We start from the raw sequence: 111,137 nt of genomic DNA on the forward strand, positions 1-111,137 counted from the left end.
AGGCACCAAGGCGTACGCCGTCTCGCACGAGCCAGTCACTCGCAATCGAACACCGAGGTAACGCTCCGCGACGGCTCCCCAAGATCTGTGCCAGAACCCGCTACTGCTCGATAAGCCAGGTAGTCGCCGGTCACCGGCTCAGCAGTCTCCCCCACAGAGATCAACCGGTGACCGACCCATCAGGACGCGATGTGCTGCTGCCGTTTCGCGGCACCCGTTGCTCTTTCAGTTTGCCGTTGTGCCGCTGGTGCGCGACCGGATGGTGAGCGGTGACGATCAGGATGACTACCCGTGCTGCCCTGTGGAGTTGTTCTTCTTGCCGTCGGCGCGGGTGTTGGCGTTGTTGTTCTCGGTCTTCTGCGAGTCGCTGTTTACGGCGGTGTTCAGCAGCGCGATGTCGTCCAGGATGTCGGCGTTGTTGAGGGTGCCGTCCACGGTTCCGGCGTGCGCTGGTACAGCGGCCGTGAGGGCCATGCCGGCGGCGAGCACGGCAGTGGTCAGGATGTTTCGCTTCATCATGATCTCAGCAACGACGACTCCTACCGAAGGTCACAGGGGCTGCTCGATAACGGGGCCCTTGGGGCAGCGTCGGCGCGGAGGCGCCGCCGGGCTGTCCCGTACGCGGTTGCGCGGCGAGCCCGGGCGGCCGCCTGCAGGCCTTCCTGTTCCACGCGCCCCGGCACAGAAGTCCCGGCCTGGTACCGCGCGCACAGCGACTCACTGGTCGGGCAGACCCTACGGCTGCTCGACGCCAAGCCGACCCTCCTCCGACGGTCGAGGCCCCGGCGGCGAAGACGGGTACGCCCCGCGCGGCCCCTGACGGAACATCATGGCCGGCGATCCGCGGGGCTACGCCCAGCGGTGGACGTTCGGTGTGCCCAGCTGGCGGAACGCCTCGTACCTCACCGACACCACGGACGCCCTCCGCCAACTGATCCGGGACATCAAGGCGGGCAAGGCCGACCACCTCCTGGCGGACTAGGCACACCGCCCTACTGCCGGACGGATTGCAGACATACACACTGAGAAGCTCATCATGCGATCCCTCTTACCCCAGCAATAGTCATGCCGGGCGCGTCAGTTCAACACCACGCCGACTCTGAAGTTACGCTCCGTTACCACGGATGTAAGCGAACGCAAAGGGGAATCCGGGTGGAAAATACGGTCGGCGGCCTGGAAAGGCCGGAGAGCCCACCGCGAAGGGGAACGGCGGCGCGGCAGCGGTGCCTGAGTCTGGCCATGGTCCTCACCGCCTGCGCGGCCATGCTCGGCGTCATGACACCGACAGCCAGCGCCGCGCCCAACGTGAAGGTGACGGTCACGCTCGACCGCATCAAGGTGCTGCACAGCTCCGAGGAAGGAGCGTGCGGTTCGATCGACTGGTACGCCAAGGTCTTCATCAACGGCGTGCCGTTCAACAACGAGGACTCCGCGAGCCAGGACGAGCTGGAGGGCCAGGGGGACATCAGCCCCGGCTGGGAGTTCTCCACGGAGGTCGATGTCGCCACCCTCGACCAGAGCACCGGCGTCGCGAAGATCCCCGTCACCATCGAGGTCTGGGACGAAGACGGCGGATTCTGCCTCGGTGACGAACAGTACGACGCGACGCAAGAGGTCGGTAGGGGCATCAACTTCCAGCTGGGCGTCTCCCCGTGCCGGATGTTCTTCGGCGCGGCCGACGGCTTCCCCTGCGGGAACGGACACATCTCTTCCGGTACCGCGACGGACCGGGCCGAAGTGACCTACTCGGTGGCCGTGGACGACCCGGCCAGCGCTCAGGGCCTGCGCATCAGGTGCATGTCCAACCCGGCCGCACCCACCATCGGCACCCCCGTGACGATCACGGCCACAGCGCTCGACGGTGCGCTGATGCCCACCATCGTCGCCGATGAGCTGCAGATCGTGGCCGTACGGAACAGGTCGACCGACTCCGTCAGGTATCCGGTCGCCGACCGCAAGGTGTCCGGGGTGAACAGTACGTCCGTGACGTTCACCCCCAGCGAGGGCGGAGACCTCCTCTACGGTTGCCGGCTGCGCGAGGGAACCACAGGCCTGTTCACCGGCTGGCGTCGCGTGGACACCAACCCGGGCAGCTCGGCAGAGCCCCTGCCGATCTCCTACACCGGCCCCCGCAGCAGCCGCATCGACATCGTATTCGTCGCGGACCGTGACACGTACACGGGCGCCCGCGATCCGCGGTTCCTGGACGACGTCCGCCGGGTCGTCGAAACCTCCTATTACGGGTTCAACGACTTCCTGTCCCGCCAGGACAAGTTCAACTTCTGGATCGCGCGTGCGCAAGGACGGGCCGACGACGCCAACGACGGCGACTGCGACCACGACCTGCCCGCCGGCTGGGACGACGCCTTCGCCTTCGCGGACGCCGGCGCCATCCTCCACCGCAAGAACCAGCGCGACTGCGCCCTTCGGGGCGACCGCATCTTCTCCGGTGTCGTCGACACCGCTGTGCGATCGGACGCCCTCCAGGTCGTCACCCACGAGTCTGGACACCAGCCCTTCGGGCTCGCCGACGAGTACCCCCCGGACGGCGGCTACTTCCAGCAGGACGTCGCACCCAACGTCTACGAGGACATGGCCGGCTGCATCGCCGACGCGCCCGCCCTGGGCCGTGAGGCAACCGCCTGCCGTAGGTGGGAGCGGCCCACCGACTGGTGGCCCGACCCGGACTGGTTCAGCTCCGAACCCGCCCCCAACGATGTGATGTACAACAACACCGGTCCGGCGAACGCCGCCGACATCAGGAGATTCAAACTGATCTTCGACGACTGCGCGTCGGCGAAGTGCTGAGGGAGCCCACGATGCACCGTCGCCTTCACCGCTACCGCTCACTGCTCGCGATGATCACCATGGTCGTTCTCACCCTGCTGATCGCCCCGCTGCACGGCTCCGCCGTCTCCACCCGACTCGACGACCCCGATCCGGCGACCATCCCGTTGCCCGTCCTCGACGACGACGACCCGGCAAAGGCGGTCGTCGCCCGGGTCACGTTCACCAGCCGCACCCAGGCCACCGTCGACCGCACGTCGGTCAGCCTCCAGCGCGCCCACACGCACATCGGTGATCCGCCGATCCTGAAGCTCAGCCTCACCGACGTGGACGGCCAGGTCATCGACCGTATGAACGCCTGGAGCCCGCTGTGGGTGTACTCCCACGGCGACCGGGAGCGGGTGGACGTCAAGAGTTCCGGGGCGGGCAGCTTCATCGTGCCGTTCTCGCCCGCACTCTCCACCATGACCATCAGCGACACGGCACTGAACAGGGACGTCGTCACCGTCGACGTCAAACCCGCCATCCGTGCCTTCTGCGTGGCACACCCCGGTGACCCCGACTGCCTGGAGAGCGACTTGTCGGTCGACTCCGTGGAGCCGCGGGCCCCGCTCTTCGCCGTCCTCGGCAAACCCGTCACCGTCATCGTCGGCAGCACGATCTCCAACGCCGGCCCGGACGGCCCCACCGACGCGCGCGTGGAACGTACGGTCACCGCCGGAACCGGCGTGACCGTCACCCCCACCGCCCCCGAGACCACCGAGGTCGCACTGGCCGTGGGCTCTCCCCGGCGACTGGAGAAGACGTACACCGTCACCTGCACCCAACCCGGGGCGCGGACCCTGGACTTCACCACGGCGGTGGCACCCGAGCGCGCCTCCGTGATCGACCCCCAGGAGGCCAACAACCGACGCACCACCCGGCTGACCGTGGACTGCGCCGTCCCGGTGACCATCAACATCCAGCCGGGCAGCGCCCGCAATCCGGTCAACCTCAACGGCAGCATCCTTCCGGTGGCCGCGCTGACCACGAGGGCGGGCGAGTACGGGAACCCGCTTGCCTTCGACGCGACCGCGATCAACTCCGCCTCGCTGCGCTTCGGGTCCCCGAGCGTGCTGCTGCTCGGCGGCGGGGTTCCGGAGCCCCACGGCAGGATCCATCCGGCGAATTCCCTGGAACCGGACGAGGTCACGCGTGACCGCGACCTGGACGCCATCCTGCACTTCCAGCCACGGAGCGACGCCCTGGCCCCGACGGATACGAGCGCCTGCGTCCTCGGGCGGTTCGCCGGCCCGAGCGGACCGCTCAGCTTCTATGGCTGCGACAGGGTCACGATCGTGTCGTAGAGCGCGTTCCTTCTCCACTGCGGCGGCGGCCTGTGCCCGTGGCCGTCGCACGGACCGGATCGGCGGCTGATGCCGCCGATCCGGTCCTGCAAGGGAAAGGGCCCGTCATAAGGGGCGTGGCCGCGCGGCAGCTGATGCACTCGGCGGCTCGCCGCGTTGCGGACCGGCGGGTTCGTCCGCGAGGGTGCCGCCCTGGGACGGAACGCCAGGGAAGCGAGTCGCCTGTCAGCCAGGATCCGGTCAACCCGGTGACCGGCCCGGCCAGCGGGATCAAGGTCAACGCACCCACCCCGTCGCCCTGGTCCGGGCTGGCGCCCACTTCGAACGCGGCCACCTCGTTGTGCACCCCGAGACCCTCGCCGCACAGGCGGCCTCAAACGATCCGCAGACGTCGAGTGGACCTCAGACATCCATGCGCCGTATGTGCAGATGGCCATCGAGAGGGAAGCTGGGGGGCGCTGCGGGCAGAACTCTGTCGAACTCGTACCGGCTCTTCTGGGCAACGCGGCACGACGCGAGGTTGTCCTCCTGATGAAGGAGTTCGAGACGTTGCAGCCCGGCGGCCCCGAAGGTGTCGAAGGCCCAGCCGGTGAGAACCTCTAGAGCGCGGGGGGCCACGCCACGCCCGCGAGCGTGCGCCGCGGTCCAGTAGCCCACCTCGGCCACCGGTCTGCCGGGGGCGGCTTCCTTGAGGACCACGCTGCCCACCAACTGTTCGCGAACTGACCCGGGTTGCACCTCAAGGACGGCGAAGCCGAACCGGTCCACTGCTGCCCAGCCCCGCTGCTGGGCCTGCACCCACCGTGCCCCGTCAGCATCGTTGTCCACGACAGAGCTCGCCCACTGGCGCAATGCGGGATCCCGGCTCACCTCGACCAGTGCGGCAACGTCCTCCATCCGCCAGGGGCGAAGAACGAGAGCGGGAGCAGACGGCGTCGCTCCCGCCTGCAGTATGACGGGGGCATTCACAAACCGATCACGTGCGGCGGCGTTTCCACCCGACGCCAGCCGCCTCCGGCCCATGCCGCCTTGCGACCGCCCCGTCATTACTGTGTCCGGAAGCGCAGAGCCTGGACGGACCATTCGAACACTGGAGCCAGGCTCTCCGGGGCCGGCCAGCCGTTGACCACTGCGAGCAGCTGGAGGTATCGCTCTCTGCGGGGGTCGTTCACGCTCTCCAGGCGAGTCACCAGCCGGCGGCGAAGCTCGATGTCGGCGGGGATACCGAGGAGGTGCGCGTAGTGATCCGTGAGCGCCGCGACGATCGGATCGGCCTGGGGCGAGGCCGGGTCGATGCCGGCGGTCAGGGCAGGGCCGGCCTGGTCACGGACGGTTGCGGCAATGTCGCGGCGCGGGCCCGTGGTGTCGCTGCGGGCCTGCTCGGCTGCCTGATCCTCGGCCGTCCGCCGCACGCTGGCTCGAAAATCCGGATCCTCGGAGATTTCGGCCAATTCCACCCACGCCTGGACCTGCTCCGCCTCCGGGTTGTCGGGCAGCTCGGGGGTCATCGAGCGCATGACCCCCGCGAATGCGCGGGCGGCGTCGCCGCTGAGACCGCCGAAGACGGCGTCGAGGAAATCGCCGATCAGACGTCGGCGTTCGTCCTCGGAGAGCTGGGCAAGTCTGTGCATGAGATCCGTCTCCTCGGGGGTGGACCCGCGTTTGGCCACCGTCATCAGCACCGCGCGGCGCAGGCGCAAAGTGCTGATCTGCACTGCCAGTGCTTCGGCGTGCGCCGCGGCGACCTCGGGAAACGAGAGCTCCCGGTCCAGGACCTTCCGGATCGTGGGAAGGTCCAGTCCCAGTTCGCGCAGGGTTCGCACAAGGTCCAGGCGTGCAGCGGCATCTATGTTGTAAAGGCGGTAGCCAGCCGGGCTGCGGTCAGTCGGCGCCACGATCCCGCGATCGGAGTAGAACCGGATGGTCTTGACCGTGAGACCGGTCCGCTGGGCCAGCTCGCCGATCGAGTAGAGCGTGTCGTGGTGCATGCCCCCACCTTCGGGTCTCCCCCTAGTGGAGACTCAAGCCCATCCGTCTGCCGACAGCCAACCACTCCTTGTCCACAGGTCTTGACTATTGATCCCGCACAGGGCCTCCTCGATCCCTCCGGGGCTCCGCTGCGTCTCCCCCAGACGGTTCGAGGGAACGAACGGGCGGCTCCGATTGAGGCCACTGGCCCTCACACGCCGTCGTACGGCGTGCACGAGGATGTCGGCTACAGGTCGAACTGGATGAGCTCGATGCGCCCTGGCCCCCGAGGGGCGCGGCGCGCCTCGCGGGTACGTATGCCTGAGTGCGGGCCGGCCGGTGGGCGAGCGTGCGGGCGTTGGGACGCGCTCTTCTGGTCTCGGGTCCGGTGTCGGCGGGGGCGTTGAGGCCGAACTGGACAGCGGCCAGGGTGGTTACGGGTTACCGGTTACAGGCCCAAGAGAGTCGCTCCTGACCGCTCTGAACAGCGCGAACCGGAGTCCTCACCAGCCTGTAACCGGTAACCCGTAACCATCCCGCAGACGGCTAGGCGGCGGCTGTCGCTGATCAGGACCGCCATCCGGACCGGCACGGGCACCGGAATCGCACCGGAATCGCACCGGCGCGTGACCGGCCGGACGGGCGAGGGGACCGGTTTCTTCGACGGCATGGTTTGGCCCCACCAGAACGGTTTCGAGTGGTCTCACTTTTGGGCTATTCGGGTGATCGGCTCAAGCAGTGTCGGGGAGGAACGGTTCGGGCTGGCCCCACCCCTCTCGTCAGACTCCCAGCCTCGTGGGCACGGCGTCCGCCCGCCCGTGGGCGAGCACCTGGGCAAGGATCTCGCGGAACCGAGCCACGTCCTCGGCCGGCGCCTCCAGGACGGCCTCGATCTCGCCCTCGTCCAGCCGAAGGCTCTCTAGCGCCTCGGGATCCAGCGAGATGCGGAGGACGTTGCCGTCCAGGACGGCTTCGCGCACGCATCCGTAGGCCGTCCCCTGGCCAGCAGTGACGAGACAGTGCGTGTCCATTCCCAGCGCGGCCTCCTGGTCGTCGGGCTCTTCCTCACCCCCCATGAACATCATGATGAAGCCGCTGCCGTCCTCGCCCTCCGCGAGGGCGGCCTCGACGAAGTAGCCGTCAGGATCGATCTCCGTGGTGGCGACGCGAGCGGTGAATCGGTACGTCATGACGAGGTTGTATCAAGGCGGTCAGACAGGGCGTCCAGGAGGGGCGTCGACGTCATCACAGCCAAGGTGGGGCCACTCCAAACCGTTCCTCAGCAGGGGCCAGACGACGCCGTCGCAGCGGGGCCAAAAGAGACCGTCCTAGACAGGACCGGCTTCTTGCCGGTGCCCCGCCGGTGCGATTCCGGTCCCCATGCCAGTGCTGCACATCGGGCTACAGGTCGAAGGCGCCGCCTCTGCACGTACCAACGGCGGTGCCGCCCTGCTGCTCGCGCACGGCGAGGAAGACCGTTCTCGCCCAGTTGGGCAAGCACCCGCCCGGCCTGGTGCCGGCGCACGGTGAGAAGGGTGGGGGCGGACCGGCGGTACTGCTCCCAGAGCGCGTCTGGGCGCCGGGCCTCACCCACGCACGCCATATCGGCGCGGGCTGGAGCCGACCCTACGACAGCGGCGCGGACGCGGTCCCGGGATTCGCCGGACCGCCGCCGAGACGGCGCCGGGCGGGCCGGGGCTCCGACCGCCCGGCGAGCACGGGGCCGGGCTCCGCGGTCCAGTCGCCGGCAGCGGCCCGCTCGGCGGCCGTCATCGCCCGCGGATCGCGGGCGGCCGGCTCGGGAAGATCGGTGCGGCCGGGTCCCAGGGGACGGCGTCGTGCGGTACTCACCGTCCCAGTCTCCCCCGCGCCTTGGGGCCGCCGACCGGAGCAGCCGATGTGTCTCTGCACGGCCCTGCCCCGATGCCTCCGGGCCGTCATCCGGGTATCACCAGTGACGGCCGGGCCCGGTCCGATGACGGCCTCATGACGGCTCCGTGACAGGGCGGGGGACGGCTCCTCGGAGCGCGGGCCGGCCTGCTGTGGCAGGCCGCTGCGGTGCCGGGCGGTGACTTCCTTCCTTCCCTTTCCCGGCGAAAGCCTCATTCACGGGCGCACGGGAACGGGAGCCGACCTTCCGTGAGGGAAGGAAGGAAAGAAGGAAACCGCGCGGTGTAGGCGGCCCGTACACGGCGGGCGCGGACGGCCCCCGTCCAGACCTCTGCCGGCGCCCAGAGGCCAGCTGAGCGCGGAGGCCGGGCGGATGGGTTACCAGAGGCCAAAGAACCGTGTCCACCAGGTGGGCCGCCTTGCGAGGTGCTCCAGCGCGCTGGGGCCCTCGTAGTCTCTCTCCAACAGTTCCTCGGGGACACTCACGTAGCCGAGGTCGGCCAGCGCCCGCTCCACGGTCGCGAGGTCGCCGAGGTCCAGCACCCCCTCCTCGCGGGCCTCGTCCGTGCCGAGGAAGGCCCCCGGATTGTCGGCGCAGACCTCGGCGAGGGAACCGAACTTGCTCACGCAGACCACGATCCGCGTCCCGCAGACCGTCGCGTCCGCAGGCACGTGGACGCGCCCGTACTCGCTGGAGTCCTGGCTGTCCCGCTCGGACTCGCACGAGGCCCCGAAGTCTGCTTCGAGCCGACGCACCAGCCCGCCGAACTTGAGGCCGGTCGCAGCGTGGTCGTAGTGCCGAGGCCGTTCCAACCGCTCCGGGTCATCAAGTTCGCGCAGCAGGGCCAGCAGTTCCGTCTCGCTCTTCGCCATCCGCACATCCTGCCGCCCGTCAGGCAGGAGTGGAGAGACAGGGCCGTCCTAGCCACGCAGTAGCTGTCGCTGCTGCCTGGGGCTCTGAGGGAAAGGCGATTGCTTCATCGAATGGGACACGTACCAGGAGACAGTGGTGGAGCTGGCCGAGCATCCGGTTGAACAGGTGCCGCAGGGCCTGCATGTGCCAGTCCCCTCCTGCCCAGCGGCGCCGGTAGTGGGAGTCCGCGCCGCTTGAACCGCTGAGGGAGGCGAAGGCCCACAGGTGGCCGACGTGGTTGAGCCGGTTGTTCTTCACGAACCGGCGACCGACGTAGCGGCGTTTACGGGAGGCCCGCGTGATCGGGGCCGAGCCGGCGTACGCCTCTAGGACTTGTCCGGCCGATCATGGTCCCGGCTATTGAGGCGTGGCGGGGGCTGCAGATCGGCAGTTCGTCGAGGGCATGGTCGGCCCACGATGTCGTATGCCAGGGTGGCGGTATGGATTGGCAGTCTGAGAGCCCGGAACTCTGGGCGTTCCTGGAGTCCCTGCACCGCGGCGACATTCTGTCCGGCACCGTCGCGGCGATCGAACGGTTCGGGGTTTTCGTGGCCCTGGACGACGGGCCTGCCCATCCCACCCTGCCCGGTGTCGGGTTCATCGTCATCCCCGAACTGTCCTGGCGGCACATCGACGCTCCCACCGATGTCGTTCAGGTAGGCCAGCGGGTCTCGTGCGAGTTCCTCCAGTTCGACACCTACAACCTGGAGGCCAGACTGTCCTTGAAGGCACTGGAGCCCGACCCGCTCCGGGCTTTCGCCGACCGCACAGCGGTGGGCCAGGAACTCCGCGGGACGGTGGAGAAGACGGTTTCCATCGGCGTCTTTGTCGACCTCGGGGACGGGATCGTCGGGCTGGTCCCCTCCAGAGAAACCTACGGTCGGCCCGCGGTGAGTCCGGTGGAAGAATTCGAGGTCGGAGAGGAGATTGCCGTCGTCGTCACGGAAATCGAGCTGCCAGCCCGCCGGATCGTCCTTTCCCGACCGGAGTGTGACCGGCACGAAGGTGTCGTGCCGGTCACGTGACGGCCGGCGTGTCCGAGCCGTTGATGTGGGCATGGGGCGGGATCACCGGCAGGTGACCGACGGGATTCTGCACCGAGTGCGGACCGGGGTGCAGTGGCGTGACTGCCCGTACGATTCGGGCCGTGGAAGACCGTCTACGAATGCCATCGCCTGTGGTCGGCCGACGGCACCTGGGAACGTCTGCTCCAGCGGGTCCAGGCCGCGGCTGACGCCGCGGGCGAGATCGACTGGCAAATCTCGGTCGACTCCACCATCGTCCGTGCACATCAGCATGCGGCCGGTGCCCGCACTGACCCGCCTCCGGCCCCGGGAGGAAAGGGGGCCACAGTGATGGAACACCAGGACGAGACGCCGCGGCAGAGTCTCGTCGCCCGCCTGGTGGAGGTGGTGCTGGAGGCGAGGGTCTGGGCCGCTCGCGCGGCGGGTTCACCAGCAAGCTCCATCTGAGCGCGGACGGCCGCTGCCGCCCGCTGTCCCTCATCGTCACTCCAGGTCAGCGGGCGGACTGCACCCCGTTCAAGCCGGTCCTGGAGAAGATTCGGGTGCCCAGATCTGGCCTGGGCAGGCCGCGCAAGAAGCCGGACAGCCTTGCGGCCGACAGGGCTTACAGCAACGGACCGATCCGTGAGTACCTGCGACGGCGGGGACTCCGCCACACCATCCCGGTGAAGACCGACAGCCAGGCGGCCCGCTGCGCAAAGGCGCACGCGGTGGACGGCCGCCCGGCTTCGATGAGGACCGTTACAAGAAGCGCAACACCGTCGAGCGGGCAATCAACCGTCTGAAGCAGTCCCGAGCGGTCGCCACTCGCTACGACAAGCGCGGCTACGTCTTCCTCGGCACCGCCACCGCGGCAGCCGTCGCGATCTGGCTCCGAACATGAACTCCTACGCAACCCAGCAGTAGACGCCCTGGCTCTGGCGCCGGGCACTGCTGATGAGAGCAGCCAGATCCCCCACGATCGCGTCCGCGATCTCCGCGCCGATGACCTCGCCGTCCTCCGCACGCAGCTGAGTCCACGAGGCGGCGAGGTCACTCAACCTAGAGTGCGTGGCGTCCGAGAGCGCAGCGGACAGGCGAGGCGAGATCGCGAAGACGACGCATCCGTCGTTGTCCTGGCCGGCGACGATGCGAGGCTCCCCGCCCTCGACGAGTTCCTCGAAGCTGCCGCCGACCAGAAGGCATTCCCACTCCAGCACGGCTTCTTCGGGATCGAAGTTGCCGAAGGAGAGCGACTCGAATACCCGTCCCGGCCCGGTCTGGAGGGCCAGGCTCGCTGACGTGTCGTCCGGCGCCACGAAAAACTTCACGATGTTGCTCACCCGGGCATCATGCCCGACAGCCCGCATCCATGATCGGCCGGACAAACCCTAGCCCTCCAGCCGTGGCGAACCGGCTCCGATGATCTCGCCCAGAATGCGGGCACCGACCTGGGGGCCGATCCTGGGGAAGCTCAGCATGATCGCCGCGTCCGGGTGTGACCGAAAGGCATCCTCGGCGGCCCGCGCCAGGTCATCGACCGCCTCGCAGGCGGCGTCGAGCTGCAGGAGAAGGGCTCGTGCCTGCGTGCCCATGGCGTCTTCGACAAGGGGCAGCTGCCGAGGGGCTTCTTGACGGAAGAGCTGCTGGATTCGTTCCGCGTCCGCTTCGATGCCGCGGCGGCGGCCAGCTCGACGGAGCATGGCGGTCAGCTTCCACATCTGCAGCTTGGCGGCCAGGGCGGGTGTGGGCGCGACGGCGAGGACGCGGCGGGCATCGGGGCGGGTCAGGGTTCCCGGCTTGTCCCTGAACGCCTCGATCATCGCCGGGAAGCACTCCCTGAGCAGGGACCGTAGCTGATTGGCTACCTGCTGCCGGCTCCAGACCGCGTCCTGCTGTGCGCGGGCCAGGACGGCGACGTCCTGGGCCAGATCGGTATCGGCAGGCAGCGACCGGTGCATCGGCTCGTCAGTGCGGATGATGTTCGCCAGGACCAGGGCGTCGCCTGGGTCCGACTTCTTGCGGCTGACTCCGTGCCGGTCGCGGTAGCGGGAGGCGGCCATCGGGTTGACCGCGTAGATCTTCCGGGGACCCTGCCGCAGTGTGGCGACCAGCAGGCCGCGGCTGGTCTCGATGGCCCCCGGGATCGGAGCCTCCGCAGTGTCGCCGTGCTCGGCCAGGAGGTCGAGGAGCAGCCGGTAGCCGTCCAGGTCGTCGTTGATGCGGCACTTGGCCAGCAGCTTGCCGGTGTCATCGACGAGCGCGATGTCGTGGTGTCCGTCCGCCCAGTCGATCCCGCAGAACACGTCCATGTATCCCACCCCTTCGCCGGTGCCGTTCTCAAAGGCGAGCACGCGGGGCCGCACGGCGCACTAATTCCAGGGCTCCAAGGCCCGCCACCTCATCAGCCGTGCGCGGCACCGCCGGACCGCACGGGCGCATGCCGTGTCCAGAGCTCGAAGCTCGTGAGGAGAAACCCGTCACCGTGCGGCAGCTCATCCATCGAGGATCCCGAACCCGACGAGCCCGTGCGGGCAGAACGTGCGAGGACCGGCCGGCGCCCAGCGCCACCAGTCTTTAATAAGACCTCGCACGGTCGGAGGTGTCGTAGGGGTCACCACGGCACCGACCGGACCACACACGTCCTGCCCCGGGCTGGACAACCGCCCCGGGCCCCTCAGAGATCCAGAACCTCTCATTACTAACGAATTAGAGGTGTCGGCACGCGGATCCGGCTTGCCCACGAGGCCTGACCAGAGGGAACGCTCTTGATCACGAAAGTGTGGGTCCCACCTCCGGTGCAACCCCTATTGCACCTCTGCAGACAACGGTGGGGACACCCTTCGGTACAACACTCACCCAGGTCGAAGGAGAACGTCCGCCCGCCATGCGGCCACGCCAGAGTCAACCGGCGGCCACAGGACGGTGAGTCCGTGATCGCGTACGCCCCGAAGATGCACATCGTCCCCTCGAGCCACTGCTTGGCTCTGCGGGCACCCGAGAAACCCTTCAACTGGGCATCTTCACCAACCACCACGGAGGTAGCTCAGTGCGACCGAGTGATCACGAATAGCCCGAACAGGCCAATCTTCAGATCGGCATACCAAGCCACTGAAACCCAGAAGGAGTGCAGCCTCGCCTTGAAGAGAAGGCGCAGAGGGCGCCTTCAGAACCGCACAGAAGCGGTCGGCATCAACCCCCGCGCACCCAGCCCGCCGCCTCCTTTTGTGCAGCTAACCGAGGCAGCGCCGCCGACGACAAGATCACTTTCGGCTTGATTCAAGTGACGCACTGTCAGCGGGCGCTCTACATTGGTCGGTCGCGTGGGAGAGCGCGTCGTCGATCGGGGAGGGCTGTCGGTTTTGCCGTTCATCAAGGGGTATCTCAGGCGGGACGGGACATCGGTGCGGTCTCATTGGCGGGCGCCGGCGGGGACGAGCAAGCAGACAGCGCTGGCTATCGGGATCGTGGCGGCCGTGTTCGTGTTCGGGGCCTCGTCGGGCACTTCCGCCAGCGGTGCAGCGGGGACGGAGCGGTTACCCGCACCACGGCCAACCTCGGGGGTGGCCTATCCGATCAAGTTCCCCGGCTGGGACAGGCCGGCGCCTTCTCCGGCACCGACGGTCTCCTATCCGATCCGGTGGCCGGGGTGGGACAAGCCCGCTCCCCGTCCCCGGCCGACGGTCTCCTACCCGATCAAGTGGGAGCGCGACGGGAGCGGGAGGTGAGTCGGCGTCGGCCTGTGCGGCGTCGTACGAGCAGGCGGCGCTCGAGCAAGGCCTCGGGCAACGAGCAGCTGGTCCTGGTGGTCGGTGGTCTGGTGGTGGCGTGGATGCTGCTCATGGGCGTGGTGCGTTTCATGGCCGCCCATCCGTGGGTGCCGGTCCTCGTGGTGCTGCTTGTGGGCGGGGCCATGGCGAGCTGGATGGTCCAGCGGCAGCGTGCGGCACGGTGGGAACGAGTCAGGTCCCAGGGGCTGCGTTATGCGCTGGCGCAGCTGGACGCTTTGCATCACCGGCAGTTCGAGCACGCGGTGCGGGACCTGATGCGGCGCGATGGGTGCGCGGACGCGGTGCAGGTCGGTGGTGCCGGGGACAACGGCGCGGATGTGAAGGCGACCGACCCGTATGGGCGGCGTTGGGTGATTCAGTGCAAGCACCGTAAGGCCGGTCTGGCCGGCTCCGCGGTGGGTACGCCGGATCTGCAGGTACTCAACGGCACCGGTCGGCCGGTACACAAGGGCGACGTCGTCGTCCTCGTCACCAACGGCAGGTTCTCCAAACCGGCACTCGAGTTCGCCCGCTCCCAGCGTCTGCATCTGGTCGACCGCACCGTCCTTGCCCAATGGGCCGGCGGCTCCAGACCCCTGTGGGAACTTCTGCAGGCCATCCCCCCGCCCCGCCGGCCCACCCCCCTGTCCTGACACGCGTCCCTATGCCACAACCCCTAGCCCCCGGACAGGCGACGCCAGAGGCTGTATCGGTAGGACTACGGCCTCTTGACCCGTAAGTGGTCGAGGTGGCCGCGGCCATGCGATGCAAGGCGGTCAAGGGGTGCCCTCCTCAGATCCAGACGGGCGGACGGCTGCCGCGCGGGGCTGTCACGCGGGGTGCTGTCCCGCCGGGGCCGGCGGCGAGGTTTCGGGCTCTCGGCGCGGGTCAGCCCGCGTGACAGAGGGCGCGACAGGATCGTCGAATCATCGCAGGGCCACGACCAGGGCGACGGTAGCGATGAGGGCGTCGGCCCAGGTGCCGCAGGCGGCCAGCGGCTTGGCCAGCCGCGGGTGGCGGTCGGTCAGGTAACCGATCGCGCCCAGGAACAGGATGTCGGTGATGACCAGGAGCAGGACAACGAGCAGGACAACGAGCAGGGCGAGCGTGGACACGGCAGGCGTGGCGGGCGGTGGGGCATCGGGCGTCAACGGGGGCGGTCTGCTCGCTGGAGAACGACCCCGTGCTCAACGAGCTGGGAGTACGGACCACTACCAACCCGATCCAGCTCGCCCTGTGGGCCGGGTCAGGGCCCGTCATCTTCGCCACCTATGCCTCACTGGTCGACCGGCACGACCGGGACGACCCACAGGACCCGACGGGCCAGCGGAAGGTACATGGCCGCGCGTTTCTTCGCCGAGGTCAGCGGGTCAGATGCCGAACTCCGCCGCCGGCAGGCCAAGCGCAGCGCACGCCTCGCGGATGATCTGCTCCTCGGCAGGCTCGATAAAGCCGTCCGCACCCGCGACCACGATGCCGGTCTGGATGACAGCCCGTGCCTCGGTCGGCTTCTTCGCCACCTTGACGACCTCCTGAAGCACCGCCGCCTTGCCCATGACGAAGCCAGCCGAGAGCTGGTCGACGTTCTTGTTGAAACGCTGGCGGAGCTGGTCGGCGGGGAAGTTCTGAAGGACGTCGTTGGTGAGGATGAGCGACTCGACGTACTGGCGCTCGGCCGGATCGACCCGTCCGTCAGCGGCGGCCACCAACGCGCACATGGCCATGCTGGCGTCCCTAAAGGCGCCGCTCTTCAGCTCCGTCTTCAGCGACGTGAGCTGCGACTTCAGCGCGCTCACGAGTTCGGCCCTGGAACCGCCCCCGGACCGTGCGCCGGACGGCCCATGGCCGCCGGAGCCGCCGCGCACCCCTTGGGCCTGCTGCAGACCTCTGGTCGCCTGGTCCTTGATCCGATCCCACATCGCCACTCGTGCCACCTCAGCTTCTGCCACGTCGTCCCTCGTTGGACACGCATCATCGTGCACCACCCGGCTAACGCCTTCCACACACTCTGAAGTTCCACCACCACGACTGACACAACGCCCTCAGCCCACATGCCACCCACCGCAGGCACAGGCCGGAACGGCGCAACGCGAAGACGACCGAGACGGAAGACCGGGCAGGACCGGCGCCCCGCCGAGGAAGCCGAGCACCGCCAGGACGAGCCCGAGGCCCAGAACCACAGACCCGAAAAACAGCACCGGGGCGAGGACCAGACCGCACCGCACAGACGCCATCCGCCCTACCCCGGAAACGACACCACCCTTCACCGGCCGAACGACACCTGCCATGAGGAACCGCCCAGCACAGACAGCACCGCACCTCACCGCCGCTCAAGATCGGCTAGGCGCTTACGCTCGGCCGCCTCACCTCGTAGTCCGCTCTCGTGGACGATTTCTGAGAGCTGCTCCACACGAGCCGCTCCGTGCTGTCGACCCGTTCGGACCCATGATGGGGATGGCCGCCACGAAGGTCGAACCGCAGCCGATCGAGGGCGTGTAGTCGTACCGGGGGACCCTGACCAAGGAGTACGTCTTCGCCCCGTCAAGTTCCTTGGTCCGTCGGATCGTGCTTGCTTCGGTCCTTCTCCTGGACCGCTCGGAACTCGACCCTCCCCCCTGAGCTGTGATCGTGAAGTGCGGAAGAGGGGCCTTTCCGATGTCGAGGTACTGGGGGGGACTGGGATTACGCCCGGAACGTTACTGCCGAGAGCTACGCGCGGCGCGTGTCGCAGGCCCACTTGTCGGCTTCAGGCTTCCAGGAGGCGGCGTCGGAGTGCTGTCGAGGAGGGCACTTGCACGATCCCGGACCACCGCTCAGCGCGATCCTGGTCGGCGAGCGCCCCGTCCTCCGCATCACCGGTGATCCCCGGTGCCCAAGCACACTGGACGCTGACCTGCTCCGGCGGCACCTCAATGTCTGCGGCTGGGTCGGGGACACCCCGCGTGGACGACCACTGCGCCCTCGTCCACGCCCACGTCCACGTCCACGCCCACAACGGCGGGTACGACTCGCGGTCGTGTGCGGCAAGAGCGCGCCCACCGGCACCTCCAGCGTCACACATTCCACAGGCGGTTGGAGGGCACGCAGCGGGCCGCCCTTGGCGGCCCTGCGGGGCGAGAAGCTGCCCCCGATGCCTGGCGGGGAATCGGGGGGGCAGGAGTGCGATTGTGCGAGCAACCCGCCCAGGCCGCCCGGCCTCCGATCGGTGCATGGGATGGGCTGCGTGCGGAAAGCCGCCATGTATGACACGTACACCGAAACCGGAGCACGGCGGGGACCGCGAGCCCACTGGGAGCGGGACTGGCCGCGTAGGTCCCGATGAATGGGTTGAGGAGCGGGCGCCGGATCGGCCGTCGCAGATGCCGAAGGGGTCGTGGATGGCGGTGCTGCGCGGCACACTGAAGGAGTTCAAAGACGACGAGCTGGCCGATCGGGCCGCTGCCCTGACCTACTACGGCGTGCTGGCGCTCTTCCCGGCCCTCCTGGTGCTGGTGTCGCTGCTGGGTATCGCCGGCGAGTCCGCGACCAAGCAGGTCTTGGACAACCTACAGAAGCTGACCCCCGGCTCCGCACGGGACGTGATCAGCAACGCGGTACAGCAGCTCCAGGGCAACAGCGGTGTCGGATCCCTGATGGCCCTCGTCGGCCTGGCGGTGGCGATCTGGTCCGCCTCGGGCTACGTGGCTGCGTTCATCCGTACCTCGAACGCTGTGTACGACATGCCCGAGGGCCGCCCGGTCTGGAAGGTATTGCCGCTGCGCCTGGCGCTGACGATCACGCTGATGGTCCTTGCGGTCGCCAGCGCCCTGATCGTGGTCTTCAGTGGCGGCCTGGCCCGGCAGGCGGGCGCCGCGCTCGGCGTGGGTGACACGGCGATGACGGTGTGGTCGATCGCCAAGTGGCCTGTCCTCGTCCTGCTCGTAACGATCATGATCGCGATTCTGTACTGGGCTGCCCCGAACGCCAAAGGCCGCGGATTCAAATGGATCACCCCCGGGAGTTTCCTGGCGCTGGTGATCTGGATGGTCGCCTCGGCCGGCTTCGCCTTCTACGTCGCGCACTTCGGCTCGTACAACAAGACGTACGGCACTCTCACAGGCGTCATCATCTTCCTGATCTGGCTGTGGATCACGAACCTGGCGATCCTCCTGGGCCTGGAGTTCGACGCCGAGATGGTCCGACAGCGCGCCATCGCCGGCGGGCACCCCGAGGACGAGGAGCCCTACGTCGAGCCCCGGGACACTCGGAAGTGGAGTGATGAAGACCGCCGCCGCATGGAGTGAGCCCTGTGTGGGGCGGCCGCGGGCGGGCAAGCCGCGAAGCATGGAAATCCTGGCGTCCCTGCGTAGCGATGACCATTGGCTGACCGAACGGGCTGCCGCGTGGAACTCCGCGTGGGCCCGCCGACTGTTGCGGCCGGTCGAGAAAGCCGCCGAGCACACGAAACTGTGGTGGGCAGCCGCCGTGATCGTGGCGCCGGGCGGCGGCTGGACCGCAAGGCCGCCGTTGCTGGGGCCACCGCCATGGCGGTGACGGAGCTGATGGCCTGGGCGCAGCCGCCCTGGTCCGGGCGACGCCTCGCCCCGTTGTCCGCCTCATGGGATGACCACAAGCCGCTGCGGTTTGAAGGGCGCGGGGTAGGCGGACGAGTGCCTGGGTGCGGCCATGTGGGACCGGGAGAACACTGGGAGTGAGCCCAAAGGAGGGCCCGCAGGTGCTGAGCGCGCCTGCGGGCCCTCGTCGCGTTCCCCGTGAACACGGGGAACGCGACGTCCTGCCGGGTCCGTCGGTGGCTCGGCGGCGTTGGCAAGGGCACAGCCGAGATCCTCACGGGGTCGTACGCGTCTAGGTGGGTCGTACACGTGGAAGGTGCTCGTGGACTGGGACATGCGCCGGGCTGTGATCGCGCGGGGGTCGTTCCGCGGGCGCGGTCGCGCAGGATGCGTCCGGTTCTTCCCGCCGAGGATCCGGCAGACCATGGTCTCCTCCATCGCGGCGAGTGCGCCGACCGTGTAGAGCCCATACCGCTCGAGTGCTGCGGCCTGGGCCGGGCCGATGCCGTGCAGCGCCTTGACCGGGAGGGGGCCATGAATGCCTCGACGGCGCGGTGGTCGGGCAAGTGCAGGACCCCGGAGCTGCCGACGTGGGCGGAAGCGGTCGCCCTTCGCCCAGGTGTCGGCTACGCCGATGCTGTACCTGCTCTCCACCGGAGTCCGGAGTGCTGCTTCTCGTCGTCGCCGTGCTGTACCTGCTGGTGCGCTCGATACGGCACTCGCGCCGAGGCCGGCCCACCGCGTTCTGACGGTGGGGGCGGCCCACCACGTCTCGTGGGAGTGGCCCACCGGCCCACGCGCAGTCCTCCGGGTGGCCGGCGAGTGGGTGAGGCGGCCCACACCTTGAGCGCTCAGTGAGCGGCGAGAAGGATGGCGATGTAGTGGGCGGTGAAGGCTGCCACTGTCAGTGTGTGGAAAACCTCATGGAAGCCGAACCAGCGGGGTGAGGGGTTGGGGCGCTGGAGGGCGTAGACGACCGCGCCCGCGCTGTAGAGAAGCCCGCCGATCACGACCAGGGAGACTACGGCCGCCCCGCCGCTGTGCAGGAAGTCGGGCAGGTATCGCACGGGCGCCCAGCCCAAGGCCAGGTAGCAGGGGGTGTACAGCCAGCGGGGAGCTCCGACCCACAGGACACGGAAGGCGATGCCGACCAGCGCGCCTGCCCACACGATCCATAGCAGGAGGGTCCACTGGCCCGGGGAGAGCAGGAGAACAGCCAGCGGAGTACACGTGCCGGCGATGATCAGGAAGATGTTGGCGTGGTCGAGGCGGCGCAGAACGGCCTCACCGAGGGGTCCCCAGGTGCCGAGGTGGTAGACGGCGCTGGTCCCGAACAGCAGCCAGGCCGTGACGGAGTACACGGTGCAGGCCAACACGGCCTGTGGCGTCCCTGCCAGGCAGACGAGGACGATGCCCGCTGCCAGCGACGTGGGGACCATGCCGGCGTGAAGCCAGCCGCGCAGCCTCGGCTTGATCGGGTCCACCAGATCGGCTGCCCGCTCGACCAGATCGGCCACCGGGCGGGAGTCCTCGGCGGCCCCGTCTCGCTGCGGTCCCGAAGAATGGCCGATCGAGTCGCGGCCCTTGACCGTCGGCGGGGAAGGGACACTGCGGGCTTCGGCGTCGTCTCGGGACACTGCTTCCCCTCCCGGATCGGACTGCTGGGCGTCACGGGCAGCCATGTGCACATGGTAGGAACCCGACCGTGACGGGAGCCCGAGGTCCCCCTTCATCGCGTAGCCGGTTCCGTCACCCTACGATCCCGACGGTCTGGAGAAGAGCGAGCCGGCCACGTAGCCGTCGCCCCGCAGGCTGGTTTCGAGGACACTTGTAGACGGGCACATACGGGCTCCGATCCCCCGGAGTGATCCGGGTCCGTGGGCGCGGGACGGTCCGCGTGGGGGTGGTGACTTCCGTCCCGGACTCGCGGCGCCCGCCCCGACAGAGGGTGCGCTGTTCATGGGGTCCGGCACAGGAGGTGCCAGATATGGAGCACAGTCAGGACAGTCTGGCTCAGCCCAAGTCGCGGGGGCGGCGTGTGGCCGACAGCCGTGCGGTGGAGGTCGCGTCCAGGGTCGGGCTCTGTGCCCGGGGAGTGATCTACGTGCTGGTGGGAATTCTGGCCGTGCGGATCGGCCTCGGCAGCGACAGCGGCCAGGAGGCCGACCGGTCCGGAGCAGTGGGGACGCTCGGCGAGCAGCCGTTCGGCCGGGCTCTGCTGTGGGCGCTGGTGGTGGGGCTGGCGGCGATGACGCTGTGGCGGCTGTGCGAGGCGGCGTTCGGGCAGACGGTGGAGGGCGGGGAGAAGTGGTCTCGCCGTCTGGGTTCTATGGGGATGGCGGTTTTCTACGCCGTGATCTGTGTCGGCGTGGTGCAGACGGCGCTGGTAGGCGGTTCCGCCGGGGGCCGCCCCGGTGACGAGACGTCGAAGGAGTACACCGCCAGGGTGCTGGAGTGGCCGGGCGGCCGGGTGATCGTCGGCGTGTTCGGAGCCGTGCTGATCGTCGTGGGCGTGGTGATCCTGGTGCGCAGCGTGATGAGGAAGTTCGAGAAGAACCTCCGTATGGAGGAGATGCGCCCGGCGACGCGGCGGGTCGTCGCGTTCCTGGGCATCGTCGGCGGGGTGGCGTGTGGCGTGGTCGCGGCGGGGGCCGGCCTGTCCGTCCTGCTGGCCGCGGTGCGATACGACCCCGGCCAGGCCAAAGGCCTGGACGAGACCTTGCGTTCGTTCGCCGCGACCCCCGCAGGGCCCGCCCTGCTGATCGCCGCCGCCGTGGGCCTCCTGCTGTTCGGCCTGTACTCGTTCTGCGAAGCCCGCTGGCGCAAGGCCGCCGAGCACAGGACTCCGAAGGAACAGCCGGCCGGGGCTACAGGTTCGGGGACACGCCCCGGTGCGCCCTAGGGGGTGTCTTTCCGATCATCGGATCGTGGTCCGGTCGTGAGGGTCGGCGAGATTTCTGACGCCACCTGGGCGGTGGTTGAACCGTTGCTGCCGTCTGGGGGCCGGGCCCGGGGGCGGTGGCGGGATCACCGGCACGTGCTTGAGGGCATCGTGTTCAAGTTCCGCACCGGTCTGCCCTGGAGGGACCTGCCCGAGCGGTTCGGTCCCTGGCAGACCGTCCATGGACGGTTCGCCCGCTGGGCCGCGGACGGCACCTTCGACCGCCCGCTGTCCGCCGCTCAGTCCCGGGCGGAGGTGGACTGGCTGGTCGCGATCGACTCCACGATCGTGCGGGCCACCAGCTCGCCGGCCGGAAGCGGTGCCGGGAACGGCGCTGCGGCTTCGACAAGGCCGCCTACCGGCGTCGCAACGTCGTGGAACGCTGCTTCCACCGGCTCAAGCAATGGCGTGGCATCGCCACCGGCTACGACAAGCGTCCCGACCGCTACCTCGCCGCCGTCACCCTCGCCAGCACCCTCATCTGGCTCGACACATGATCGCCAAGATGGCCCCTGGGGCGCGTATCGAGACGTGATCAATTTGCGGGATGTGCCTCCGCGGCACGGTCCGGTTGTATAGACGGTCTTACGTGACGCGCGTGCGACTGACCGATCCCGATTGGGAATTCATCGAGCCGTACCTGCCGATCGGCGAGTACGGCCCGTACCCCGAGCGACTGCGGCAGCAGTTCGAGGGCTTGATCTGGCGGTTCAGGACGGGCGGGCAGTGGCGGGAGATGCCGACGGGTTCGGCGCCTGGTCGACCGTCCACAACCGCTTCCGGCAGTGGCGTGACGCCTGTCTCTTCGAGGCCCTGCTGGAGGGCCTGATCACGGAAGAACGAGACCGAAAGTGATCCCGCGCTGGAAGAACGCCGACGCGTCCGGCGTCGGCGGAAACTCCGGCAGAAGGCCGCCCTCCTCGGACGTTCCAGAGGCGGGCAGACCAGCCCGTCCTGAGGAAGGTGCGGGTACGCGGGCCCGTCGGCCGACCCGGCGTCCGGCCGGACGCGGTCGCCGGGGACAAGGCGTACCCGTCCCGCGGAAACCGCGCCCACCTGCGCAAACGCCGTATCAAGGCGGTCATCCCGGAGAAGAAGGACCAGGCCGCCAACCGGAAGAAGAAGGGCTCCGGAGGTGGCCGACCCGTCAGCCACGACGCCGATCTCCACAAGGAGCGGAACACCGTCGAGTACCTGATCAACAGGCTCAAGCATGGCGAGGCAACGCCACCCGATACGACAAATGCCGACAGCTACCTCGCCGGTCTCCACCTGCGCGCCTCGATGATCTGGATCAAGGACCTCACCAGGACCACCCGATGATCACGACTCGATATGCCCCTAGGTGACGCGCTGAGGGACCGGACGCCAAGGGCGGGCAGGAGTTGGGTCAACGGTCAACCAGCCGTGGACGCGGGGCCTCACCCGTGGATTCCGCGTCGGTGTCGTCGGTGCCGACCGGGCCGCGGGGAAGCATCCGGTCCAGCCACTTCGGCAGCCACCAGTTGGTCCGGCCGAGGAGCGTCATGGTCGCCGGTACCAGCACCATGCGTACGACCGTGGCGTCGATGAAGATCGCGGTGGCCAGGCCGAGCCCGAACATTTTGGTGGAGGGGTCCTCTGCGACGGCGAAGGACAGGAAGACCGCCACCATGATGAGGGCGGCCGAGGTGATGATCCGGGCGGTGCGCGAGACGCCCTCAACGATCGCCGTGCCGTTGTCGCCGGTGCGCAGGTACTCCTCGCGTACGCGGGAGAGGAGGAACACCTCGTAGTCCATCGACAGGCCGAACAGGATGGCGAAGAGGAACATCGGGATGAACGACACGATCGGAACCGTCGCTTCCAGCCCGATGAGTGCGCCTCCCCAGCCCCATTGGAAGACCGCGACCATGATGCCGTAGGCCGCGCCGATGCTCAGCAGATTCAGCAGCACCGCCTTGAGCGGTACGAGTATCGAGCGGAAGACCAGCATCAGCAGCAGGAACGACATCGCCAGCACGGCGGCGACGAACACCGGCAGGCGTTGGCTGGTGCGTTGGCCCACATCGGACAGGCTCGCGGCCGCGCCGCCGACGTGGGCCCTGGCCGGGCCGTGCCCGATCGCCGTGGGCAGCACCTCGGTGCGCAGCCGGGCGATGGTGTCGGCCGTGGCCTTGTCCTGAGGGCTGGTGGTCGGGAACACCACGAGGGTCGCGATGCCGGTGGCCCGATCGATGTGCGTCGGCGCGACGGATGCGATGCCCGGATCCGCAGCGACCGTTGCGACGAGTCGGTCCAGCACTCCCGGATCACCGGTGGGGTCCGCGGCGATGACGAGGGGACCGTTGGTGCCCGGGCCGAACCCCTCGGCGACGAGGTCGTAGGCCCGGCGCTCGGTACGGCTGTGGGGCAGTGAGCCGTCGTCGGGCAGGCCGACGCGCAGGCCGAGCACGGGCAGCGTCGCGGTCAGCAGCAGCCCCGCCGCGCCGACCGCGTACGGCACCGGGTGCCGGCCGACGTGCCCGATCCAGCGACGCCACCCGGCGGCGTGGGCGGCGCCTGCCGCCGGGTCCCGCCGCAGTGCGAGTCGGCCCGGCTTCCTGGTCTGCAGAGCCCGGCCGATCCGGCCGGCCCGGGCCAGGCGCGGGCCCGCCGCGCCGAGGAAGGCCGGCAGCAGCGTCACCGACGCGAGCACCATGATCAGGACGACGATCGAGACGGCAAGCCCGCCCACCGTCATGAACGGCACGTTCGCGACCGCCAGGCCGAGGATCGACACGACGACGGTGCCGCCGGCGAAGACCACCGGCCGCCCCGCCGTGGCCACCGCTCGTCCGGCCGCCTCGTGCGGATCGAGCCCGCCCGCGAGGTACTCCCGGTGCCTGGCGAGCACGAACAGCGCGTAGTCGATGCCCACTCCGAGCCCGACCATGCTGCCCAGGACCGGTGCGAAGGTCGGCACGTCCGTGACCCCCGCCAGCACCGTCATCGTGGCGACCCCGACGGTCAGCCCGAAGACCGCCATGCCGATCGGCAGCGCGGCGGCGACGAGCGAACCGAACGCCAGGAACAGGATCGCGGCCGCGGCGAGGAGGCCGATCAGCTCGCTCACGCCGCCGTCGGGGTCGGAGAAGGCGTAGAAGAGGTTCCCGCCCATCTCGATGCGCAGGGGCAGTTCGGCGCGCAGCCGGTCGCCGAGATCGACGAGGGCGTCAAGGTCTTCGGCCGACAGCCGACTCTGGTCGGGGTACTGCACCCGGACGACCGCGATCCGCCCGTCTGCCGAAACGAGACCGCCGCGCACGGCGGTGTCCCCGCCCGCGTCCAGCGCCCCCGCCGGGTCGCTCGTGCCGAGCACGTGCGGCAGCCGCTTCACCTCGGCCCGCAGCCGCGTGAGAGCGGTGCGCGCGCCGTCGTCGTCGAAGAACGTCGCACCGTCGTCGAGGGGGGTGACGACCACTTGGGCGGTCATCCCCTCCTGGCCGGTGCCTGCCCGCTCGATCAGTTCCGCGGCCCGTCGGGAGTCCAGTCCCGGAGCGGTCATCGAGTCCGCGGTCCGCCCGCCGAAGGCGACGGCGGCGAGGACGGCGAGCGTTGCGGCGATCAGCCATGCCGCGATCACCCGCCAGGGATGGCGGGCGGCGCTTGCGCCCAGGCGCAACAGGGCTTTCGAGAGCATCGGGTCCTCCAACCACCTCGTCGGCCGTCCTTGTACGGCCGCCGATACCGAGGCTCGTCGCCACGGCGCTCCGCGGCATCGGCCCGCGGGCCGCGGATCCGTCGGCCCCGGGGCGGAGTGACGACCCGTCCTTTCGGCCGATGCGCGGCACGCCGCGGTCCCTAGGCTGAGAACCGTGCTCCGAGACGACCTGCGAACCCTGTGGACCGAACCCCGGCCGCCCGATCCGCCCGCCCGGGTGCGGCGGGACTGGGCGCTGCTCGCCGTGGGCCTCGCCGGTGTGGCGCTGGAGGCCACCCTGCGCGAGAACGTCGTATGGCGGCCGGTGGCGGTGGTGCTCGCCGCATGGCTGTGCCTGCTGCCCCTGTGGCGCCGGACCCGCCCGCTGGCAATGGTGACGCTGGCGTTCGGCTCGATAGTGCTGCTTCCGGTGGCCTCGCTCGTCGCCGCACCGCCCGAGCCCGTCGGCCTGTACACCGGCATGGTCGTGCTCGTACTGGTGTACGCGCTGCCCCGGTGGGGATCGGGACGCGAGATCGTGCTGGGCGGCGCGGTGATCCTCGCGGCCGGCGCGCTGTGTTCCGTCACGGACGAGAGCCCGGTCTTCGAGAACGTCGTGGGCATCGTCTTCCTGCTGCTGCCCGGCGTGGTCGGGGCCGCCGTGCGGTTCCGTGTGACCGCTCGCGAGCGGCAGTTGGAGCAGGTGCGCTCCCGCGAGCGCGAGCAGCTCGCCCGGGAACTGCACGACACGGTGGCCCACCACGTGTCGGCCATGGTGATCATCGCTCAGGCGGGCCGGGTGCTCGCGGGCACCGACCCGTCCGCCGCCGTCGAGGCGCTGGAGGGGGTCGAGGAGGAAGGGGCGCGCACACTGGAGGAAATGCGCGCCATGGTCGCCGCGCTGCGCGACCGCGGGGTCGGCGCCGAGCTGGCGCCGCCTGCCGGTGTCGCGGATCTGGAGCGCCTGGTGCGCACCCCGGGTGGTCGCCTCAGGGTCGACCTGGGGCTCGACGGCGAGCTGGACGCGCTGCCCCCGGCCGTGGACGCGGCCGTCTACCGGATCGTGCAGGAGTCGGTGACCAACGCGCTGCGCCATGCGGTCGACGCGACCGAGCTCGTCGTCCGGGTCGCCGCGGAACGGCACACGGTACGGGTGAGCGTGCGCGACAACGGCCGGCGCACCGGCCGGGGTCGCGACGGATACGGACTTACCGGATTGCGCGAGCGCGCGACGCTGCTCGGCGGCACACTACGAGCCGGCCCCGGTACCGACCGGGGCTGGCATGTCGACGCCGAACTACCGAGAACGAGGAGCGAGAGCGGTGTCCATTCGCGTCCTCGTCGCTGACGACCAGACGATCATCCGCACCGGGTTGCGGATCATACTGAACGCCCAGCCCGGCATCGAGGTGGTCGGCGAGGCCGCCGACGGGCGGGAAGCGGTACGTCTGGCCCGCGAACTACGCCCCGACGTCTGCCTGTTCGACATCCGCATGCCCGTACTCGACGGGCTCGAGGCCACCCGGCTGGTCGCCGGCCCGGGCGTCGCCGACCCGCTGGCCGTGGTCGTCATCACCACGTTCGACCTCGACGAGTACGTCTACGGCTCGCTGCGTGCCGGCGCCCGCGGATTCCTCCTCAAGGACACGGGACCGGACCTTCTGGCGCAGGCCGTACGGTCGGCGTCCGACGGTGAGGCGCTCATCGCGCCCAGCGTCACCGTCCGTCTGCTCCAGGCATTCGCGGACCTGCCCGCCGGCCGGCCCGTGGTCCAGCCGGTCTCCCCCGTCACCGCCCGCGAGGAGCAGGTGCTCCTCGCCGTCGCTCGCGGGCTGACCAACACCGAGATCGCCGACGCACTGCACATCAGCCTCAGCACGGTGAAGACGCATCTGGCCAGCCTGATGGCCAAACTCGGCGCCCGCAACCGGGTCGAGATCGCGATGTGGGCTTACGAAACGCGCCGTATCCTCCCCGGAACCTGAGCCGGGTGCCGGGCCATGTCCCATGAGTCCCCGCCCGGGCATCAGTGCACCGGTCGGCTCACGTCGGCTCCCCGTGCCTCACCCGCCCCGGAGCGTGACGTACCAGGAGGCCGGAACTGGGACGGTGAGACACCCGATACGACAAGACTCCCGACAGCTACCTCGCCAGTCTCCACCTGCACGCCTCGATGATCTGGATCAAAGACCTCACCAGGACCACCCGATGATCACGACTCGATACGCGCCCTGGGAGGTGTGTCGTTCGAGGTCTCCCTCACCATGCGAAGGTGCGCGTGGAACTGTTGGATTTCCGTCATCCAGACCCGACTTCCGGGGTCCGTCAGGGCGCGGCCCCCCGCTGGGACAGCCTCACCGTTCGGCGCTGCCGGTCGACCCCGACGACGACCACAGCAATCTCTTCACCCACCGTAAGGTCGGCCTCGGGATCGGGGCGGTCAGGGGCCAGCTCGCTCACGTGGACGAGCCCCTCGATCCCGTCAGCGACCTCTACGAAGACACCGAACGGAAGTCGCTGGACGACCCGCCCCGTCAGCTCGCGCCCCACACCGACGCGCTCGGCAAACGCCTGGAAGGGATCGGGCCCCGTGGCCCTGAGCGACAGTCGGGCCTCCCCGTTCCACGTGTCGAACTGGAGGAACTCGCAGGTGACGCGCTCGCCCACCTGAACGACTTCCCACGCGTCGTCGACACGCCGCCAGCTCAGCTCCGGCAGCGTGAGGAACCCGACCCCCGGGAAGCAGGGGTGCGGGGGACCTTCGTCCAGGGCGACGAACACCCCGAACGGTTCGATGGCCGCGACGGTACCGGAAAGCAGGTCTCCCTCCCGTAGCGAGCCCAGGAACTCCCAGAGCTCCGGGTTCTGAGTCGGTCCGATCACGGTGTCCAGCCTTTCACTGTGCGCCCCGGGACCAGAGTCCGGCACCGCTCGTCCTGGCGGGCTTGCCCTACGAGTTGTGGCCTGCGGGTCAGGGCCGGGCGGGCGCGCGGCGGCGCCCACGACTTCTGTACGGGACCCTCCTGGGCCGTACACGGCCCACCTGAGGATCCGTCGGCCTGTTCAGGAGTGCTGCCGGTCTGCGGACCGCGCGGGTCCGTGGCCGGTACGGTGGCAAGCGACCGGAGCGGTGGTGAGTTCCTCAGCGCCCGCCGCCGGCCCGGCCCATGACCCCAACCTCTCCGTACGGCTATCGCGTACTGGGACATCATTTCCTTTGGTGTCCGGATGTGTGGATGGCGAAGAGCAAGATGGAACTGCTGGCCCTCCTGCGCGAAGTTGATGCCCCGGAGCGGCTGGAACGGTCGCTGCACCAGACCGCGCCGCGACCGGCCTCAAGTTCGGGGGCTCGTTGCCGGCTCGAAGCAGACTTCGGGGCCTCGTGCGAGTCCGAGCGGGACACCCAGGACTCCAGCGAGTACGGGCGCGTCCACGTGCCTGCGGACGCGACGGTCTGCGGGACGCGGATCGTGGTCTGCGTGAACAAATTCGGCTCCCTCGCCGAGGTCTGCGCCGACGATCCGGGGGCCTTCCTCGGCACGGACGAGGCCCGCGAGGAGGGGCGCTGGACCTCGGCGACCTCGCCACCGTGGAGCGGGCGCTGGCCGACCTCGGCTACGTGAGCATCCCCGAGGAACTGCTGGAGAGCGACTATGAGTGCTCCAGCGCGCTGGAGCACTTCGCAGCACGGCCCACCTGGGTGAACTGCCCGTTTGACCGGATGCTGCCTCCGGTTTACGCTCGACCGTGTACGGAGGCAGCATCCGTTTTGGGTGCGCCGCAGGATCGCAGGAGACGGGAGTGCGCATGAACGCTGGCGGGCAGCAGGAACGCAGGCCCCGTGCCGATGTCCAGCGCAACCGCGCGGCCCTCCTGGAGACGGCCCAGCGTCACTTCCTGCAGCACGGGGTCGGCACCTCCCTGGAGGCGGTGGCCAAGGAGGCGGGCGTCGGACCCGCCACGCTGTACCGGCATTTCCCCACCCGGGAGGCGTTGCTCGCGGCCGTGCTGCAGACGCGATCCGAGGAGTTCGTGGCCCGCCGGGCCGGCATCGAGCAGCTCGACAACGCCGCCGAGGCGCTGGAGCGGTGGCTGCGGGCGATGGAGGAGTACCTCAGCGCCTTCAGCGGACTGCCGGACCCGCTCATGGCCGCGGCTCGGGCCCAGGATCCGGACAACCCCCTCACGATTCCCTGCGACATCCTCATCTCCGCCACCGATCAGTACGTGCGCGCCGCGCAGCGCGCGGGGCACGTGCGCGCCTCGGTGCAGGGGTACGACCTGTTCCTCGCGGCCTGTTCCGTTGCCTGGATCAAGGGCACCGGCACCGAGGAGAAGTCACTCGACCGCCTCCGCATGCTCATCGCGAGCGGCTACCGCGAGCAGGACCCCGGGGCGTAAACCGCCACACGCCCCGGCCACGACCCGGCAGCCCGCCCCGCACACCCACCACATCACGCCACCCCTACGGGGGCAGCACAGCCTCCTAAGGGACAAATCATGAAAATTGCCGTTATAGGTGCAGGTGCCATTGGCGGGAACCTCGCCGTCAAGCTCAGCACGGCCGGTCACGACGTCCAGGTTGCCGACGCCCGCGGCCCCGAGGCCATCCGGGCCGAGGTGCTTGAGTCCGGGGCCCGCGCGGCAGAGCTGACCGACGCCGTCCAGGGCCAGGACGTCATCATCCTGGCCATCCCGTTCGGGGCGGCGGCGAAGCTGGCCGGCCTGTTCGCTGCGGTCTCCGACGAGACGGTGGTCGTCGACACCTCGAACTACTACCCGCACCTCAGCGGGCAGATCGAGGCCGTGGACAACGGGGAGGTGGAGAGCGTGTGGAACGCCGAGCAGCTCGGGCGGCCCGTGGTCAAGGCCTGGAACGCCGCCCTGGCCGAGACTCAGCGCACCCGGGGCCTTCCGGCCGGAACGCCGGGCCGCATCGCCATCCCCGTCGCCGCCGACTCCGAGCAGGCGCGGCGCGTGGCCATGCAGCTCGTGGACGACACCGGCTTCGACCCCTACGACGCCGGTGTGCTGGCCGACTCCTGGCGTCAGCAGCCCAACAGCCCCGCCTACTGCACCGAGCTGACCCTCGACAAACTGCCGGGGGCCCTGGCCGCAGCCGACCGCGTCAAGGACACGGCCGTCCGCGACAGTTTGCCGGAGCGCTTCGCCGCCCTCCCGGCCGACTTCATGCTGGACGACGTCGTCGAGATGAACCGCGCCGCCCACCGCTGACTCACCGGGCAGCCAACCCGTGCTCAGCGGTTCCGGTCGCCCGGCGCGAGCATGCTGGTGCCCTCCGCGATCGCCTCCGCCGAGGACTGGAATTGCCTCCGTGCGTTCTCCGCCTCCTCGTGCCGGGACTTCGCCGGCATGCGCAGGCTCGCCTCGCCCTCGCCGAGGTGGGTCGGGCCGGAGTGTGGCCACTCATGTAGATCCCAGCCGGTGCGCGTGCGGCAGCGTCCGTGCCGGTCCGCAGGAGAGGCGGGCGAGCCCAGTGTCCGGGCAGACGTCGCGCGGTGCGAGGACACTGCCCGGGCCTGACTGGCGGTGGATGACGAACACCGGTCCCGCGCGTACGTCCCTTGTGCAGACGGGGCAGCCGCCGGGCCCGTGTCCCAGTGAACAGTCTCCGGGACGAAGTCCTCGCGGGCGGCGCTACGGCGACGCGTAGGCGGACGGGCACCGGCGACTACCAGTACGTCGTCGCCACCCGGGGACCACCACATCGACCCCGGTAGCCACTTCTCCGACACCCCCGGCTTCAGAGACAGCTTCCCCGTCCACTGCACGGCCGGCGGCGAGGGCTGCGCGAGTTCCACCCCCGACTTCGCCCCGCCGCGACCCGGTGCAGGGCGACGCCGTCTTCGTCAAGGGCGCCGCACAGCCCCTCCAGGTGCGGCTTCGGCGGATCGGGGGCGTGAGGTGCCTGGTCGATGGCGGTGCACCGGCGTCGATTTCGGCAACGGAGTCTGGGACGCCCTGGCCACGGCCACTCCGAAGAAGATCGAGATGCCGAACGGTGTTGTTCCTGGATGTTGGTGTGACAGTACGGGCTGAGCGCGGACTTGGCCCGGGCACCGCACGTCAAGCAGACCGGCCACCTGTGCAGTTGGTCTGTTCACGAGCGTGGGCCGCGCCCGCTCGACGTAGATCGCTGTCGTCTCCGCGGATGCGGCCCTCGCGCGGTGCCCGTGGTGGATCAGGAGTGGCTCCAGATGAGGCCGCCCTTTTCCTTGGTGCTGCTGCCCTTCACCGTGACCGCCCACATCTGGATGGGCCGCCCTTCAGGTTCGATGTTGCCGCTGATCCAACCGGTGCAGTAAGGGGCGTTGTGACCACGGGTTGAGGCGATGCGGTCGATGGTGCCGTTCCGGTCGATGTCGAGCCAGGCCTCGATTCCCCACCCGTCGGCCGTGGTGTCACAGGCGCGGATCGAGTCACCGGGTATTCCGTTGTACGGGTCGGCGTTCCACTCGGCGTAGCCGCCCTCCGTGACGGCGCGTTGCGGGGCTGCTGTGGCAGTGCCCTGTGCGGCGAACACGAGAGCAGCGGTGGTGGCGGCCACGGCAATGAGGCGGCCACGGGTCAACTGGTGCATGGATCCCCCATGAGAGTGGAGGGAGTGACCATTGTGATCAACTCCTGTAGAGCGAAGATACGCTTGCGCGGCCTCACTCAGGGGCGGCCTCACCCGCGGCATCCACAGTCGGCTCGCCGACTTGAAGGAACCGCCCCACCCCTTCGTCGGGGCAAGACCGCCGACGAGAGCCACGGCAAGGTCGCCGCCTGCTGCCACCGAATCTCTGACACAGGTCATCAGATCCTGTCGCTTGGATGTCGGGTGACGGAACGCGGACGGATTCCTTACGCGCTTGCACATCCGCGCCGGACGAGGTCTCTCACGGCATGCCTCACTCACGGGGCAGACTGCACCACGTCTACGATCGACCGGCTACGGAACAACCACAGGGGGCGTGATGACTGGTCAGGTCACCGCAGTGAGCCGCAACGAGACGTACTCGTTCAGCAAGTCCAATCGCGATGTCATCACGCTGCTCACGGGGCTCGGAGTGGAAGGAGACGTTCACGCAGGCGAGACGATCCGCCACCAGTTCCGTATGACCTACGAGCCGGACCTGCCCAACCTGCGCCAGGTCCACCTGATGCACGAAGAACTCTTCGAGGAGCTCGCGCTCAAGGACTTCGAGGTCTCCGCGGGCCAACTCGGCGAGAACATCACCACGCGCGGCGTGGACCTGTTGGGCCTGCCCACCGGCGCTCTGCTCCATCTGGGAGAGCAGGCGGTTCTCGAGGTGACGGGACTGCGCAACCCGTGCTCGAAGATCAACGACTTCCGCAAGGGGCTGCTCGGCGAGGTCTTCGCCATGGACCCCCTGTCCGGCGAGTTCACGTTCAAGTGTGGCGTCATGGCCGTGGTCCGCCGGGGAGGAATCGTCCGCCCCCACGATTCGATCCAGGTCGAACCCCCGCCCCTTCCCCACCGCCCGCTGGAGCGGGTCTAGGCCCTTCTTCCGTGATCCTGGGCGTGCCCAGATGAAGATCGCGGTGAGGCCGCTCGGTCCGGAACGAACCGAGCGCTTCGGGAAGGTCCCGCCAGGGCGAGCCAGTTCGGTACTTCCAGGCGGCCGGCATCGGTCGCGGGCGGGGCCATCCGGTCCACCTCCGCGAGCGGGGTGAGGAGGCCGCCGCGCGGGCGGCCAGGCTCCACCCTTCGGCGTCGGTCTGGGGGAGCCGGTCACCACCAGGGCGCCGTCACCATCCCGCCGAGCAGCGCGGAGGGTCGGCTCCGGTGCGAAATAGCGCAGTTTACCTGCTACGTACAGCTCGTACCGGTAGTGCCTGGCGCGCTTGAGGTCACACCGCTGCTGTGGTCGGCGTCCGGCAGAACGAGCTCCGCGAAGCCGCGACCGCCGCTCAGGACGCCCCGGGTCGCGATCTTCCCGGCGAAGACCAGGGGGTCGGCGCCTACGATGATGTGGACGGCGTCGCCGTGCCACTGCTCGACGGGGTGGATCCGGTCGGCGCGGACTGCGGCGGACAGCGGGCGGTCGATGCCGGCCGGGGCCCGCCGCGTCGAGGGTGATGGGGTCGACGTGCTCGGCGCCGGCGGCGGTGTAGGCGGTCGACCAGTGCGGGTGCCGGCTGGGACCCGGCGTGAAGACGGCCCCCGTACGGGCCGTCGCCTCGGTGGCGGCATCCACGAGCACGGCGAACGGACGCCCGGGCCAGCCGCTGAGCGACAGCCACTCCCCCTCGGAGAGCTTGCAGCCGGCCGCGGCCGACGCGGCCTCGGTCGCCTCGGCCAGGAGCACCTCGGCTCGGGTGATTCTGCCGTCCGCGGGATCGTGCCCGGTGAACGGGCGCGTAGGCGTCGGCGATCGCCTTGTAGTCCGTGGGGAGCTCTCTGCCGAGCTCCTGCTCCAGGCGAAGCCACGCGGCAGGGTCGGCACATCGGTTCTCCGCCGCCAGAAGCGTGCCCGACCGTACCGGTGCGGCCCGATGGACTTTGCCGCTCGGGCTGCGGACCATACTGGTCGAGCACTGATCACCCACCTGGACGGTTCCATGGCCAAGAGCAGTTCTTCATCGACCACTGTCCCCGACACCGTGTGGCTCGCGCGCGGGCGTCACCTCGGACCCGATGCCGAGCGGGACGTCCGGCGCAACCTGCTCGCCCTCAAAGCGGCTGGGGTGGTCGATGACTTCCTGGACCTCGACCCGATCGAGGCGGCCCGCTCCACCGATCTGTTCCCTCGGGACGAGTCCGCCGATGCCGGCCCTTCTGCCCGCCGGCTCTTCGAGGCCCGCTGGCGGGTGGCCGACGGTGTCACGGTGCGCGCTCAACTGACCACGTATGAGCCGGAAACCCGCCGCGTTGAGAGTGACGGCGTCGCATGGGTGCTCGCCGCCGAGGCGGAACGGGCGTGGGAAGCGACCTGGCCCTCCCCCGCCACCGCGTTCTGGCCAGACAGCGACCAGGTCGCCTGGGATCACGAGATGGTGCCCGGCGTACGTCTGCGGAGTGCGAACCACCTGCCGAAGGACGACGGCGAGTTGCGGCGCCTGCTGCGGGACTGTACCCGGCAGAGCTGGTTCATCCATGTCGTGGTGCACGAGGCGATGACACCGGACGCGCGGGGACGGCGGCCGATCACGGCGTTCCTGCCACCGAGCCTGCGGCACCAGGTGGTCGAGCACCGGGCCACGCCGGAGCAGGCGCTGATCGCCGACTTCGCGATGAAGCGTGAGCTGGGCGTGGGGCTACCGCGCGGCGGGGCCGTCGTCCTGTCCTCGACGCCGCAGGTCCCGGGCTATGACGCGGAACGCTTCACCGTACGCGACGTCTTCCTGGACGGTACGGAGCCGACGCAACTCCTGCATGCGATCACGGAGTTCGCCTCGCTGCCGCGACCGCTGCCGGACGACGCCGCACAGGTCCTGACACGACTGCGGCAAAGCTGGCACCTGCTCACCCCGGACGAGGAGCTTGCCCACGCACGGGCCATGGTCACCAGGTACGCCAAGGCGCTCGAAGCCATGACGGCATCCTGTGACCTGTACCGTGAAGCGGCCGAGTCGGCGCTCGCCGCGCTCGCCGAGACGACCGGCGGAAGCGACGCGCCCCGGACGCCCATGCCTGTTGCGGCCGAGCAGAGCACCTCACCGCTGAAATCCCTCACGAAGACGCTCGGCCTCTTCCGCAATCCGAACCGATAGCGGATCGGACGGGGATCTCCCGTACTGTCCGCACGGTCAGTGCACGCGCGTCATGCCCTGACGCCCCGGTCCACGCTGCTGAGAACGACCACGCGCAGCGGGCCGGCGCGATACGACGCAGACGCTCGCGAGCCTGCTCGCGCCCGGCGGAGGCAACCGCCGGACCGTGTGCCCCTGTTCCTGCTCGGTGGCGACGGTTCCGGCGGTGAGGAGCGTCGCGGGCGGCGAGGCATCCTCCGCCGCCGACGGTCCACAGGAGTTCCCGCGTCCCTCGGCGGCGATCAGCATAGAGAGCCGGTCCGCCCGAACAGAGGACGCTCCCTCAGTCGGCCAAGGATGCCTACAGCCCGGGGTCCGTACCTCCTGAACCGGTCCGATTCACCTGAGGCTGCGGTGGTGGAGCGAGGAAGCGGCGAAGCCATCACCCTCGCCGCACCGCGAGCGTTGCGATGCCTCCGGTGAGAGCGGCGCAGGATCTGGACGCTGCTCTCCACGCGAGCTCCGCGGAGCGGCACTCCCGCCGCCTGACCCGGTCGACCGGCTCCCCGCGAGTGGACCGCCGGCGGCATCCGAGCAGACACCGCTGGGTGAGGAGTTTCAGGGTGACGAGCGTGTGCTTCCTGGGCGAGGCGCACGGCTCTTGAGGAGCGCGCTGTGGGCGCCGGCGGCCTCCTGCGCCGCTGGCTCTGCAGCCAGCTGACCGTGGCGTACGTCGAGGCCTGGGCCGGCCTGCGGGCACGGCGCGGCGCGGCCCGCAGGCCTGAAGGGCATCGTCGAACCCCGTGGCATCTGCGCTGCGGGAGGCGGGCCCGTGCGGTCATTGGTGGGCTACTTCGGGTCGCGGTTGAACAACGCCGTCGACCAGCGGTAGCCGAGCGCGGTGAGTGCCACGCACCAGGCGATCGCGAGCCAGCCGTTGTGGCCGATCTCGGTGCCGAGGAGCAGGCCGCGCAGGGTCTCGATGGCCGGCGTGAAGGGCTGGTACTCGGCGATCGGCTGGAACCAGGCCGGCATGGTGTCGGCCGGGATGAAGGCGCTGGAGACGAGCGGGAGGAGGATCAGCGGCATGGCCATGTTGCTGGCCGCCTCGGGGTTCGGGCTGGCCATGCCCATGCCGACCGCGATCCAGGTGAGCGCGAGCGCGAACAGCGCGAGAAGTCCGAACGCCGCCAGCCATTCCAACGCCGTGGCGTCGGTCGACCGGAAGCCGATGGCCACCGCGACGGCGCCGACGAGGACCAGGCTGGCGAGCACCTGCAGCACGCTGCCGACGACGTGCCCGATGAGCACCGAGCCGCGGTAGACCGCCATCGTCCGGAAGCGGGCGATGAGACCCTCGGTCATGTCCATGGAGACGGCGATCGCGGCCCCGATCACGGTGCTGCCGATCGTCATCATCAGGAGGCCGGGAACGATGTAGGCGATGTAGTCGGAGCGGTCGGCTCCGCCGCCACCGATGCCCGCGCTCATCACGTCGCCGAAGATGTAGACGAAGAGCAGGAGCAGCATGATCGGCGAGAGCAGAAGGTTCAGGGTCATCGACGGGTAGCGTCTGGCATGCAGGAGGTTCCGGCGCAGCATCGTGTTCGAGTCGCGGACAGCGAGGGCGAGGGCGAGGGCGCTCATCGGGCGTTCTCCTTGTTCTGGCTGTTGCCGGTGAGGGCGAAGAACACGTCGTCGAGGTCGGGGGTGTGGAGGGTGAGTTCGTCGGCTTCGATGCCGAGGGAGTCGAGCCAATCGAGGACGGAGCGCAGTTCGCGCTGGGTGCCGTCACTGGGGATCTGAAGCGTGAGGGCGTCTTCGTCCCCGGTGACCTCGCGCAGCGCGGAGGCGGCGGACTGGTACGCGACCGGGTCGGTGAAGCGGAGCCGGATGTGCCCGCCCGGGATGAGCCTCTTGAGCTCCTCGGCGGTGCCCTCGGCGACGATCTTGCCGTCGTTCAACACAGCGATGAGGTCGGCGAGTTCGTCGGCCTCCTCCAGGTACTGGGTGGTGAGGAAAACGGTCACACCGTCGGAGACGAGGTCGCGGATGATGCCCCACATGTTGTGGCGGGAGCGCGGGTCGAGCCCTGTCGTCGGCTCGTCGAGGAAGATGACCCGCGGGCTGCCGACCAGTGTCATCGCGAGGTCGAGGCGGCGCTTCATGCCGCCGGAGTAGGTCGAGGCGGGCTTCTTGGCGACTTCGGTGAGGTCGAAGCGTCCGAGGAGTTCGGCGGCGATCCGGCGCCCTTCGGCCTTGGGCAGGTGGTGCAGGTCGGCCATGAGGAGCATGTTCTCCTCGCCGGTGATCAGGCCGTCGACGGCGGAGAACTGCCCGGTGACGCCGATGGCGGCGCGGACCCCCTGCACATCGGTGCCCAGGTCATGTCCGAGGACGTGCGCTTCGCCGGCGTCGGCGGTGATGAGGGTGGAGAGGATCTTGACGGCGGTGGTCTTGCCGGCCCCGTTCGGGCCGAGCAGCGCGAACACCGATCCGGCCGGAATGGTCAGATCGATACCGCCGAGGACGATTTTCTCGCCGTATGACTTGCGCAGACCGACGGCGGAGACGGCGGCCGACGCCGGTTGACCGTCTCCCCTTCTGGGCGTGGGCATGACAGATGAAGGCATGGTGGTTTCCTTTCGGAGACTGAAGACACAGGGGGAACAGAAGCTGTTTCGGACCCCGCTCGAGTGACGGCCCGTATCGCACGCCAGTCGTGTCGTCCTGGGGAATGGTGCCGAACGGCCCGCCGCCGGAGACCTGTCCGCCGGGGGCCTGGGCAGGACTGAGGCAAGGAGCGCCGGCCTGCTCGGCGACCCCGGTGGCCACGATCTGCGGCGGCGTCCGGCGTTCAGTCGGCACGCACGTGTTCACGTTGCGCCGAAGTGAACGAACCGCGTGCGTGGGCTACTGCGCCCACTGACATGAGGCGACGGTGGCTACTGCACGTTGCTACCGGTTCTTGTCGCTACCGAGATTCTTGCTGATGGACTCCTGGTAGACGTCCGCATAGGTGCGTGAGTCCTTGACCAGGTCGTCGCAGAATGCGGCGACGTCGTCGCCGATGAGTTCCAATACCCCCTTGCCCGAGGCGACGCCCTCCTCGAAGAAGTCGACGATCCCGGGGAGCAGGGGTCCGTCAGGCAGGTCGACCGGTCCGACCTTGAACAGGTACTTCTGCATCTCCTTGTAGACAATCTGGTAGTCCGGCGGGAGCGCTTTGACCCGAGCCATGTGCGCCCGCCACTGCTTCTTGCCCTCGATGATGTCCTGGATGCCCACGTCAGTCTCCCAGCCGGCTCAGTTTCCTCGCGACGTTCCTGTTCAACTGCTCGCGCCACCGGTCGCGATAGGTTCGGGCCCCTTCGCCACCGGCCAGCGCCGCGCTGAAGCCCCGGATGTCGTCGCCGAGGACCTCGTGGACGCTCTGCCCGTCCGCCGCCGTTTCTTCGAGCAGCCCCAGGGCGGCGTCGAGGATCGGCATCAGGTTGCGGCCGGTGAAGTTCCCGTGAGGAAGAAGGTGGCCCTTGATCTGTTCCCACGCCGCCTGATAGTCGTCCGGCAGGGCCTTGGCCCGGACTTCGAATGCCTTCCAGTCCCTGGTGAGATCACTTCCCGTGATGGTCTCCCAGAAGCTCATCTGCCGCCCTCCTTGAGCTTGTCGATGCGCGATGAGACGTACTGCCATTTCGTCCAGAACTTCGCGAGTTCCTCGCGTCCCGCGTCGTTCAGCGCGTAGAACTTGCGCGGCGGACCGACCCCGGACGGCCGCTTCGTCACCTGGACGAGTTTGTTCCTCTCCAGTCGCAGCAAGATGGTGTACACCGTCCCCTCGACGACGTCGACAAAGCCGAGCTCGTTCAGCTGACGCGTGATGGCGTACCCGTAGGTCTCCTCACTGCCGATGATCTCGAGCACGCACCCTTCGAGCGTGCCCTTCAGCATCTCCGTCAGGTCGTCCATCCGGAGTCCTCCTCGGTGTAGCGGTACTGCGTAGCACCGAGTACCACTATACGGTACCACCGAGTACCGGAAGGTGTCAGCGTGGCGGGCTCGCCTGTGCCGGATGGGGCGGTCGCGCTGCCACCGTCCCGCTCGAGGGATCCAAGCGGCTGTTCCAGAGCCTCCACGCCGGACGGTCGATCAACAGCTCGGCCTTCGAGGAGCCGTACCGACTGGACGAGACGGGTCGCAAGCGGATCCCGCAGCTGCCCACTGCGGCGTACGACCCCAGCTGGGCGTGCGCTCAACTCGACCAGTGGACCTTCCTTCGGATCATCTGATCGCCGGTTGACGTATGTCGTTGACTGACGCCCAGTGGGTGAGGATCGAGCCACCGCTGCCGGACCGGACACCGAAGCAGGGTGGGCGGTGGCGTGATCACCGGCAGGTGATCGACGCGATCGCGTTCAAGTACCGCACCGGACGCCCTGTATGAACCTGCCCGAGCGCTTCGGCTCGTGGAAGGCGCCCACAACCGCCTGCGGAAGTGGGCGGCCGACGGCACCTGGGAGAAAGTCTTCACCGCCCCGCTCGCCCAGGCCGACGCCGAAGGCGACCTCGACTGGATCGTCTCGGTCGACTCCACCCTCGTGCGCGCCGGGGGCCGTCAAAAGGGGCCCCGGCCGGCGAGCCGGACGACCATGCCGTCGGAGGGTCCCGCGTTTCCCGAGGTCATGGCCCAATTACGGGTGCCGCGGCCGATAGACCGGCCCCGGACCACCCCGTATGTGGTCCTGGCCGACAAGGCTTACTCATCCCGCGCGATCCGCACCCATCTCCGCAGGCGTGGGATCCGGGCGGTGATCCCGAGCCCTCTGATCAGATCGCCAAACGCAAGAAGCGAGGCCGATCCGGCGGTCGTCCGCCTGCCTTCGACCGCGAGGCCTACAAACAGCGCAACTCCGTCGAGCGATGCATCAACAAACTCAAGCAGGGCACGGCCTGGCCACCCGATACGACAAGACCGCCTCCATCTACCTCGCGGGACTCCACATCGCCGCCATCTTCATCTCGTCAGCCCGATGTTCCGGAGATTCCCTCGCTGGGGTTCCAACGCGGCGCCTGGTCGTCCGGGGTGCCTGGGCTCGCGAAATGGAAGGGAACGCCAAGGTGAGCGGCAAAGCCGCCCCCACCTGTTCGGCGACAACCGCCGCTGGATGGCGGTCACCTCCAGCCGAATCCTGCCCCGGATATCGTTCGGCGCTGCGCCAAGTGATGGCTGCCAGGGGCGTTTCCTCCCCAGGCTGTTCAGGGATGGCCAGCAGAACCACGAACCAATCATCGACGGTGTCACCGTCCCAGATCGCTTCGATTGCCGCGACACGGCCAGCGACCCCAGCGGCCCGAACAGTCAAGGAATCCAGGTCCACAGGGCTTTCCGGGGTACGGGCGATCCTGTCTCCGAAGTGGACGTACCGCTCGTTGACAATTGCTTGCGCGGTGGCGGCCCCAACGCCGTCCCTGATCAAGCCGACATCGACGAGAAGGCTGACAGCAGGGAACAAGGCATCCCGCAGGACATGTCCGTCGACCTCGTCACGGATCCCCTGCGGCAGCCTGGCCCACCACTCCATCCGCGCCTGCTTACCCATCATGAGGAACCTCATCCCCTTACGGCCCTCACCGCAGAGGCCCCGTCATCACCCTACGTACGCGTCAAAGCCCTCCGCAGACCCAAATTCATCAAGATCCGAAAAAGACGTCCTAGTATTCGCTGAACGAAAGGGGCGGCCTCCCCCGCCGCCGCCGTCGAGGCCCCGGTCGTGTCGTGCGATACAGCCGAAGCAAAGGCGGGGATGAAGGGGATCACGTTTCCTGCCTGGCACGGAAAGCACTACGTGACCGTGGCTGAGCTACTGGTTCGCCTCGGCAGCTTCGGCCCGGAGCTGACGTGGCGCGTCGAATTCGACGAGATCATCGATCCTCGCTGCGCTCAGCGAACTTCGCCACCACTACCCGGATTCCACAGGCCTCTGAGCGGCCTTCGCTCCGGATGGAGCCATAGAGGGACCGCCGCCACGGTTGCCGTCCCGCAGAAGACGTACGCCCGCTTGCCGAAGCGCGTGGCGATGGCTCGGGAGTTCTTGAGCCGGTTGATGGTCGCTCGATTTCGTTGCGGCGGCGATAGATCGTCTTGTCGAATCCTGTGGGTCGGCCGTCTTGGCTGCCGCGGCGCCGGCGGTTGGCCGCTGCCGACGGCTCGCCGGGGATGGACCGGCTGTCACTCCGTCCTGCAACGTCCGTCTGCAGCTGCGCGGCTCCTCGTCCGATTGGTCGGATCTTGCGGTTGTCGTGCCAGGTGTGGCGCAGCTGAGGTTATGAATGCGTCACCGGACCATCCATGAGCGTCAACCTCAGGAGCCACACGATGCCCCCCATCAGAGCAGCCTGTCTCGGCACGACCACTGCGCTCGTCACCCTTCTCGCCTGCGCCCCTGTCGCGGTCGCCTCCGCCACGGGCATTGATTCCGCCCACGCCACGGGCAAGGACCGGGTCATCACGCTCATCGGCCGACTCGCGGAGCAGTCCCGCTTCCCCGTCAACCCCGGCGGTGCCCCCGCCCAGGGCGATCGGACCGTCGTCCGCTCGACCCTCTTCGACGAGGCCGGCAAGCAGGTCGGCGAGACCGCCGGCACCTGCACCACGACCCGCGTCGCCGACGGCGGAGCGGAGGTGTGCATCGTGACCTACACCCTCCCGGACGGTCAGATCTCCGTGCAGGGCATGGTCTTCGGCCATCTGGTCCCGGGTCCTCCCCCTTCGTTCGACAACGCGATCACCGGCGGCACCGGGAAGTACGACCGGGCTCGTGGCTCGGTGCACGCCGACACGATCGCTACGGGCACGAGGCGCTTCACGATCGACCTCAAGGGCTGACTGGGCTTGCCCCCGCCCGGTGCGTCCGGCGGGGGCTCCTTCACGTGACGCGCGCAGCGCTCAGCAGGCCGATCCCAGGCGTCGCCGCACACGGCATGGCCGGCCCTCGTTGGTCTCGCCTTCGGCCTTTCGGCCGCTCCGGCCCAGGCCGCGCCGTCCCTGTATTACCGGGCCACCGTCGAGATCCGCGCGGAGCACTCCGGCCACTGTCTTGAGGTGGCGGACTGGAGCAGGGCGAACGGCGCAGCCGTCCGCCAGGGGCCCTGCACCGGTGGCGACAACCAGAAGTGGCACCGCTACTCCCAGGCAGGCGACCCCGGCGCGTGCTACTACGTGAACGTCGACAGTGGTAAGTCCCTGGAAATCGGCGGCTGGGGACGCCACCACGGTGCGGCCGCCAACCAGTGGGACTGCGGTCGTCGGGCCGTCGCCCAGGCGTCCGCCCGTTCACGCGGATGAACGGCCTGCGGCGCCGGGCAGGCGGCTGCCGGACTCCGGGGACCGACACTCAGCCGGAACTCCCGTGCAGGCGCGTTCGATGGATCGTCCGCGGGCCGGATGGACAGGTCGCGGTTCACCGCCGCCGGTGATCAGATCCCTGCGACAGAATCCTCAGCCGTCGGCTCGCCCGGGCGCCGGCCCCGTACTGCCCCGCACGATCAGTTCGACAGGGACGACCGACCGGACACCGCGCTCCCCGCTCCCCGCGAGCCGCTGTACCAGCAGGTCGACCGCGCGGCGGCCCGTCTCCGCGAAGTCGTTGTGGACGGTGGTCAGAGGCGGCAGCAGGTAGGGGGCCTCGGGGATGTCGTCGTAGCCGATGACGCTGACGTCGTCGGGCACCCGCCGGCCCGCCTCGTGCAGGGCTCGCAGAACGCCCAGCGCCATGTGGTCGTTGGAGGCGAAGACGGCGGTGGCGTCCGGCCGGGAGGCCAGTCGCCGGCCCAGGGTGTAGCCGGAGCTCGCACTCCAGTCCCCGATCAGGGGCTCGGGCACGAACGCGCCCGCCGCCTCCAGGGCCCGGCGCCAGCCCCGTACGCGCTGTTCGGCTGCGAGCCAGCCACGGGGCCCCGCGATGTGGTGGACGGTGCGGTGTCCGAGCGAGAGCAGGTGCTCGACGGCGAGGCCGGCGCCCGCGGCCGAGTCCGAGGTGACCACGGGGACGTCCGGCCCGAGGTGGCTCTCCAGAATGACCAGGGGGATGCCGGGAGCGATGTCGGCCAGTGCCTTGTCCGTGTCCTGCTGCGGAGCGATGGCGATGACGCCGTCCGCTCCCTCCGCGGCCAGCCGGCCCACGGCCTGCGCGACGGCGCTCGCTTCGGACTGGGACAGAGCGATCGAGCTGATCAGGTACCCGGCCTCGCGGGCCGCGTGGTTGATCGCGGTGAGGATGGAGGCGGGGCCGTGTCGGGACGCGTCGAACGAGATCACGCCGAGGACCCGGGTACGGCCGCTCGCCAGGGAACGGGCGCTCGAACTGGGCCGGTAGCCCAGCTCGTTCATCGCCGCCAGAACTCTCGCTCGCGTGTCGGGACGTACGGAGGGGTGCTCGTTGAGAACGCGGGAGACGGTCTGCTTCGAGACCCCCGCCAGCCGGGCGACGTCATCCATCACGGGCTTGGTGCCGGCGAAGCTGCGGCGGCTGCGCCCGCCGGCGGCCGGTCTGCCGGTGGCCGGTCTGCCGCTGGCGGCTGCGGACATCGTGGTCTCCTCGGGAGCACCGGATCGATCTCGGTCGTCGGCCGTCCGGCCGGTTCAAGGATATGCCGGACGGCCGTGGCGTCGGCCGCGGCCCTGGCCAGCCACCTGTGCCAGGTGTTGCCAGGTGTATCAGGCCGACGAGACCCGAACGGCGGGCCTCAGCCCAGGCGGACCCGCCAGGCTCGCTGTGCGGTCCACGTGACACCGCCGACGTGGGCTTTCCGGTGCGGCGCCGTTCCCGACGGAAGGTGCACCCCCTGCTGTCCGGGGTGCAGAGGAAGGAGCCGCAGCGTGATCCCCTGGGTCCGCACCGCGCCCGCGTCCAGCCGGTCCAGGCCGATCTCCCAGGGCGCCCCGGACTGGAACTGGTCGGCCACGAGCGTCTCGCCGGTGTAGGCACGCGCCACGTCACCGGTCCAGTAGATGCTCAGGAGTACTCCGTCGGGCCGGTCGAGGAGCGTGTCCGGTACGTCGATGCGGTACTCGGCCGCCACGGTCTCGTAGTACGTGTCGTCCGGAGCGCTCGCCCGGCCCAGGGAGTTGGCCGTGGGCACGGGTGCGGGTCCGGCCGGCCGGGTGCGCCGGACGGGGAGGCGTGCGGGGGCCTGCGTCGGCGGCTGTGCCGACAGCAGCCGGTAGCGGGTGAAGATCCCGTCGGGTTCCGTGTGCACCTGCGCGCCGGGAACGCTCAGCCGCTGCCGCGGGGGCGGGAAGACCGCGAAGGACGGTTCGGCGGCCGCGCTGTGGACGCGTACCTCGTCGCGGTCGAAGACGACCCCGTCATGACACAGCACCAGGCGTTCGGCGCCCCACGCACGGCCCCGGTAGACGCTCGGAGCCGTGGTCCCGTCCAGTACGAGCAGGCCGACGCGTCCGCCGTCAGGAGTGCCGATCTCCACGAGGGCGTCGGTTCCCGGTGTCAGGCCGGTGATCAGGATGCTCCCGTCGACATGCGTGACGGCGCCGCTCGGAGCCCTCACCGAGGAGACCGAGGAGGCGTCCAGGGCGAGTTCGGGGCGGATGCCGTCGACGGCGGCGAGGACGAGGACGGTCTGCCCCTCGTGGTCGACCCGGCACACCGGCCGGGCGGTCGCCCACTCCAGCAGAGCCCCTGCCACCGGCATGCGCAGGGGCCAGCAGAAGGAGGCGCCCGAGGGGATCGTGACGGGTGTGCTGGGCAGCGTGACCTCGGTGCCGTCGGGCCAGACGATGTCGAAGGTCGTGTCGGGATGGGAGGGCAGCGGCTCGTGCGGCTGGTGGTTGTTGACGAACAGGAACCCCGAGGAGGCATCGCAGCGCACCGCCCAGCGCAGGGTGGAACGATCTGCCCGTCCGCTGGGCCGCTCCTGGGGCAGGACGGAGGTCATGGGTGCGATGCGGTGCCCGGAGTCGGCGAGCAGCAGGTGCTGGAGGCGCAGCTCGTGGTACGAGGGCCGGTACTGGCCGTACTCGCCCAGTGGGGCCTGGAAGTCGTACGTGAGTACGGGCAGATCGTTGGGGTAGCCGGTGGTGTGCGACTCCTGAAGGGTGCTGAGATCGCCCTTCGGGTTCGTACCGCCGTGGAACATGTAGTAGCCCTGCCACGTCGATCCGCAGCCGATCTTGACGAGTCCCAGAGCGGCGACGTCGGCGGCGTCGACCCGTGGCCGCCGGTGGTAGGAGTGGGCCATGCCGCCGCCGAGTTCACAGGTCGCCCACGGGAACCGGTCGGTAGGCGCGCCTTCCCCGCCCCGTACGGTCGTGGGCCGCAGGTCGGCGCCGATGCCCTCGTCGTCGCGCTGATGGGTGAAGAAGAAGTGGGTTCGGCAGGTGTCGGGCCAGCCGCCGTGGGCCTCGGTCCAGAAGGTCTCGGGGTAGCCGCCGTACAGCGGCAGCAGTTCGTCGGGCGGCAGCTCGACGCCGCCCCAGGCGGTGGCCGTCCACAGCGGGGCGCTGAGGCCGCTGCGCTGGGCGAGTCGTTTGAGGGTGAGCAGGTGGGCGGGCTGGTCGTAGAGTTCGTTCTCGATCTGGATGGCGACGACGGGACCGCCGTCGGCCCGGTCGAGTCCTCGCAGCTGTTCGCCGACGGCCGTGAACCATCGCTGTACGGGTGCCAGGTAGGCCGGGTCGTCGGTACGCGGTACGCAGTCGAGGCCGAGTACCCAGTCGGGCAGGCCGCCGTTGCGGACCTCGGCGTGGCACCAGGGTCCGATCCGGGGAACGAAGTCGAGACCGTGGCGGGCGCACAGTTCGGCGAAGTGCCGCAGGTCGCGGTCGCCGTCGAACCGGATGCGGCCCTCGTGCTCCTCGTGGTGGATCCAGATCACGTACGCGGCGACGACGGTGATGCCGCCCGCCTTCATCTTCAGGAGTTCCTCCTCCCAGCGCGCCGCGGGGTAGCGGCTGAAATGGAATTCGCCGGAGACGGGGAACCAGGGGCGGCCGCCCCTGGTGAGGTAGCGGCTGGTCACCTCGATGGGGTCGGTGGCTTCGGGCGCGTCGCCGAACGGCAGGTGTCCCGAGAGCGGAGGGGCGGCGGGCGGCGGCAGCCGCAGGTGGTTCCGCATCAGATCTTCGCCACTCCGAGGTCGGGTGTATCGGTCAGAAGGGCTCGTGAGGCGACCGTGGCGTCGAGTTCGAGGAGCACCAGCTCATTGGTCCCTGTGCGCAGAGCGGGCGCGGGCACGTAGAGGGTGCGCTGTGGGCCGCGGTTCCAGTACCGGCCGAGGTTGAAGCCGTTGATCCACGCCTGCCCCTTCGTCCAGCCCGGCAGGGCGAGGAAGGTGTCGGCGGGTGTGCCGACGTGGAAGGTGCCGTGGTGGAAGGCCGGCCCGGCTCGCGTGGCGTCGTGTGGGGCGCCGTGTGTGGCGTCGGTGAGGGGGGCGAGGTCGTTCAACGCCAGCGGGTAGGCGACCCACTCCCGCAGTACGGCGCCGTCGAAGGACACCGGGCCCAGGAGGCCCTTGTCGTCGCCGATGCGGGGTCCGTAGTTGACCCCGCCCATGTTCTCCACCAGGACGTCGAGTCGGGCGCCGGCGCGCGGCACCCGCACGGTCAGGCTCTCCTGGTGGTGTTCGTGTTCGAGGACGCCGGCGGGGGCGCCGTCCACGAAGACCTGGGCGCGGTCGCCGACGCCGTGGGTGAAGTGCAGGACCCCGTCCCCCGCGGCGGGCAGGGTGGTGCGGTAGAGCACGAATCCGGCGCGCAGCCCCATCGCTTCCATGGTCAGCGGTTCACGGGAGTGCACGGGGGCGCCGAGATCGCCGGCCCGGTCCAGGAGCGGTGTGCGGCGGTCCAGGGTCACCGTGGTGGGGGGCAGTTTCGGTGACGGAGCGGGAACCGGCTCGTCGGGCACGGGCGCGTGGCGGGCGATGACCTCGCGGAAGGCGTGGTACTTGGGGCTGGGGTCGCCCGACTCGGCCAACGGTGCGTCGTAGTCGTAGGAGGTGACGACGGGGGTGTAGGCGTGGTCGTGGTTGGCGCCGTTGGTGAAGGCGAAGTTGGTGCCGCCGTGGAACATGTAGATGTTCACGGAGGCGCCCGACGCGAGCAGGGTCTCCAGGGAGGCGGCGGCGTCGTCCGCGCTGCGCACATGGTGCGGTTCGCCCCAGTGGTCGAACCACCCGATCCAGAACTCGGTGCACATCAGCGGTCCCCGTTTCTGGTGGGCGCGCAGCCGCTCCAGGGACTGGTCGATCTTTCCGCCGAACGTGCCGGTGGCGAGCACACCGGGGATGCTTCCGGCCTCCAGGTGGGCGGGGTCGGCCTGATCGCAGGTGAAGAGGAGTTCCTCGACGCCTCGTCGACGGAGTGCCTGCTCCAGGTGCTTCAGGTAGTCGGCGTCCTCGCCGTACGCCCCGTACTCGTTCTCCACCTGCACCGCGATGACGGGCCCGCCCGCCGCTGCCATGAAGGGCGCGAGCGCGGGGAGGAGCAGATCGAAGTAGCCGTCGACCGCGTCGGTGAAGCGGGGGTCGCTGCTGCGCAGCCTGATGTCGCGGTCCGAGGTGAGCCAGGCGGGCAGCCCGCCGCCGTCCCATTCCGCGCAGATGTACGGTCCGGGCCGAAGCAGGACGTGCAACCCCTCCTCCTGGGCGAGGCGCAGGTGTCGCGGGAGGTCCAGGAGTCCGTCGAGGTCGAGGGTGCCGGGGGCCGGCTGGTGGAGGTTCCAGGGGACGTAGGTCTCCACCGTGTTCAGCCCCATCAGCCGGGCCTTGCGGAGCCGGTCCGCCCAATGGCCCGGATGAACACGGAAGTAGTGGAGGGCGCCGGAGATGATCCGGAAGGGTTCGCCGCGCAGCGCGAAGCCGTCGGCGGTGGTGGTGAGCGCGCTCATCGTCTGGCGAGTCCTTCTGAGGCGGGGGCGGTTGACGTACGGGGAGCGGGGGCGGTTGACGTACGGGGGGCGCGGGCGCTGATCAGCCGGCGAGTGGCGGCAAGGCACAAGAGCGAGGCGGCGGCAAGGAGCAGGGGGACCGCCCGGATGCCCGCCCTTCGATGACCTTGCCGAGCGCTGATCCCGCGGCCACTCCGCCGCCAGGGAGGCTGAGATGCCCAGGGCGCCCGCGCGGCGCGCCTGGAGGGCTTCCCGGTGCCGGGGTACTGCCCCTTCTGCGGCACAGCATGAACTCCTCGCAGTGGGTCGCCGGAGCCGACTAAGCGGCCCGGTCGGGCACGAAGGATCACTCGAAGCACGGGGAATGTTACCGGTAACTTTCACGGCCGCAAGAAGCCTTGGCCTCGAAGTCGGTTCAGGGCGGGGCGCGTTGTGCACGTTTCCGGAGGGAATGTTCACGGCTTGTACGCGGCTGTCGCGGCCCTGACGAACGATCGGATCAACGGGACCACACCCACCGGAGCCGTACGCGGTGTCGCGGATGCTGATGTCCATGCCGGGGCGGCTTCGACGGAAGGCTGCGACCAGCCTGGACGCTCCCGGGTCGGTGAGCTCCCGGGCACCGTTCGCCAGGCGCTTCGCGATGCTGACCGGCCAACCGCCCCTCGGTTGCCTGACCTGGTGGCGGATGACCACGGCAGCGCGCCTGCTGCGCACGTCGGACGCACCACTGAGGTCCATCGCCGCCCAGGTGGGCCACACGTCGGAGTTCGCCTTCGCCAACGCGTTCGAACGCACACACGGGACGGCACCCGGCATGTGCCGGCGAGCGAGCTGAACCCGAAGCCCCAGGGCCAGTCAGGCGGAAAGGCGGCGATGCGCTGCGCCGCCGCCCACCGCGTACCGGAACTGTGGCCTCCGCCATAGCCCTTGAGGTCGCCTGCTGATGAGGTCGGCGGATGACGATCCTCGCCCTCCTCGTCGTCGCGGCCCTCGTATGCTTCGGGCTCGCCGGCTACGGTTTCGGCAGACTCGGCCAGATCGGGGTACGCCGGGCCGACCGGCAGACCCGGCTGAGGTGCGCGGCCGCGCTGGCGGGCGCGGCTGCCGCGGCCGTGTACGTGTGGGGCCTTCTGAACCTCGGCGTGGCGATGCTCGACACGGACGACAGCGGCACCGACGCCTTCCCCACCCGGCCCTGCCGGACGGCGAGCGCCCCGGAGGCGGCAGCGGATGTCGTGGGTCACCGGATCGAGTACGTGCCACCCCGGTACATCTGTCTGCGGCGCAGCGGCGAGAACTACGCGACCGACGACGTACCCGGCTTCGTCGGCCCAGGCGCGGCGGGCCTCGCAGCGACCGCCGCCCTCTGCGCCCTCCTCGCCGGCATGACACCGCCGGCCTCTCCCCCGAAGCCCCCTGGGCAATGAACCAGGCCACACGCCCGACCACCGCCGCCTGGCCCACCTCCTCATCCAGAGGAGCGGGGCCTCGCTACAGGCTCAGCGCGTCCTCGGCGTCGTTCATCCATGCGGTGACGGAGTTGGCGTCGGAGACGTTCAGGTGGGGTGTCGCGGCCTTGAGCGGGATCTGCTTGAGGTCGGACTCCGTGTTCATGGTCATCGCGATCGAGGAGACCGTCCTGCTCTTGGTGTCCTTGAGACCGCCCATGAGTCCCGCGTAGGCGGACTGGCCCGGCGCCAGCCGGATGGCCTCTTCGATGCCGGGGGCCGTGCCGCGCTGCGTCGCCTGTCCGTCCAGGTCGCCGAAGGTCACGACCGGGTGCCCGAGTACCCGGCACGGTTTGCCCGACTTGTTGGTGATCTTCAGCAGGTAGCTGCTCGTCGTGGGCTCGGCCAGGCTCACGGCGAACGTCACGTCGTAGGTGCTGCAGGGAAAGACGTCGTAGTCCGGGTCGGTCGACGGCGCCGTCGTCGTCGGCTTGGCGGGCGGGGTGGGCTTCGGCGGCTTGGCCGGCGCGGAGGGGGAAGGGGAGGTGGAGGTGGTGGGCGTCGCGGTCGGCACGTCGCCTCCGCCCCCGGCGCTGTCGTCCGAGGGCCCGCAGGCGGTGAGCGCCAGCGTCGACATGGCGACGAGGGCGAGGGCTCTGTGAACGGTACTCATGGTGATCTCCCCCGGTGGCAAGGAACGAACTGCGCTCTCTGGGCTACAGGTTCGCGCGTGCGCTTCACGGTTTGGTGACGGTGCCTTGCCGAATTCACCACGGTTCGCCCCGAGGTGACGCCGCGCTTCGGTGCGTTTGCCGCCGGGCCACCTCGGCGCTCCTCTTCGCCACCGGCGATGTCGACTTCGGGGAGCCTCCCTGACGGAGAACGTGCGCGTGTCCGTGGGGCCCTGTCTGACCAGATTCCCGTGCGGTGGCCGAGCGGGCGCCCCCGGAGGAGCCTCTGTGACGTGGACCACTCTCCGGGTGCTTCGGGTCGAACCTGCGCGATCATGATCGCAATGGATACTCGTTTCCTTGGCACCGCCCAGCTGACCGAAACCCCGTCCGTGGCTGTCGTCATCGACGTCATGCGTGCGTTCACCGTGGCCGCCTGGGCCTTCGGCCAGGGAGCGGAAAAGATCGTTCTCGCCGAGTCGCTGGACGAAGCCCTCGCCCTCAAGGCCGTCCATCCGGATTGGGCAGCGCTCAAAGACGGTCCGGCGGTACCCGGGTTCGACATGGTCAACTCGCCGGGCATGCTGCGGTCGATCGACCTCGGCGGCCGGACCGTCGTACAGAAGACCACCGCCGGTACGGTCGGCGCCCTCGCGGTCAAGGACGCCTCGCTGGTGCTGTGCGCCGGCTTCGTGGTGGCGGAGGCGACGGCCCAGATCCTGCGGACACGCGCGTGCGACAGCGTGACGTTCGTCGTCACCGGCGAGGACGGGCAGGCCGATGAAGACCTGGCGTGCGCTCAGTACATCGCCCGGAGAGCCACCGAGTCCGGGACGGACGCCGCCGAGTACCTTCACCGCGCCGCCCGGTCACGGGCCGCCGCCGAGTTGACGGAGGGAGTACGCCGAGGAGTCCACCCCGATGACGTCGCGCTGTGCCTTGAAGTCGACCGGTTCCCCTTCGCCATGATCGCGGCCCTGGAGGACTCGCTCATGGTCCTCCGCCCCTGCGCCGTGCCCGCGCCGAGCGATATCAGCCCGGTCTGACCAGCCAGCCGGTCCGGGAGGCCGGCGGACGGGTCGCCCCACCCGCACGACGCACGCGTCCACGTCTGCGTCTCTCTCTACGTCTTCGACTGATCGGCACCGTCACCGCGGCGTCCGTCGCGATCCAGCTCCGCGCATTTTCGGCCCTGCAGCGGCTACTCGGTGGAGTGCGGGCCCGTCTTTCCTGTGAACGGGAAGAGCGGATAGCCCTCCGCGCACTGGCCTCCGGGTGGGTGGTACGGCCAGTCCATCCCCAACCGGTACAGCAACGCCAGTGCGACGACGGCCGCGAGCGGTGCGAGCCACATGACTGCCCGTCCACCCCGAAGGGGCCACCGCCGAAGTGCGAATTGGAACGGAAGCGGCAACAGAGTCATGCAGAGCCACACGACAGGCAGCGTCATCAGCAGCCCTACGTTGTTGCCGGCATCGTTCCCCAGGGGACAATTCGCCCACGACCGAACGGTCCACACTGTGCCGCCGTATGCGCCGAAGGCGGCAAGGGCGGGAGCGAGCAGGTACCAGCCGAACCCCGGGACAGAAGCGGGCGCCCCGCCTTCCACCCTCGACACGTACATCCCCTCGCCTCCCCTGAACACCGCGCCGCAGAGTACCGGGCAAGTGGACCGCCTACGGCTTTCGTCGGGCTCGGGTGCCCTCCCCTTCGAGGGGCCGCAGACGACTGCTCCCGCCGAGAGTCGGCCGCCTTGGGCCGCTGTGCATGAAACACCGGAGCACGGGCAGCCGCCGTCTTGGCGGCCGGGGGCGGGCCAGCCGCTCAAGGGTGGCTTGGGCCGGTATCCGTACCGGTCCCGGGGTCGGCCGAGTGTCCGTGGAACCGAGCAGCGGCGTGGCGCCGGGGCGGGGCGCGCCGAGTGGGTCGTGGAGGCGGATGATGAGTTTCCCCCTGCCCGACAGTGTCGATGCCCTCAAGGCCACCATCGGCCGCGAGGTCTCCGCACTGCGCGCCGCGGTACGGCGCAGTTCCGAGCAACCCCTCGAAGGACCGGTCGGCACGGACCTGGCTTCACCGATGCAGTCACTGTCCGTGCTCACACCGCCTTCGGGCACCGACGGAGCACCGCCGTGCCTGTGTCACAGCCACGAACCCGGCGGGAGCGGATCGTGCTCCCTGCTCGCCGCGATCCCCGCCTCGGCCGTCCTGCTCGAGCCGGTGCGTGACGACGCCGGCACCCTGCTGGACTTCCAGATCGTGGCCGGCAACCGGGTCCGGTCCGCGCACTGGCTGGAAGCCCCCCACCAGCAGGTCGGCCAGCGGTTCATAGAAGCACGGCCGGGCGCGACGTCCTCGGGGCTGCTGGCCGCACTGGCGGACGTCATGGACACAGGCGTGCCCTTGGAACGGCGGGTGGCGGACTACACCGAACAACGCCTGGGCCGGATCCACCGCGTACCGCTGCTGTACTCCGCGGCACGCTGCGCCGGACAGGTACTCGCCACGTGGCAGCCCGTACAGAGCCAGGCCGAACTCCTCACCATCGACGCCCAGTTCCTGGCATCGATGGGGTGGGGAAACTGGGACCTGCTGTCAGGGAAGATCACCTGGTCCGAAGGACTGTGCCGGATCTTCCACGCCGATGTCCGCATGCCATGGACACTGGAGCAACTGTGCGACGCGCTGCTGCCCGACGACCTCACAGCGCTCGCCGAGTTCCTCACCTCCGTACTCGCGGGCGAGGAACCCGCCTGGACACGCCTCCGGTTCGTCATCCTCGGCGAGCTCCGGACCCTCGACCTCCTGGGGCGACCGGTCACCGGTACAGACGGCAGGGCATGGGCGCTCAACCTCGTCGCCCGTGACCTCACCCCCCAGATCCGCAGCCGACGCCGACTGGCGGAGACCGAACGGGAGACGGACCTCCTGCGACGCCGGACCGAAACCGAACGAAAAGTCGCGGACGCCCTCCGCGAAGCGCTTCTGCCCACCCACTCCAAAGCGCTCGCCGCGGTCGGACTGACCGTCGCGGCCTCCTATCGCCCCGCCGAACCCGACGCCGCGGTCGGCGGCGACTGGTACAAATGCCGCCTCCTGCCTGATGGCCGCGTACTCATCGCCATCGGCGACGCCTCCGGACACGGCCTCGACGCCGTCGCCCGTATGGCACAACAGCGCCACGCCCTCGCGGGCCTCGCACAGACCGGTGCGTCCGCCGGCGAGATCACCACATGGCTCAACGAACTGGTCTGCAGCGACCCGGCAGGACACACCGCCACCGTCGTCGCCGGCCACCTCGACCACGACAGAGTCCTGCGGTGGACCAACGCCGGGCACCCCCCGCCCCTCCTTCTGCGTCAGGGGCAGACCCGACCACTCCAGACACCGCAACCCGACCCCCTGCTCGGCGCACTCCCCGGCTACACCTACACGACCACCACCACCGCCCTCCGCCCGGACGATCTTCTGGTCCTCTACACCGACGGCATGGTGGAACGCCGCGACGAAGACATCACCCAAGGGATCAACCGACTCACCGACGCCATCACCTCCTCTCCCACCCACGAACCCGAACAACTCATCAACGCCCTCCTCGCCACACCCACCGCCCCGCCCCACCACGCCGCCGACGATCCCCACACCGACGACACCTGCATCCTCGCCATTCACATCCGCTGACCAGCCGTCGCCAGAGCGGGAGCAGACATACACACCCCTTGAATGAAAATGATTGTCATAATGCTAAGGTCGTTGCCTCGTCAACCTTCCTCCCTTCCCTCACGAGGCCTTCCTTGTCCATGCCGCCCATGTCCGAAAACCCCCACCCGCGCCGCCGCCCCCTTCGACGGCTCCGGCGGCTCTCCCTTCTCGTCACCGGAGCAGCCGCCACCCTGATCACCGGATGTTTCTCCGGCGGTGCGACGTCCGCCCAGGGGGACGGCGGCGGGCGGGTGCGTCTGGCGATGATGCAGCCGCCGCGGTCGGGGCTCTCACCCCTGTCGGACGACGCCTTCAAGCTGTCGCGCTGGTCCTCCGCCGAGACGCTCGTCAAGCTCGACAAGGGCGGCGACGCCCGGCCCGCGCTCGCCACCGGGTGGAGGCAGAACGGGCGGACATGGACGTTCACCCTCCGGCAGGGCGTGACCTTCCACGACGGCACGGCCCTCACCGCACACTCCGCCGTGACGTCGCTGACCACCGCCGCCGGCGCCTCCCCCAAGCCCCGCATCCTCGACGGCGTCGACCTGACCGCCCGGGCCACCAGGTCCCACACGCTCACCGTCACCACCGCCGGGCCCGACCCCCTCCTGCCGCACCGGCTCAGCTCACCGCAGCTGTCGATCCTGGCCGCCAAGGCCTACCGCGGGAAGACCGTCAGCCCCGTCGGCGCAGGCACCGGCCCGTTCGAGATCGTCGCCGTCAACGGAGTCGCCTCGGCGCGACTCGACCGCTACGACCGGTACTGGGGCGGCAAGGCCAAGGCCTCCGGCATCGACGTGCGCTTCGTACCCGACGGCACCGCGCGAGCCGCCGCCCTGCGCAGCGGCGAGGCCGACATCGTCGAGGCCGTGCCGGTCTCGCAGGCCGGCCTCATGAACCGGAAACTGATCACCGAGGTGCCCATGCCGCGTACCAACACCCTCTACCTGAACACCCGTTCCGGCCCCTTCAAGGACGCGGGGCTGCGGGCCGCGGCCCGCGAGGCCGTCGACGCCCGACAGATCGTCACAGGCGTCTACGAGGGCAGGGCCGACGTCGCCCGAGGGCTACTGGGCCCCGCACTGCCCTGGGCCGCCGCCCTGCGCGGCGCCCCCGAGCGCGCCGCGGCCACCGACCCCCGCGGTGCCCGGATCACCATCGGCACCTTCACCGACCGGGCCGAACTCCCGGAGGTGGCCCAGGTGCTGCAGCAGCAACTGCAGGCCGCCGGCTTCCGGGTCACCCTCGACGTCCGCGAGTACGCCCACATCGAAGCCGACGCCCTGGCGGGCAAGTTCGACGCCTTCATCCTGTCGCGCGCCACGGTCCTGGACTCCGGGGATCCCGCCGCCTACCTCTTCAGCGACTTCGCCGCCGGCGGCTCCTTCAACATCTCCCAGCTCGCCGACCCCGCCGTCGACCGCGCCCTGAACACCGCCGCCCAGACCCCGGCCGGCGACGCCCGCCGCCGCGGCGTCATGAACGCCGAGGCCGCCGTACTCTCCACCGACGCCGCCATACCCCTGCTCCACGAACGCGTCATCCAGGGCGACGCCGCGAACGTCACCGGCGCGGCGCACGACCCCCGCGAACGCGAACTCATCACGCTCGACACCTTCGCCAGGTGAGGGCGACCGCCGCGCGGGCCGCCGCGCTCACCGCCGTACTCGCGCTCACCGGTCTGCTGCCTTGGCTGTCCGGCACGGATCCCGCCCTGAGCCTGCTGCGGGCGCGATCCGCCGAACAGGAACCCACCCCCGAAGCGCTGGCCGCCATCCGCACCGACCTCGGACTCGACAGCGGCCCCGTCGCCCTCCTCGGCCGGTGGGCCGCCGGACTGCTCCACGGCGACCTGGGCGTCTCGTGGGTGTCGGGCACCGAGGTCCTGCCCGCCGTCCTCGCCGGCCTGCAGGTGTCACTCACCCTGATGGGCGCCGCCGCCGCGGTGGCACTCCTGACCGGCGCCGCCCTGGCCGCACCGGCAGCCCTGCGAGGCAGGGCGGGCACCGGAACAGCGGCCGCCGTACTCGCCGCCCTGCCCGAGTTCCTGCTCGCCCTCCTCCTGCTGATCACCGTCGGGGTGTGGCTCGGCGGGCTCCCCACCTCCGGCTGGACCGGCCCCGCGCACCTCGTCCTCCCTGCCCTCGCCCTCGGGATCCCGGCCGGCGCGCTCCTCGGCCGGCTCGTCGCCGAAGCGCTGCCCGCCGTACTCGAGGAACGGTGGGTGGAACTCTGGCAAGGCGCCGGGACCAGCCGCCGGTACGTCACCACGGCAGCCCTCCGGCGCGCGCTGCCCCCGCTCGTCCCACAGTTCGCCATGGTCGCCGTCGGCCTCACAGGCGGCGCCGTCGCCGTCGAGACGGTGTTCGCGGTCCCTGGACTCGGCCGTACCGCGCTCGGAGCGGCCAAGTCCCAGGACCTGCCGCTGCTCCAAGGCGCCATCCTCGCCCTGCTCACGCTCGGGCTCCTCGCGGGCGCCGTCGGATCCGCCGTACGCCGCCGTCTCCTCGGCCCCGCGCTGCGCGACGCGAGCCTGACCCTGCCCACCGCCCGCCCCACGCCCGTCCCCACGGCCGTACCCGTCGCTCTCGGCGCCGTGCTCCTCACCACCATCGGCTGGGGACTGCTGCGCGAGCCCTATGCCATCCACACCACGGCCCGGCTCGCCGCCCCCTCAGCCGCGCACCCGCTCGGCACCGACGCGCTCGGCCGCGACGTACTCGCCCGGCTCGGGCACGGCGCGGTTCCCACGATCGGGACCGCCGCCGCCGTGTGCCTCCTCGCGGGCCTTGTCGGGCTCCTCCTCGGCTTCCTGCCCGACACCGCCACCGGATTCGCCGACGTCACCAACGCCCTGCCCCCCGTCGTCGCGGGAATCATGGTCGCCGCCGTCACCGGGCCCGGCACCGGCGCCGCGGCCCTCGCCGTCACCCTCACCGCCTGGCCGCCCCTCGCCTCCCATGCCGCCGCGCTCACCCAGGAGGTACGGGCCTCCGCCTTCCTCACGGCCCAACGCGCCATGGGCGCAAGCCCTCTGTGGATCCTCAGCCGCCACGTACTGCCCGCGGTCGCGGGACCCGTCGCCCGCCACGCCGTCCTGCGACTGCCCGGAACCGCCCTCGCCCTGGCCTCCCTCGGATTCCTCGGCCTCGGCGCCCAGCCGCCGACACCCGAGTGGGGCCTCCTCCTCAACGAGTCCGCCGACTACGCGGAACGCGCTCCCGTAGCCGCCCTCGCGCCGGCGGCCGCGCTCGCCCTCCTCGCCGCACTCGCCGTCACCCTCGCCGCCATGACGACACGCCGCCGCACGACGACCTCGCAGCGAAAGTCCCTCTCCCTTGCCCGCTGACAGCCGCATCCCCGCCCCTTCCTGCCCCACGCGCGACGCGAAGACTCGCCACCCGGTCGGCCAGAACCTTCTTCTCCCGGTCGGTGGGAAACCTCTTCTCTCGGTCCACGGCCTGCGCGTCCGTCTCGGCGGCGTCGACGTGGTCCGCGGCGTCTCCTTCGACGTCCACACCGGCGAAGTCCTCGCCCTGACCGGCGAGTCGGGAGCCGGCAAGTCCCTGACCGCCCGCGCCCTGCTCGGCATGCTCCCCCGCGAGGCCACCACCGACGGCACCGTGCTCCTGCGCGGCACCGCCGTGACACCGGCCGACCGGGGTCGTCGCATCGCGTTCGTTCCCCAGGACGCGCTCTCCGCCCTCTCCCCCGTCCACCCCGTGGGTGAACAGATCGCGCTGGCCCTCCGTTCGGTCCAGGGCCTGTCCCGCAAGGACGCCCGCAGTCGCGCACAGCGGGCACTGGCAGAGGTCGGCATCACCGCCACCGCGTCCCGCGCCCACCCTCACGAGCTCTCAGGCGGAATGCGCCAACGAGCCGTGATCGCGCTCGCGACCGTGAACACCCCCGACCTCCTCATCGCCGACGAACCGACCACCTCGCTGGACCCCGCCACCCAGGACACGGTCCTCACCCTGCTGCGCGAACGATGCACAGCCACGGGCGCCTCCCTGCTCCTGGTCACCCACGCCCTCGACGCCGCACGCAGCCACGCCGACCACATCGCAGTGATGTACGCCGGAACCCTCACCGAATACGGGCCGACGGACCACGTCCTCAACCGCCCTCTGACCCCCTACACCACGGCGCTCCTCGCCTCGCTCCCCACAGCCGACACCCCTCCCCGGACCAGGCTGGCCACCCTCCCCGGCAGGCCGCCCACCCCCGGCGAAACGACAGCGGGCTGCGCGTTCGCCCCTCGCTGCCCCCAGGCCACCGACCGCTGCCACACACAGCAGCCCGAGCCCCGCAGCCTCGACAACCGAATCATCACCTGCCACAACGCCGCTCTGGAGACCCCATGAACCCGCCGGTCCCAGCCACACCGCTGATCGTCGCGGACTCCCCCGCGCAGCCGACACCCTCTGCGGAGCCCCTGGCTCCCCCGCACGCGGGGCCCGCTGGGCAGCCACTGCTCAGCGTCCGTGACCTGGTCGTGCGCTATGGCACCACCACCGCGGTCGACGGCGTCTCCTTCGACATCCACGCCGGCGAGACCGTCGGGCTCGTAGGCCCGTCAGGCTGCGGAAAGTCCTCCACCGCCGCCGCCGTCCTCCAACTGCGCCGCCCCCACAGCGGAGAGGTCCGGTTCGACGACGTCGACCTCACCGCACTCGACGAACGCCAACTGCGCCCCGTCCGACAGCGATTGCAACCCGTCTTCCAGGACCCCTACGGCTCCCTCAGCCCCCGCCGCCGTATCCGGGACCAGATCGCCGAACCACTACGCCTGCATGGCCGCTGGTCCCACTCCGCAGGCCCGCGGAGAGTCGCCGAACTCCTCGACATGACCGGCCTGAATCCAGCCCTCGGGAGTCGATTCCCCCACGAGCTGTCCGGCGGGCAGTGCCAGCGCGCGGGCATCGCCCGCGCGCTGGCGAACACGCCTCGACTGCTCATCCTCGACGAACCGATATCGGCCCTGGACGCCTCCCTGCGCGCGGGCATCCTCAACCTCCTCCTGGACCTCCAGGACGGCCTCGGCCTCAGCTACCTCTTCATCTCGCACGACATCACCGCAGTCCGGCACCTCAGCAACCGCATACTCACCATGCGTGACGGGCGGCTCGTCAGATGACGTCAATACGGGCGCGTCCGCTGGGAGTTCACGAGCCGTGGAACGTCCCTGACCCGTCGGCAGCGTCGGCGAATTCCGCAAAGTCCATGTTGGCGATGCTGAGGTTGGCCGAGATGCCAGGGAACCACCGGGCTGGGACCCTGAAGGTCCGCCCAGGTTCGTCCGAGAGGTCCACGGCCAGGAGCGGATGATCCGGGTCGTTCATCGTGGTCGCGTCCGCCAGGAACACGTCGCCGATCTGGCTGTCCTCGTCCGCAGCGGTCTCTTCATCCAGCAACGTCTGGACTTCCACACCGGCATAGCGAAGCTCGCTGACATACGTGGCATGGGGGTACTCGTCAGCCGCGTCGACTGCAGCGCGGACCGCATCCCAGGCTCTGTCGTCACCGAAGTCGGTACGCAGGACAAGCGATGTCAGGTCATCAGGCTGAGGAAGAGGCATCTTGGGATCCTCTCACTCGACACTGACACCGATGCCGGCCGGCCAGCACCTGCCGCACCGATGAAACGCCTCAAGCAGCCTTGCGGAATCAACACCCTGACAAAGTCCCGCTCCACCCCACCCCACCCCACCCGTTCCGGCTCCGTCTTCGCTGTGGGAGAGGGCTCGTAGGCTGGTGAGGCGGCGGCCATGACATGGGTCATCGCCCCATGGCGCCGGCGACTCCTGAACTCCAGAGAGGAGTTCAGGAGAGGCACGGCCGACGTCCAGGGCCCGGTGGCCGGCCTCAGGTTGGCTTGCGCCACACGGAGACGTGCTTCGCGGAGTCCTGGGTGAACGGTGACCCGTCCCAGTCCGCCACGCGACGTTCCAGCTCGAGCCCGGCGATCCGCGCCATCAGGTCGAGTTCCGCCGGCCAGGCGTAGCGGTGCCGGGAGTTCTCGCGGCGGTAGTGGCCGTCGTCGCCGTCGCGGGTGAAGTGGTGCGAGACGAGCATCTGCTCGACCAGGTCGAAGGTGTCGAAGCCGAGATGCTGATGGGAGACGTCGAACGGCACCGCGACCTGGCCGGGCGGCAGGAGCCGCAGCGGCGGCACGCCCAGCTCGATGACGAATCGGCCGCCCGGCTCCAGATGCCGTGCGGCGTTGCGGAAGCACTCGACCTGCTCGTCCTGCGTGAGCAGGTTCGAGATGGTGTTGTAGACGAGGTAGACCAGGGTGAACCCGCCGGGAACGACGGTGGTGGCCATGTCCCCGATGACTACCGGGAGGGCGTCCTCGTCGATCTTGCGCCGCAGCACCGCTGCCATGTGCTCGGACAGCTCGATGCCCACCACCGGCACGCCGCGTTCCCGGAGCGGGACTCCCACCCGTCCGGTCCCGATGGCGAACTCCAGCACCCGGCCTTCTCCGGCGAGATCGGCGAGGAAATCGAGCGTCGGTCCGAGAACGGCAGCCGAGGACACTTCGGCTTCCTCGGCGTCGTAGCGGTCGGCGGTCGCGCGGGTCCACAGTTCACTGCTCGTCACGGGTGGCCACTGTGCCGGGTATCGAGGGGCGCTGTCGACGCATTTATGTTCTCCGTGGCTCAGCGCGCACTCGTCGTCGCCTTGCCAGGGCTTGACGACGGACGGACCTTCCGCCTCACCGGCCCCGCGCGGATCGAAGCGCCCGCTGTCGGCGTGCTTCTGGAAGTACCCACCTCAGTACAGCCGAACGTGCTCAGCTCCAGGCGCTTCAGTGGAAGGCGGTGGCGTTCTCCGCGGCCCACTGCCAGAACGGGCGGGTGGGGTTCCGGTGACCTGTGAAGCCGTGTCCCGCACCGTCAGCAGCTCGTCGCTGCCGTCGCCGCCGGTGACGTCGAGCACGGCGTCCGCGGCCCCGTCCCGAGGACCGCGGCCGTCTGTGCGTGTGCCTCCTGGCGGCTGCTCGGCGAAGGAAACCTCCCGGCCCAAGACTGCCGCGGGGGCCTCGAACCGCTGTTCGGCGGTTACCGGCTCGGGACCGGTCAAGGCCCCTGCCATTCGGCTGGCTCTTGCCGGTCTCGCCGTCGTCTTCCCGACGGACCGCACCCTGTCCGCCCTGACACCGCGCCTGCGGACCTTCATCCACCAGCACCCACCGGGCACCGAGATCGGCGACTACGTGCGGTTCGTCCTCGTCCTCGCCTCCCAGGACGCGGACCGGATCCTCACGGTCACAGAAGGGCTCACCGACGCCTACTGGACGGGAACGGCGCGCGGCGCGCCCACGCGGGCACGAGCCCTGCACCTCCTCGGCCAGATGCTGACCAAAGTGCCGCGCATCAGGGGTGTTCCGACCTGAGGCGTGCGGTCGGCGCGGGTGGTGCGGTGCGGGGGTGGGCCTTCATGTGGAGGTCCCGGAGTTCGAGGGTCACCGCCGCCGCCAGGCGGCCTCGGTGGGTCGGCAGGTGTTCCAGGCGCCATCGTGCGGCGATGGTCGCGAGGGCGACGGTCGCCTCGGTCATGCTGAAGGAGTCGCCGATGCATTTGCGGGCGCCCGCGGCGAAGGGGAGGAAGGCGTGGCGGGGCGGTTGGGGGTGCGGGGCGGCCCAGCGGTCGGGGGCGAAGGCTTCGGGGTCGGGGTAGAGGTCCGGCCGGTGGTGGATGAGGTAGGGGCTGTAGGCGATGCTCGTCCCCGCCGGCAGCGCGTACCCGCCGAGGTGCGTGTCGGCGGTGACCACGCGGGTGAAGAACCAGCCGGGCGGGCGCAGTCGGAGGGTTTCGGTGATGACGCGCTCGGTCAGTGGTAGGCGCGGCAGGTCGGCGTGGGTGGCCGGGGCGCCGGCCAGGACGGTGTCGACCTCGGCGTGCACGCCCCGCTCGACTTCGGGGTGGCGGGCCAGCAGGTCCAGGGCCGAGGACAGCGTGGCGGCGGTGCTCTCGATGCCGGCCAGGACGAAGGAGACGACCGTGTCGCTGATCTCGGCGCCGGTCATCCCGGGGCGGTCGTCCTCGGGGTCGTGGGCCGCCACCAGGGCCGAGAGCAGATCGCCGTGGTCGACGCCGTCGGCGCGGCGCTGGGCGATGATGCGCCCGACGGTGTCGTGCAGGCGGGCGCGGGCGGCGAGGTGGGCGCGGTTGCCCGGGGTGGGCAGACGATCCAGCGGCGGGATCAGGAACATGCGCTGGTAGAGGCTCTTGACCACAGTGGTGACATCGTCGACCAGACGGCCGTGCGCGGTCGAGGGCAGGGTGTCGGAGAACAGGGTCGCCGTGATGATTCTGGAGCTGGTCGTCATCATCTCGGCGGGGACGTCCAGGACCTGGCCGGGGCTCCAGGAATCGGTCGTCTCCTGCACGCAGCCGGTCATGGCCCGTGCGTAGTCCGGAAGCCGGGCCTGGTGGAAGGCCGGCTGGGACAGCCGCCGGAGCCGGCGGTGCGCTTGGTGCCGGCAGGAGACCACTCCGTCGCCGATCACCTCTCGTAGGCGGTCGTAGAGCGGGCCGCCCTTGTCGAAGACGCGGTCGTCCAGCAGAGCCCGCCGGGTCAGTTCCGGATCGCAGATCACGATGACGGCGAGGGGGCCGAGCCGGATGCGGACCAGCTCGCCGAGGTCGGGCAGCGAGTTCAGGAACGCCAGCGGATCCCGCAGCAGCGGAACGACGTGCCCGATCAGGGGCAGCGCCCGGGGTGCGGTGGGGATCGCACCGACCTCCTTCATGGCGCGCCGCGGTTCCTCTGGGCCGGTCCCCTCGTCGGGCGACCGTGGGCAAGGACGTCGGCCGTCCGTCGGCACGGCATCCGGCTGCGGCGCTCGGTGATCATCTCGCTCATCCACTCGACGTATCTAGCGCGGCCTTCGCCGTCACAGGCGTCCCGGCCGGGAAACGGCAGGTCAGCGTCCGTCACCCGGGTCGTTGTCAGGTTGACGAGCGGTGGCTCCGACGGGCGGCGCTTCAGAGGGGGTTCGGACCTCTGATCGATTGTCAGTGGTGGGTGAGACGTTAGGAGCATCGATCCGGAAAGAGGGGGAGTCGCCTTGTCCGTGACCCAGAACTACATCAACCACGTCGCTCTCGTGCTGGACGCCAGTTCGTCCATGTCGCGGCTGAGCGGCAAGGTCGTCGAAGTCGCCGACCAGCAGATCGCCTACCTCGCCCGCCGGTCCAGGGAGCTGGACCAGGAGACCCGCGTCACGGTGTACGTGTTCGCGGACAAGGTCCAGTGCGTCATCTACGACAAGGACGTGCTGCGGATGCCGTCCCTGAAGCAGCTGTACCGGGTCGGTGGCATGACGGCCCTGCTGGCGGCCGCGCTGAAGTCGCAGGGGGAGCTGGCGCAGACGGCCCAGTTGTACGGCGACCACAGCTTCCTGACGTTCGTGCTCACCGACGGGCAGGAGAACGCGAGCCACCGCTGCCCGGGTGCGCCCTCCAAGGAGCCCCGCGAACTGGTCCGGGCCGTGGCCGAGATGATCGCGACGCAGCAGGACAACTGGACGCTGGCCGTCCTCGTTCCGGACCAGATGGGCAAGCGCGAGGCCATGCAGTACGGCTTCCCGAAGGACAACATCGCCATCTGGGACGCCACGAGCACCCAGGGCCTCGAAGAGGCCGGTCAGGTCATCCAGGAGGCCACCGAGAAGTTCATGGTGGGCCGCACCAAGGGCATCCGGGGGTCCCGGGCCGTGTTCTCCGCGGGTGCGGAGGCGGTCAACAAGGACACCATCAAGGCGGCCGGCCTCACCCCGGTGAAGCAGTCGGACTACCGGCTGATTCCGGTGGCTCGCGACGCGGGCATCCGGGACTGGGTCGTCGAATCCGGTCACACGTACCGCACCGGTGGTGCCTTCTACCAGCTCAGCAAGCCGGAGAAGATCCAGGCCCGGAAGCAGATCGCGGTCCTGGAGAAGCAGACCGACCTGGTGTACACCGGGCCCGAGGCCCGGTCCCTTCTCGGTCTGCCGGACGTGGAGGTACGCGTCAAGCCGGACCACAACGACGAGTTCACGATCTTCGTGCAGAGCACCAGCGTCAACCGGAAGCTCGTGTCGAACACCCGGCTTCTGCTCATGAACTGACCTGACCTCAGCTGATGTGCCGATCAGCGTTCCCGCGCGGGGAGCCGGTCCAGGCCGGTGTCGCGCATGATGCGTTCGACCGTCTCGTGCACGGCGCTTTCGGCACCGATGACGGTTTCGACGGCGCCGGGCAGCAGGTCCCGCTGCCGGTACCAGCCGCGTAGTTCCGGTTCGCCGAACTCGTTCGCGATGGGCTTGGTGGCGTGCCGGGCGACAGTCTCCTCGAACGGGACGTCGAGGTAGTAGCCGTGGGTCGGACCGTTGTGGTCGGCGCGCAGCCGGGCCAGCATCTCGCCGTAGTGGTCGGCGTAGAGGATCCCTTCGACGACGACGTGGTATCCGGCGTCCAGGGCGTAGCGGGCGGTCAGGTCGATCAGGCCGATGTTCACCGCGCCCGGCCGGTCCCGTTCGCGCAGGACGATCCGGCGGAGGTTGTCCTGGCCGACGAGGGCCAGGCCGCGGCCGAATCTGTCGCGGAGGCCGGCCGCGACGGACGACTTGCCCGAGGCGCTGTTGCCTCGCAGCACGACCAGTCGTGTGTCCCGGGTACCCACTGTCATCCTCGCGAGGCTACCGGCGCGCGGCCGGTACCACCACGGCCTCACTCACGTAAAGGAGTCGTGACACTACTCTTCGCTCATGGGCAGGTGGCATCGTGCCGAGGTGGGCCCATCGACTCGTCTTGCACACGTTTCCCTGGAGTCCCCTTGAGTCCCCTGGTGAGAACTCCTCTCCTGCCGGCCGCCCTGGCCGTCCTCTCGGCTCTGACGCCGACGGCCTCGGGCTTGACCCCTGCCGACCCGGCCGTGCCCGCGTCCGCGGTCGCGCCGGCCCTCGCCACAGCCGTCCCGGCCGGAGGGGGGCATCCCGCGCGGTCCGCTCTCGCGCGGCTGCTTCCCCGGCACCACAGGCAGTTCCTGCTGTTCCAGGTGCCCTGTCCGCCTTCGGGCGACTACTTCACCGTGACCGGCGGCACCGGTGCCGTGCGGGTGACGGGAACCAGCCCGGCGGTCATCCTCAGGGGCGTCGACCACTACCTGAAACACACCGCGCGGGTGGACATCGGCTGGCCCGGGCGGAGCACCTCGCGGCTGCCCGCCGTGCTGCCGGCCCCCCGAGTCGCCGTACGGGAGGACGCGTCGGTGGCTCACCGGTTCGCGCTGAACGACACCGACGCCGGGTACTCGGGCCCGTATCGGACCTGGGAGGACTTCGAGCGGCAGATCGATCTGCTCGCCCTGCACGGCGTGAACGAGGTCTTCGTACAGACGGGCGCGGAGGCGGTCTACTTCGACGCGTTCCAGGAGTTCGGCTACTCCAAGGCCGAGATCGAGGCGTGGATCCCCGGCCCGGCCCACCAGCCGTGGTGGCTGATGCAGAACATGTCCGCCTTCGCGGGGCCGGTGAACGAGGAGCTGATCGACAGGCGTGCCGCTCTGGGCCGCAGAATCGTCGACCGGCTGAAGGAGCTGGGCATGCGGGCCGTCCTGCCCGGCTATTTCGGAACCGTCCCACCGGGCTTCAGCGACAGGAACCCTTCGGCACGGATCGTGCCGCAGGGCACCTGGGTCGGATTCGCCCGCCCCGACTGGCTCGACCCGCGCAACGACATGTTCCCGAGGGTCGCAGAGGCCTTCTACCGGCACCAGCAGGCCCGTTTCGGCAGCGCGACCATGTTCAAGATGGATCTGCTGCACGAGGGCGGCAAGGCCGGTGACGTACCGCTCGCCGACGCGGCCGGCGCGGTCATGCGGCAGCTCCAGACCGCTCACCCCGGGGCCACCTGGGTCCTGCTGGGCTGGCAGGACAACCCGTCGGCCGCCACCCTGAGCGCGGTCGACAAGAGCAGGCTCCTCGTCGTGGACGGCCTGTCGGACCGCTATGACACGGGACCCAGCCTCGACCGTGACGCCTCCTGGAGCGGCACGCCGTACGCGTTCGGCGCCATCAGCAACTTCGGCGGGCACACCACGATCGGCGCCAACACCGGCGTGTGGCTCGACCGCTTCGAGCGGGCACGCACCAAGCCGGGCAGCATGCTCCAGGGCATCGCGTATCTGCCGGAGGGCACCGGTACCAACCCCGCCGCCTTCGAGCTCTTCACCGAGCTCGGCTGGTCGCGGGCGCCGATCGACCAGCGGCAGTGGTTCGCCGAGTACGCCACCCAGCGTTACGGCGGCCACGACCCCCATGCCGCCGAGGCGTGGGAGCTGCTGCGCACCGGCCCGTACAGCACGCCGGCCGGGCGCTGGAGCGAACCCCAGGACAGCCTGTTCACCGCCCGGCCCAGCCTGACGGCCACCGCTGCCGCCGCCTGGAGCCCCCGGATGATGCGCTACGACGCCGCGACCGTCCACCGCGCCCTGGCCGAGCTGCTCCGGGTCGCCCCCGCCCTGCGCGCCAGTGACGCCTACCGCTTCGACCTGGTCGACGTGACCCGGCAGGCGCTGGCGAACCGCAGCCGTACGCTGCTTCCCGAGATCAAGTCCGCCTACGACGCGGGGAACCTCGCCGAGTTCCGCTCGCGCGCCCAGGAGTGGCGGGACGACATGGCGCTCCTGGACCGGCTGCTCGCCACCGACGAGCGCTTCCTCCTCGGACCGTGGCTGGCGGACGCCAGGAGCTGGGGCTCCACGGACGCGGAGCGGGCACTGCTCGAGTACGACGCCCGGTCGATCCTCACCACGTGGGGCCATCGCTCCGGAAGCGAGGCCGGCCGGCTGCACGACTACGCCAACCGTGAGTGGGCCGGGCTCGTCTCCGGGTTCTACGCGCCGCGCTGGGAGAGGTGCCTGGACGGCCTGGACGCCGCGCTCGTCTCCGGCGGCGCCCCCGCGCCCATCGACTGGTTCCTCCACGACGACGCCTGGAACCGCCGGCGCGACACCTATGCCACCACCGCGACCGGTGACCCGGAGGTCCAGGCCGCCGCCGTGCTCGCCGCGCTGCCGCCTCTGCCGGCCGCCGGTCCGGGCACCGGTGCGAGCGCCGCCGTCGACGCCCGGTGAGCCCGACGCCTGGTGAGCCGGCACCGCGGACAGCTCGTTACCTATTTTGACATACATATCTCGCCATACTTAGAGTGATGGCATGCCCGACAACCCCGCGTCCCCTCAGGACATCGACCACGTGGCCGCCGGCCTCGTGGCGTGCCTGCCGGCGCTGGCGCGGGCCGTGGAACGGCACATCGACCAGGACCCTCCGCTCCCCAAGCCTCCCGAGGCCCAGCTCGCGCTGCTGCGGCACGTCCAGGCCCACGACGGCGTCACCGTGCGCGAGAGCGCCGAGGCCCTGCTGATGAAGCCGAACAACGTCAGCGCGCTGGTCAGGCAGCTGACGGACCAGGGGCTCCTCGAGCGTCGGCAGGACTCCTCCGACAAGCGCGTGGCGCACCTCCACCTGACCGCGACCGCCCGCCGGGAGGTCGCCGAGGTCAACCGCCTCATGGGAGCCCACTTCGCGCGGGCCCTGCGCACCATGACCGAGGGCGAGCTCGACGCCCTCGGCTCCGCTCTGGGCGCGCTCCAGTCGCTCAACCGGAACCTGCACCGCCCCGCCGCCCACTGAGCACGCGCGCCGGATCCCCTGGGTCCGGCGTGCGGGCTGCCGCGAGGCGCTCCCTCTTCCGCGCTTCGGTCGTCCGCGCTCCGGTCGTCCGCGTACCGGACGCAGGTTCCGTCGTTTCCGCGGACAGGGCACGCCCCGTGTCCGCGCCCTTCATCATGACGTACAAAGGACAGGCGCACCATCATGCCCTCCGGCACCATCAAGTCACCTTCTCTCGCGGCCCCTTCGCCAGCCGTCGACAAGCCCGGCGGCCCGCGCGCCAACCCGTGGCTCACCTTGATCGCCGTTTCCTTCGGCCTCTTCATGGTCGGCCTCGACGGCTCGGTCGTCGCCATAGCGAACCCCGCGATCGGCCAGGACCTGGGCGCGTCCACCGCGGACCTCCAGTGGGTCACCAACTCGTATCTGCTGGCCCTCGCGGCGACCCTCATTCTCGGCGGCAAGCTCGGCGACCGGTTCGGACGCCGCACCTTCTACCTGATCGGCGTCGCCGGCTTCACCGCCGCGTCCGTCGCCATCGGGCTCGCCGGATCGATCGAGGGCGTCATCGCCTTCCGGGCGGTGCAGGGCCTCTTCGGCGCCCTGCTGATGCCCAACACGCTCGGTCTGCTGCGCGCGGTCTTCCCGCCGAAGAAGTTCGGCATGGCGGTCGGCATCTGGGCCATGGTCTCCTCCGTGTCCACCGCGCTCGGGCCCATCGTCGGCGGCCTGCTCGTTGAACACGTCACCTGGGAGTCCGTCTTCTACATCAACCTCCCCATCGGCATCGTCGCGCTCGTGTTCAGCGCCCTCGTCCTGCCCCAGAGCAAGAACAGCGCCGAGGCGAACGGGAAGTTCGACGTCCCCGGAGTCGTCCTGCTCGCGATCGGCCTGCTCGCCGTCGTGTTCGGCGTGGTCAAGGGCGAGACGTGGGGCTGGACATCGGCCGGCACGCTCAGCGTGATCGCGGTGGGCGTGGCGGTCCTGCTGGTCTTCGGCTACGTGGAGAACCATGTCGCGTCACCGCTGCTGCCCATGCGCCTGTTCCGCAGCCCTGCTCTCACCATCGGCACGATCATCACCGCCCTGAACTTCTTCGTCCTGCTCGGCGTGATCTTCTTCGTCATGCTCTACCTGCAGAACGTCCGCGGCTTCACCCCCGTCGAAGCGGGTGTGCGCACCCTGCCGCTGAGCCTGGCTTCGGTCGTGGCCTCGCCGCTGGGGGCGGCGCTCACCGACCGTTTCGGCCCGCGGCTCACCATGCCGCTCGGCATGGCGCTCCAGGGCATCGCCTGTTTCCTCATGCTCGGCTGGACCCCGGACTCCTCGTACGCCACGATGTGGCCGCCGTTCATCGCACTCGGTCTCGGCGTGGGCATGGTGATGGCGTCCTCCTCCGACGCCATCGTCGGCAACGCCCCGGTCAGGGACGGCGGCGTGGCGGGCGGCCTGCAGGCGACCGCCCTGCAGATCGGCGGCGCGCTCGGCACGTCCGTGCTCGTGTCCCTCATCAGCAGCCGGGTCGGCTCCACCCTGACCGGTGAACTGACCTCCGCGGGGGTTCCCGCCTCCGCGGCGGCCGGTCTGCAGGAGGCGAAGGACGCGGTGGCCATGGGAGTCGCTCCCGTCTCCGCCGAGATGCCCGACCGGCTCAGGGCCGCCGTCGCCGAGGGAAGCCACCTGGCGTTCATGAACGGCGTGCACACCGCCGTGCTGGTGGCCGGGGCGCTGTGCGTCGCCGGTGCGGCGCTCGCCGCGTTCGGAGTACGGCGTACCCCTGAGGCGGCCCGCCACGACGGCTGACGGCCTCGCCGCCAAGGCCCCCGCGGTTCCGGCCGGCCGGGTGCGAGGAGAGCACCGTGCGAACGGTGCTTCCCCTCACCCGGCCGCGCCGCGGCCTTTCCGGGTGGCGTCGGGCCCCGCTCCACCCCACGGCCCTCCGTGGCCGGCCTCCGGGCCCGCCCGTACGCCTCTGGGGGCGCTCACGTCACGGTGTCGGGGACCAGGGGGATCGCGGCACTCAGCACGGTGCCCTCGCCGGGGGTCGATTCGATGGTGAGGGTGCCGCCGAGCTGCCGGACGCGGGCCCGCATCGCGGGCAGTCCGTGGCCGCGCAGCCCGCCGGGCTTCTCGACCGGATCGAAGCCTCGGCCGTCGTCGGCGACGTCCAGGACGACCTGGTCGTCCAGGTGACTGAGGGTCAGGGCCGCCGTGGTGGCGCCGGCGTGTTCGCGGACGTTGGCGAGCGCCCCCTGCGCGATCCGCAGCAGCGCCGCCTGCACCCGTTCGGGCAGCGCCGTCGCGGGCGTGCCGTCCTGGTGGAAGCGCACCTGGAGGGTGCCGGAGGTCTCTCGGTCGGCGAGGGTGCGCAGCGCCTCGCCGAGACCACCGCCGCCCGCCAGGTCGGCGGGAGCGAGGTCGTGGACGAAGCGCCGCGCCTCGGCGAGGTTGTGTTCGGCGATGGACTCGGCGGTGCGGATGTGGCGGCGGGCTGCCGCCGGGTCGCTGTCCCACAGTCGCTCGGCGGCCTGGAGCAGCATCTGCTGGCTGGACAGGCCCTGGGCGAGGGTGTCGTGGATCTCCATGGAGAGCCGCTGGCGTTCGGCGAGCGTGCCCTCGCGGCGTTCGGTCGCGGCCAGCTCCCTGCGGGTGCGGACGAGATCGGTGATCACGGTGTGCAGCCGCTCGGCCTGGCGCTGGGAGTAGATGAAGACGGCGGTGGCCACGGCGGCGCCGGCCGGTGGCGCGAACAGCAGGTTCGGGTCGAACCCGTAGCGCAGCCGCAGTTTGGCCTGCGCGCCCACGACGATGGCGGTCATGAGGGCGATCAGGATGATCGAGTACCGGGGGCTCAGGGAGCGCAGGCCTGTGTAGTACAGCGGGACCGCGCACCAGCCGAAGCTCGGCGCGAGGATCACCAGCGCGAACCAGACTCCGATGACGGCCGCGAGCCAGAGCCCGGCGGCCGTGCCGGGAGCCGCGCCGCGCGCGCCGGCGTGCTGGGGGCCGAGGATCGGACCGAGCACGTACAGCAGGGCGAGCGCGAAGGCGAGGACGTTCACCCACGGGGTGGAGGGCGCCCCGGGGTGGACGATCAGATAGCGGGTCAGCGACGAGCACAGGAGGACGAAGAACGCCACGTGCATCACGGTCGAGAGCCACCCGGCGTCGGGGTCGGCCGCCTCCGTGTCGATCGGCGACCGCCTGTCCGTCCGCACCGTTCGCTCCTCGCCGCCGCCCGCTGTTCCAGGTCCAGGTCCAGGTCCAGGTCCAGGTCCAGGTCCAGGTCCAGGTCCAGGTCCAGGTCCAGGTCCAGGTCCAGGTCCAGGTCCAGGTCCAGTCGTCCACCGGGTGGAGCAGAGGCACGCGCGTGCCGTGGGTCCGATCTCGTACGAACGTCCCCCTCCGGATTCGGCAGACCTCCGCCCGTTCGGCGGTCTACCGTACGGACGTACCGCGCGCTGCCTTCCGCGGTCGCCGTCGCCTGAGGAGGAAGCCTGTGACATCGTCCTGCGACCCCCGGTTCGCCCCCGCCGGCGATGTGGGCGGGGCCCTCATGGTCATCGACTCGCGACTCAAGGCCATCTATGACGGCAGGACCGGGGCCGACGCCGAACAGCAGGAGCTGATCGAGCAGTTCACCGCGTCCATGAGCCCCGAGGAAGCCCACGACCTGCTGGACGGCGCGTGCACGCTCATCTTCATGTTCATGAAGTGGCTGCGCATGGCCCACGAAGAGCATGACAAGGACGTCATCGAGTACGTGGTGCCCACCCTCGTGGCCGCGATGCGCATGATGCCCAGGAGCATCCGACCCGAGGCCATCCCCACCATGGCCGGCCTGGTCGTCGCGGCGGGCACCGGTCTGAGCCCCAGCCTCTGGCGACGGCAGTACGGCGACTGGACCAGCGAGGAGATGAATCCCCTGGAGGCCACCGCCTTCCTGCTCGCGGAGCACATCAACCGGATCACCGACGACCGCGACTTCGCCACCCGTCTGATCACCGAGGCCCTGTCGGGCGTGGAGGGGGACTGACCTCAGACTCTCCCCTTCCGCCGGGAACCGGCCGTGGCGAGAATCTGTCCCTGTCAGGGGAAGTGACGGGCACGGCGTCGAGGGGGCGGGGATGGACGCATGGGTGGTCCCGGGGTACACCGAGGTCCGGGAGCTGGGGGCCGGCGGCAGCGGGCGTGTCGTGCTCGCCAGGCACGACGGCAGTGGCCTGCCCGTCGCCGTGAAGTACCTGAGTGAGCGGTTCTGTTCGGACGACACGTTCGTGCACGGGTTCCGGGCCGAGGCCCGGTTGCTCGGGGAGCTGGACACCCCCCACGTCGTGGGCTTCTACGAGTACGTGGAGGCTCCGCGGGGCGCGGCCATCGTGATGGAGCTCGTCGACGGCGTCGCGCTGCGCGCCCTCCTCGCGCGGGAGGGATCCACCGGCCCCGAGGCCGCTCTCGTCGTGCTGAAGGGCTCGCTGCTCGGCCTCGCCGCCGCTCACCGGGCCGGCGTCGTCCACCGCGACTACAAGCCCGAGAACGTCCTCGTCTCCGCCGACGGGTCGTCGAAGCTGGTCGACTTCGGCATCGCGACCGGCCGTGGTGCGACACCGGGAGTCGCGGGAACGCCCGCCTACATGGCGCCCGAGCAGTGGAACGGCGCTCCCGCCTCCCCCGCGGCCGACGTCTACGCGGCGACCGCCACCTTCTTCGAGTGCCTGACCGGGCACAAGCCGTTCTCCGGCGACAACTTCGCCGAACTCGCCCTCCAGCACCTGGACACGCCCGTTCCCGACGGGCAGGCACCGGAGCCGCTGCGCCCGCTCATCCGGCGCGGCCTCGCCAAGTCGCCGCACGAACGGCCGGAGAACGCCGCCGCGTTCGTGAGCGAGCTGGAGTCGGTCGCCACGGCCGCGTACGGACCGGACTGGGAAGAGCGGGGCCGGGGGCGGCTGGCCGCGCTCGCCGCGCTCCTGCCCCTGCTGTTCCCCTCCTCCGGCGGTGCGTCGGAGGGCCTGACGTCGCTCGCCACCACGACACTGGCCTCCCCGCAGCCCCGCTTCCGGTGGCGTCTTCCCCGCGGGCTGCCCGCGGGTGCGGCCGCGCTCGTCCTGGCGCTGCTGCTCGCCCTCGCCGCGCGGGCCGGAGGCGAATCCGCCGGCGACGAGGCCGCCGAGGCCTTCGCCACCACGAGCACCGTGCCGACCACGCTCCCGCCGGGTCCCGGCGCGACACCGTCGACGGCTCCCCCGTCGACGGCTCCCCCTCCGACGCCGACGACTCCTGAGCCCTCCTCCTCGTCGGAGAGCCCCGGGCCGAGCGACACCCCGGACGCGTCCCCCACCGACGGCACGACCACCGCGCCGACCGACACCCCGACGCCGACCGTCCCCGCGGGCACGACGTCTCCCCCGACGCCACCGCCGACCGACACCCCGCCGGCGACCCCGACCAGCACGCCCCCGACGACCGCTCCCCCCACCCCGCCGGTCTCCGTGACGGCGGTCTCCGTCACCGGCCTGCGACAGACCGGGCCGACCACCGCCACGGCCACCGTCGACGTCAGCACGGACGGGACGGGACCCGTGACGATCCTCGTCGAGTGGTTCACCGGGGACGAGAAGGGATCGCCCGGCGCACCCGACGGCTCCGAGACCTTCCGCCGCGAAGGCGCCACCCGCTACACCCTCACGCTCACCCATGACGTCCGGGGCACCGGGTGCTACTGGGGGACGCGCGCCACCACCGACCCCGCCGCCGCGAACGGCGGCTCCCTGCAGCAGATCTTCATCCGGCGGTGCACGATCTCATGAACGACGACGACTACAGCGCCACCGAACTCGGCAGCCACTGGTTCGAGCGTCCGACGCCCGAAGCGACCCCCGTCCGGGCCGCCGAAGGCGAGGTCCTGCGGTTCGGCCCCGGAGTGACCGCGGCCGCCGTACGACGCGCGGGGAACACCCCCACCGCCGTCGAGATCTGGCACGGCACCCTCCCCGGTGCCCCCGCACCACGACCCGCGCGCGCCCGGTGGCCGCGCCGGTACGCGCTCGCCGCGGTCGTACTGGCCGCCGTCCTCGCCCTCCTCGCCTGGCAGCACTACGGGCCCCGCGTCGCGGTACGGGACGTCACGGTCACCGCCGCCGAACAGCGCCTCGGCTGTGACGGGACGGCCGACGTCGTGGGGGTCGTACGGACGGACGGGCGTCCTGGCGCCCTCACGTACCGCTGGGAACGCAGCGACGGAACCCGGTCGGCCCCGCTGCGCGAACGACTGGCCCGCGGGCAGGAGGAGGCCAGGCTCCACCTCCTGTGGACGTTCCACGGACCCGGTACGCACCAGGCCGTGGCACGCCTCGTCATCACCTCGCCCACCGCCCACTCGTCGGCTGCCTCGTTCACGTACCACTGCGGCTGACGCGGACGAGGTGCCGGTTCGGGGCCGCCGGGCCGTGGCGTCAACGGGCCCCGAACACCTGCGTCCAGTAGGGACCGCCTGCGGTGTGGACGCCTATCCCTATCTCCTTGAAGTCGCAGTTGAGGATGTTCGCGCGGTGGCCCGGGCTGTTCATCCAGGCCTCCATGACCTGCTCCGGAGTGCTCTGGCCCATCGCGATGTTCTCCCCGTACGTCGACCACGGGTAGCCGGACTCGGTGACGCGCTCGCCCGGTCCTTCGCCGTCGGGGTTGGTGTGGTCGAAGAAGTCGCGCGCGGCCATGTCGTCGGAGTGGCCCTGAGCCGCGTCGGCCAGGGTCGCGTTCGCCGCGAGAGGGCCGCAGCCGGCCTTCGCGCGCTCAGCGTTGACGAGGCTGATCACCTGGTCGGCGACCGAGCCGTTACCGGACCCGCCCTGCGCGCCCGCCCCTGTTCCTGTTCCTGCTCCTGCTCCTGCTCCTGCTCCTGTGTCCGAACCCGTACCGGTGCGGGTGGGCTCGGGTTCGGGCGCCGAGGTACGGGGAGCGGCCGTCTTCGCCGGCGAGGGAGTGGCGGTGGGGGCCGGGCGGGCGGACGTGGTGGCGGCCTTGGTGCGGGCGCCGAGCGAGGGCGTGGCCGGGGTGGCGGGCGGGGCGGAGGCGGTCGCGGAGGCCGGACCCGACGAGGTCGAGGGGGCGGGGGTGAGGCCCGCCGGCTCGTGCGCCCCGGAGGGCAGGTCCGGAGCCGGGGCCGCCGCGCGGTCGAGGCCGTCCCCGCCTCCCCCGCGCCCGGGGCTCAGGTAGAACGATCCGCCGGCCAGCGCCATGACCGCGAGCCCCGTGGTCACGATCACCCTGCGGCGACCGCGTTCCCTCTCCTGACGTCGGCGACGACGGGTGCTCCGGGAGCTCCGCGGACCCTGTGCCGTCCGGGCGGGGGTGACGGCGGGGTCGGCGGCGGGGGTGGTGGGCGCGGTCCGCGGCTTCACGGCCTCCTGTCGTCCGGACGGATCGTACGCTCGCGGCCCCCGGACCTCCGTGAGGAGGTGCGTCGGCGAAGGAACCAGCGGCAGTCCCGCCACCAGGGCCTCGATCGGTACGAGGCCGTCGCAGCACGCGGCGCAGCGCACGCAGCCGCGTATGTGCCATGCCAGGTGCTCGCGCCACGGGGCGGAGGGGTGACCGTCCCATGTCGCCGCCTCGTACCTCAGGCCCTGGCACGGCGGATCCGCCGCCAGCACCGCGACGACGACCCGGGCGGCCTCGACCCTGAGCCGGATCCCCTCCCACCGGGCCGCGGTGTGCTCGTCGGACCACCGCAGAGCCGTCGCGACCTCGTGCCGACCGACCTCGCCACCGCACTCCAGCCACCACAGGGCCAGCAGTGCGCTGTCCTCGGGCTCGATCCAGCGGGCCGCCTCGGCGGCCTCGCGGCTCTGGCCCGACAGACGGAGCCGCTCCACGGTCAGATGCGCGAAGTCCGGGCCCTGCGCGGCGGGCACGCCGTCGGCGCCGAGGAGGGAGGACCGCTGCGCGTGCTCGCGGACGGCGTGCAGGGCGAGGGCCAGCAGCCAGGGGCGGAATCCGCCCGGATCCCTCGGACCTCCCGAGCCTCCCGGGCCTTCGCGTCCGTCGAGTCCGTCGAGCGCCCTCACCATCGTCTGCCGTACGAGGTCGTCGACACCCCGGTGTCCGTTCAGGGCGCGGCCCAGCAGGTTGTAGACCAGGGGCAGATGGGTGGCGATCACCCGGTCTCTCGCCCACGGGTCGCCGCTCTGCGCCGCCCTGATCAGTTCCACGACTTCCGTGCTCGCGCCCATGCCCTGGTTCACCTGTACGTCCCATCCGTTCGATGCCGGCCCATGGGAGACCCCGGGGCCGGAACCGGATAACGGAAAGTTCGCCGGGAACCCGATGAGTTCGCGCTGTCCTCGGTGTCCTCCCCGTGGACGCTGTGTTCGACGAAGGAGGAGCCGTGAGGGATGACGTCGACGTCTGGGCGATGGTGCACGCGGAGCGGGCCGCGCTCATCGAGGGGCGGCCCCTGGGGCTCACCAGCCGCTACCCGCCGACGGCCGTCGTCAGGACGCTCCGTCTGCAGGGGCGTACCCCCGCGGCGTTCGGCGGGGCCGAGGAGCTGCCGGCGCGGGTCCGGCTCGTCGCCACGGACGCCGACCTGGCGCTCGGGGCCGGCCCGGAGGTGAACGGCCCCGTTCTTCCGCTGCTCCTTGCGGTGGCCGGGCGCCCGGTTGCGCCGGGCGAACTCGGCGGGCCGGGTGTCGCCCTGCCGGCCCCGAGCGCCTGACCGCCGGGGCTCAGCCGGGACCGCCGGAGTTCAGCCCAGTCGGTCCTGGAGCCGCGCGCACGCCTGTGCGCAGCTGCGGCAGGCCTCGGCGCAGAGCCTGCAGTGCTCGTGGACGTCGGCGTGCCGCTCGCACTCGTCCGCGCAGGCCTGGCAGGCGATCTGGCAGGCGGCGACGATCGCACGGGTGATGTTGGCGTCGTAGCCGGTGTGGCGGGACAGGACGGCGGCCGTGGCCGTACAGATGTCGGCGCAGTCCATGTCGGTGCGGATGCACTTGGTGAGGTCCCCGACCATGCCCTCGGACAGGCACGCGTCCGCGCACGCCGTACACGCCTGCGCGCAGGCGATGCACTCCTCGATGCACCGGGCCATGGCGTCGGCGTCGACACCTCCGAGGTCGGCCGGGTAGGTGTTCAGCATGCCCCGTACAGCCGTCTCCATGACGGACTCCTTCCCTGGGCGCCCCTCACGTCCACGACCGGTGCGCACGGCTTCCCCTCGGGCGCGTGGCGCGCCTCCCCGGGAGGCCCTGTCGGACTTCCAGGCTAGGCGGACCCCGGTCGTGATCGCACACCCGCGCGTACGAGGGTGCGGCGCGCGCAGAAGGAGCCGCGGCGGGCGCATGAAGTGCCCGCGAAGGGGTCAGACGCCGTGGCATGGGAAAGCGTGGCAACGACCGGATACGTGACCGGGTCGTCGTGGTCACCGGCGCGTCCAGCGGCATCGGGTGCGCCGTGGCCCTGGCCTTCGCCCGGCGCGGCGCCCGACTGGTGCTCGCCGCGCGGAGCGGGGCCGCCCTCGACGAGGTGGCGCGGCGATGCGCGGCGGCACACCGGGCGGCCGACGCGCTGGCAGTACCCACCGATGTCACCGACGCCGGGGCCGTGGACGCCCTGGCGGCGGCGGCCCTCGCACGGCACGGCCGGATCGACGTCTGGGTGAACGTGGCGGGTGTCGGCATCCTCGGCCACGCCGACCGGACGCCCAGTGAGGACGTACGCCGTCTCCTGGACGTCAACGTGATGGGAGTGGTCCACGGGGCCGGCGCCGCCGTTCCCGTCATGCGGCGGCAGGGCAGCGGCGTGCTCATCGACGTCTCCTCGGTGCTCGGCGGGGTCGTCCGGGCGCCGTACATGTCGGCGTACGCGATGTCCAAGGCGGCGCTGGTCACCTTCGACGACGTGCTCCGCCAGGAACTCGCGCTCGCCGGCGCCCGCGGAGTCTCCGTCTGCACCGTCCTGCCGGGCGGGGTCGACACCCCGTTCTTCCGGCACGCCGCCAACCACACCGGGCGCAGCGTGCGGGCCCTGCCCCCGGTGGTCCGGCCCGAGCGGGTCGCCCGGGCCGTCGTGCGCGCGGCGAAGCACCGGCCGAGGCGCGTCGTCGTCGGTCTGTTCGCGCGCTTCCTCGTCCGGGCGCACGCCGTGGCCCCGGGCGTCGTCCGCGCCGCCATCGGCAGGCGTACGGATCGGCACTACCTGTCGCGCTTCGGCGAGACCCCCGCCGAACCCGTCACCACCGGCGTCCTCTACGTCCCGTCGGGCGACACGGCGGCACGGGACGGTGGCGGTGGCGGTGGCGGTGGCGGGTGAGAACCGACAGCTCACAGCTCACAGCTCACAGCTCACAAGGAGGCCTCTCATGGCCGTGCGACACCAGCTCATCCGCAAGCCGCCGGCCGCGGTCTGGTCGGTCCTGCGCGACGGTTCGCTCTACGCCCACTGGGTGGTCGGCACCGACGACTCCTGGAACCGGGACGGGCGGTGGCCCGCCGAGGGTTCCGAGATCGGATACGTGGTGAAGTTCGGGCCCCTGGAATACCGCGGCCGTACCGTCTCACGCGTCTTCGAGCCCGGGCACCGTCTCGAACTCGAGTCGATGGGCGGCAGGTCGGGCAGTGTCCGCATCGCCATCACGGTGCAGCCCTGGGCCGAGGACACCCTCGTCATCGTCGACGAACACCCGTTGAGCGGGGCGGCGGCACGCTGGCACAACTCCGTCCTCGACGCCGCCCTCCAACTGCGCCATCGCGCCATGCTGTCCAGGCTGGCCCGTGTCGTGGAGTCGGGGGAGCACTCAGGTTCGTACGCCGAGGAGGGCGGCCCTCGTGTCGGCGCCTGACGCGGTGGTCGTCGGGGCCGGTCCCAACGGTCTCGTGGCGGCGAACGTCCTCGCGGACGCCGGATGGCGGGTCGTCGTCCTGGAGGCCCAGGACGAGCCGGGCGGGGCGGTCCGCAGCGACCGGGGCGTCCACCCCGACTACGTGCACGACCTGTTCAGCGCGTTCTATCCGCTGGCCGCCGCCTCCCCCGTGATCCGGGCCATGCGTCTGGAGGAGTACGGGCTGCGCTGGACGCACGCCCCGACCGTGCTCGCCCACCCGCTGCCCGACGGCCGGTGCCCGGTGCTCTCCCGGGACGTCCGGCGGACGGCCGCGTCCCTCGCGGGTTTCGCCGCCGGCGACGACGGCGCCTGGGAACGCCTCTACCGTCTCTGGCGGCGGGTGGACGACGACCTGCTGGGGTGTCTCTTCACCCCCTTCCCGCCGGTCCTCTCCGGGCTGCGGCTCGCCGCCCGCACCGGCCCCTCGGACGGCCTGCGCCTCGCTCGCACGATGCTGCTGCCCGCCCGGCGGTTCGGCGAGGAGCACTTCGCCGGCGAAGGCGGAAGGCTACTGATCGCGGGAAACGCCCTGCACGCCGACCTGGGGCCCGAGTCGGCGCTCGGCGGCGGCTTCGGCTGGCTCATGTGCATGCTGGGCCAGTCCTACGGCTTCCCGGTGCCCACGGGCGGGGCGGCAGGCCTCACCGGGGCTCTCGTGCGGCGTCTGCGGGCGCGCGGCGGGGCACTGCACTGCGGGCGTGCGGTGACGCGTGTCGTGGTGCGGGGCGGCCGGGCCGTCGCCGTCCGCACGGAGGACGGCGCCGAGGTGCCGGCGCGGCGCGCCGTCCTGGCCGACCTGCCGGCTCCTCTTCTCTACGGGCGGCTGGTCGCGGAGGACGACGTGCCGGCCGCCCTCCGCGCGGATCTGCGCCGCTTCCACTGGGACTTCTCCACGGTGAAGGTCGACTGGGCCCTCGCGCGTCCGATTCCCTGGACCGCCGAGGGGGCGCACGGCGCCGGGACCGTCCATGTGGCGGACGGCGTCGACGACCTCACCCGTTTCGGGGCGCAGCTCGCCATGGGGCGCGTCCCGGACGTTCCGTTCACCGTTCTCGGCCAGATGACCACGGCCGACGCGACGCGCTCCCCCGCCGGCACGGAGTCCGCCTGGGGTTACACCCACGTGCCGCAGGAGATCCGGGGCGACGCCGGGGACGACGGGCTGCGCGGGCGGTGGGACGAGCGGGAGAAGGACGTCGTCGCGGCGCGCGTGGAGGCGGGCATCGAGCGTCTCGCTCCCGGGTTCCGCGCGTCGATCCTCGCCCGGCGCGTCCTCGCGCCGCCCGACCTGGAGGACAGGAACGCCGCTCTCGTCGGAGGCGCCGTCAACCAGGGCACCACCAGCCTGCACCAGCAGCTGGTCTTCCGTCCCGTTCCCGGGACGGGACGCCCCCGGACGCCCATCCGGGGGCTCTACCTCGCCTCGGCCACCGCCCACCCGGGCGGCGGTGTCCACGGCGCGCCGGGCGCCAACGCGGCCCGCGCGGCCCTGCGCGCACCCCGGTCGGCCCGGTCGCCGCGACGGCTCCGCCCCCGGCCCTTCCACGGCTGACGCTCTCGCGTCCGCCCGGCCGACCCGAGTCGCCCACATTCGGGCGATCTCGTATGTTCGGGACATTCGCGACAGGGAAGACGTGGGAGAGCGTGATCCCCACCCGAACAGGAGCGTTTCGATGACAGCGAACCCGAACCCGGACCCGGCCGCCGAGTCCGGTGTCCCCGGTCGGCCCGGCGCCAAGCCCTCGTCCCTCGAGGAGCCCACGCAGCCACACGGCCCGCTGCCTCCCAAGCCGGACCAGAGCGGCCCGGAGACCGTCAGCCCCACGGGTCAGGCCACCGGGGAGGACCCCGCCCGGTCGGCGCAGAGCGGCGCGTACCTGACCACCGCTCAGGGCGTCCGGCTGTACGAGAGCGACCACTCGCTCAAGGCCGGCAGCCGCGGGCCCGTACTGCTCCAGGACCACCACCTGCGCGAGAAGATCACTCACTTCGACCACGAGCGCATTCCCGAGCGCGTGGTCCACGCGCGCGGAGCGGCGGCCCACGGCGTGTTCCGGAGCTACGGGACGGCGAGCCGACTGACGAAGGCCGCGTTCCTCGGGGACGACGTCGAGACACCCGTGTTCGTCCGCTTCTCCACCGTCCTCGGCTCCCGCGGCTCCGCCGACACCGTCCGCGACACCCGCGGCTTCGCGACGAAGTTCTACACCGAGGAGGGCACGTTCGACCTCGTCGGCAACAACATCCCGGTCTTCTTCATCCAGGACGCGGTGAAGTTCCCCGACGTCATCCACGCCGGCAAGCCGCATCCCGACCGGGAGATCCCGCAGGCGCAGAGCGCCCACGACACCTTCTGGGACTTCGTGTCGCTGCACACGGAGGCCACGCACCACACGCTGTGGAACATGTCCGACCGGGGCATCCCCCGCTCGTTCCGGATGATGGAGGGCTTCGGCGTCCACACCTTCCGCCTCGTGGCCGCGGACGGCGGCACGACGCTGGTCAAGTTCCACTGGAAGCCCCGGCTCGGCGTGCACTCGCTCGTGTGGGAGGAGGCGCAGCTCGTCGCGGGCATGGATCCCGACTTCCACCGGCGGGACCTCTTCGACGCCATCGAGGCGGGTGCCTTCCCCGAATGGGAGCTGGGCGTCCAGACCTTCCCCGACACCCCGGAGCAGACCTTCGAGGGCATCGACCTGCTCGACCCCACGAAGATCGTGCCGGAGGAACTCGCTCCCGTGCAGCCGGTCGGCCTGCTCACCCTCAACGCCAACACCAAGAACTTCTTCGCCGAGACCGAGCAGGTCGCCTTCCACCCAGGTCACCTCGTGCCCGGCATCGACATCACCGACGACCCGCTGCTCGCCGGCCGCCTCTTCTCGTACCTGGACACCCAGATCAGCAGGCTCGGCGGCCCCAACTTCGCCCAGCTGCCGATCAACCGTCCGCACGCCCCCGTCAACGACATGCTGCGCGACGGCATGCACCAGACGGCCGTCCACACCGGCGTAGCCCCCTACCGGCCCAACTCCCTGGACGGCGGCTGCCCCTTCCTCGCCGGGGCGGACACCGGCGCGTACATCGAGACGCCGGTCCAGGTCCCGACGTCGAACAAGGTCCGTGAGGCGCCGCAGTCGTTCGCGGACCACTTCGGGCAGCCGAGGCTGTTCTGGCTGAGCATGACTCCCACGGAGCGCGAGCACATCATCGCCGCCTACACCTTCGAGCTGAGCAAGTGCTTCGAGCAGGCCGTGAAGGAGCGCGCCCTGACGGTCCTCGCCAACATCGACCCCGTCCTCTGCGAAGGCGTCGCCGCGGGCCTCGGCCTGCCGGTGCCACCGGCCACGGTGCCGTTCGCCGACGTACGGCCCAGTCCCGCGCTCTCGCAGCTCGGCGCCACGTGGCCACTCGACGGGCGGGTCATCGGCATCGTCGCCGACGAGACCGACAGCGCGGGCATGGAGGCCGTGCGGGCGTTCCGCGCGGCGGCCCTGAGCGCGGGAACGGTCCCGCTGGTGATCGCCGCGGCCGGCGGTGTCCTCGACGCCGAGGGGGACGCGGTCGCCGTGCAGCGTACGTTCGCCACCGCGCGGTCCACCGAGTTCGACGCCCTGTACGTCGCCGCCTGCCCCGCTCCGGGCCTCGACGCGCAGGGCGCGCGGGACGCGAAGGCCGGCCACATCGCGACGGACGCCGCGTCCCTCGACCCGCGGGTGGCGCTGCTCCTGACCGAGGCCTACCGCCACGGCAAGGCCGTCGGCTGTACGGGTGAGGGGGCGACGGCCCTGGAGGCGGCGCGGCTGCCGGTGGACGCGCCGGGGGTCGTCGTGGGCGACGACGCCGAGCAGGTGCTGTCCGAACTCGCCGGGCTGCTCGGCAGCCACCGGGTGTGGCAGCGGTTCCCCGCGGCTGTGTGACCCGCAGGCCTTGCGGCGAGGGCGGGGGTGTGGCGCAGAATCGGCGACCCAGGTCGTAGATCTTGCACAGGGGAGCCACGAAGTGCGTGTGTTGTTGTCGACGTACGGGTCACGCGGGAGCGTCGAGCCGATGGTGGGACTCGCGGTGCGGCTGCGGGAACTCGGCGCCGAGGCGCGGGTCTGCGCGCCGCCGGACGAGGAGTTCGGCGAGCTGCTGGCCCGTGCCGGCGTGCCGATGGTGCCGGTGGGGCAGCCGGTGCGCCCCCTCGTGACCTCGGTGAGGCCCGGTTCCGCCGCCGGACTGGCGCAGCGCGCGGCCGATCTGATCGCCGCTCAGTTCGGCCCGGTCGCGGCGGCGGCCGAGGGGTGCGACGCCCTGGTGGCAACCGGGCCGCTGCCGGTCACCGCCGGGGCGCGGTCGGTGGCCGACGCACTGGGCATCCGCTACGTGCACGTGAGCCACCAGCCGGTGGTCCTGCCGTCGCCGTACCAGCCCCCGCCCGCGCGGCGGGGGCGGCGGCTGCCCGAGGACATGGACGACAACCGGGAGCTGTGGGAGGTGGACGCGCGGAACGCGAACGACATGTTCGGCGCGGTCGTCAACGCCCACCGGGCGTCCTGCGGCCTGCCCCCGCTGGACAACGTCCGCGACTACGCCTTCACCGACCGGCCCTGGCTGGCCACGGACCCTCTCCTGAGCCCGTGGCGGCCGACGGATCTGGCCGTGGTGCAGACGGGGGCGTGGATACGGCCGGACAAGCGTCCGCTGCCGTCCGACCTCGTGGCGTTCCTGGACGCCGGCGAACCGCCGGTCTACGTCGGGTTCGGCAGCATGCCCCTGGGCGGTTCGAAGGAACTCGCCCGGGTGGCCGTCGAGGCGCTCAGGGCGCGGGGCCTGCGGGCGATCGTCTCCCGTGGCTGGGCCGGCCTGGACGTGGTCGACGACGGGGACGACTGCCTTGCCGTCGGCGAGGTGAACCAGCAGGCGCTTTTCGCCCGGGTGGCCGCCGTCGTGCACCACGGCAGTGCGGGCACGACGACGATGGCGGCCCGGGCGGGTGTGCCTCAGGTGGTGGTGCCGCAGGGTGCCGACCAGCCGTACTGGGCCGGCAGGGTGTCCGCGCTGGGTGTCGGGGTGGCGCACGACGGCCCCCTGCCGACCGTCGCCTCCCTGTCCGCCCTGCTCGAGGCGGCCCTGCTCCCCGGGATCAGGGCACGGGCCACCGCCGTGGCCGGTACGGTCCGCACCGACGGGACGACGGTGGCCGCGCGCCTGCTGCTCGACGCGGTGTGATCCACACGCCCCGCCGGACAGGCCCTAGGGTCTTTCGTTTGGATCAGGCCGGATCAGGGAGCGGGGTCTGGTGCCGTGCCTCGCAAGGCGGAGAAGGGCGCCATGGCGGAGCCATGGCAACCGCCGGGCGGTGCCGCCAGTCGTAGGCCATCTTCACATTGGCGGGGAAGACGCCCGCGAAGAAGAGCGCGGTGGCGTGGGCGCTCGCCCGTCGGGTCGCCGGAACCACGAGCCCCGCGGCCAGCGCGAGCTCCACCGCCCCGCTGGCCGCCGTCCAGGCGCGCGGGCTGCCCGGCAGGGCTCGCGGCACCGTGGCGTCGAACTGTCTGGGGGCGACGAAGTGGGCCACGCCCGCGGAAGCGAGCAGTCCGGCGAGCAGCAGGGCGGAACGTGCGGGCGTGGGCATCGGATTCCTTCGCGACGAGGAACGAGGTTACTGGACGGTAAGTATGACGGAGCCGAGGGCCGGACACCATGCGTCCGGCCTTCGGCGGCCCGTCCCCGTCGCGGCTATCGCGTGCGCATGTCGGCGAAAGGGCCGTCCAGGGCGGCCCATTGCAGGAGGAGGATGGTCTTGCCGTCCGTCACGCGTCCGTCACGGACCATGACGAGGGCCTCCGTGAAGTCGAGTTCGAGGACTTCGATGTCCTCGCCCTCCTCCTCGAGGCCGCCGCCGCTTCCGGTGCGGTCGGCCGGCGTGTAGGGGGCGGCGTAGAAGTGGAGGCGCTCGGTGACGGAGCCGGGGCTCATGTAGGCGTCGAGGACGTGGGTGAGCGGGCCGAGCGCGACCCCCAGCTCCTCGGCACTCTCGCGCCGGACGGCGTCGAGCGGATCGTCGCCGTCGAGCAGGCCCGCGGCCGCTTCGACGAGCATGCCGTCCGGGTGGTCGTTGACGTAGGCGGGGTAGCGGAACTGACGGGTGAGCAGCACACGACGGCGTTCGAGGTCGTACGGCAGGACGACGGCCCCGTTGCCACGGTCGTAGGTCTCGCGCTGCTCGGTGACCCAGCGCCCGTCGCGGCGCCGGTAGTCGTACGTGGTGCGACGCAGGACGTGCCAGCCCTGGGAGGTGAGCTCCACGTCCCGGACCACGACGTCGGGGTTGCGGTCCAGATCGCGGCCGGCCCGGTCGAGGCCGGTGCGGCCGCGATGGTCGGGGACGTCGATGCCGGGGCGGCCCGTCACACGGCCTCCCGTGCGGTGCGGCGGGGGATCTCGGCCACGTCGTGGTAGACGGGCAGGCCGCGGCGGCGGGCGGCGGCGACGTCCTGGTCGGCTCCCGCGGAGTCGCCGGGCAGACGCAGCACGGCGTCGCAGTGGGCGAGCAGGCGGTCGGCGGCCGGGTAGAGCACCTGGTCGGCGAGGGGGTCGGCGGGGCCCGCACCGGCCGACCGGAGGACGGGGAGCGCGATCCATTCCCCGATGACGGGGAGGTGGCCGGTGGCGAAGACGGGCCAGGCGGCGGCTTCGAGGCGCGCGAGGTTGGCGGCCATGGCCTGCGGGTCTCCGCCCGTGCCGGAACGATAGGGGCCGGCGATCAGGATGAGCAGGGGCTTGTCGGTCATGCCGCGCTACGATACATGCAAAAACGTGCAACAACAGGAGAGAATGCGGAATGCTGGCTGCTGAACGGCGCGACCACCTGCTCGAACTGCTCGCCCGCGAGGGCAAGATCGTCGCGAAGGACGTCGCCGCCCGACTGGGGATCTCCGAGGACAGCGTGCGGCGCGACCTGCGCGACCTCGCGACCGAGGGACTGTGCCAGCGGGTCTACGGCGGGGCGCTGCCCGTATCGCCCGCGGTGGCCGACTACGCGGCCAGGCAGACCGTGGCGACCGACGGCAAACGGAAGGTCGCCACGGCGGCTGCGGCGCTGGTCCGGCCGGGCAGTGCCCTGATCCTCGACGGCGGGACCACCGCCCTCGCCGTCGCCCGCGCCCTCCCGCAGGACCTGGAGTGCACCGTGATCACCCACAGCCCGACGATCGTGGCCGCGCTGCTCGAACACCCGTGCGCCGAGCTCTTTCTGCTCGGGGGCCGCGTCTTCAAGCACTCGGCGGTCGCCTGCGGGGCCGCCGCCGTGGAGGCCGCGCAGAACGTCTCGGCCGACCTCTGCCTGCTCGGTGTCACCGGCGTGCACCCCGAGGCGGGGCTGACGACCGGAGACGCCGAGGAGGCGGCGATGAAGCGCGCGCTGGCCGCACGGGCGGCGGACACCCACATCCTCGCGTCCTCCGAGAAGATCGGCACGGCGTCACGGTTCCGCGTGCTGCCCTGGGAGGAGATCACCGGGCTCATCACCGACGCGGATCCCGGCCATGCGGTGATCGAGCAGCTCACCTCTCGGGGTGTGGAGGTCCTGACGGCCGGCTGACAGCAGGCAGGGGGCACCCGGGGGCTGACGACGCAGCTCCGGAGGTGCCCCCGACGGGCCGGAGGTGCCCCCGCGGTCTCATCCCTGCGGCCACGTCGCTTCCGTCGCGGAGGGGAGCGCTCCGCTCCGCGTTCCCGCGTGGGGCACCGGCACGAACGGCTTGTCGTGGCGCGCGGCGCCGTCGGCGGAGGGCTCCAGGTGGTCCAGCAGGCGGCGCAGCGCCGCGCGGGCCTGGGGAGCGGTGTCCGGGCCCGTCGCGAGGTGCGTCAGGGCGCGTTGGGCCCGGCGCCGTGCGCGGCCCGTGCGGCCGGCGCGGTGGTCGGCGAACGCGCGGGCGTACTGGGCCAGCGCCGTGGCCCAGGCGTCGTCGCGGTTGCGCGGCTGCGCGAGGGCGCGAAGAGCGGTGCGGCCGGCGGACTCGGGGTCGGTGTGGGCCTGCACGACGGCGAGCGCGGCCAGGCTGACGGTCGGCGGAGGACCGCCTGGCGCCGACTCGGGGACCATGTCGGCCGCTTGGCGGTAGTACCGGACGGCCTCCTCCGGGTCGTGCCGGTGCCAGGCCAGCGTGCCGTGGACGTGGGAGACGCGCCCGATGAGGGCGTCGTCGCCGGCCATGACGGCGGCAGGCCAGGCGAGGTCCAGGAGCCGCCGTGCGGTGCGCGGATCGTGAGCGGCGGTCAGCCAGGCCGCCAGCCACTGTCCGCGGGGTGCGAGCGGACTCCCGGCCGGGAGGTGGGGCAGGAGGCCGAGGACGAGGGCGCTGCCCTCGCGGCCCTGTTCGTGGACCGCCCACCAGAACCAGAGACTCAGCACCGCCTCAAGGGCTTCCTCGATGTGATCGCCGTCGGGCGGGCGGCCGTCGGCGCCGGCCAGCGCCCGGGGGGCGAGCGCCATGAGGTCGTCGTACTCGTCCAGGACGGTCTGCAGGGCCTGGTGCTGCAGACCCATGTGCCACAGGGTCTCGGCGACCGCCGCCACGCCACGGTAGTGGACGGCGTGCCGGGCCAGCGCGCCCGGCAGCTCCCCCGCGCCGCGGAGCCGTTCCGTGCCGAAGTCCCGTGCGGCGCGCGCCATGCGGTAGCGGGGCCGGCGCACCGCGCCCGGTTCTCCGAACGCGCGCAGCACCCCGGTGGCGCTCAGAAGGGCCAGGCAGGAGGGCACCAGGTCCGGTTCGACACCGGCTCCGGAGCACAGGAGTACGGCGGCGGCCTCGGTGAACGAGCCCTCGAAGACGCTCGCCCGGTGCCACACCGTCCGTACGAGCGGATCGCAGAGCGTGTGGACCGCGCCGATGGACGCGTGCAGGGAGCGGTGCCGCCGGAGCGCGGGGCCCGGGCCGGTCAGCCAGCACTGGTCCGCCTCCAGGCGGGCGGCGAGTTCCCCGAGCGTCCGGTCGGCCAGCTGGCCCGCGGCCAGTTCGATCGCCAGGGGGACGCCTTCGAGGAGGCGGCAGACCCTGCTGACCGTGGGCAGCTCGGAGGCCCGCACCGGCCGGCCGCCGTGGGCGCGGGACGGCGTGCGGGCCAGGAAGAGCGCGACGGCGGGGGACGGCTCCGTCCCGCCCGGCAGGCCGTCGACCTCCAGCGGCGCGACACGGATCACGTGCTCGTCGCCGAGCCCGAGCGCGCGGCGGGCCGTGACGAGGACGCGGAGACCCGGCACGGCCATGAGGAGGCGTTGGACCAGGCCCGCGCACTCGGTGTGCACGGGGTCGACGTCGTCCAGGACGACCAGCAACGCCTCGGCGGGTACGGCACGCGCCGCTTCGGCGATGTCCACGCACTCGCGCACCACGGCAGGGGTACGGCGGAGGGACGGGACGCCCTGGCCGGGCGGCGCCCCCGCCGCGGCGATGAGGGCGCGGAGCAGCCTGGCCGTCAGCGCGCGCGGTCCGACGGGGACACCGTCGTGCCAGCGCACCCGGACCACGGCCTGTCCCGCGTCAGCGGCCGGGGAGGCGGCCAGGGTCCGGGCGAGCCGGCTCTTGCCGATGCCGGCGGCTCCCGTCACGGTCACCAGCCGGTGCAGGGCCAGGGCCGACCGCAGTTCCGCCAGTTCGCCCTCGCGGCCGACAAGCCCGCGCGTTCCGCGCGACCGGTCCCCGGGCTCGGGCCCGTAGCCGTCGCCACGTGTCCATACGTCGGGATGCTCCACAGCCTGTCGCCACCGCTTCCGTCGGGGACGCCGCACGTCCGATGTCGGGTTCCGGCACGGATTCAGAAGTCAGGACCCGCGGCCGGAACCCGCAGGCCACGGGTGCAGAACCGTCACTGCAAGCGGCGTCACGGCTACCCCAACGCGCGACCGGTTCACCGAGTGGCGCCCGAGGCCACCGGACCACCCTCCATGACGAACGGCAGAACGCGTGACGCAATACGAACGACCCGTCCCAGCGGTCATTTCCGGGCCCGAACCGGGTACTCGCCCGAGAGTTCGGGCCGCCGGGGTCTCAGGGCCGTCGTCGGCCGCGTACGGCACCAGCGGGAAGGGTGATCCCCGATGCGGTTCCACGATCATCGGCAGGCGGGACAGGAGCTGGCGGCCAGGCTCGTCGAGTGGGCGGCCGACGGCGACCTCGGCGAGCCCGTCGTGCTGGCCCTTCCACGCGGCGGCGTGCCCGTCGCGGCGGAGATCGCCCGTGCGCTCGGAACACCGATGGACGTTCTGGTGGCACGCAAGATCGGCCTGCCGGACCGGCCCGAGGTCGGCGTCGGCGCCCTCGTGGGCGAGGACGCGCCCGTGTTCGATGAGGAGAGCCTGGCGATGCTCGGGATGAGTGAGGACGAGTTCGCCCCCGAGGTCGCACGGCAGAGGGCCGAACTGCACCGCCGGGAGGATCTGTACCGGCAGGGCAGGCCGGATCCGGAGACCGCCGGGCGGACCGTCGTCCTCGTCGACGACGGGCTCGCCACGGGCGTGACCGCGCGTGCCGCACTGCGTCATCTGCGGGGCACGGATCCGGGCCGGCTGATTCTCGCCGTGCCGGTCGGCTCACCGGAGGCCGCCGAGGCCATGCGCCGCGAGGCCGACGACGTGATCTGCCTGTACCGGCCGGACTCCTTCCGGTCCGTCGGCGAGTGGTACGAGGAGTTCCCCCAGGTCACTGACAACGAGGTGATCTCCACGCTTCGTACTCCGGCGATCAGCCCCGCCCGAGGGCCCGTGGGTCGCGGCGGAGCCTCACGCCGAGGCTGACACGGGCGGACCCCAGGCTGATACGGGGCCCTCGGGTCACCCCGCGCCCGAGGGTCACCGTCGACCCGAGGTTCACGGTGAACCGCCGGAGGGTCACGGTGCACCCCAGACTCACGGTGAGCCCGAGGGCCGTCGGACGTCACGGTGAACCGCCGGAGGGTCCCGGTGCACCCCAGACTCACGGTGAGCCCGAGGGCCGTCGGACGCGTTGTCCGCGCGTACTCGCATCGGCTCGGGCTGCATGTGAGGCCTGCGACGTACGGTGCGCGCCGCCGTGCCGGCCGGGTCGGCGCCTCCCCAGGGGCAGGCGCCGAACGACCCGCCGGATTCCGGCACCGACCCCGTTTGTGGCGCGGCCCCGGGGGCACCGCTGGGTGGGACCGCGATGAGGCGACCGGGCCGGGGACTGCCCGGCGCCCCGTCCCGCGTACGACGTCCCCCGCACATGACCGGAGGCGACCATGCCGGGACGAGAGGAGCTTCCCTCGACCCTGGAGCGCTCCCCGAAGGCGGCGCAGCGCACCTGGGTCAAGGCCCACGACTCGGCCGTGGAGCAGTACGGGGAGGGCGAGCGGGCCCATCGGGTCGCCTTCAGCGCGCTCAAGCACTCGTACGAGAAGGTCGGCGACCACTGGGAGCGCAAGGAACACGGCCGCAAGGGCCCTTCCGACCCACGGGCCGCCACCCCCAGGGAGCGACCGGCCCGCAGCGGTGAGGGAGTCGACGAGAGCGCCACCAAGCAGCACCTGTACGAGCTCGCGCGGCGCCTGGACATCGACGGCCGCTCACGGATGAGCAGAAGCGAGCTGCTGGAGGCGATACGCAAGGAGAACCGTACGCAGACGCGCGAAGCCCGCTCCGGATAGACGGGGGACCGCACGGGCCGTGCGGTCCCCCCGCGTGAAAGGACCTGCGCCATGACCGCGCCCCCCACCACCGCCCTCGGCCCCGCGAGCGATCTCGCGCAGGTCTTCGAGCTCGCCCAGCAGCTGCGGGTCGACTCCGTGCGGGCGAGCACCGCCGCCGGGTCGGGGCACCCCACCTCCAGCCTGTCCGCCGCCGACCTCATGGCGGTCCTGATGACCCGCCACCTGCGCTACGACTGGGACGCTCCCGACGATCCGGCGGCCGACCACCTGGTCTTCTCCAAGGGGCACGCCTCGCCGCTCCTGTACGCCATGTTCAAGGCGGCCGGTGCGATCGGCGACGACGAGCTGATGACGACCTACCGCCGCTCCGGCCACCGCCTGCAGGGCCACCCCACCCCCGTGCTGCCGTGGGTGGACGTGGCCACGGGCTCGCTCGGCCAGGGCATCGCGTACGGCGTCGGGATGGCGCTGGCGGGCCGGGAGCTGGAGGGCCGGTCGTACCGGGTGTGGGTGCTGTGCGGTGACAGCGAGATGACCGAGGGCTCCGTGTGGGAGGCCCTGGACAAGGCCGGGCACCACCGGCTGGCCAACTTCACCGCCCTGATCGACGTGAACCGTCTCGGGCAGAGCGGAGCCACCGAGCTGGAGTGGGACACGTCGGCCTATGCCCGCAGGGCCGAGGCCTTCGGGTGCCGGGCGATCGTGGTCGACGGCCACGACCTCGCGGCCGTCGACCGGGCCCTGACCACGGCCGCCGACGGACAGGCGCCCACCGTGGTCGTCGCCAGGACGGTCAAGGGGCGTGGTGTGACGGAGGTGGCCGACAAGAACGGCTGGCACGGCAAACCACTGCCGGTGGACATGGCGGACCGTGCCGTCGCCGAGCTCGGCGGCGTGCGCGACCTGCGCGTGCGCGGCCCCCGGCCGCCCGACGCGCCACCGGCCGACGTGGCGGCGACCGGCGTGGCGGCGGGCGCGAACGGCGGACCGTCGTCGCCGCCTCGCTACGACGTCGGCGACGAGGTCGCCACCCGGGTCGCCTTCGGTGGCGCCCTCGCCGCTCTCGGCGCGGCACGGCCCGATGTCGTCGCCCTCGATGCCGAGGTCGGCAACTCCACCCACGCCGAGGACTTCCGCACGGCCCATCCCGAGCGGTACTTCCAGACGTACATCGCCGAGCAGCAGATGATCGCCGACGCCGTCGGCATGGCGGTACGCGGCTTCCGCCCGTACGCCACGACCTTCGCCGCCTTCCTGACGCGCGCCCACGACTTCATCCGCATGGCCGCCGTGTCGCAGATCGACATGGCCCTGTGCGGCACCCACTGCGGTGTCGAGATCGGCGCGGACGGCCCGTCGCAGATGGGCCTGGAGGACCTCGCCATGATGCGGGCGGTGCGCGGTTCGACCGTTCTCTATCCCAGTGACGCCACCTCGGCGGTGGCCCTGACCCTCGCCATGGCCGATCTGGACGGCATCTCCTACCTGCGGACGACCCGTGGGGCGTATCCCGTCCTCTACGCCGACGGCGAGGCCTTCCCGGTGGGCGGTTCCAAGACGCTCCGCCAGGGTGACCACGACGAGGTCACCCTCGTCGGCGCGGGGGTCACCGTCCACGAGTGCCTCGCCGCCGCCGAGCAGTTGGCGGCCGACGGCGTCCGGGCCCGCGTCGTCGACCTGTACTCCGTGAAGCCGATCGACACCGAGGTCCTCGCCCGCGCGGCCCGGGACACCGGCGCGCTCGTCGTCGTCGAGGACCACCATCAGGAGGGCGGGATCGGCGAGGCCGTCCTGTCGGCCCTCGCCACGGACGCGGGGACCCGCGCCTCCGCCCGTCCCGCCTTCGCCCACCTCGCCGTCACCGGTCTTCCGGGCTCCGGCACGTCCGGGGAACTCCTCGACGCGGCCGGCATCTCGCGCTCCCACATCGTCCGCGTCGCCCGCGCGCTGGTCGAGCGCTGATCGTCGGCGGGGTTCGTCCCGGCGCTCTTGGGCGCCGTCGCCACCACTGCCCGGACGGGAGGGGAAAAGTCCGGGCAGCGGCAACGGGCCCCTGCCCGGACGGTGCCGGTCCATGCGCCGCCGATTCCCCTGGATTATTCGCTTCTCGTCGGAAATATCCGCATCCCGGGAGTAGCGCTGCTCGACACGGGTAGCCGCACGGCCGGGTTCCAGGTGGACGCCCCGGGACATCCGGACCAGCCCGAGGCCCGCGAGACCGTCCGTGGTCGCCGGGCGGGCCGTGGTCCTCCGGACCGGCCGTCGTCTTCCGATCCGGCCGAGAGGCTCCGGCGCGCGTCCCGATCCCTCCCCCTCCCCCGCCCCCTTCCGTTCAGCGTCCCGAGGGCGGACCCTCCCCGCCGACACCGGAAAGGCCCCCATGCGTGTACTCGGCGTCAACGCCCTCTTGGCATCGGCGACCCGTGGGGGAATCCCTGCGCCAGGCGTACGCCCGGTGCGCCCCCGGCTTCCTCCCGACCGCCCTGCCGGGCCTCGACCCGGCGTCCGTGCGGTTCGTCGGGCACCACTTGGCGCATGCCGCGTCCGGCGCGGAGTCGGCCGAGAACTCGTGCCGCTACCTGTCCGAGCAGCGGCAGACCGTGGGCGTCAGCAGCGTCTGGCCGCGACGGTACGGCAGCTGCCGGCCGACCCGGCCCTGCGCTCGGAGTACGGGCGGGCCGGCCGGCGCCGGGTCCTCGAACGGTTCACCTGGGCGCGTGTCGCCGCCGCGACGGAGGAGTCCTCACAGTCGGTCGTCGCCGCCCGCGTCCCGATGGCCGCGACGCCGTGAGCCGCCCGGCGCGGCGCGGAGGGAGAGGAAGGAGGTGGCCGTGATGAAGGCCGTCACATGGCAGGGCAGGCGGCATGTCTCGGTGGAGACGGTGCCGGATCCCACCATCCAGGAGCCCACCGACGTGATCGTGCGGATCACGACGTCCGGGCTGTGCGGATCCGATCTCCATCTGTACGAGGTGCTGGGGCCGTTCCTCGATCCGGGGGACGTGCTGGGGCACGAGCCGATGGGCGTGGTCGAGGAGGTGGGCCCCGAGGTACGGCGGATCCGGCCGGGCAGCCGGGTCGTGGTCCCGTTCAACATCTCCTGCGGCACCTGCGCGATGTGCGCCCGCGGACTGCACTCCCAGTGCGAGACGACGCAGGTGCACGCGTACGGCACGGGGGCGGCCCTGTTCGGCTACACGAAGCTGTACGGGCAGGTGCCGGGCGGTCAGGCCGAGTACCTGCGGGTGCCGTTCGGGAACATCCTGCCCATCCCGGTGCCGGAGGGCCCGCCGGACGACCGCTTCGTCTACCTCTCGGACGTGCTGCCGACGGCGTGGCAGGCCGTCGAGTACGCGGAGGTGCCGCCCGGCGGCTCGGTCGCGGTGCTCGGGCTCGGCCCGATCGGCGACATGGCCTCCCGGATCGCCCTTCTGAAGGGAGCCGGCCTGGTCATCGGGATCGATCCCGTTCGGGAGAGACTCGACCGCGCGGCGGCCCGGGGCGTACACACCCTGGATCCGGCCGACGACGACGAACTGGTCGACCGGGTACGTGACCTGACGGACGGCCGGGGGCCCGACGCGGTCGTCGACGCCGTCGGCATGGAGGCCCACGGCGCGCCGATCGCCCGCGGTCTGCAGTCGCTGGTCGGCCGACTGCCCGACGCCCTCGCCGGGCGCCTGATGCGCCGTTACGGCGTCGACCGGCTCTCCGCGCTGCACCTGGCGGTCGAGTTGGTACGCCGAGGGGGCACGGTGTCGCTGGCGGGCGTCTACGGGGGTGCGGCCGATCCGATGCCGCTCCTCGTGATGTTCGACAAGCAGATCCGGCTCCACATGGGCCAGGCGAACGTCCTGCGCTGGGTGGAGAAGCTGCGGCCCCTCCTCGGGGACGACGATCCGCTGGGACTCGACGGCTTCGCCACGCACCGCCTGCCGCTCGCGGAGGCACCGGACGCCTACGAGATGTTCCAGACCAAGCGGGACGGCGCGGTCAAGATCCTCTTCAAGCCGTGAGGCCGGTCGGCGTACGGGCCGGCGAGGGAAACTCTCCCCCGGCGTGTGCGGGACACGGCAGCGGGTAGCCGCCGCGGCGAGACGTCCGCGCACGAGGAGTGCCTACCGAGGAGGTGGTGCGTGATGTCCCCCAGCACCGTAGGAGGCCGGCGCGGGCGCCGGGTGGTCCCGGGCGTCCTGGTCGCGGCGGGCGCGACGTTCGTGCTCGCCCTGACCGGATGCTCCGACGACGGCGGCGGGTCCGGCGGCGTCGCGGACGACCGGGCGGACGCCACGGCGGCCGTCTGCGAGGAGTTGACGGGTCTCCGGGGCCACAGCGGCGAGATGCGGAACCTGGACCCGTCCGAGACGGTTCAGGGCATCCAGGACGTCAGGGCCGACATGACCGACGACATGGCGGAGATCCGGGACGCCGCCGAGGAGGCCGGGGTGAACACCGACGCCCTGCAGGCCGCCTTCCGGGAGCTGGACGTCACGATGGACCACCTGGACAGGAACATGACCGGGCCGGCGGCGGTCGACCAGGTCACCCCGCATCTGGACAAGCTGGACAAGGAGATCACGAACACGGAGAACCTCGCCGGATGCGTCCCTGCATGAGGCGGCGCGCGACTCCTGACGATCCTTGCCGTCAGGAGTCGCGCCGGCGCCCGCTCGGACGGTTCCGACGCGTCCGCGTGACGGCCGAGGAGATGACCCGAGGCGGGGCTGCGGGCCTTCACCCACACCCTCTTCCAGGAGGCGCATCCGGCGAGCCCGAGGCACAGGGTGCTCGTCAGGAGACAGGCGGTGATCGGACGCATGGAGCGAGGATGGACCGCCCTACGACGGCCGTTCCGGTCGGATGGTCTGGCACGCACGGTCCCCCGAGACGGTGGGTCAGGAACGCGGCCCGGAGCCGCAGATCGTGCGCGGCGAGGACTGCAGCGGCGAGCTTCCGATCGAAACCCCTGATCGCCCCGTACCCGCCGGAACCGCCGGCGGGTACGGGGCGTTCCGGGGTCGGCGGTCACACGGTCGTCGGCGTCTGGGAGGACGACGACGGGCCGGGGGTCCAGCGCAGTACGGCGCCGAAACCGCCCGCCGGGCCCGCCATGTCCTCGGGCACCACGAGCACTTCGGAGTCGGCGGCCACGCAGGCGCGCAGCAGGGCGTCGTCGGCGCGGGCCTCCTCCGGCCTGCCGAACCCCCAGCCCTTCGCCTCGGTGCGGCCGACGGCGATGTCGTACGCGCCGGTGCCGACCCAGACCGGTCGTCCGGCGTCGGAGGCGTCGTGGCCGAGGAGCAGGGTGGCGACCTGGTGTTCCCGTGCGGCCTCCACCACGGCGGGTACGCCTTCGGCGGCGGGTCCGGGAGCGGTCTCGACGGTCGACTCACGGTGCTCGCCGGGCCGTCCGCGCGCCGCGCGGAACGCGTCGAGCTTGCGCTGCACGCGTTCGCGGGCGTACCGCGAGCGCGCCTCCTCGATCTGGCGGGCGAGGTTCTCGGTGGACGCGCCGGGGGCCCGGCTGCCGTTCTCCACCTCGACGGCGAGGTTCCGCAGCTGCTGCGGCAGCCGCTCCCGTACGGCCTTGCGCTCGCGTGCGTCGCCGGCCAGGACGAGCAGCGTGCCGCCGTCCTGGGGGCAGCGCCGGGCGATCTCGGCGGCGATGATCTCGGCCGTCTCGTCCCAGGCGTCCTCGACCTTGTTGGTGTAGTGCCATTCGTAGCGGTCCTCGGGGATGCTGCGGTGGCCGCGGCCCTGCCACCGCTCCCCTTCGGCCGTGCCCATGCGCTCCCTGCCGAAGGAGTGCCACCGCTCCAGGTCGGCGCCCGTGCGGTCGATGAGTGCGACCATGCAGTCCGGTTCGTCGGTCCGCAGGAACACCAGCGGGGCGATGTGCGGGAGGCTCGACCAGGTCACCTCGACGGCCGGCGGGGCCACCGGGAGCGGCAGGTCGAGCACGACCTCACCGGCCGTGGCGAAGAGGGCGCGGCCGGGCGGCGCACCCGAGGCCGGCTCGGCCGCGAGCCGCTCGGCGACCGCGCGGATGGAGGCCGGATCGGCGCCTTCGTCGACGAGGGCGGCCACGACGGACCGGTCACGGAGCTTCTGGATCTTCACCGCGTCCTCGGTGGCCCGGTTCGTCTCGATGAAGACGGAAGCCCAGGGGCCGAAACGTTCCAGAAGCGGTTTGAGGAAGTCGAGGTCCATGGTGTCCCCAATGTCGTCGGGCGGGCGTCGTTGCCTGAGCCTTCGCCTTTCGCTCGGTCACGGGTCCCCGGGTCGGTGCCGGTCACTCACCTTCCGCGGCGCCCCTTCCTCTCCTTCGTGCCGGTCTCGTCCTCCGTCCCGCGTTCGCCCTCCGCCTGGGAGGGAGTGGTCTGCCGCATCGCGTCGTCGCCGTCGCCCAGCAGCTGTGCCTCGCGGGCACGGGCGGCCTCACGGTCCAACTCATGCTGCCGCCGCGTCGCGTCGTCCGACGCGTGCTCGCGGGGCCCGTCCTTGCGCGCGCTCATGGCCTTCCTCCACTCGTCGGGGTCTTCGGAGGGCGACTGCCCCGGCGCACGGCGGCCATGCGGGGGCTCCGCCGCCCCCCTAGGGTTCGCTCTCGGACGCCGCCGTCCGTTCCTCCTCGGTCCTGTCCGCCGCGGTGTCCACGTGCATCGCGGCCTCCTCGGCGGGCGCGGCCCCGTCGTCGGGGCCCACGTCCCGGGCGACGGCGCGGTCCACCCGGCCCGTCCGCGTGGCGACCGGGGCGAGCCGGCCGGCCCGGGTCGCACCGGCCTCCTCGTCGACGGGCTCGCCCGCTCCCTCCGGCAGGTCCCCGATGCCGTCGCCCTCGGGCGGCAGCACATCCGGGACCTCCTGGGCGAGCCTGTCGTCGAGCGACTCTCCCTCCCGCTGCTCGCGCTGGGTGGTGCCGTGCCGGGTGACGCCGCGCGGGCGCTCGGGCGGGGAGTAGCCGGGGACGGACATGTCCTCGAGCGGGTCGGACACGATCGCGTTGTCCGGATCGAGTTCGCCGGAGGGCCGGTTGGCCGCGTCGGAGTGGGTGGGCTGGTAGACGTCGTCGCCGCGGGCGCCGGGGTCGGGCTCGTTGGGGGCCATGGCCGGTTCCCTTCGTCTTGGTGGGAGGGGCGGGTGGGCGGCTGCGCTGCGGGCCGGTGTCCGGTCAGTCGGTGGCCAGGATGATCGCGTACACCAGGAAGAACAGGGCGCACACGACGACCAGAATCCACAGCAGCAGGAGGGGGCCGGTGGTCCAGCCGCGCCGGGGCGGCCGGTGCGGGCCGGTTCCCGTGCCGGTCCCCGACTCCGCCGGCGGTGTCTCGCCCGGTCGCATGCCGCCGGCCGGGAGGTTCCTGGGGTCCGGGTCGGGGTTGCTCGGTGCGGTCATGGGGTCTCATCTCCCTGCGGGGTACGGAGGGTCCGTACGGTCGGACGGCCCGGTCCCGAGGATCCGGTGACGCGTCCCGGGGTCGTCCCTAGAGGTCGCGGAGGGCGGGCAGCAGCGTCGTCTCCGCCCAGCGCAGGAAGGGCGTCTGGTGGGCGCCCCCGACCTGGACGAGGGCGAGGTCGGTGAAGCCGGCCTCGGCGAAGGGGCGGACGGCGTCCACGACGGCTCCGACGTCGTCCCCGCAGGGGACGCTCTTCGCCACGTCCTCCGGGCGGACGTACTCGGTCGCCTGCTCGAAACCCGCCGGGAGGGGAAGCTCGGCGTTGAGGCGCCAGCCGCCGACGGACCAGCGGAACTGCTCGTGGACACGGGCCACCGCGGCGTCCCTGTCGGTGTCGAAGCAGACCGGCAGCTGGCCGATGCGGGGCTTGCCCGCCCCTCCCTGCGCGTCGAAGGCGTCAAGCAGCTCGCGGCTGGGCTCCGTGGCGATGACCAGATCGCCGTGGCGGCCGGCCAGCGCGCAGGAGCGGGGGCCCGAGACCGCGATGCCGACGGGCGGCGGGGTGTCGGGGACGTCCCACAGTTTGGCGTCGTCGACCTGGAAGTGGCGGCCGTGCCGTGTCACGTACTCCCCGGTGAACAGGGCGTGGATGATCTCGGCCGCCTCGTCGAGCATGCCCAGGCGGACGCGCGCCGAGGGCCAGCCCCGGCCGACCACGTGCTCGTTGAGGTTCTCTCCCGAGCCGAGGCCCAGCCGGAACCGGCCTTCGGACAGCAGTTGCAGCGTCGCCGCCTTCTGCGCGATCACCGCGGGGTGGTAGCGGAAGGTCGGGCAGGTCACGAAGGTCATCAGGGGAATGCGGGTGGTCGCCTGCGCGGCGGCTCCGAGGACGCTCCACGCGTACGGCGCGTGCCCCTGTGACGCCAGCCAGGGGAAGGAGTGGTCGGAGATCACGGAGAAGTCGAATCCGACCCGCTCCGCCTCGACCACGTGCCCGACCAGCTCACGGGGGCCTGCCTGCTCGGTCATCATCGTGTATCCGAAGCGCATCATGACCCGCGACTTGCCACGGGGGGCGTGCCTGAAACGGTCCCCGGCCCGTCACATGCCGGCGCGGGGGTCCGGGTCCTCGGGGCCGGGCGGCATCGGCCAGGCGTTCCGCTCGTTCCCGGGCGTGGGCATGTTCTTGGGTCCGGGCTCCGCGGGGACCGGACCGGGTCCCTCACCCATGGCGGCGCCAGGGGTGCTCTGGCCGGTCTCCCCGCCGGCGCTCGTCCCCGCGTCGGCGGGGCGGATACGGCCACGCCAGCCGCCTGTCTCCCGGCCTTGTTCCTCGATGAAGCCCTTGAACCGCCTCAGGTCGCCCTTGACCCGCCGGTCCAGCAGGCCCATCGCGTCCGCGGCCTTCTCCAGGACGCCGTCGGCCTCGACGTCCATGGCCAGCCGCACCCGGGTGTGCTCACCGTCGAGGGGCTGGAAACTGACGACGCCCTTCTGCTGCACGTCGCCGCCGACGGTCCGCCAGGACACGCGCTCGTCCGGCAGCTGGTCGACGATCTCCGTGTCGAACTCCTTCCGCACCCCTGCCACCTTCGTCCGCCAGTGACAATGCCGGTCGTCCGTCTGCCGTACGTCCTCCACGCCCTCCATGAACCTCGGGAACTCCTCGAACTGCGTCCACTGGTCGTACACCGTCCGCAGCGGCACATCCACGTCGATCGTCTGCTCGACCCTGCTCATGACGGCCTCTCCTTCACGTCGTGTCACGGACACCATCGCGCGTACCCGGCGATCGGCGCCCCATGCCCGGTCGCCTGGCGCCTCGCGGACGGGCCGGTAGCGTGGACATGCGGGTATGTACCGGTACGTACAGGGAATGAACCGGGAGTCGGTCTTGGCGAAGGACGCGCTCGTCGTCATCGACATGCTCAACACCTACCGACACGAGGACGCGGAGCGGCTCGTGCCGTCGGTGGGCCGGGCCCTCCCCGGCATCGTGCATCTGCTGCGGCGCGCCAGGGCGGCGGGTGTTCCGGTCATCTACGCGAACGACAACTTCGGCCGCTGGCGATCCCACCACGGCCAGATCCTCGACATGGCCCTCTCCGGCGACCATCCCGAACTCGTCGAGCCGGTCCGGCCGGACGAGGACTCCCTGTTCGTGGTCAAGGCCCGCCACTCCATCTTCTACGAGACGCCGCTCGCCTATCTGCTGCGCGGTCTGGAGGTCGACGGGCTCGTCCTCACGGGCCAGGTGACCGAGCAGTGCGTCCTCTACTCCGCCCTGGACGCGCACATCCGGCACCTCGGGGTCACGGTGCCGCGGGACGCGGTGGCCCACATCCACGGGGACCTGGCGGACGCGGCCCTGCGCATGGTGGAACGGAACATGGGCGGTCGGATCGTCGACGCCGTCGACATCTCGTGGTGACCCGGCGGCATCCGGTGGGTCCCTGGCGCGCGCCGCGGCCCGGTGACGGCGCGCTCGCCACCGGGCCGGGCGGTCTCCGGGCCGGGTCAGGATTCCGAGACCGTCTCCACGAGGTCGCCGGTCTGCCGGTCGGAGAGGGAACGGGCGACGTCGGCCTGGGCGATGATGCCGACGAGGATGTGTCCGTCGATGACGGGGACGCGGCGGATCTTGTGTTCGCTCATGACGCTCAGCACCTGATCGACACTGTCGTCCGCCTTGACGGTGATGATCTCGCCCTGCGCGCACTCGCCGGCCGTGCACTGTGCCGGGTCCTTGCCCTGGGCGACGGCCTTCACGACGATGTCGCGATCGGTGAGCATGCCCTTCAGCTTCTCGTCGGGGCCGCATATGGGCAGCGCGCCCACATCGAGCTCGACCATCTTCCGGGCGGCGTCGACGAGGGTCTCGGAGGAGCGGACACAGGTCGCGTCCGGGGTCATGATGTCGCGTGCGGTGGTCATGACTATCACCTGCACTCAGGGTCGTGGTGACTGTGTCTGACAGGTGAGGCCGGCAGGCCCTAGGCGGGCGGGCGCGGCTTCATGTCGTCGACGGCCTTCCCGCTGCGCCGGTGCCCCTTCCCCTTCTCCATGGCCTCACGGGCCTTGCCCTTCATCTCCTCGGTCTTGCCCTCGGCCTCCATCCGCTTGTTGCCCGTCGCCTTGCCCACGGTCTCCTTGATCTTTCCCTTGGCCTTCTCCATACCGCTCTTCTTGGCCATGAGGGGCTCCTTTCTCGTTCTTCTCATCTCGTTCTTCTCGTCGGTACGCGTCATCCACCGTTCCCGCCGCCGTCGAGGGCGTCGACGATCGCGGCCGCGAAGGCGTCGATGTCGTCGGGCCTGCGGGAGGTGATCAGGGGGTGGCGTCCGGAGGTGTCGACGACGACCTCCCGGTCCACCCAGGTGCCGCCGGCGTTCTCCAGGTCGGCGCGCAGCGACGGGTACGAGGTCAGTTCACGGTCCCGGGCCAGTCCGCTGTCCACCAGGAGCCAGGGGCCGTGACAGACCGCGGCCACCGGTTTGCCGGCGTCGGCGAAGGCCGAGACCAGGCGCAGCGCCTCCTCGTCGGTGCGGAGCCGGTCGGCGTTGACGGTGCCGCCCGGGACGACGACGGCGTCGAAACCGTCCGCGGTGGCGGTCGCGAGCGTCGTGTCCGGTGCGACCTCGGAGCCCGGGCGACGGTCCGATACGAGGGTGTGGACGGGCTCGTCCTTCTGCGCGGCCACCGTGACGCGGGCTCCGGCCTCGCGCAGGACGGCGATGGGTTTCTCCAGTTCGACCTGCTCCGTCCCGTAGTTCGTCGTCAGGACGAGGACGTTCCTTCCGTCGAGCATTCCGTCGGGCTTGCCGTCAGGCGACACGACATGTTCCTCTCTGCGGATCGGGCCCCACCGTTCCTGCGGGTCACCGCGCAGGCGCCGCTCAAACCTCGTACGCCCGGCGAGAACGAGCCACACATGATTTCCCGACGAGGGGGGAAACGCCGGGGATCCAAGGGTTTCGCGCCGAGGACCGGCCGGCCCCAGAGGCAACGGAGGTTCTGCCATGGTTCCCCTTCTTCTCGTCCTCCTGGTGATCCTGATCCTGTTCGGCGCGGGCTTCGCTCTCGACGTGCTCTGGTGGATCGCCATCGCGGTGCTCGTGGTGTGGCTGCTCGGGTTCCTGATGCGGAGCGGCAACGGCCGTTGGTACCGCTGGTGAGGCGGTGGGTCAACTCGTCACGGAGGCCGTTCGCGCAATGAAGGCCGGCGCCCGCGCCCCGGAGGACTCCGGGGCGCGGGCTCTGGTGCGTAGCCCCGAGGACGAATACGGACCAAACCGTGTCAAACCTCCAGGCAACGGGAACCCTTCCTTCAGGACGCTCGACTGACGGGCCCCACGACTCCGCCCCCTCGGCGGCAACGGAGGCCCCTCGCCGCCGTCGAAGGAGCTTTCCATGGCCACCGTCCGTGACCGCTCGGCCACCTCCCCCACGACCCCGGGAACCGCCGGGACGCCGGGCGCCATGATGCGCCGGGCCGCGCTTGACGGCCTGCCCGAGACGACCCGGCCCACCGCCGTCTCCACGGGCGACGCCCGGACCCTCTCGGTCGCACTCTTCGAACGCCTGCGCGTACTGGAGGAGGGCACACCGGAGCACGCGTACGTCCGCAACACCCTCGTGGAACTCAATCTCAGCCTGGTCAAGTTCGCCTCCCGCAGGTTCAGGAACCGCGCCGAACCCGTGGAGGACATCATCCAGGTCGGCACGATCGGCCTGATCAAGGCGATCGACCGCTTCGACCCCGGCCGCTCCATCGACTTCTCCGCCTTCGCCCTTCCCACCATCGTCGGGGAGATGAAGCGCTTCTTCCGCGACACCAGCTGGGCCGTCCGCGTCCCGCGCCGCCTCCAGGAGATGCGGATCGATCTCGCGAAGGCCGCCGACGCCTTGGAGCAGGACCTCGGCCGGCGGCCCAGCCGCGCCGAGCTCGCGGCGCGGCTGCACCTCACGGAGGACGAGATCACGGAGGGCCAGCTGGCGGCCCACGGCTACGCGGCGCGCTCCCTGGACGTCCCCGCGGGCGACGAGGACTCGGCGCCCGGCGCGAGCCCGCGGCACCTGGCCGCCTCCGAGCCCTCCTACGAGCTGATCGAGTCCCTCACGTCCTTGCGTCCGCTCCTCGAGCGGCTCCCCGAACGCGACCGGCACATCCTGGAGCTCCGCTTCGGCGAGGAACTCACCCAGGCGGAGATAGGCCGGCGGATCGGACTCTCCCAGATGCACGTCTCGCGGCTGCTCACCCGGATCCTCGGCGAACTCAGGAAGGGTCTCCTCGAGGAGGCCACGGAGGAGGCTGCCACGGCGGCCTCGACGAGCGACTGACCTCCAGCCAGACCACCTTGCCGACCGCTCCCGGGCCCCTGTCCTCGCTGCCCCAGTCCCCGGCCAGCCTGTCCAGGACCATCAGGCCGTGGCCGCCGGGCAGCGCGGGCGACCGGGACCTCTGGACGTGGGGGTGCTCGGGGCTGGTGTCGGCCACCTCCACGCGGAGCCACCCGCCGCCGTGCCGCAGGACCAGCTCCTCCGGGCCGCCGGCGTGCAGACAGGCGTTGGTGACCACCTCGGACACCAGGAGCAGCACGTCCTCGACCCGCTGCTCGGCCTCCTCGCTCTCCGCGGGGATCCAGCCCCACTCGGCGAGCGCCCGCGCGGTGAAGTCGCGACAGCGTGACACCACGCCGCGGGTCCCGTACAGCGCGAGCCTCCGCACCTGCTCCCGGGAGCCGTCGACGCTCTCCGGCATGTCACCCGCCGGCATGTCACCCGCCGCCTTCGTGGCCGTGCCGGGAGAGCGCCTCGTCCGTGTCCTCGTACACGGCGAAGATGCCCCGGGCGCCGGTGATGTCGAACATCCGGTCCACCGGGGGACGCAGTCCTGACAGGTCCAGACTCCCTCCGGCCTCCAGCATCCGCAGCCGGGCCCGGAGCAGCACGTTGAGTCCGGACGAGTCGCAGAAACTGAGGCCGGAGCAGTCGACGATGACCCGCCCGCTGCCGTCGCCCCGTTCCAGCTGCTTCCGCAGCGGCGCGACGGAATCGCGGTCGAGTTCGCCCGCCAGCACCAGAACGACGGTGTCCGAGTCCGGTACGGGCCGTACTTCCACGCTGACGCCGCCGACTCCGAACCGGTCGGGCAGGTCTCCCTCCCCGCCTTCCGTCCGCTCTTCGTTCCGCATGCGCTCACCCGCCTTCTCGTTACTTTTGCCCTTTCTACACCTTTTTCCACGCCTTCAAGGCGCCCATGTCGCAGCACGCAGACGGCGCCCGCACAGAGTGCGGGCGCCGTGGAAAGCTGATGCGCGGGGCCGGATCAGCCGCGGACGATGTTCTCCGCCTGCGGGCCCTTCTGGCCCTGCGTGATGTCGAACGTCACGGCCTCACCTTCGGTGAGCTCGCGGTATCCGTTGCCCGAGATGTTCGAGTAGTGAGCGAATACGTCCGGTCCACCGCCGTCCTGGGCGATGAAGCCGAAGCCCTTCTCGGAGTTGAACCACTTCACGGTGCCGCTGGCCATGCTCGTCCTTCTGGTCAATCCGGCAGCGACCCCGGTGCCGGGCGCTGCGGCGCCCTTCTGCGGGCGTCCACACCTGTCCTCCCCCGCCTCGCCCGTACCTACACCCATGTTTCCGATCTTCTTACCGCGCTCCTCGAAATCCGTACGTCCGAGCGAGTCGATCACTCGTCCGTGAGTTGCACCGCCGACGCTGCACGCGCGCCCCGATCCTTGCGTGGGCGGGCCGCGATCCTGCCGCCCTGTCGCAGCCGGCTGTGGGTGGGGAGAGGTCATGACGCGGGACGCGGGACGCCACGGAGGCCCGGCCGGGCAGGCGGTGCTGCTGGCGGCCGGGCTCGCGGACGTGGCGGTGAGCGCGCTCGGTTCCGCCCTGAGCGCGGTACGAGGCCTCGCCCACCGCTCGGACGCCGCGGAACTGGTCGCGGAGGCCGAGCGGGACCTGGCCGCGCGGGGGCGTCTGGTGCTCGACCGCTACACGGCCGTGCCCCCGGCCCATCTGGAGGTGCTCGCCCAGCACGTGCTGGCCCGGCGGGTCGGCACAGGTGACTGAGCGGTGGGAGCCGGCCGCGTTCCGGGCCCGGGTCGACGCGGTGCTGCACCGGTTCGTCGCCGACGAGGTCGATCTCCTCGCGGCGGTCGACCCGGCCCTGGCTCCGGTGGCCGAGCAGGTGGAGGCGGCGGTAGCGGCGGGCAAACGGCTGCGGGCGGCGTTCTGTTACTGGGGCTGGCGCGCGGCCCGGCAGCCCGAGAGCGACGCGCTGCTGCGAGCGGCGGCGTCCATGGAGCTGGTGCACGCGGCCGCGGTCGTGCACGACGACCTCATCGACGACAGCCCGCTGCGGCACGGGCGGCCCACCGCCCATGTGGCCCTCGGCGGCGCCGTACGGCACCATCCGCGGGCGCCGGAGGCGGCCAGGTCGCTCGCGATGCTGGTCGGGGACCTGCTCATGTCGCTGGCCGGGCAGCTGTTCGCGACCAGCGGCCTGCCCGCCGCCTACCTCGGCCGGGCGAGACCGCTGTGGGCCGCGCTGGCCCGGGACCTGATCGCCGGTGAGTGCCTGGAGATCCTGCACACCGGCGCCGCTCCGGACACGGCGGCCTCGCTGAAGGTGATCCGCTACAAGACCGCCAAGTACACCGTCGAGCAGCCCCTGTTGATCGGCGGCGCCCTGGCCGGTGCGGGTGAGCGGCTGCGCGAGGGGTTCAGCGCCTACGGGCTGCCGCTGGGCGAGGCCTTCCAGCTGCGGGACGATCTCCTCGGTCTGTTCGGAGACCCGCGGCACACCGGCAAGGCCGGCTCCGACGACGTACGCGGCCATCGGCCCACCGCCCTGCTCGCGGAGACGTGGCGCCTCGCAGGGCCCGACGAGCGGGAACGGCTGAGCGCCCTGCTCGGCCGGTCCGACCTGGACGAGGACGGGCTGGAGGCCGTACGCGACGTGATGCGCCGGCTGCGGACGCCCGACCGCGTCGAGCACATGATCACCGCCCGGGTCGAGGAGGCGCTCGCCGCCCTCCGCGACCTTGACGTGCCCGCGCCCGCCGACGCCGCCCTGACCGCCTTGGCGCACTCGGCGGCGACCCGGCGGTCCTGACACCCGTCGCCGGGGCGCGGCCGACGCCCCGGCGTAGACAAGGAGCCTTGCCATGGCGCCCACCGACGCATCGACGAACGCCCTGCGGCAGTCCGGTGACGAACTCGCCGACGCCACCGTCGCCGCTCTCTTCGAGCGCGGCGAGACCGGCACGTACAACACCCTGATGCGGTTCTTCTCCACCGCCGGCGCCCCCCTGCCGGACGGACTGCCCGATGTCGCACGGGAGTACCTGGAGGCCACGAGCGCGCCACCCTCCTGGGTGGACTGGGACGAGATGGAACGGGCCCGGCTGTTCCTCGTCGACAACAACGTGCACGTCGCCACCGCGCTGTCCTTCGCCGCCATGCCCGCCTGCTACCTCGTCCCGCACGTGGCGAAGCTGCTGTCCACGACCCACGGCCTGAAGTACCCGGCCACGCGCATGGCGGCGACCGGTCAGTTCACCGTCTACCTGATGCGGCCCGACGCGTTCGAGGCCGGCAGCCGCTTCCTGCCCGCCGCGCAGAAGGTCCGCCTGCTGCACGCCTCCATCCGTCACCACCTCACGCGCGAGAACCGCTGGGACACCGCGGTGTCGGGGGTGCCGATCTGTCAGGAGGACATGATCGGCGGGCAGATGTTCTTCTCGCTGCTCGTCCTCGACAGCCTGCACCGCCTCGGCATCCACATGTCCGAGGAGGGAGCGGCCTCCTACTACTACGCCTGGCGCGTGGTCGGCGCCCTCCTCGGCGTCGACCAGGAGGTCGTCCCCAAGTCCCTGGACGAGGCCCGGGAGTTCCTCGACCGGTACATGATCCGGCACATGGGTCCGTCCCCGGAGGGCGCCCTGCTGACCCGGCAGCTCATCGACCTGTACGAGGACGTCGTGCCGGGGACCCTGCTCGACCCGATGGTGCCCGCGCTGGTCCGCCACCTCGTCGGGGACACCTGCGCCGACTGGCTGGACGTCCCCAGCACGCCCTGGGACACCGTCGTCAAGACGGTGCCCCACTTCCTCGGCGTCCTCGAGACCATCGAGGACCGCTCGCCGCTGGGCGCCTGGGCGCTCGACCGGCTCGGCGATCTCACCACCCGCTTCGAGCTGTCCTCGCTCACGCGGGGGCGCGTCATGCACTACGCCGTCCCCGAGCACCTCAGGGAGGAACACGGCCTTCCCGGTGCCCCGTCCCGCACCCGGCGCTGGACGCCGCCCGCCGCCACGGTGTCCCCGTGAGCGGGGCGGGCGGCGGGGCGAGAGGCCCCGGGTGGCACGGGAGGGTGGCGGAGATGGCCGGCCGGGCCGCGCGCTGCACGCGGTACGCGGCGAGGTCGGCGGGGACCTCGACGGCGACCCGCTCCCGGTAGGCCGTCTCGACCGCGGCCCCGACGCCCACCGGAGGGTGCGGCGGGGCGGGCAAGCTCATGTGCGACATCCCGTCGGCCTGTGACAGAACGGACTCATGACGCCGGTGCCCGGCCCCTGTCGCCTCGGGTGTAACTGGCGGTAACCTACGGGCCCTGTCCGCGATTCGGGGGATTCCCATGGGTGCCGTCACGTCGTTCGATCCGGTCGCCGAGCACGAGAGGACCCGCGCCGCGTTCGGCGCCGTGCTCCCGGGGCTGGCCCGGCTGTTGCGCGAGACCCCCGACATGGACGCGCCCTCCGGCGTCCCGGCGTGGACGGTCGGCGATGTCGGCGCGCACCTCGCGGGCGCGTACTTCGCGTACGCCGCCGGCTTCACCGACGAGCCCATGGACTGGGACGGGATCGTCCCGCGGGGCGACGGGCCGCTCGGCGAGCGGATCGCGGCCGTGAACGCCCTGTCCGTCGGTCTCCTCGGCCGGGAGGAACGGGCCCGTCTCCACGAGGTCGTCGCCGAGCGGGGCGAGACGTTCCTGCGGCTCACCGAGGGTCTGGCCCCGGACACTCCCGTCGCCGCGCCCTGGCTCGGGAGGGAACGGACGATCCCGCTGTCGGCGGCCACCGGTCTGATGCTCGGTGAGGGCCTCGTGCACGGTCTGGACATGGCGCGCGGGGCCCGACGGCCCTGGCCCATCGGCGCGGACGAGGCGGGTCTGGTGATCGGTCAGTCGATGCCGACGATGATGCCACTGGCCCTGGACACGGTGAAGGCGCGCGGGGTCCGCATCGCGTTCGACCTCGTACTCAAGGGCGGCCCCCGGCTGGCGGTCGTCGTCGGCGGCGGGACGGCGACCGTGACGCGCGACGCCCCGCCGCGCGCGTACGACTGCAGGATCACGGCGGCGCCGGTCACATTCCTGCTGGTGTCGTTCCGGCGCACACCGATCTGGAAGGAGATGGCGCGCGGCGGGCTGCGGGCCGGCGGGCGCAGGCCGTGGCTCGCGACGCGGCTCGGCGAACTCATCGCCACGCCCTGACCGCGCTGGTCAGCGGGCCGGTGGGGCCTTCGGTCAGCGGCGGTTTGCGTTCAGCGAACCAGTGGGGTCAGTGGGGTCAGTGGGTCCACTCCTTGAGGACGTCCGCCACCCGTCGGACGTCGATGCGGCCCTCGGCCACCCGCTCGACGAGGTCGATGGCCTCCTCCGCCGATACGTCGACGGGGTACCCGGAGGCGTGGAGATAGGCCGCCGCGACGACGACGCCGTACAGCTCGTTGGAGTGTTCGAGGGCCGGGACGCGGACGAACGTCTCCAGGAGCGCGGCGGCCCGGTGGTGCGGCTGGTCGTAGACCGGGGTGTCCATCACATGGAAGACGTGGCGGGCGCGGGCGGCCTCCAGCGCTCCCCAGTCGGAGATCTCCGGGTCGCCGGGTATCTCGGACTGGGCGACGGCGAGCAGCCAGGACAGGTCGATCCGGAGCAACGCTCGGGCCCGGATCAGCCGGCGCCGGCGCCGGGCTGCGCGGGGCGGCCGAAGCGCTCCGCGAAGGCGGGGCCGTGCAGGCCGACGAAGGAGCGGGCGCCCTCGAAGAACCGAGTGCGCTTCAGGTCGGCGTCCAGGACACGGCCCGCGTAGTCCTCGGCGGGCAGGCGCTGCTCGGCCGCGGCACGTTCCAGCGCCTGGTACGCCTCTTCGCTGATCTCGATCCTGATCTCGCGTGCCATGCGCCCACGGTAGCGGCCCGGCGCCGGGCGCGGCAGGGGGCGGCGGGGCCGTCGCCTCCGCCGCTCGGGATCCTCGTCGCGACGGAGTCGCGGGACACCCTCGTGGCCTGCGCGTATGCCTGTGATCGGATGGGGCCATGGATTCTCGGACCCTGTACCTGTTCTGCAGCGCGGCCCCGCCCGTCTTCGACGTCGCCCGGGTCATCGAGGAGGCGCAGGCGGATGGCTGGGACGTGTGCCTCGGCCTCACGCCGACGGCGGCCCGCTGGCTCGCGCACTCCCTCGACGGCCTCGCCGCGCTCACCGGCCATCCCGTGCGCTGGGACTACTCCCTGCCCGGCGACCCGGCCGTGTGGCCGGAGGCCGACGCGGTCGTCGTCGCGCCGGCCACCTTCGACACGGTGAACCAGTGGGCTCTCGGGCTCACGGGCAAGTGGCTCGTGGGCGTGGTGGCGGAAGGCATCGGGAAGGGGCTACCGATGGCGGTGATGCCGTGCGTGAACTCGGCGTACGTCGCGCATCCCCAGTTCGAGCGGTCGATCGAGACGCTGCGGGGAGCCGGGGTGAGGGTCGTGTACGGCGAGGGCGGCTTCCTCCCCCACGAGCCGGGCCTGGGGAATCCGGAGACGTATCCGTGGCGTGCGGCGCTCGACGCCGTGGCGGACGTGGCCGGCCGGGGGCTGCCGCCCGTGGGCTGAGGATCCGCTCGGCCGATCCGGGTCCTCCCGGGGGCGCGCACGCTCTGACGCCGCGCGCCCCCGGCGCGTACCACGCTGGGAACCGCTACTGCCCCACGCGTCCGTCCACGCACTCGCGCAGCAGGTCGGCGTGTCCGCAGTGCCGGGCGTACTCCTCGATCCGGTGCACCCACAGTTCCCGTACCGCGGTGTCGTCCTGGATCACCCGCGCGCCCAGGTCCGGGCACGCGAGAAGGGCGGCATCGGTCGCCGCCTGCTCGCGGGCGAGATCCGCGAAGGCGCCCTCGACCACATCCTGTTCGGCGACGGCTCCCTCGAAGTCGCCGTCGGCCGCCCCGTACAGCTCGGGCTCCGGGTTCTCCGGCAGGATCCAGTTGCGCCAGTCCCGCTCCACCTCGGCGAGGTGGCGGACCAGGCCGAGGAGGGACATGGTCGACGGCGGGACCGACCGGCGGGCCAGCTGCTCCGGGTCGAGGCCCTCGCACTTCATCAGAAGGGTGTGCCGGTAGCCGCCCAGGAAGTCCTGAAGGGTGGCCAACTCACCGTCGGGACCGGGTCCTTCGCTGTGCCGGGGGTCCTTGTCGGGGTCCGCCCACATGTCCGGGTGGACGCTGGCCCCGCTCCACCGCTCGGGTACGTCGCTCGCTGTGTTCACGTGCCGAGGATGGTGAGCCGGGACCCGGGGCACAAACGATTATTCGGCAAGGGAGTTCGCGAGATCGCGTGTGCGCCGTGAAGACGATGCGGAGGGATCATTAAGAAACCTTGTTGAATAACCCCGTACCCCGGGTTCGCTCTTGATTTGCTCCTGCCAACCCGCACAGGGTTTCTCTCGAACGTTTGACGCCCCACACGTCAACACGAGGAGAGAACCTCTTTCATGGCAACTCACAAGCGATCCCACGGCCTTCGCAACGCGGCCATAGCCACAGGTACGGCTGCCGCGGCCGCCGCGGCACTGTTCGCGGGCAATCTCGCCGGGGCAGCCACCCCGGCCGAAGGAACCGTGCACGGTCTCGGCGCCCCCGGCGCCGTCGCCGGCAGCTTCGTCGTCATCCTCGACGCATCCGCGAACAAGGCGGACCTCGCGAAGAAGTACGGCGGCACTCTCCAGCGCGCCTACGGCTCCGAGGTGAACGGCTTCTCGGCGTCCGGCCTCACGGTCGAGGAGGCCAAGCGGCTCGCCGCCGACCCCGCCGTCGGCACGGTCGTGCAGAACAAGCGCTTCAGCATCAAGGAGACCCAGGAGAAGCCGCCGTCCTGGGGCCTGGACCGGATCGACCAGGCCGCGACCGCGGGCGACGAGAAGTACACCTACCCCGACAACGGCGGCGAGGGCGTGACGGCGTACGTCATCGACACCGGCGTCCGGATCTCGCACCAGGACTTCGGCGGCCGGGCGCAGCACGGCTTCGACGCCGTGGACAACGACGACAGCGCCGACGACGGCAACGGCCACGGCACCCACGTGGCCGGCACCATCGCCGGCACCGCGCACGGCGTCGCCAAGAAGTCCAAGATCGTGGCGGTGCGCGTCCTGGACGACAACGGTTCCGGCACCACCGAGCAGGTCGTGGCGGGCATCGACTGGGTGACCCAGCACCACTCCGGTCCCTCGGTCGCGAACATGAGCCTCGGCGGCGGCGCCGACGAGGCGCTCGACGCGGCGGTCAAGCGGGCCATCGCCTCCGGCGTGACCTTCGCGGTGGCGGCCGGCAACGAGTCGGCCGACGCCGGGCAGGGCTCGCCGTCCCGCGTGCCGGAGGCGCTCACCGTGGCCTCCAGCACCAAGGACGACGAGCAGTCCGACTTCTCGAACTTCGGCGCCGTGGTCGACCTGTACGCCCCCGGCTCGGACGTCACCTCGGCCTGGAACGACAGCGACACCGGCACCAAGACGATCTCCGGGACGTCGATGGCCGCGCCTCACGTGGCGGGCGCCGCGGCCCTCTACCTGGCGGCCAACACGTCGGCGACGCCCGCCGACATCTCCGCCGCTCTGACCGGCGCGGCCACAGCGGACGCCATCAAGAACCCCTCCGCCGGCACCGCGAACAAGCTCCTCAAGGTGGCCCCGTAGCCACACCGCACCACCGCATGACCGCATGACCGCATGACCGCATGACCCACCACCGCACCACCGCACCACCGGTCGGCCGACCACCGCGTCACGAGAGGTGGCCCTTCACACACCCGTGGAGGGCCACCTTCCGCGTGGGACGGCGAGATACTGCCGCAATGCCGCAGACGTCGCCCACCATGAAGCCGGAGCCCATATCGGCCGACCCGCCGCACCGCACGGACCGCACGCTGCTCACCCAGTCCTGGCTCGACCTGACCTTCCTGCACTGGGCCGTGGACCCCGCCGA

The 111,137-nt window shown here is 71.1% G+C and carries 105 protein-coding genes and 10 pseudogenes (1 of these 115 running past the window's edge); 61 read left to right on the forward strand and 54 right to left on the reverse strand.

Features of this window, described 5'->3' with window-relative positions:
• Positions 1-285: 285 nt before the first annotated feature.
• Positions 286-519, reverse strand: a complete 234-nt coding sequence (locus IO20_RS40405; RefSeq protein WP_030554903.1) for a hypothetical protein — start codon at positions 517-519, stop codon at positions 286-288.
• A gap of 310 nt (positions 520-829) precedes the next feature.
• On the opposite strand from IO20_RS40405, the gene IO20_RS40410 reads away from it, so the two are divergent.
• The 3 genes from IO20_RS40410 (at position 830) to IO20_RS0128245 (ending at position 4,133) form a co-directional block, all read left to right on the forward strand.
• Positions 830-982, forward strand: a complete 153-nt coding sequence (locus IO20_RS40410) for a hypothetical protein (protein WP_157850812.1) — start codon at positions 830-832, stop codon at positions 980-982.
• A 293-nt stretch (positions 983-1,275) separates the two neighbouring features.
• On the forward strand, positions 1,276-2,808 hold the full coding sequence (locus IO20_RS0128240) for a hypothetical protein (protein ID WP_157850813.1): 1,533 nt from the start codon (positions 1,276-1,278) through the stop codon (positions 2,806-2,808).
• An 11-nt stretch (positions 2,809-2,819) separates the two neighbouring features.
• Positions 2,820-4,133, forward strand: coding sequence for a hypothetical protein (locus IO20_RS0128245; RefSeq protein WP_030554907.1), 1,314 nt, complete (start codon positions 2,820-2,822; stop codon positions 4,131-4,133).
• 402 nt (positions 4,134-4,535) lie between these two features.
• On the opposite strand, the gene IO20_RS0128250 is transcribed toward IO20_RS0128245, so the two are convergent.
• From IO20_RS0128250 to IO20_RS41595, 6 genes and pseudogenes are all read right to left on the reverse strand, one after another.
• Positions 4,536-5,102 (reverse strand): GNAT family N-acetyltransferase, encoded by a 567-nt coding sequence (locus IO20_RS0128250; protein ID WP_030554909.1) that lies wholly within the window; start codon positions 5,100-5,102, stop codon positions 4,536-4,538.
• Positions 5,103-5,179: 77 nt separating this feature from the next.
• Positions 5,180-6,121 (reverse strand): MerR family transcriptional regulator, encoded by a 942-nt coding sequence (locus IO20_RS0128255; RefSeq protein WP_030554911.1) that lies wholly within the window; start codon positions 6,119-6,121, stop codon positions 5,180-5,182.
• 759 nt (positions 6,122-6,880) lie between these two features.
• Complete coding sequence (locus IO20_RS0128260) at positions 6,881-7,291, reverse strand: Imm10 family immunity protein (protein ID WP_030554912.1); 411 nt, start codon at positions 7,289-7,291, stop codon at positions 6,881-6,883.
• 436 nt (positions 7,292-7,727) lie between these two features.
• On the reverse strand, positions 7,728-7,952 hold the full coding sequence (locus tag IO20_RS0128265; protein ID WP_030554914.1) for a hypothetical protein: 225 nt from the start codon (positions 7,950-7,952) through the stop codon (positions 7,728-7,730).
• A gap of 417 nt (positions 7,953-8,369) precedes the next feature.
• Positions 8,370-8,864 (reverse strand): hypothetical protein, encoded by a 495-nt coding sequence (locus IO20_RS0128270; protein ID WP_030554916.1) that lies wholly within the window; start codon positions 8,862-8,864, stop codon positions 8,370-8,372.
• 19 nt (positions 8,865-8,883) lie between these two features.
• Positions 8,884-9,240: pseudogene (locus IO20_RS41595) on the reverse strand (IS110 family transposase); the annotation flags it as partial.
• 104 nt (positions 9,241-9,344) lie between these two features.
• Here IO20_RS41595 and IO20_RS0128275 point away from each other — a divergent pair.
• Together IO20_RS0128275 and IO20_RS42415 are read left to right on the forward strand one after the other, a co-directional pair.
• Complete coding sequence (locus IO20_RS0128275; protein WP_037636436.1) at positions 9,345-9,929, forward strand: S1 RNA-binding domain-containing protein; 585 nt, start codon at positions 9,345-9,347, stop codon at positions 9,927-9,929.
• Positions 9,930-9,966: 37 nt separating this feature from the next.
• Positions 9,967-10,812, forward strand: a pseudogene (locus IO20_RS42415) (IS5 family transposase); the annotation flags it as partial.
• Positions 10,813-10,816: 4 nt separating this feature from the next.
• Here the strand turns inward: IO20_RS42415 and IO20_RS0128285 are convergent.
• Complete coding sequence (locus IO20_RS0128285) at positions 10,817-11,251, reverse strand: hypothetical protein (protein WP_030554919.1); 435 nt, start codon at positions 11,249-11,251, stop codon at positions 10,817-10,819.
• A gap of 81 nt (positions 11,252-11,332) precedes the next feature.
• Positions 11,333-12,220, reverse strand: a pseudogene (locus tag IO20_RS0128290) (IS110 family transposase); the annotation flags it as partial.
• A gap of 1,430 nt (positions 12,221-13,650) precedes the next feature.
• On the opposite strand from IO20_RS0128290, the gene IO20_RS0128295 reads away from it, so the two are divergent.
• Positions 13,651-14,331: a restriction endonuclease gene (locus IO20_RS0128295; protein WP_037636440.1), complete on the forward strand. Its 681-nt coding sequence runs from the start codon at positions 13,651-13,653 to the stop codon at positions 14,329-14,331.
• A gap of 273 nt (positions 14,332-14,604) precedes the next feature.
• On the opposite strand, the gene IO20_RS0128300 is transcribed toward IO20_RS0128295, so the two are convergent.
• Positions 14,605-14,829, reverse strand: a complete 225-nt coding sequence (locus IO20_RS0128300) for a hypothetical protein (RefSeq protein WP_157850814.1) — start codon at positions 14,827-14,829, stop codon at positions 14,605-14,607.
• Between IO20_RS0128300 and IO20_RS41605 the strand changes: the two are divergent.
• Positions 14,790-15,050 (forward strand): annotated as a pseudogene (locus IO20_RS41605) (hypothetical protein); the annotation flags it as partial. The gene IO20_RS0128300 and the pseudogene IO20_RS41605 sit on opposite strands and share 40 nt — an antisense overlap.
• Here IO20_RS41605 and IO20_RS0128305 read toward each other — a convergent pair.
• Positions 15,049-15,603 carry a tellurite resistance TerB family protein gene (locus tag IO20_RS0128305; protein ID WP_030554926.1) on the reverse strand — a complete coding sequence of 185 codons (555 nt, stop codon included), beginning with the start codon at positions 15,601-15,603 and terminating at the stop codon, positions 15,049-15,051. The pseudogene IO20_RS41605 and the gene IO20_RS0128305 overlap by 2 nt on opposite strands.
• A 1,317-nt stretch (positions 15,604-16,920) precedes the next feature.
• On the opposite strand from IO20_RS0128305, the gene IO20_RS0128310 reads away from it, so the two are divergent.
• Positions 16,921-17,961: a YihY/virulence factor BrkB family protein gene (locus IO20_RS0128310; protein WP_030554928.1), complete on the forward strand. Its 1,041-nt coding sequence runs from the start codon at positions 16,921-16,923 to the stop codon at positions 17,959-17,961.
• 1,121 nt (positions 17,962-19,082) lie between these two features.
• On the opposite strand, the gene trhA is transcribed toward IO20_RS0128310, so the two are convergent.
• The gene (gene trhA, locus IO20_RS0128325; RefSeq protein WP_078946210.1) at positions 19,083-19,913 is read right to left on the reverse strand and encodes a PAQR family membrane homeostasis protein TrhA; all 831 of its coding nucleotides are present in this window, start codon (positions 19,911-19,913) and stop codon (positions 19,083-19,085) included.
• A 305-nt stretch (positions 19,914-20,218) separates the two neighbouring features.
• Between trhA and IO20_RS36950 the strand changes: the two genes are divergently transcribed.
• From IO20_RS36950 to IO20_RS38970, 4 genes and pseudogenes are all read left to right on the forward strand, one after another.
• The gene (locus tag IO20_RS36950) at positions 20,219-21,133 is read left to right on the forward strand and encodes a DUF1206 domain-containing protein (RefSeq protein ID WP_030554930.1); all 915 of its coding nucleotides are present in this window, start codon (positions 20,219-20,221) and stop codon (positions 21,131-21,133) included.
• Between the two features lie 72 nt (positions 21,134-21,205).
• Positions 21,206-21,484, forward strand: a pseudogene (locus tag IO20_RS42210) (transposase); the annotation flags it as partial.
• Positions 21,433-21,669: a transposase gene (locus IO20_RS42215; protein WP_051874735.1), complete on the forward strand. Its 237-nt coding sequence runs from the start codon at positions 21,433-21,435 to the stop codon at positions 21,667-21,669. The pseudogene IO20_RS42210 and the gene IO20_RS42215, both read left to right, overlap by 52 nt.
• Positions 21,670-21,761: 92 nt before the next feature.
• Positions 21,762-22,495 (forward strand): annotated as a pseudogene (locus IO20_RS38970) (transposase).
• Positions 22,496-22,562: 67 nt separating this feature from the next.
• Here the strand turns inward: IO20_RS38970 and IO20_RS0128350 are convergent.
• Positions 22,563-24,833 (reverse strand): MMPL family transporter, encoded by a 2,271-nt coding sequence (locus IO20_RS0128350; protein ID WP_030554936.1) that lies wholly within the window; start codon positions 24,831-24,833, stop codon positions 22,563-22,565.
• A gap of 175 nt (positions 24,834-25,008) precedes the next feature.
• Here IO20_RS0128350 and IO20_RS0128355 point away from each other — a divergent pair, with 175 nt between their 5' ends.
• Together IO20_RS0128355 and IO20_RS0128360 are read left to right on the forward strand one after the other, a co-directional pair.
• Positions 25,009-26,181, forward strand: a complete 1,173-nt coding sequence (locus tag IO20_RS0128355) for a sensor histidine kinase (protein ID WP_030554938.1) — start codon at positions 25,009-25,011, stop codon at positions 26,179-26,181.
• The gene (locus IO20_RS0128360) at positions 26,156-26,818 is read left to right on the forward strand and encodes a response regulator (RefSeq protein ID WP_030554940.1); all 663 of its coding nucleotides are present in this window, start codon (positions 26,156-26,158) and stop codon (positions 26,816-26,818) included. The genes IO20_RS0128355 and IO20_RS0128360 overlap by 26 nt, the downstream gene beginning before the upstream one ends.
• A 340-nt stretch (positions 26,819-27,158) precedes the next feature.
• Here IO20_RS0128360 and IO20_RS0128365 read toward each other — a convergent pair whose 3' ends face one another.
• Positions 27,159-27,716: a S1 RNA-binding domain-containing protein gene (locus IO20_RS0128365; RefSeq protein ID WP_245685075.1), complete on the reverse strand. Its 558-nt coding sequence runs from the start codon at positions 27,714-27,716 to the stop codon at positions 27,159-27,161.
• Positions 27,717-28,069: 353 nt separating this feature from the next.
• Between IO20_RS0128365 and IO20_RS36960 the strand changes: the two genes are divergently transcribed.
• The 3 genes from IO20_RS36960 (at position 28,070) to IO20_RS0128380 (ending at position 30,068) form a co-directional block, all read left to right on the forward strand.
• Positions 28,070-28,456: a hypothetical protein gene (locus IO20_RS36960; protein WP_063761444.1), complete on the forward strand. Its 387-nt coding sequence runs from the start codon at positions 28,070-28,072 to the stop codon at positions 28,454-28,456.
• A gap of 184 nt (positions 28,457-28,640) precedes the next feature.
• A complete protein-coding gene (locus tag IO20_RS0128375) occupies positions 28,641-29,234 on the forward strand; it encodes a TetR/AcrR family transcriptional regulator (RefSeq protein WP_030554944.1) in 594 nt (197 codons plus the stop codon).
• Positions 29,235-29,333: 99 nt separating this feature from the next.
• Positions 29,334-30,068, forward strand: a complete 735-nt coding sequence (locus IO20_RS0128380; protein ID WP_030554946.1) for an NADPH-dependent F420 reductase — start codon at positions 29,334-29,336, stop codon at positions 30,066-30,068.
• 23 nt (positions 30,069-30,091) lie between these two features.
• Here IO20_RS0128380 and IO20_RS42420 read toward each other — a convergent pair.
• Positions 30,092-30,520 (reverse strand): annotated as a pseudogene (locus tag IO20_RS42420) (site-specific integrase); the annotation flags it as partial.
• A 515-nt stretch (positions 30,521-31,035) separates the two neighbouring features.
• On the reverse strand, positions 31,036-31,434 hold the full coding sequence (locus tag IO20_RS0128390; RefSeq protein ID WP_030554948.1) for a hypothetical protein: 399 nt from the start codon (positions 31,432-31,434) through the stop codon (positions 31,036-31,038).
• 379 nt (positions 31,435-31,813) lie between these two features.
• Between IO20_RS0128390 and IO20_RS0128395 the strand changes: the two genes are divergently transcribed.
• Both IO20_RS0128395 and IO20_RS0128405 read left to right on the forward strand, forming a co-directional pair.
• Entirely contained in the window at positions 31,814-32,359 is a 546-nt protein-coding gene (locus IO20_RS0128395) for an MOSC domain-containing protein (RefSeq protein ID WP_030554949.1), read from the forward strand.
• A gap of 1,063 nt (positions 32,360-33,422) precedes the next feature.
• Positions 33,423-34,574: a hypothetical protein gene (locus tag IO20_RS0128405; RefSeq protein ID WP_030554952.1), complete on the forward strand. Its 1,152-nt coding sequence runs from the start codon at positions 33,423-33,425 to the stop codon at positions 34,572-34,574.
• 828 nt (positions 34,575-35,402) lie between these two features.
• On the opposite strand, the gene IO20_RS0128410 is transcribed toward IO20_RS0128405, so the two are convergent.
• The 5 genes from IO20_RS0128410 to IO20_RS0128430 form a co-directional block, all read right to left on the reverse strand.
• Complete coding sequence (locus IO20_RS0128410; protein WP_030554953.1) at positions 35,403-36,200, reverse strand: ABC transporter permease; 798 nt, start codon at positions 36,198-36,200, stop codon at positions 35,403-35,405.
• Positions 36,197-37,186: an ATP-binding cassette domain-containing protein gene (locus tag IO20_RS0128415; RefSeq protein WP_030554954.1), complete on the reverse strand. Its 990-nt coding sequence runs from the start codon at positions 37,184-37,186 to the stop codon at positions 36,197-36,199. Before IO20_RS0128415 ends, IO20_RS0128410 begins: the two co-directional genes overlap by 4 nt.
• A gap of 325 nt (positions 37,187-37,511) precedes the next feature.
• A complete protein-coding gene (locus tag IO20_RS0128420; protein WP_030554955.1) occupies positions 37,512-37,841 on the reverse strand; it encodes a DUF1048 domain-containing protein in 330 nt (109 codons plus the stop codon).
• 1 nt (position 37,842) lies between these two features.
• Entirely contained in the window at positions 37,843-38,199 is a 357-nt protein-coding gene (locus IO20_RS0128425) for a DUF1048 domain-containing protein (protein WP_030554956.1), read from the reverse strand.
• A complete protein-coding gene (locus IO20_RS0128430; RefSeq protein WP_030554957.1) occupies positions 38,196-38,522 on the reverse strand; it encodes a PadR family transcriptional regulator in 327 nt (108 codons plus the stop codon). Before IO20_RS0128430 ends, IO20_RS0128425 begins: the two co-directional genes overlap by 4 nt.
• A 334-nt stretch (positions 38,523-38,856) precedes the next feature.
• Here IO20_RS0128430 and IO20_RS38980 point away from each other — a divergent pair.
• Positions 38,857-39,572 (forward strand): annotated as a pseudogene (locus IO20_RS38980) (transposase); the annotation flags it as partial.
• On the opposite strand, the gene IO20_RS36970 reads toward IO20_RS38980, so the two are convergent.
• Positions 39,536-40,156 (reverse strand): hypothetical protein, encoded by a 621-nt coding sequence (locus IO20_RS36970; protein WP_245685093.1) that lies wholly within the window; start codon positions 40,154-40,156, stop codon positions 39,536-39,538. The pseudogene IO20_RS38980 and the gene IO20_RS36970 sit on opposite strands and share 37 nt — an antisense overlap.
• Positions 40,157-40,494: 338 nt before the next feature.
• Positions 40,495-40,751: pseudogene (locus IO20_RS41045) on the reverse strand (hypothetical protein); the annotation flags it as partial.
• 178 nt (positions 40,752-40,929) lie between these two features.
• Here IO20_RS41045 and IO20_RS0128440 point away from each other — a divergent pair.
• Entirely contained in the window at positions 40,930-41,439 is a 510-nt protein-coding gene (locus IO20_RS0128440) for an allene oxide cyclase barrel-like domain-containing protein (RefSeq protein ID WP_245685076.1), read from the forward strand.
• 183 nt (positions 41,440-41,622) lie between these two features.
• A complete protein-coding gene (locus IO20_RS38990; RefSeq protein ID WP_281181686.1) occupies positions 41,623-41,898 on the forward strand; it encodes an RICIN domain-containing protein in 276 nt (91 codons plus the stop codon).
• A 153-nt stretch (positions 41,899-42,051) separates the two neighbouring features.
• On the opposite strand, the gene IO20_RS0128445 is transcribed toward IO20_RS38990, so the two are convergent.
• The 3 genes from IO20_RS0128445 to IO20_RS0128455 form a co-directional block, all read right to left on the reverse strand.
• The gene (locus IO20_RS0128445; RefSeq protein WP_030554962.1) at positions 42,052-43,140 is read right to left on the reverse strand and encodes a LacI family DNA-binding transcriptional regulator; all 1,089 of its coding nucleotides are present in this window, start codon (positions 43,138-43,140) and stop codon (positions 42,052-42,054) included.
• 158 nt (positions 43,141-43,298) lie between these two features.
• A complete protein-coding gene (locus IO20_RS0128450; RefSeq protein WP_078946198.1) occupies positions 43,299-45,686 on the reverse strand; it encodes a beta-galactosidase in 2,388 nt (795 codons plus the stop codon).
• Positions 45,686-47,455, reverse strand: coding sequence for a glycoside hydrolase family 35 protein (locus IO20_RS0128455; RefSeq protein ID WP_030554966.1), 1,770 nt, complete (start codon positions 47,453-47,455; stop codon positions 45,686-45,688). The genes IO20_RS0128450 and IO20_RS0128455 overlap by 1 nt, the downstream gene beginning before the upstream one ends.
• A gap of 613 nt (positions 47,456-48,068) precedes the next feature.
• Between IO20_RS0128455 and IO20_RS0128460 the strand changes: the two are divergent.
• Positions 48,069-48,293: pseudogene (locus tag IO20_RS0128460) on the forward strand (helix-turn-helix domain-containing protein); the annotation flags it as partial.
• A 121-nt stretch (positions 48,294-48,414) separates the two neighbouring features.
• Entirely contained in the window at positions 48,415-48,885 is a 471-nt protein-coding gene (locus tag IO20_RS0128465; RefSeq protein WP_051874736.1) for a hypothetical protein, read from the forward strand.
• A gap of 64 nt (positions 48,886-48,949) precedes the next feature.
• Here IO20_RS0128465 and IO20_RS0128470 read toward each other — a convergent pair whose 3' ends face one another.
• Positions 48,950-49,579 carry a DUF4232 domain-containing protein gene (locus IO20_RS0128470; RefSeq protein WP_030554973.1) on the reverse strand — a complete coding sequence of 210 codons (630 nt, stop codon included), beginning with the start codon at positions 49,577-49,579 and terminating at the stop codon, positions 48,950-48,952.
• A 342-nt stretch (positions 49,580-49,921) separates the two neighbouring features.
• Here IO20_RS0128470 and IO20_RS0128475 point away from each other — a divergent pair, with 342 nt between their 5' ends.
• The gene (locus tag IO20_RS0128475) at positions 49,922-50,623 is read left to right on the forward strand and encodes a 2-phosphosulfolactate phosphatase (protein ID WP_342668798.1); all 702 of its coding nucleotides are present in this window, start codon (positions 49,922-49,924) and stop codon (positions 50,621-50,623) included.
• A 155-nt stretch (positions 50,624-50,778) separates the two neighbouring features.
• On the opposite strand, the gene IO20_RS40415 is transcribed toward IO20_RS0128475, so the two are convergent.
• The gene (locus IO20_RS40415; protein ID WP_157850815.1) at positions 50,779-50,931 is read right to left on the reverse strand and encodes a hypothetical protein; all 153 of its coding nucleotides are present in this window, start codon (positions 50,929-50,931) and stop codon (positions 50,779-50,781) included.
• 584 nt (positions 50,932-51,515) lie between these two features.
• Here IO20_RS40415 and IO20_RS0128485 point away from each other — a divergent pair.
• The 5 genes from IO20_RS0128485 (at position 51,516) to IO20_RS0128505 (ending at position 58,419) form a co-directional block, all read left to right on the forward strand.
• Positions 51,516-53,258 carry a PP2C family protein-serine/threonine phosphatase gene (locus tag IO20_RS0128485; protein WP_245685078.1) on the forward strand — a complete coding sequence of 581 codons (1,743 nt, stop codon included), beginning with the start codon at positions 51,516-51,518 and terminating at the stop codon, positions 53,256-53,258.
• Between the two features lie 128 nt (positions 53,259-53,386).
• Positions 53,387-54,907 carry an ABC transporter substrate-binding protein gene (locus IO20_RS0128490; RefSeq protein WP_030554981.1) on the forward strand — a complete coding sequence of 507 codons (1,521 nt, stop codon included), beginning with the start codon at positions 53,387-53,389 and terminating at the stop codon, positions 54,905-54,907.
• Positions 54,904-56,628: an ABC transporter permease subunit gene (locus IO20_RS0128495; protein WP_037636447.1), complete on the forward strand. Its 1,725-nt coding sequence runs from the start codon at positions 54,904-54,906 to the stop codon at positions 56,626-56,628. Before IO20_RS0128490 ends, IO20_RS0128495 begins: the two co-directional genes overlap by 4 nt.
• Positions 56,618-57,646: an ABC transporter ATP-binding protein gene (locus IO20_RS0128500; protein ID WP_245685079.1), complete on the forward strand. Its 1,029-nt coding sequence runs from the start codon at positions 56,618-56,620 to the stop codon at positions 57,644-57,646. Before IO20_RS0128495 ends, IO20_RS0128500 begins: the two co-directional genes overlap by 11 nt.
• Complete coding sequence (locus IO20_RS0128505) at positions 57,643-58,419, forward strand: ABC transporter ATP-binding protein (RefSeq protein ID WP_078946199.1); 777 nt, start codon at positions 57,643-57,645, stop codon at positions 58,417-58,419. The genes IO20_RS0128500 and IO20_RS0128505 overlap by 4 nt, the downstream gene beginning before the upstream one ends.
• Before the next feature lie 28 nt (positions 58,420-58,447).
• Here the strand turns inward: IO20_RS0128505 and IO20_RS0128510 are convergent, their stop codons facing one another.
• The gene (locus tag IO20_RS0128510) at positions 58,448-58,861 is read right to left on the reverse strand and encodes a DUF6924 domain-containing protein (RefSeq protein WP_051874737.1); all 414 of its coding nucleotides are present in this window, start codon (positions 58,859-58,861) and stop codon (positions 58,448-58,450) included.
• A 286-nt stretch (positions 58,862-59,147) separates the two neighbouring features.
• Positions 59,148-59,888: a class I SAM-dependent DNA methyltransferase gene (locus IO20_RS0128515; RefSeq protein ID WP_030554990.1), complete on the reverse strand. Its 741-nt coding sequence runs from the start codon at positions 59,886-59,888 to the stop codon at positions 59,148-59,150.
• 376 nt (positions 59,889-60,264) lie between these two features.
• On the opposite strand from IO20_RS0128515, the gene IO20_RS40420 reads away from it, so the two are divergent.
• Positions 60,265-60,684, forward strand: a complete 420-nt coding sequence (locus IO20_RS40420; RefSeq protein WP_157850816.1) for a hypothetical protein — start codon at positions 60,265-60,267, stop codon at positions 60,682-60,684.
• On the opposite strand, the gene IO20_RS0128525 is transcribed toward IO20_RS40420, so the two are convergent.
• Positions 60,665-62,044 carry a cytochrome P450 gene (locus IO20_RS0128525; RefSeq protein ID WP_030554994.1) on the reverse strand — a complete coding sequence of 460 codons (1,380 nt, stop codon included), beginning with the start codon at positions 62,042-62,044 and terminating at the stop codon, positions 60,665-60,667. The genes IO20_RS40420 and IO20_RS0128525 overlap by 20 nt on opposite strands.
• Positions 62,045-62,362: 318 nt before the next feature.
• Here IO20_RS0128525 and IO20_RS0128530 point away from each other — a divergent pair, with 318 nt between their 5' ends.
• A complete protein-coding gene (locus IO20_RS0128530) occupies positions 62,363-63,403 on the forward strand; it encodes a vWA domain-containing protein (protein ID WP_030554995.1) in 1,041 nt (346 codons plus the stop codon).
• Positions 63,404-63,426: 23 nt separating this feature from the next.
• On the opposite strand, the gene IO20_RS0128535 is transcribed toward IO20_RS0128530, so the two are convergent.
• Positions 63,427-63,963: a P-loop NTPase family protein gene (locus IO20_RS0128535; protein WP_030554997.1), complete on the reverse strand. Its 537-nt coding sequence runs from the start codon at positions 63,961-63,963 to the stop codon at positions 63,427-63,429.
• Positions 63,964-64,122: 159 nt separating this feature from the next.
• Here IO20_RS0128535 and IO20_RS0128540 point away from each other — a divergent pair, with 159 nt between their 5' ends.
• The 3 genes from IO20_RS0128540 to IO20_RS0128550 all read left to right on the forward strand — a co-directional run bounded on the left by IO20_RS0128540 (position 64,123) and on the right by IO20_RS0128550 (position 68,752).
• A complete protein-coding gene (locus IO20_RS0128540; protein WP_245685080.1) occupies positions 64,123-66,411 on the forward strand; it encodes an alpha-N-acetylglucosaminidase in 2,289 nt (762 codons plus the stop codon).
• Positions 66,412-66,493: 82 nt separating this feature from the next.
• Complete coding sequence (locus IO20_RS0128545; RefSeq protein WP_030555000.1) at positions 66,494-66,970, forward strand: MarR family winged helix-turn-helix transcriptional regulator; 477 nt, start codon at positions 66,494-66,496, stop codon at positions 66,968-66,970.
• A gap of 183 nt (positions 66,971-67,153) precedes the next feature.
• Positions 67,154-68,752 carry a DHA2 family efflux MFS transporter permease subunit gene (locus IO20_RS0128550; protein ID WP_030555002.1) on the forward strand — a complete coding sequence of 533 codons (1,599 nt, stop codon included), beginning with the start codon at positions 67,154-67,156 and terminating at the stop codon, positions 68,750-68,752.
• 179 nt (positions 68,753-68,931) lie between these two features.
• Here IO20_RS0128550 and IO20_RS0128555 read toward each other — a convergent pair whose 3' ends face one another.
• A complete protein-coding gene (locus tag IO20_RS0128555; RefSeq protein ID WP_051874788.1) occupies positions 68,932-70,095 on the reverse strand; it encodes a sensor histidine kinase in 1,164 nt (387 codons plus the stop codon).
• A 353-nt stretch (positions 70,096-70,448) separates the two neighbouring features.
• Here IO20_RS0128555 and IO20_RS0128560 point away from each other — a divergent pair, with 353 nt between their 5' ends.
• From IO20_RS0128560 to IO20_RS0128570, 3 genes are all read left to right on the forward strand, one after another.
• A complete protein-coding gene (locus IO20_RS0128560; RefSeq protein WP_030555274.1) occupies positions 70,449-70,985 on the forward strand; it encodes a hypothetical protein in 537 nt (178 codons plus the stop codon).
• Positions 70,986-71,076: 91 nt separating this feature from the next.
• The gene (locus tag IO20_RS0128565; RefSeq protein ID WP_030555005.1) at positions 71,077-72,759 is read left to right on the forward strand and encodes a serine/threonine-protein kinase; all 1,683 of its coding nucleotides are present in this window, start codon (positions 71,077-71,079) and stop codon (positions 72,757-72,759) included.
• Positions 72,756-73,364 carry a hypothetical protein gene (locus IO20_RS0128570; protein ID WP_051874739.1) on the forward strand — a complete coding sequence of 203 codons (609 nt, stop codon included), beginning with the start codon at positions 72,756-72,758 and terminating at the stop codon, positions 73,362-73,364. The genes IO20_RS0128565 and IO20_RS0128570 overlap by 4 nt, the downstream gene beginning before the upstream one ends.
• Before the next feature lie 40 nt (positions 73,365-73,404).
• On the opposite strand, the gene IO20_RS0128575 is transcribed toward IO20_RS0128570, so the two are convergent.
• Positions 73,405-75,180 carry a CAP domain-containing protein gene (locus tag IO20_RS0128575; RefSeq protein ID WP_030555009.1) on the reverse strand — a complete coding sequence of 592 codons (1,776 nt, stop codon included), beginning with the start codon at positions 75,178-75,180 and terminating at the stop codon, positions 73,405-73,407.
• A 155-nt stretch (positions 75,181-75,335) separates the two neighbouring features.
• Here IO20_RS0128575 and IO20_RS0128580 point away from each other — a divergent pair, with 155 nt between their 5' ends.
• A complete protein-coding gene (locus IO20_RS0128580) occupies positions 75,336-75,665 on the forward strand; it encodes a hypothetical protein (RefSeq protein ID WP_051874741.1) in 330 nt (109 codons plus the stop codon).
• A 30-nt stretch (positions 75,666-75,695) separates the two neighbouring features.
• Here the strand turns inward: IO20_RS0128580 and IO20_RS0128585 are convergent, their stop codons facing one another.
• Positions 75,696-76,106, reverse strand: coding sequence for a four-helix bundle copper-binding protein (locus IO20_RS0128585; protein ID WP_030555012.1), 411 nt, complete (start codon positions 76,104-76,106; stop codon positions 75,696-75,698).
• A gap of 215 nt (positions 76,107-76,321) precedes the next feature.
• Between IO20_RS0128585 and IO20_RS36975 the strand changes: the two genes are divergently transcribed.
• The 5 genes from IO20_RS36975 to IO20_RS0128610 all read left to right on the forward strand — a co-directional run bounded on the left by IO20_RS36975 (position 76,322) and on the right by IO20_RS0128610 (position 83,039).
• Positions 76,322-77,257, forward strand: coding sequence for an SDR family NAD(P)-dependent oxidoreductase (locus IO20_RS36975; RefSeq protein ID WP_037636503.1), 936 nt, complete (start codon positions 76,322-76,324; stop codon positions 77,255-77,257).
• Positions 77,258-77,306: 49 nt separating this feature from the next.
• Positions 77,307-77,786: an SRPBCC family protein gene (locus IO20_RS0128595; RefSeq protein WP_051874742.1), complete on the forward strand. Its 480-nt coding sequence runs from the start codon at positions 77,307-77,309 to the stop codon at positions 77,784-77,786.
• Complete coding sequence (locus IO20_RS0128600; RefSeq protein WP_030555016.1) at positions 77,773-79,380, forward strand: phytoene desaturase family protein; 1,608 nt, start codon at positions 77,773-77,775, stop codon at positions 79,378-79,380. The genes IO20_RS0128595 and IO20_RS0128600 overlap by 14 nt, the downstream gene beginning before the upstream one ends.
• A 121-nt stretch (positions 79,381-79,501) precedes the next feature.
• Positions 79,502-81,745 carry a catalase gene (locus IO20_RS0128605; RefSeq protein WP_030555017.1) on the forward strand — a complete coding sequence of 748 codons (2,244 nt, stop codon included), beginning with the start codon at positions 79,502-79,504 and terminating at the stop codon, positions 81,743-81,745.
• A 130-nt stretch (positions 81,746-81,875) separates the two neighbouring features.
• Positions 81,876-83,039 carry a glycosyltransferase gene (locus tag IO20_RS0128610; RefSeq protein WP_051874743.1) on the forward strand — a complete coding sequence of 388 codons (1,164 nt, stop codon included), beginning with the start codon at positions 81,876-81,878 and terminating at the stop codon, positions 83,037-83,039.
• Positions 83,040-83,082: 43 nt separating this feature from the next.
• Here IO20_RS0128610 and IO20_RS0128615 read toward each other — a convergent pair whose 3' ends face one another.
• From IO20_RS0128615 to IO20_RS0128625, 3 genes are all read right to left on the reverse strand, one after another.
• Positions 83,083-83,445, reverse strand: a complete 363-nt coding sequence (locus tag IO20_RS0128615; protein ID WP_245685081.1) for a DoxX family protein — start codon at positions 83,443-83,445, stop codon at positions 83,083-83,085.
• Positions 83,446-83,549: 104 nt separating this feature from the next.
• Complete coding sequence (locus IO20_RS0128620; protein WP_030555021.1) at positions 83,550-84,224, reverse strand: NUDIX domain-containing protein; 675 nt, start codon at positions 84,222-84,224, stop codon at positions 83,550-83,552.
• On the reverse strand, positions 84,221-84,604 hold the full coding sequence (locus IO20_RS0128625) for a hypothetical protein (RefSeq protein ID WP_030555022.1): 384 nt from the start codon (positions 84,602-84,604) through the stop codon (positions 84,221-84,223). Before IO20_RS0128625 ends, IO20_RS0128620 begins: the two co-directional genes overlap by 4 nt.
• Positions 84,605-84,654: 50 nt before the next feature.
• On the opposite strand from IO20_RS0128625, the gene IO20_RS0128630 reads away from it, so the two are divergent.
• Positions 84,655-85,413: a DeoR/GlpR family DNA-binding transcription regulator gene (locus IO20_RS0128630; protein ID WP_030555024.1), complete on the forward strand. Its 759-nt coding sequence runs from the start codon at positions 84,655-84,657 to the stop codon at positions 85,411-85,413.
• A gap of 78 nt (positions 85,414-85,491) precedes the next feature.
• Here the strand turns inward: IO20_RS0128630 and IO20_RS0128635 are convergent, their stop codons facing one another.
• Positions 85,492-87,567, reverse strand: a complete 2,076-nt coding sequence (locus tag IO20_RS0128635) for an ATP-binding protein (protein WP_051874746.1) — start codon at positions 87,565-87,567, stop codon at positions 85,492-85,494.
• 345 nt (positions 87,568-87,912) lie between these two features.
• Here IO20_RS0128635 and IO20_RS0128640 point away from each other — a divergent pair, with 345 nt between their 5' ends.
• From IO20_RS0128640 to IO20_RS0128665, 6 genes are all read left to right on the forward strand, one after another.
• Positions 87,913-88,608, forward strand: coding sequence for a phosphoribosyltransferase (locus IO20_RS0128640; protein ID WP_051874748.1), 696 nt, complete (start codon positions 87,913-87,915; stop codon positions 88,606-88,608).
• Between the two features lie 461 nt (positions 88,609-89,069).
• Positions 89,070-89,474: a ChaB family protein gene (locus IO20_RS0128645; RefSeq protein WP_030555028.1), complete on the forward strand. Its 405-nt coding sequence runs from the start codon at positions 89,070-89,072 to the stop codon at positions 89,472-89,474.
• 51 nt (positions 89,475-89,525) lie between these two features.
• Positions 89,526-91,439: a transketolase gene (locus IO20_RS0128650; RefSeq protein WP_030555030.1), complete on the forward strand. Its 1,914-nt coding sequence runs from the start codon at positions 89,526-89,528 to the stop codon at positions 91,437-91,439.
• Between the two features lie 607 nt (positions 91,440-92,046).
• Positions 92,047-92,268: a glycosyltransferase family protein gene (locus IO20_RS36980; protein WP_037636450.1), complete on the forward strand. Its 222-nt coding sequence runs from the start codon at positions 92,047-92,049 to the stop codon at positions 92,266-92,268.
• A gap of 43 nt (positions 92,269-92,311) precedes the next feature.
• Positions 92,312-93,493, forward strand: a complete 1,182-nt coding sequence (locus IO20_RS0128660) for an alcohol dehydrogenase catalytic domain-containing protein (protein ID WP_030555032.1) — start codon at positions 92,312-92,314, stop codon at positions 93,491-93,493.
• Positions 93,494-93,616: 123 nt separating this feature from the next.
• Positions 93,617-94,093 (forward strand): hypothetical protein, encoded by a 477-nt coding sequence (locus IO20_RS0128665; protein WP_157850817.1) that lies wholly within the window; start codon positions 93,617-93,619, stop codon positions 94,091-94,093.
• A 409-nt stretch (positions 94,094-94,502) separates the two neighbouring features.
• On the opposite strand, the gene IO20_RS0128670 is transcribed toward IO20_RS0128665, so the two are convergent.
• The 6 genes from IO20_RS0128670 to IO20_RS0128695 form a co-directional block, all read right to left on the reverse strand.
• Entirely contained in the window at positions 94,503-95,687 is a 1,185-nt protein-coding gene (locus tag IO20_RS0128670) for a baeRF2 domain-containing protein (RefSeq protein WP_030555036.1), read from the reverse strand.
• An 86-nt stretch (positions 95,688-95,773) separates the two neighbouring features.
• Positions 95,774-95,992, reverse strand: a complete 219-nt coding sequence (locus IO20_RS0128675; protein WP_030555038.1) for a hypothetical protein — start codon at positions 95,990-95,992, stop codon at positions 95,774-95,776.
• Positions 95,993-96,071: 79 nt separating this feature from the next.
• On the reverse strand, positions 96,072-96,584 hold the full coding sequence (locus tag IO20_RS0128680) for a DUF5709 domain-containing protein (RefSeq protein WP_030555040.1): 513 nt from the start codon (positions 96,582-96,584) through the stop codon (positions 96,072-96,074).
• 64 nt (positions 96,585-96,648) lie between these two features.
• Entirely contained in the window at positions 96,649-96,873 is a 225-nt protein-coding gene (locus IO20_RS0128685) for a DUF6480 family protein (protein ID WP_030555041.1), read from the reverse strand.
• A gap of 88 nt (positions 96,874-96,961) precedes the next feature.
• Positions 96,962-97,927 (reverse strand): LLM class F420-dependent oxidoreductase, encoded by a 966-nt coding sequence (locus tag IO20_RS0128690; RefSeq protein WP_030555042.1) that lies wholly within the window; start codon positions 97,925-97,927, stop codon positions 96,962-96,964.
• A 48-nt stretch (positions 97,928-97,975) separates the two neighbouring features.
• Positions 97,976-98,614 (reverse strand): SRPBCC family protein, encoded by a 639-nt coding sequence (locus IO20_RS0128695; RefSeq protein ID WP_078946202.1) that lies wholly within the window; start codon positions 98,612-98,614, stop codon positions 97,976-97,978.
• 154 nt (positions 98,615-98,768) lie between these two features.
• On the opposite strand from IO20_RS0128695, the gene IO20_RS0128700 reads away from it, so the two are divergent.
• Positions 98,769-99,305 (forward strand): cysteine hydrolase family protein, encoded by a 537-nt coding sequence (locus tag IO20_RS0128700; RefSeq protein WP_030555046.1) that lies wholly within the window; start codon positions 98,769-98,771, stop codon positions 99,303-99,305.
• 86 nt (positions 99,306-99,391) lie between these two features.
• Here IO20_RS0128700 and IO20_RS0128705 read toward each other — a convergent pair whose 3' ends face one another.
• Genes IO20_RS0128705 through IO20_RS0128715 form a run of 3 tightly spaced genes read right to left on the reverse strand, consistent with a single transcriptional unit; the run spans position 99,392 to position 100,682 of the window.
• On the reverse strand, positions 99,392-99,808 hold the full coding sequence (locus tag IO20_RS0128705; protein WP_030555048.1) for a CBS domain-containing protein: 417 nt from the start codon (positions 99,806-99,808) through the stop codon (positions 99,392-99,394).
• Positions 99,809-99,867: 59 nt separating this feature from the next.
• Positions 99,868-100,068 (reverse strand): CsbD family protein, encoded by a 201-nt coding sequence (locus IO20_RS0128710; RefSeq protein ID WP_030555050.1) that lies wholly within the window; start codon positions 100,066-100,068, stop codon positions 99,868-99,870.
• A 50-nt stretch (positions 100,069-100,118) separates the two neighbouring features.
• On the reverse strand, positions 100,119-100,682 hold the full coding sequence (locus tag IO20_RS0128715; protein WP_030555051.1) for a type 1 glutamine amidotransferase domain-containing protein: 564 nt from the start codon (positions 100,680-100,682) through the stop codon (positions 100,119-100,121).
• 211 nt (positions 100,683-100,893) lie between these two features.
• Between IO20_RS0128715 and IO20_RS0128720 the strand changes: the two genes are divergently transcribed.
• Complete coding sequence (locus IO20_RS0128720; RefSeq protein ID WP_030213722.1) at positions 100,894-101,049, forward strand: hypothetical protein; 156 nt, start codon at positions 100,894-100,896, stop codon at positions 101,047-101,049.
• 235 nt (positions 101,050-101,284) lie between these two features.
• Positions 101,285-102,214 (forward strand): SigB/SigF/SigG family RNA polymerase sigma factor, encoded by a 930-nt coding sequence (locus IO20_RS0128725; protein ID WP_030555053.1) that lies wholly within the window; start codon positions 101,285-101,287, stop codon positions 102,212-102,214.
• On the opposite strand, the gene IO20_RS0128730 is transcribed toward IO20_RS0128725, so the two are convergent.
• The 3 genes from IO20_RS0128730 to IO20_RS0128740 form a co-directional block, all read right to left on the reverse strand.
• Positions 102,150-102,650 (reverse strand): ATP-binding protein, encoded by a 501-nt coding sequence (locus tag IO20_RS0128730; protein ID WP_245685082.1) that lies wholly within the window; start codon positions 102,648-102,650, stop codon positions 102,150-102,152. The two genes, IO20_RS0128725 and IO20_RS0128730, sit on opposite strands and share 65 nt — an antisense overlap.
• Before the next feature lies 1 nt (position 102,651).
• Positions 102,652-103,068, reverse strand: a complete 417-nt coding sequence (locus tag IO20_RS0128735; protein WP_051874751.1) for an STAS domain-containing protein — start codon at positions 103,066-103,068, stop codon at positions 102,652-102,654.
• A gap of 134 nt (positions 103,069-103,202) precedes the next feature.
• Positions 103,203-103,406 carry a cold-shock protein gene (locus tag IO20_RS0128740; protein WP_030213732.1) on the reverse strand — a complete coding sequence of 68 codons (204 nt, stop codon included), beginning with the start codon at positions 103,404-103,406 and terminating at the stop codon, positions 103,203-103,205.
• Positions 103,407-103,677: 271 nt separating this feature from the next.
• Here IO20_RS0128740 and IO20_RS0128745 point away from each other — a divergent pair, with 271 nt between their 5' ends.
• The 4 genes from IO20_RS0128745 (at position 103,678) to IO20_RS0128760 (ending at position 107,383) form a co-directional block, all read left to right on the forward strand.
• Positions 103,678-103,956 (forward strand): hypothetical protein, encoded by a 279-nt coding sequence (locus IO20_RS0128745; RefSeq protein ID WP_030555059.1) that lies wholly within the window; start codon positions 103,678-103,680, stop codon positions 103,954-103,956.
• Positions 103,949-105,001 (forward strand): polyprenyl synthetase family protein, encoded by a 1,053-nt coding sequence (locus tag IO20_RS0128750; RefSeq protein ID WP_030555061.1) that lies wholly within the window; start codon positions 103,949-103,951, stop codon positions 104,999-105,001. Before IO20_RS0128745 ends, IO20_RS0128750 begins: the two co-directional genes overlap by 8 nt.
• A gap of 52 nt (positions 105,002-105,053) precedes the next feature.
• Positions 105,054-106,217, forward strand: a complete 1,164-nt coding sequence (locus IO20_RS0128755) for an oxygenase MpaB family protein (RefSeq protein ID WP_030555062.1) — start codon at positions 105,054-105,056, stop codon at positions 106,215-106,217.
• 308 nt (positions 106,218-106,525) lie between these two features.
• A complete protein-coding gene (locus IO20_RS0128760; RefSeq protein WP_030555063.1) occupies positions 106,526-107,383 on the forward strand; it encodes a maleylpyruvate isomerase N-terminal domain-containing protein in 858 nt (285 codons plus the stop codon).
• 76 nt (positions 107,384-107,459) lie between these two features.
• Here IO20_RS0128760 and IO20_RS0128765 read toward each other — a convergent pair whose 3' ends face one another.
• Entirely contained in the window at positions 107,460-107,828 is a 369-nt protein-coding gene (locus IO20_RS0128765; RefSeq protein WP_030555064.1) for a hypothetical protein, read from the reverse strand.
• Positions 107,829-107,842: 14 nt separating this feature from the next.
• Entirely contained in the window at positions 107,843-108,070 is a 228-nt protein-coding gene (locus tag IO20_RS0128770; protein WP_030555065.1) for a hypothetical protein, read from the reverse strand.
• A 137-nt stretch (positions 108,071-108,207) separates the two neighbouring features.
• On the opposite strand from IO20_RS0128770, the gene IO20_RS0128775 reads away from it, so the two are divergent.
• The gene (locus tag IO20_RS0128775; protein ID WP_030555066.1) at positions 108,208-108,768 is read left to right on the forward strand and encodes a flavoprotein; all 561 of its coding nucleotides are present in this window, start codon (positions 108,208-108,210) and stop codon (positions 108,766-108,768) included.
• Positions 108,769-108,853: 85 nt separating this feature from the next.
• Here IO20_RS0128775 and IO20_RS0128780 read toward each other — a convergent pair whose 3' ends face one another.
• On the reverse strand, positions 108,854-109,366 hold the full coding sequence (locus IO20_RS0128780; RefSeq protein ID WP_030555067.1) for a DinB family protein: 513 nt from the start codon (positions 109,364-109,366) through the stop codon (positions 108,854-108,856).
• 282 nt (positions 109,367-109,648) lie between these two features.
• Here IO20_RS0128780 and IO20_RS0128785 point away from each other — a divergent pair, with 282 nt between their 5' ends.
• Together IO20_RS0128785 and IO20_RS0128790 are read left to right on the forward strand one after the other, a co-directional pair.
• A complete protein-coding gene (locus tag IO20_RS0128785; protein ID WP_030555069.1) occupies positions 109,649-110,848 on the forward strand; it encodes a S8 family peptidase in 1,200 nt (399 codons plus the stop codon).
• Between the two features lie 158 nt (positions 110,849-111,006).
• Positions 111,007-111,137, forward strand: partial view of a YqjF family protein gene (locus IO20_RS0128790; RefSeq protein ID WP_037636456.1) — the 5' end (the start) only. Its footprint extends 664 nt past the window's final position; the window shows 131 of its 795 coding nt (coding positions 1-131); its start codon is at positions 111,007-111,009; its stop codon lies beyond the right edge, outside the window.

This window comes from Streptomyces exfoliatus (assembly GCF_000725545.1).
Classification (GTDB): domain Bacteria; phylum Actinomycetota; class Actinomycetes; order Streptomycetales; family Streptomycetaceae; genus Streptomyces; species Streptomyces exfoliatus.

Bases quoted from the DNA above. Each gene is read 5' to 3' on its own strand.
- IO20_RS40405 (WP_030554903.1), bottom strand. From the start codon at position 519: ATGATGAAGCGAAACATCCTGACCACTGCCGTGCTCGCCGCCGGCATG.
- IO20_RS40410 (WP_157850812.1), top strand. From the start codon at position 830: ATGGCCGGCGATCCGCGGGGCTACGCCCAGCGGTGGACGTTCGGTGTG.
- IO20_RS0128240 (WP_157850813.1), top strand. From the start codon at position 1,276: ATGACACCGACAGCCAGCGCCGCGCCCAACGTGAAGGTGACGGTCACG.
- IO20_RS0128245 (WP_030554907.1), top strand. From the start codon at position 2,820: ATGCACCGTCGCCTTCACCGCTACCGCTCACTGCTCGCGATGATCACC.
- IO20_RS0128255 (WP_030554911.1), bottom strand. From the start codon at position 6,121: ATGCACCACGACACGCTCTACTCGATCGGCGAGCTGGCCCAGCGGACC.
- IO20_RS0128260 (WP_030554912.1), bottom strand. From the start codon at position 7,291: ATGACGTACCGATTCACCGCTCGCGTCGCCACCACGGAGATCGATCCT.
- IO20_RS0128270 (WP_030554916.1), bottom strand. From the start codon at position 8,864: ATGGCGAAGAGCGAGACGGAACTGCTGGCCCTGCTGCGCGAACTTGAT.
- IO20_RS0128275 (WP_037636436.1), top strand. From the start codon at position 9,345: ATGGATTGGCAGTCTGAGAGCCCGGAACTCTGGGCGTTCCTGGAGTCC.
- IO20_RS0128310 (WP_030554928.1), top strand. From the start codon at position 16,921: ATGACACGTACACCGAAACCGGAGCACGGCGGGGACCGCGAGCCCACT.
- trhA (WP_078946210.1), bottom strand. From the start codon at position 19,913: ATGGCTGCCCGTGACGCCCAGCAGTCCGATCCGGGAGGGGAAGCAGTG.
- IO20_RS36950 (WP_030554930.1), top strand. From the start codon at position 20,219: ATGGAGCACAGTCAGGACAGTCTGGCTCAGCCCAAGTCGCGGGGGCGG.
- IO20_RS0128350 (WP_030554936.1), bottom strand. From the start codon at position 24,833: ATGCTCTCGAAAGCCCTGTTGCGCCTGGGCGCAAGCGCCGCCCGCCAT.
- IO20_RS36960 (WP_063761444.1), top strand. From the start codon at position 28,070: ATGGCGAAGAGCAAGATGGAACTGCTGGCCCTCCTGCGCGAAGTTGAT.
- IO20_RS0128375 (WP_030554944.1), top strand. From the start codon at position 28,641: ATGAACGCTGGCGGGCAGCAGGAACGCAGGCCCCGTGCCGATGTCCAG.
- IO20_RS0128380 (WP_030554946.1), top strand. From the start codon at position 29,334: ATGAAAATTGCCGTTATAGGTGCAGGTGCCATTGGCGGGAACCTCGCC.
- IO20_RS0128390 (WP_030554948.1), bottom strand. From the start codon at position 31,434: ATGCACCAGTTGACCCGTGGCCGCCTCATTGCCGTGGCCGCCACCACC.
- IO20_RS0128395 (WP_030554949.1), top strand. From the start codon at position 31,814: ATGACTGGTCAGGTCACCGCAGTGAGCCGCAACGAGACGTACTCGTTC.
- IO20_RS0128405 (WP_030554952.1), top strand. From the start codon at position 33,423: ATGGCCAAGAGCAGTTCTTCATCGACCACTGTCCCCGACACCGTGTGG.
- IO20_RS0128410 (WP_030554953.1), bottom strand. From the start codon at position 36,200: ATGAGCGCCCTCGCCCTCGCCCTCGCTGTCCGCGACTCGAACACGATG.
- IO20_RS0128415 (WP_030554954.1), bottom strand. From the start codon at position 37,186: ATGCCTTCATCTGTCATGCCCACGCCCAGAAGGGGAGACGGTCAACCG.
- IO20_RS0128425 (WP_030554956.1), bottom strand. From the start codon at position 38,199: ATGAGCTTCTGGGAGACCATCACGGGAAGTGATCTCACCAGGGACTGG.
- IO20_RS0128430 (WP_030554957.1), bottom strand. From the start codon at position 38,522: ATGGACGACCTGACGGAGATGCTGAAGGGCACGCTCGAAGGGTGCGTG.
- IO20_RS36970 (WP_245685093.1), bottom strand. From the start codon at position 40,156: ATGATGGGTAAGCAGGCGCGGATGGAGTGGTGGGCCAGGCTGCCGCAG.
- IO20_RS0128440 (WP_245685076.1), top strand. From the start codon at position 40,930: ATGCCCCCCATCAGAGCAGCCTGTCTCGGCACGACCACTGCGCTCGTC.
- IO20_RS0128445 (WP_030554962.1), bottom strand. From the start codon at position 43,140: ATGTCCGCAGCCGCCAGCGGCAGACCGGCCACCGGCAGACCGGCCGCC.
- IO20_RS0128450 (WP_078946198.1), bottom strand. From the start codon at position 45,686: ATGCGGAACCACCTGCGGCTGCCGCCGCCCGCCGCCCCTCCGCTCTCG.
- IO20_RS0128455 (WP_030554966.1), bottom strand. From the start codon at position 47,455: ATGAGCGCGCTCACCACCACCGCCGACGGCTTCGCGCTGCGCGGCGAA.
- IO20_RS0128465 (WP_051874736.1), top strand. From the start codon at position 48,415: ATGACGATCCTCGCCCTCCTCGTCGTCGCGGCCCTCGTATGCTTCGGG.
- IO20_RS0128470 (WP_030554973.1), bottom strand. From the start codon at position 49,579: ATGAGTACCGTTCACAGAGCCCTCGCCCTCGTCGCCATGTCGACGCTG.
- IO20_RS0128475 (WP_342668798.1), top strand. From the start codon at position 49,922: ATGGATACTCGTTTCCTTGGCACCGCCCAGCTGACCGAAACCCCGTCC.
- IO20_RS40415 (WP_157850815.1), bottom strand. From the start codon at position 50,931: ATGTGGCTCGCACCGCTCGCGGCCGTCGTCGCACTGGCGTTGCTGTAC.
- IO20_RS0128485 (WP_245685078.1), top strand. From the start codon at position 51,516: ATGATGAGTTTCCCCCTGCCCGACAGTGTCGATGCCCTCAAGGCCACC.
- IO20_RS0128490 (WP_030554981.1), top strand. From the start codon at position 53,387: ATGTCCGAAAACCCCCACCCGCGCCGCCGCCCCCTTCGACGGCTCCGG.
- IO20_RS0128505 (WP_078946199.1), top strand. From the start codon at position 57,643: ATGAACCCGCCGGTCCCAGCCACACCGCTGATCGTCGCGGACTCCCCC.
- IO20_RS0128510 (WP_051874737.1), bottom strand. From the start codon at position 58,861: ATGCCTCTTCCTCAGCCTGATGACCTGACATCGCTTGTCCTGCGTACC.
- IO20_RS0128525 (WP_030554994.1), bottom strand. From the start codon at position 62,044: ATGAAGGAGGTCGGTGCGATCCCCACCGCACCCCGGGCGCTGCCCCTG.
- IO20_RS0128535 (WP_030554997.1), bottom strand. From the start codon at position 63,963: ATGACAGTGGGTACCCGGGACACACGACTGGTCGTGCTGCGAGGCAAC.
- IO20_RS0128545 (WP_030555000.1), top strand. From the start codon at position 66,494: ATGCCCGACAACCCCGCGTCCCCTCAGGACATCGACCACGTGGCCGCC.
- IO20_RS0128550 (WP_030555002.1), top strand. From the start codon at position 67,154: ATGCCCTCCGGCACCATCAAGTCACCTTCTCTCGCGGCCCCTTCGCCA.
- IO20_RS0128555 (WP_051874788.1), bottom strand. From the start codon at position 70,095: ATGCACGTGGCGTTCTTCGTCCTCCTGTGCTCGTCGCTGACCCGCTAT.
- IO20_RS0128565 (WP_030555005.1), top strand. From the start codon at position 71,077: ATGGACGCATGGGTGGTCCCGGGGTACACCGAGGTCCGGGAGCTGGGG.
- IO20_RS0128570 (WP_051874739.1), top strand. From the start codon at position 72,756: ATGAACGACGACGACTACAGCGCCACCGAACTCGGCAGCCACTGGTTC.
- IO20_RS0128575 (WP_030555009.1), bottom strand. From the start codon at position 75,180: ATGGGCGCGAGCACGGAAGTCGTGGAACTGATCAGGGCGGCGCAGAGC.
- IO20_RS0128585 (WP_030555012.1), bottom strand. From the start codon at position 76,106: ATGGAGACGGCTGTACGGGGCATGCTGAACACCTACCCGGCCGACCTC.
- IO20_RS36975 (WP_037636503.1), top strand. From the start codon at position 76,322: ATGGGAAAGCGTGGCAACGACCGGATACGTGACCGGGTCGTCGTGGTC.
- IO20_RS0128595 (WP_051874742.1), top strand. From the start codon at position 77,307: ATGGCCGTGCGACACCAGCTCATCCGCAAGCCGCCGGCCGCGGTCTGG.
- IO20_RS0128605 (WP_030555017.1), top strand. From the start codon at position 79,502: ATGACAGCGAACCCGAACCCGGACCCGGCCGCCGAGTCCGGTGTCCCC.
- IO20_RS0128610 (WP_051874743.1), top strand. From the start codon at position 81,876: ATGGTGGGACTCGCGGTGCGGCTGCGGGAACTCGGCGCCGAGGCGCGG.
- IO20_RS0128615 (WP_245685081.1), bottom strand. From the start codon at position 83,445: ATGCCCACGCCCGCACGTTCCGCCCTGCTGCTCGCCGGACTGCTCGCT.
- IO20_RS0128625 (WP_030555022.1), bottom strand. From the start codon at position 84,604: ATGACCGACAAGCCCCTGCTCATCCTGATCGCCGGCCCCTATCGTTCC.
- IO20_RS0128630 (WP_030555024.1), top strand. From the start codon at position 84,655: ATGCTGGCTGCTGAACGGCGCGACCACCTGCTCGAACTGCTCGCCCGC.
- IO20_RS0128640 (WP_051874748.1), top strand. From the start codon at position 87,913: ATGCGGTTCCACGATCATCGGCAGGCGGGACAGGAGCTGGCGGCCAGG.
- IO20_RS0128645 (WP_030555028.1), top strand. From the start codon at position 89,070: ATGCCGGGACGAGAGGAGCTTCCCTCGACCCTGGAGCGCTCCCCGAAG.
- IO20_RS0128650 (WP_030555030.1), top strand. From the start codon at position 89,526: ATGACCGCGCCCCCCACCACCGCCCTCGGCCCCGCGAGCGATCTCGCG.
- IO20_RS0128660 (WP_030555032.1), top strand. From the start codon at position 92,312: ATGAAGGCCGTCACATGGCAGGGCAGGCGGCATGTCTCGGTGGAGACG.
- IO20_RS0128665 (WP_157850817.1), top strand. From the start codon at position 93,617: ATGTCCCCCAGCACCGTAGGAGGCCGGCGCGGGCGCCGGGTGGTCCCG.
- IO20_RS0128670 (WP_030555036.1), bottom strand. From the start codon at position 95,687: ATGGACCTCGACTTCCTCAAACCGCTTCTGGAACGTTTCGGCCCCTGG.
- IO20_RS0128675 (WP_030555038.1), bottom strand. From the start codon at position 95,992: ATGAGCGCGCGCAAGGACGGGCCCCGCGAGCACGCGTCGGACGACGCG.
- IO20_RS0128680 (WP_030555040.1), bottom strand. From the start codon at position 96,584: ATGGCCCCCAACGAGCCCGACCCCGGCGCCCGCGGCGACGACGTCTAC.
- IO20_RS0128685 (WP_030555041.1), bottom strand. From the start codon at position 96,873: ATGACCGCACCGAGCAACCCCGACCCGGACCCCAGGAACCTCCCGGCC.
- IO20_RS0128690 (WP_030555042.1), bottom strand. From the start codon at position 97,927: ATGATGCGCTTCGGATACACGATGATGACCGAGCAGGCAGGCCCCCGT.
- IO20_RS0128695 (WP_078946202.1), bottom strand. From the start codon at position 98,614: ATGAGCAGGGTCGAGCAGACGATCGACGTGGATGTGCCGCTGCGGACG.
- IO20_RS0128705 (WP_030555048.1), bottom strand. From the start codon at position 99,808: ATGACCACCGCACGCGACATCATGACCCCGGACGCGACCTGTGTCCGC.
- IO20_RS0128710 (WP_030555050.1), bottom strand. From the start codon at position 100,068: ATGGCCAAGAAGAGCGGTATGGAGAAGGCCAAGGGAAAGATCAAGGAG.
- IO20_RS0128715 (WP_030555051.1), bottom strand. From the start codon at position 100,682: ATGCTCGACGGAAGGAACGTCCTCGTCCTGACGACGAACTACGGGACG.
- IO20_RS0128720 (WP_030213722.1), top strand. From the start codon at position 100,894: ATGGTTCCCCTTCTTCTCGTCCTCCTGGTGATCCTGATCCTGTTCGGC.
- IO20_RS0128725 (WP_030555053.1), top strand. From the start codon at position 101,285: ATGGCCACCGTCCGTGACCGCTCGGCCACCTCCCCCACGACCCCGGGA.
- IO20_RS0128730 (WP_245685082.1), bottom strand. From the start codon at position 102,650: ATGCCGGCGGGTGACATGCCGGAGAGCGTCGACGGCTCCCGGGAGCAG.
- IO20_RS0128735 (WP_051874751.1), bottom strand. From the start codon at position 103,068: ATGCGGAACGAAGAGCGGACGGAAGGCGGGGAGGGAGACCTGCCCGAC.
- IO20_RS0128740 (WP_030213732.1), bottom strand. From the start codon at position 103,406: ATGGCCAGCGGCACCGTGAAGTGGTTCAACTCCGAGAAGGGCTTCGGC.
- IO20_RS0128745 (WP_030555059.1), top strand. From the start codon at position 103,678: ATGACGCGGGACGCGGGACGCCACGGAGGCCCGGCCGGGCAGGCGGTG.
- IO20_RS0128755 (WP_030555062.1), top strand. From the start codon at position 105,054: ATGGCGCCCACCGACGCATCGACGAACGCCCTGCGGCAGTCCGGTGAC.
- IO20_RS0128760 (WP_030555063.1), top strand. From the start codon at position 106,526: ATGGGTGCCGTCACGTCGTTCGATCCGGTCGCCGAGCACGAGAGGACC.
- IO20_RS0128770 (WP_030555065.1), bottom strand. From the start codon at position 108,070: ATGGCACGCGAGATCAGGATCGAGATCAGCGAAGAGGCGTACCAGGCG.
- IO20_RS0128775 (WP_030555066.1), top strand. From the start codon at position 108,208: ATGGATTCTCGGACCCTGTACCTGTTCTGCAGCGCGGCCCCGCCCGTC.
- IO20_RS0128780 (WP_030555067.1), bottom strand. From the start codon at position 109,366: ATGTGGGCGGACCCCGACAAGGACCCCCGGCACAGCGAAGGACCCGGT.
- IO20_RS0128785 (WP_030555069.1), top strand. From the start codon at position 109,649: ATGGCAACTCACAAGCGATCCCACGGCCTTCGCAACGCGGCCATAGCC.